The 112,655-nt window shown below is 72.2% G+C and carries 102 protein-coding genes (1 of these 102 running past the window's edge); 62 read left to right on the top strand and 40 right to left on the bottom strand.

What is annotated here, in order from left to right; genetic code table 11:
- Positions 1-702 carry the 3' portion of an NAD(P)-dependent alcohol dehydrogenase gene (locus ACIRSS_RS11530; RefSeq protein ID WP_400893664.1) on the top strand. The gene continues 279 nt to the left of window position 1, outside the view, so 702 of the gene's 981 nt are visible here — the last part of the coding sequence; its start codon lies off the left edge, out of view; it ends in the stop codon at positions 700-702.
- A 4-nt stretch (positions 703-706) separates the two neighbouring features.
- On the opposite strand, the gene ACIRSS_RS11525 is transcribed toward ACIRSS_RS11530, so the two are convergent.
- Both ACIRSS_RS11525 and ACIRSS_RS11520 read right to left on the bottom strand, forming a co-directional pair.
- Complete coding sequence (locus tag ACIRSS_RS11525) at positions 707-1,636, bottom strand: alpha/beta hydrolase family protein (RefSeq protein WP_400893662.1); 930 nt, start codon at positions 1,634-1,636, stop codon at positions 707-709.
- A 503-nt stretch (positions 1,637-2,139) separates the two neighbouring features.
- Positions 2,140-2,739, bottom strand: coding sequence for a QsdR family transcriptional regulator (locus ACIRSS_RS11520; RefSeq protein WP_400893660.1), 600 nt, complete (start codon positions 2,737-2,739; stop codon positions 2,140-2,142).
- Between the two features lie 84 nt (positions 2,740-2,823).
- On the opposite strand from ACIRSS_RS11520, the gene ACIRSS_RS11515 reads away from it, so the two are divergent.
- Positions 2,824-3,447, top strand: coding sequence for a DsbA family oxidoreductase (locus tag ACIRSS_RS11515; protein WP_400897408.1), 624 nt, complete (start codon positions 2,824-2,826; stop codon positions 3,445-3,447).
- On the opposite strand, the gene ACIRSS_RS11510 is transcribed toward ACIRSS_RS11515, so the two are convergent.
- From ACIRSS_RS11510 to ACIRSS_RS11500, 3 genes are all read right to left on the bottom strand, one after another.
- Entirely contained in the window at positions 3,425-3,607 is a 183-nt protein-coding gene (locus tag ACIRSS_RS11510) for a hypothetical protein (RefSeq protein ID WP_400893658.1), read from the bottom strand. The genes ACIRSS_RS11515 and ACIRSS_RS11510 overlap by 23 nt on opposite strands.
- A 122-nt stretch (positions 3,608-3,729) precedes the next feature.
- On the bottom strand, positions 3,730-4,179 hold the full coding sequence (locus ACIRSS_RS11505) for a hypothetical protein (RefSeq protein WP_400893656.1): 450 nt from the start codon (positions 4,177-4,179) through the stop codon (positions 3,730-3,732).
- Between the two features lie 117 nt (positions 4,180-4,296).
- Entirely contained in the window at positions 4,297-5,283 is a 987-nt protein-coding gene (locus ACIRSS_RS11500) for a LacI family DNA-binding transcriptional regulator (RefSeq protein WP_400893654.1), read from the bottom strand.
- 135 nt (positions 5,284-5,418) lie between these two features.
- Here ACIRSS_RS11500 and ACIRSS_RS11495 point away from each other — a divergent pair, with 135 nt between their 5' ends.
- Genes ACIRSS_RS11495 through ACIRSS_RS11470 form a run of 6 tightly spaced genes read left to right on the top strand, consistent with a single transcriptional unit; the run spans position 5,419 to position 13,851 of the window.
- A complete protein-coding gene (locus tag ACIRSS_RS11495) occupies positions 5,419-6,348 on the top strand; it encodes a carbohydrate ABC transporter permease (protein ID WP_400893652.1) in 930 nt (309 codons plus the stop codon).
- Position 6,349: 1 nt separating this feature from the next.
- The gene (locus ACIRSS_RS11490; protein WP_400893650.1) at positions 6,350-7,213 is read left to right on the top strand and encodes a carbohydrate ABC transporter permease; all 864 of its coding nucleotides are present in this window, start codon (positions 6,350-6,352) and stop codon (positions 7,211-7,213) included.
- Positions 7,214-7,241: 28 nt separating this feature from the next.
- A complete protein-coding gene (locus ACIRSS_RS11485) occupies positions 7,242-8,579 on the top strand; it encodes an ABC transporter substrate-binding protein (protein WP_400893648.1) in 1,338 nt (445 codons plus the stop codon).
- The gene (locus ACIRSS_RS11480) at positions 8,576-10,114 is read left to right on the top strand and encodes an alpha-N-arabinofuranosidase (RefSeq protein ID WP_400893646.1); all 1,539 of its coding nucleotides are present in this window, start codon (positions 8,576-8,578) and stop codon (positions 10,112-10,114) included. Before ACIRSS_RS11485 ends, ACIRSS_RS11480 begins: the two co-directional genes overlap by 4 nt.
- On the top strand, positions 10,107-11,855 hold the full coding sequence (locus ACIRSS_RS11475) for a beta-galactosidase family protein (RefSeq protein ID WP_400893645.1): 1,749 nt from the start codon (positions 10,107-10,109) through the stop codon (positions 11,853-11,855). The genes ACIRSS_RS11480 and ACIRSS_RS11475 overlap by 8 nt, the downstream gene beginning before the upstream one ends.
- A 34-nt stretch (positions 11,856-11,889) precedes the next feature.
- Positions 11,890-13,851: an RICIN domain-containing protein gene (locus ACIRSS_RS11470; RefSeq protein ID WP_400893643.1), complete on the top strand. Its 1,962-nt coding sequence runs from the start codon at positions 11,890-11,892 to the stop codon at positions 13,849-13,851.
- A 95-nt stretch (positions 13,852-13,946) separates the two neighbouring features.
- Here ACIRSS_RS11470 and ACIRSS_RS11465 read toward each other — a convergent pair whose 3' ends face one another.
- On the bottom strand, positions 13,947-14,213 hold the full coding sequence (locus ACIRSS_RS11465; protein WP_400893641.1) for a hypothetical protein: 267 nt from the start codon (positions 14,211-14,213) through the stop codon (positions 13,947-13,949).
- 478 nt (positions 14,214-14,691) lie between these two features.
- Between ACIRSS_RS11465 and ACIRSS_RS11460 the strand changes: the two genes are divergently transcribed.
- Positions 14,692-15,411: an ANTAR domain-containing response regulator gene (locus ACIRSS_RS11460; RefSeq protein WP_400897406.1), complete on the top strand. Its 720-nt coding sequence runs from the start codon at positions 14,692-14,694 to the stop codon at positions 15,409-15,411.
- A 46-nt stretch (positions 15,412-15,457) separates the two neighbouring features.
- Here ACIRSS_RS11460 and ACIRSS_RS11455 read toward each other — a convergent pair whose 3' ends face one another.
- The 3 genes from ACIRSS_RS11455 to ACIRSS_RS11445 all read right to left on the bottom strand — a co-directional run bounded on the left by ACIRSS_RS11455 (position 15,458) and on the right by ACIRSS_RS11445 (position 18,101).
- Positions 15,458-16,411, bottom strand: coding sequence for an RNA polymerase subunit sigma-70 (locus ACIRSS_RS11455; protein WP_400893639.1), 954 nt, complete (start codon positions 16,409-16,411; stop codon positions 15,458-15,460).
- A 5-nt stretch (positions 16,412-16,416) separates the two neighbouring features.
- Complete coding sequence (locus ACIRSS_RS11450; RefSeq protein ID WP_400893637.1) at positions 16,417-17,145, bottom strand: SDR family oxidoreductase; 729 nt, start codon at positions 17,143-17,145, stop codon at positions 16,417-16,419.
- A 77-nt stretch (positions 17,146-17,222) separates the two neighbouring features.
- Positions 17,223-18,101 (bottom strand): MurR/RpiR family transcriptional regulator, encoded by an 879-nt coding sequence (locus ACIRSS_RS11445; protein WP_400893635.1) that lies wholly within the window; start codon positions 18,099-18,101, stop codon positions 17,223-17,225.
- A 129-nt stretch (positions 18,102-18,230) separates the two neighbouring features.
- On the opposite strand from ACIRSS_RS11445, the gene ACIRSS_RS11440 reads away from it, so the two are divergent.
- Genes ACIRSS_RS11440 through ACIRSS_RS11430 form a run of 3 tightly spaced genes read left to right on the top strand, consistent with a single transcriptional unit; the run spans position 18,231 to position 21,273 of the window.
- Entirely contained in the window at positions 18,231-19,622 is a 1,392-nt protein-coding gene (locus ACIRSS_RS11440; protein ID WP_400893633.1) for an MFS transporter, read from the top strand.
- Entirely contained in the window at positions 19,619-20,053 is a 435-nt protein-coding gene (locus ACIRSS_RS11435; protein WP_400893631.1) for a GAF domain-containing protein, read from the top strand. Before ACIRSS_RS11440 ends, ACIRSS_RS11435 begins: the two co-directional genes overlap by 4 nt.
- Positions 20,050-21,273: an amidohydrolase family protein gene (locus ACIRSS_RS11430; protein WP_400893629.1), complete on the top strand. Its 1,224-nt coding sequence runs from the start codon at positions 20,050-20,052 to the stop codon at positions 21,271-21,273. The genes ACIRSS_RS11435 and ACIRSS_RS11430 overlap by 4 nt, the downstream gene beginning before the upstream one ends.
- 356 nt (positions 21,274-21,629) lie before the next feature.
- On the opposite strand, the gene ACIRSS_RS11425 is transcribed toward ACIRSS_RS11430, so the two are convergent.
- Positions 21,630-24,614 (bottom strand): AfsR/SARP family transcriptional regulator, encoded by a 2,985-nt coding sequence (locus ACIRSS_RS11425; protein ID WP_400893627.1) that lies wholly within the window; start codon positions 24,612-24,614, stop codon positions 21,630-21,632.
- A gap of 198 nt (positions 24,615-24,812) precedes the next feature.
- Here ACIRSS_RS11425 and ACIRSS_RS11420 point away from each other — a divergent pair, with 198 nt between their 5' ends.
- Entirely contained in the window at positions 24,813-26,033 is a 1,221-nt protein-coding gene (locus ACIRSS_RS11420; protein ID WP_400893625.1) for a hypothetical protein, read from the top strand.
- Positions 26,034-26,308: 275 nt separating this feature from the next.
- Here ACIRSS_RS11420 and ACIRSS_RS11415 read toward each other — a convergent pair whose 3' ends face one another.
- The 4 genes from ACIRSS_RS11415 to ACIRSS_RS11400 all read right to left on the bottom strand — a co-directional run bounded on the left by ACIRSS_RS11415 (position 26,309) and on the right by ACIRSS_RS11400 (position 31,725).
- Positions 26,309-28,252, bottom strand: a complete 1,944-nt coding sequence (locus tag ACIRSS_RS11415; protein WP_400893623.1) for an AAA family ATPase — start codon at positions 28,250-28,252, stop codon at positions 26,309-26,311.
- 147 nt (positions 28,253-28,399) lie between these two features.
- Positions 28,400-28,747, bottom strand: a complete 348-nt coding sequence (locus ACIRSS_RS11410; RefSeq protein ID WP_400893621.1) for a helix-turn-helix domain-containing protein — start codon at positions 28,745-28,747, stop codon at positions 28,400-28,402.
- A 305-nt stretch (positions 28,748-29,052) separates the two neighbouring features.
- Positions 29,053-30,123, bottom strand: coding sequence for an aldo/keto reductase (locus ACIRSS_RS11405; RefSeq protein WP_400893619.1), 1,071 nt, complete (start codon positions 30,121-30,123; stop codon positions 29,053-29,055).
- A gap of 84 nt (positions 30,124-30,207) precedes the next feature.
- Complete coding sequence (locus ACIRSS_RS11400; protein ID WP_400893617.1) at positions 30,208-31,725, bottom strand: tannase/feruloyl esterase family alpha/beta hydrolase; 1,518 nt, start codon at positions 31,723-31,725, stop codon at positions 30,208-30,210.
- Between the two features lie 136 nt (positions 31,726-31,861).
- On the opposite strand from ACIRSS_RS11400, the gene ACIRSS_RS11395 reads away from it, so the two are divergent.
- The gene (locus ACIRSS_RS11395) at positions 31,862-34,813 is read left to right on the top strand and encodes an AAA family ATPase (protein ID WP_400893615.1); all 2,952 of its coding nucleotides are present in this window, start codon (positions 31,862-31,864) and stop codon (positions 34,811-34,813) included.
- 92 nt (positions 34,814-34,905) lie between these two features.
- Entirely contained in the window at positions 34,906-35,940 is a 1,035-nt protein-coding gene (locus ACIRSS_RS11390) for an alpha/beta fold hydrolase (RefSeq protein WP_400893613.1), read from the top strand.
- 6 nt (positions 35,941-35,946) lie between these two features.
- Here the strand turns inward: ACIRSS_RS11390 and ACIRSS_RS11385 are convergent, their stop codons facing one another.
- A complete protein-coding gene (locus ACIRSS_RS11385) occupies positions 35,947-37,539 on the bottom strand; it encodes an ABC-F family ATP-binding cassette domain-containing protein (protein WP_400893611.1) in 1,593 nt (530 codons plus the stop codon).
- A gap of 172 nt (positions 37,540-37,711) precedes the next feature.
- A complete protein-coding gene (locus tag ACIRSS_RS11380) occupies positions 37,712-38,095 on the bottom strand; it encodes a VOC family protein (protein WP_400893609.1) in 384 nt (127 codons plus the stop codon).
- A 103-nt stretch (positions 38,096-38,198) separates the two neighbouring features.
- Between ACIRSS_RS11380 and ACIRSS_RS11375 the strand changes: the two genes are divergently transcribed.
- Genes ACIRSS_RS11375 through ACIRSS_RS11365 form a run of 3 tightly spaced genes read left to right on the top strand, consistent with a single transcriptional unit; the run spans position 38,199 to position 41,799 of the window.
- On the top strand, positions 38,199-38,708 hold the full coding sequence (locus ACIRSS_RS11375) for a (2Fe-2S)-binding protein (RefSeq protein WP_400893607.1): 510 nt from the start codon (positions 38,199-38,201) through the stop codon (positions 38,706-38,708).
- Entirely contained in the window at positions 38,705-39,712 is a 1,008-nt protein-coding gene (locus ACIRSS_RS11370; RefSeq protein ID WP_400893606.1) for an FAD binding domain-containing protein, read from the top strand. The genes ACIRSS_RS11375 and ACIRSS_RS11370 overlap by 4 nt, the downstream gene beginning before the upstream one ends.
- Entirely contained in the window at positions 39,709-41,799 is a 2,091-nt protein-coding gene (locus ACIRSS_RS11365) for a xanthine dehydrogenase family protein molybdopterin-binding subunit (RefSeq protein WP_400893604.1), read from the top strand. The genes ACIRSS_RS11370 and ACIRSS_RS11365 overlap by 4 nt, the downstream gene beginning before the upstream one ends.
- 2 nt (positions 41,800-41,801) lie before the next feature.
- Here the strand turns inward: ACIRSS_RS11365 and ACIRSS_RS11360 are convergent, their stop codons facing one another.
- From ACIRSS_RS11360 to larB, 3 genes are read right to left on the bottom strand one after another with little or no spacing between them, the layout of a single operon-like run.
- The gene (locus ACIRSS_RS11360; protein WP_400893602.1) at positions 41,802-42,272 is read right to left on the bottom strand and encodes a DUF4383 domain-containing protein; all 471 of its coding nucleotides are present in this window, start codon (positions 42,270-42,272) and stop codon (positions 41,802-41,804) included.
- A 60-nt stretch (positions 42,273-42,332) separates the two neighbouring features.
- Positions 42,333-43,514, bottom strand: coding sequence for a nickel pincer cofactor biosynthesis protein LarC (gene larC / locus ACIRSS_RS11355; protein WP_400893600.1), 1,182 nt, complete (start codon positions 43,512-43,514; stop codon positions 42,333-42,335).
- Positions 43,511-44,212: a nickel pincer cofactor biosynthesis protein LarB gene (larB, locus tag ACIRSS_RS11350; RefSeq protein WP_400893598.1), complete on the bottom strand. Its 702-nt coding sequence runs from the start codon at positions 44,210-44,212 to the stop codon at positions 43,511-43,513. The genes larC and larB overlap by 4 nt, the downstream gene beginning before the upstream one ends.
- Before the next feature lie 186 nt (positions 44,213-44,398).
- On the opposite strand from larB, the gene ACIRSS_RS11345 reads away from it, so the two are divergent.
- From ACIRSS_RS11345 to ACIRSS_RS11270, 16 genes are all read left to right on the top strand, one after another.
- A complete protein-coding gene (locus ACIRSS_RS11345; RefSeq protein ID WP_400893596.1) occupies positions 44,399-45,223 on the top strand; it encodes an ExsB family transcriptional regulator in 825 nt (274 codons plus the stop codon).
- Between the two features lie 231 nt (positions 45,224-45,454).
- Positions 45,455-47,272, top strand: a complete 1,818-nt coding sequence (locus ACIRSS_RS11340) for a BTAD domain-containing putative transcriptional regulator (RefSeq protein ID WP_400893594.1) — start codon at positions 45,455-45,457, stop codon at positions 47,270-47,272.
- A gap of 219 nt (positions 47,273-47,491) precedes the next feature.
- On the top strand, positions 47,492-49,156 hold the full coding sequence (locus ACIRSS_RS11335) for a class I adenylate-forming enzyme family protein (protein WP_400893592.1): 1,665 nt from the start codon (positions 47,492-47,494) through the stop codon (positions 49,154-49,156).
- A 23-nt stretch (positions 49,157-49,179) separates the two neighbouring features.
- Entirely contained in the window at positions 49,180-50,217 is a 1,038-nt protein-coding gene (gene aroF / locus ACIRSS_RS11330) for a 3-deoxy-7-phosphoheptulonate synthase (RefSeq protein ID WP_400893590.1), read from the top strand.
- Positions 50,218-50,290: 73 nt separating this feature from the next.
- Positions 50,291-52,216, top strand: coding sequence for an FAD/NAD(P)-binding protein (locus ACIRSS_RS11325; protein ID WP_400893588.1), 1,926 nt, complete (start codon positions 50,291-50,293; stop codon positions 52,214-52,216).
- Positions 52,213-53,523, top strand: coding sequence for an adenylosuccinate lyase family protein (locus tag ACIRSS_RS11320; RefSeq protein ID WP_400893586.1), 1,311 nt, complete (start codon positions 52,213-52,215; stop codon positions 53,521-53,523). Before ACIRSS_RS11325 ends, ACIRSS_RS11320 begins: the two co-directional genes overlap by 4 nt.
- Complete coding sequence (locus ACIRSS_RS11315) at positions 53,520-54,611, top strand: branched-chain amino acid aminotransferase (RefSeq protein ID WP_400893584.1); 1,092 nt, start codon at positions 53,520-53,522, stop codon at positions 54,609-54,611. The genes ACIRSS_RS11320 and ACIRSS_RS11315 overlap by 4 nt, the downstream gene beginning before the upstream one ends.
- Positions 54,608-55,204, top strand: coding sequence for a DsbA family protein (locus ACIRSS_RS11310; RefSeq protein WP_400893582.1), 597 nt, complete (start codon positions 54,608-54,610; stop codon positions 55,202-55,204). Before ACIRSS_RS11315 ends, ACIRSS_RS11310 begins: the two co-directional genes overlap by 4 nt.
- A gap of 10 nt (positions 55,205-55,214) precedes the next feature.
- Positions 55,215-56,483 carry an ATP-grasp domain-containing protein gene (locus tag ACIRSS_RS11305; RefSeq protein ID WP_400893580.1) on the top strand — a complete coding sequence of 423 codons (1,269 nt, stop codon included), beginning with the start codon at positions 55,215-55,217 and terminating at the stop codon, positions 56,481-56,483.
- Positions 56,484-56,532: 49 nt separating this feature from the next.
- A complete protein-coding gene (locus ACIRSS_RS11300) occupies positions 56,533-57,750 on the top strand; it encodes an ATP-grasp domain-containing protein (RefSeq protein WP_400893578.1) in 1,218 nt (405 codons plus the stop codon).
- Complete coding sequence (locus tag ACIRSS_RS11295) at positions 57,747-58,988, top strand: MFS transporter (protein ID WP_400893576.1); 1,242 nt, start codon at positions 57,747-57,749, stop codon at positions 58,986-58,988. The genes ACIRSS_RS11300 and ACIRSS_RS11295 overlap by 4 nt, the downstream gene beginning before the upstream one ends.
- Positions 58,989-59,008: 20 nt before the next feature.
- Positions 59,009-60,343, top strand: a complete 1,335-nt coding sequence (locus ACIRSS_RS11290; protein ID WP_400893574.1) for a hypothetical protein — start codon at positions 59,009-59,011, stop codon at positions 60,341-60,343.
- A 15-nt stretch (positions 60,344-60,358) separates the two neighbouring features.
- Positions 60,359-61,033: a cyclase family protein gene (locus tag ACIRSS_RS11285; RefSeq protein ID WP_400893572.1), complete on the top strand. Its 675-nt coding sequence runs from the start codon at positions 60,359-60,361 to the stop codon at positions 61,031-61,033.
- Positions 61,026-62,183: a DUF362 domain-containing protein gene (locus ACIRSS_RS11280; RefSeq protein ID WP_400893570.1), complete on the top strand. Its 1,158-nt coding sequence runs from the start codon at positions 61,026-61,028 to the stop codon at positions 62,181-62,183. The genes ACIRSS_RS11285 and ACIRSS_RS11280 overlap by 8 nt, the downstream gene beginning before the upstream one ends.
- Positions 62,180-63,520 carry an anthranilate synthase component I family protein gene (locus tag ACIRSS_RS11275; protein WP_400893568.1) on the top strand — a complete coding sequence of 447 codons (1,341 nt, stop codon included), beginning with the start codon at positions 62,180-62,182 and terminating at the stop codon, positions 63,518-63,520. The genes ACIRSS_RS11280 and ACIRSS_RS11275 overlap by 4 nt, the downstream gene beginning before the upstream one ends.
- Positions 63,517-64,098, top strand: a complete 582-nt coding sequence (locus ACIRSS_RS11270; protein ID WP_400893566.1) for an anthranilate synthase component II — start codon at positions 63,517-63,519, stop codon at positions 64,096-64,098. The genes ACIRSS_RS11275 and ACIRSS_RS11270 overlap by 4 nt, the downstream gene beginning before the upstream one ends.
- A gap of 202 nt (positions 64,099-64,300) precedes the next feature.
- On the opposite strand, the gene ACIRSS_RS11265 is transcribed toward ACIRSS_RS11270, so the two are convergent.
- Entirely contained in the window at positions 64,301-64,570 is a 270-nt protein-coding gene (locus ACIRSS_RS11265) for a hypothetical protein (RefSeq protein WP_400893564.1), read from the bottom strand.
- A gap of 182 nt (positions 64,571-64,752) precedes the next feature.
- Positions 64,753-65,712, bottom strand: a complete 960-nt coding sequence (locus ACIRSS_RS11260) for an ArsR/SmtB family transcription factor (RefSeq protein WP_400893562.1) — start codon at positions 65,710-65,712, stop codon at positions 64,753-64,755.
- 393 nt (positions 65,713-66,105) lie between these two features.
- Between ACIRSS_RS11260 and ACIRSS_RS11255 the strand changes: the two genes are divergently transcribed.
- The 5 genes from ACIRSS_RS11255 to ACIRSS_RS11235 are packed head-to-tail and all read left to right on the top strand — an operon-like array spanning position 66,106 to position 70,475.
- Positions 66,106-68,316 carry an ATP-binding protein gene (locus tag ACIRSS_RS11255; protein ID WP_400893560.1) on the top strand — a complete coding sequence of 737 codons (2,211 nt, stop codon included), beginning with the start codon at positions 66,106-66,108 and terminating at the stop codon, positions 68,314-68,316.
- A gap of 5 nt (positions 68,317-68,321) precedes the next feature.
- Positions 68,322-68,756: a roadblock/LC7 domain-containing protein gene (locus ACIRSS_RS11250; protein ID WP_400897404.1), complete on the top strand. Its 435-nt coding sequence runs from the start codon at positions 68,322-68,324 to the stop codon at positions 68,754-68,756.
- Complete coding sequence (locus tag ACIRSS_RS11245) at positions 68,753-69,130, top strand: DUF742 domain-containing protein (protein ID WP_400893558.1); 378 nt, start codon at positions 68,753-68,755, stop codon at positions 69,128-69,130. The genes ACIRSS_RS11250 and ACIRSS_RS11245 overlap by 4 nt, the downstream gene beginning before the upstream one ends.
- Positions 69,111-69,698, top strand: a complete 588-nt coding sequence (locus tag ACIRSS_RS11240) for a GTP-binding protein (RefSeq protein WP_400893556.1) — start codon at positions 69,111-69,113, stop codon at positions 69,696-69,698. The genes ACIRSS_RS11245 and ACIRSS_RS11240 overlap by 20 nt, the downstream gene beginning before the upstream one ends.
- An 18-nt stretch (positions 69,699-69,716) precedes the next feature.
- A complete protein-coding gene (locus ACIRSS_RS11235) occupies positions 69,717-70,475 on the top strand; it encodes an MHYT domain-containing protein (protein WP_400897402.1) in 759 nt (252 codons plus the stop codon).
- Here the strand turns inward: ACIRSS_RS11235 and ACIRSS_RS11230 are convergent.
- The gene (locus ACIRSS_RS11230; RefSeq protein WP_400893554.1) at positions 70,472-71,089 is read right to left on the bottom strand and encodes a PaaI family thioesterase; all 618 of its coding nucleotides are present in this window, start codon (positions 71,087-71,089) and stop codon (positions 70,472-70,474) included. The two genes, ACIRSS_RS11235 and ACIRSS_RS11230, sit on opposite strands and share 4 nt — an antisense overlap.
- A gap of 31 nt (positions 71,090-71,120) precedes the next feature.
- Complete coding sequence (locus tag ACIRSS_RS11225) at positions 71,121-71,870, bottom strand: SDR family NAD(P)-dependent oxidoreductase (RefSeq protein ID WP_400897400.1); 750 nt, start codon at positions 71,868-71,870, stop codon at positions 71,121-71,123.
- An 80-nt stretch (positions 71,871-71,950) separates the two neighbouring features.
- On the opposite strand from ACIRSS_RS11225, the gene ACIRSS_RS11220 reads away from it, so the two are divergent.
- Entirely contained in the window at positions 71,951-72,466 is a 516-nt protein-coding gene (locus tag ACIRSS_RS11220) for a hypothetical protein (RefSeq protein WP_400893553.1), read from the top strand.
- A 23-nt stretch (positions 72,467-72,489) separates the two neighbouring features.
- Entirely contained in the window at positions 72,490-73,032 is a 543-nt protein-coding gene (locus ACIRSS_RS11215) for a ferritin (protein WP_400893551.1), read from the top strand.
- Between the two features lie 3 nt (positions 73,033-73,035).
- Here the strand turns inward: ACIRSS_RS11215 and ACIRSS_RS11210 are convergent, their stop codons facing one another.
- The 6 genes from ACIRSS_RS11210 to ACIRSS_RS11185 form a co-directional block, all read right to left on the bottom strand.
- Positions 73,036-73,374 (bottom strand): hypothetical protein, encoded by a 339-nt coding sequence (locus tag ACIRSS_RS11210; RefSeq protein ID WP_400893549.1) that lies wholly within the window; start codon positions 73,372-73,374, stop codon positions 73,036-73,038.
- 121 nt (positions 73,375-73,495) lie between these two features.
- Complete coding sequence (locus ACIRSS_RS11205) at positions 73,496-74,602, bottom strand: alpha/beta hydrolase family protein (RefSeq protein WP_400893547.1); 1,107 nt, start codon at positions 74,600-74,602, stop codon at positions 73,496-73,498.
- On the bottom strand, positions 74,599-75,711 hold the full coding sequence (locus tag ACIRSS_RS11200) for an alpha/beta hydrolase family protein (protein ID WP_400893546.1): 1,113 nt from the start codon (positions 75,709-75,711) through the stop codon (positions 74,599-74,601). The genes ACIRSS_RS11205 and ACIRSS_RS11200 overlap by 4 nt, the downstream gene beginning before the upstream one ends.
- A gap of 20 nt (positions 75,712-75,731) precedes the next feature.
- On the bottom strand, positions 75,732-76,715 hold the full coding sequence (locus ACIRSS_RS11195) for a transporter (protein WP_400893544.1): 984 nt from the start codon (positions 76,713-76,715) through the stop codon (positions 75,732-75,734).
- Complete coding sequence (locus tag ACIRSS_RS11190; RefSeq protein WP_400893542.1) at positions 76,712-77,593, bottom strand: ABC transporter ATP-binding protein; 882 nt, start codon at positions 77,591-77,593, stop codon at positions 76,712-76,714. The genes ACIRSS_RS11195 and ACIRSS_RS11190 overlap by 4 nt, the downstream gene beginning before the upstream one ends.
- Positions 77,590-77,985 carry a GntR family transcriptional regulator gene (locus ACIRSS_RS11185; RefSeq protein ID WP_400878524.1) on the bottom strand — a complete coding sequence of 132 codons (396 nt, stop codon included), beginning with the start codon at positions 77,983-77,985 and terminating at the stop codon, positions 77,590-77,592. The genes ACIRSS_RS11190 and ACIRSS_RS11185 overlap by 4 nt, the downstream gene beginning before the upstream one ends.
- A 234-nt stretch (positions 77,986-78,219) precedes the next feature.
- On the opposite strand from ACIRSS_RS11185, the gene ACIRSS_RS11180 reads away from it, so the two are divergent.
- On the top strand, positions 78,220-79,725 hold the full coding sequence (locus ACIRSS_RS11180; RefSeq protein WP_400893540.1) for an alpha/beta hydrolase: 1,506 nt from the start codon (positions 78,220-78,222) through the stop codon (positions 79,723-79,725).
- A 46-nt stretch (positions 79,726-79,771) separates the two neighbouring features.
- On the opposite strand, the gene ACIRSS_RS11175 is transcribed toward ACIRSS_RS11180, so the two are convergent.
- The 3 genes from ACIRSS_RS11175 to ACIRSS_RS11165 form a co-directional block, all read right to left on the bottom strand.
- Positions 79,772-80,977, bottom strand: coding sequence for a glycosyltransferase (locus ACIRSS_RS11175; protein WP_400893538.1), 1,206 nt, complete (start codon positions 80,975-80,977; stop codon positions 79,772-79,774).
- Positions 80,978-81,064: 87 nt separating this feature from the next.
- Positions 81,065-82,402 (bottom strand): NAD(P)/FAD-dependent oxidoreductase, encoded by a 1,338-nt coding sequence (locus tag ACIRSS_RS11170; protein ID WP_400893537.1) that lies wholly within the window; start codon positions 82,400-82,402, stop codon positions 81,065-81,067.
- A gap of 120 nt (positions 82,403-82,522) precedes the next feature.
- Positions 82,523-83,014: a MarR family winged helix-turn-helix transcriptional regulator gene (locus ACIRSS_RS11165; protein ID WP_400878510.1), complete on the bottom strand. Its 492-nt coding sequence runs from the start codon at positions 83,012-83,014 to the stop codon at positions 82,523-82,525.
- 168 nt (positions 83,015-83,182) lie between these two features.
- Between ACIRSS_RS11165 and ACIRSS_RS11160 the strand changes: the two genes are divergently transcribed.
- The 5 genes from ACIRSS_RS11160 (at position 83,183) to ACIRSS_RS11140 (ending at position 91,534) form a co-directional block, all read left to right on the top strand.
- The gene (locus ACIRSS_RS11160) at positions 83,183-83,866 is read left to right on the top strand and encodes a hypothetical protein (RefSeq protein WP_400893535.1); all 684 of its coding nucleotides are present in this window, start codon (positions 83,183-83,185) and stop codon (positions 83,864-83,866) included.
- 152 nt (positions 83,867-84,018) lie between these two features.
- Positions 84,019-85,590: a DNA polymerase Y family protein gene (locus ACIRSS_RS11155; RefSeq protein WP_400893533.1), complete on the top strand. Its 1,572-nt coding sequence runs from the start codon at positions 84,019-84,021 to the stop codon at positions 85,588-85,590.
- Between the two features lie 123 nt (positions 85,591-85,713).
- A complete protein-coding gene (locus ACIRSS_RS11150; RefSeq protein ID WP_400893531.1) occupies positions 85,714-86,022 on the top strand; it encodes a hypothetical protein in 309 nt (102 codons plus the stop codon).
- A 151-nt stretch (positions 86,023-86,173) separates the two neighbouring features.
- Positions 86,174-89,482: an error-prone DNA polymerase gene (locus tag ACIRSS_RS11145; protein WP_400893529.1), complete on the top strand. Its 3,309-nt coding sequence runs from the start codon at positions 86,174-86,176 to the stop codon at positions 89,480-89,482.
- A gap of 81 nt (positions 89,483-89,563) precedes the next feature.
- On the top strand, positions 89,564-91,534 hold the full coding sequence (locus ACIRSS_RS11140; protein ID WP_400893527.1) for a cellulose binding domain-containing protein: 1,971 nt from the start codon (positions 89,564-89,566) through the stop codon (positions 91,532-91,534).
- A 35-nt stretch (positions 91,535-91,569) separates the two neighbouring features.
- Here ACIRSS_RS11140 and ACIRSS_RS11135 read toward each other — a convergent pair whose 3' ends face one another.
- Both ACIRSS_RS11135 and ACIRSS_RS11130 read right to left on the bottom strand, forming a co-directional pair.
- On the bottom strand, positions 91,570-92,547 hold the full coding sequence (locus ACIRSS_RS11135; protein ID WP_400893525.1) for a hypothetical protein: 978 nt from the start codon (positions 92,545-92,547) through the stop codon (positions 91,570-91,572).
- 119 nt (positions 92,548-92,666) lie between these two features.
- The gene (locus ACIRSS_RS11130) at positions 92,667-93,083 is read right to left on the bottom strand and encodes a MarR family winged helix-turn-helix transcriptional regulator (RefSeq protein ID WP_400893523.1); all 417 of its coding nucleotides are present in this window, start codon (positions 93,081-93,083) and stop codon (positions 92,667-92,669) included.
- 53 nt (positions 93,084-93,136) lie between these two features.
- Between ACIRSS_RS11130 and ACIRSS_RS11125 the strand changes: the two genes are divergently transcribed.
- Both ACIRSS_RS11125 and ACIRSS_RS11120 read left to right on the top strand, forming a co-directional pair.
- Positions 93,137-93,535, top strand: coding sequence for an SRPBCC family protein (locus ACIRSS_RS11125; RefSeq protein ID WP_400893521.1), 399 nt, complete (start codon positions 93,137-93,139; stop codon positions 93,533-93,535).
- Positions 93,532-94,296, top strand: a complete 765-nt coding sequence (locus tag ACIRSS_RS11120; protein WP_400893519.1) for a class I SAM-dependent methyltransferase — start codon at positions 93,532-93,534, stop codon at positions 94,294-94,296. Before ACIRSS_RS11125 ends, ACIRSS_RS11120 begins: the two co-directional genes overlap by 4 nt.
- On the opposite strand, the gene ACIRSS_RS11115 is transcribed toward ACIRSS_RS11120, so the two are convergent.
- The gene (locus ACIRSS_RS11115) at positions 94,186-96,210 is read right to left on the bottom strand and encodes a glycogen debranching N-terminal domain-containing protein (protein WP_400893517.1); all 2,025 of its coding nucleotides are present in this window, start codon (positions 96,208-96,210) and stop codon (positions 94,186-94,188) included. The two genes, ACIRSS_RS11120 and ACIRSS_RS11115, sit on opposite strands and share 111 nt — an antisense overlap.
- Before the next feature lie 115 nt (positions 96,211-96,325).
- Between ACIRSS_RS11115 and ACIRSS_RS11110 the strand changes: the two genes are divergently transcribed.
- The 4 genes from ACIRSS_RS11110 to ACIRSS_RS11095 are packed head-to-tail and all read left to right on the top strand — an operon-like array spanning position 96,326 to position 100,493.
- Complete coding sequence (locus ACIRSS_RS11110) at positions 96,326-97,357, top strand: LacI family DNA-binding transcriptional regulator (protein WP_400893515.1); 1,032 nt, start codon at positions 96,326-96,328, stop codon at positions 97,355-97,357.
- Between the two features lie 25 nt (positions 97,358-97,382).
- Complete coding sequence (locus ACIRSS_RS11105; RefSeq protein WP_400893513.1) at positions 97,383-98,621, top strand: extracellular solute-binding protein; 1,239 nt, start codon at positions 97,383-97,385, stop codon at positions 98,619-98,621.
- Between the two features lie 4 nt (positions 98,622-98,625).
- Positions 98,626-99,681: a carbohydrate ABC transporter permease gene (locus ACIRSS_RS11100; protein ID WP_400893511.1), complete on the top strand. Its 1,056-nt coding sequence runs from the start codon at positions 98,626-98,628 to the stop codon at positions 99,679-99,681.
- Entirely contained in the window at positions 99,678-100,493 is an 816-nt protein-coding gene (locus tag ACIRSS_RS11095) for a carbohydrate ABC transporter permease (RefSeq protein WP_400893509.1), read from the top strand. Before ACIRSS_RS11100 ends, ACIRSS_RS11095 begins: the two co-directional genes overlap by 4 nt.
- Before the next feature lies 1 nt (position 100,494).
- Here ACIRSS_RS11095 and ACIRSS_RS11090 read toward each other — a convergent pair whose 3' ends face one another.
- Together ACIRSS_RS11090 and ACIRSS_RS11085 are read right to left on the bottom strand one after the other, a co-directional pair.
- A complete protein-coding gene (locus ACIRSS_RS11090; RefSeq protein ID WP_400893507.1) occupies positions 100,495-101,349 on the bottom strand; it encodes an LLM class flavin-dependent oxidoreductase in 855 nt (284 codons plus the stop codon).
- A complete protein-coding gene (locus ACIRSS_RS11085) occupies positions 101,349-102,368 on the bottom strand; it encodes an aldo/keto reductase (protein WP_400893505.1) in 1,020 nt (339 codons plus the stop codon). The genes ACIRSS_RS11090 and ACIRSS_RS11085 overlap by 1 nt, the downstream gene beginning before the upstream one ends.
- 92 nt (positions 102,369-102,460) lie before the next feature.
- Here ACIRSS_RS11085 and ACIRSS_RS11080 point away from each other — a divergent pair, with 92 nt between their 5' ends.
- The 7 genes from ACIRSS_RS11080 to ACIRSS_RS11050 all read left to right on the top strand — a co-directional run bounded on the left by ACIRSS_RS11080 (position 102,461) and on the right by ACIRSS_RS11050 (position 107,881).
- Positions 102,461-103,000, top strand: coding sequence for a TetR/AcrR family transcriptional regulator (locus ACIRSS_RS11080; protein ID WP_400893503.1), 540 nt, complete (start codon positions 102,461-102,463; stop codon positions 102,998-103,000).
- Entirely contained in the window at positions 102,997-104,103 is a 1,107-nt protein-coding gene (locus ACIRSS_RS11075) for a cytochrome P450 (RefSeq protein WP_400893501.1), read from the top strand. The genes ACIRSS_RS11080 and ACIRSS_RS11075 overlap by 4 nt, the downstream gene beginning before the upstream one ends.
- Before the next feature lie 4 nt (positions 104,104-104,107).
- On the top strand, positions 104,108-104,539 hold the full coding sequence (locus ACIRSS_RS11070; protein WP_400893499.1) for a pyridoxamine 5'-phosphate oxidase family protein: 432 nt from the start codon (positions 104,108-104,110) through the stop codon (positions 104,537-104,539).
- 120 nt (positions 104,540-104,659) lie between these two features.
- Positions 104,660-105,859 carry a cytochrome P450 gene (locus ACIRSS_RS11065; protein WP_400893497.1) on the top strand — a complete coding sequence of 400 codons (1,200 nt, stop codon included), beginning with the start codon at positions 104,660-104,662 and terminating at the stop codon, positions 105,857-105,859.
- 5 nt (positions 105,860-105,864) lie between these two features.
- The gene (locus ACIRSS_RS11060; RefSeq protein ID WP_400893495.1) at positions 105,865-106,512 is read left to right on the top strand and encodes a TetR family transcriptional regulator; all 648 of its coding nucleotides are present in this window, start codon (positions 105,865-105,867) and stop codon (positions 106,510-106,512) included.
- On the top strand, positions 106,509-106,709 hold the full coding sequence (locus tag ACIRSS_RS11055; RefSeq protein ID WP_400893494.1) for a ferredoxin: 201 nt from the start codon (positions 106,509-106,511) through the stop codon (positions 106,707-106,709). The genes ACIRSS_RS11060 and ACIRSS_RS11055 overlap by 4 nt, the downstream gene beginning before the upstream one ends.
- Positions 106,706-107,881 (top strand): NAD(P)/FAD-dependent oxidoreductase, encoded by a 1,176-nt coding sequence (locus ACIRSS_RS11050; RefSeq protein ID WP_400893492.1) that lies wholly within the window; start codon positions 106,706-106,708, stop codon positions 107,879-107,881. The genes ACIRSS_RS11055 and ACIRSS_RS11050 overlap by 4 nt, the downstream gene beginning before the upstream one ends.
- Here the strand turns inward: ACIRSS_RS11050 and glmS are convergent.
- Positions 107,830-109,653 (bottom strand): glutamine--fructose-6-phosphate transaminase (isomerizing), encoded by a 1,824-nt coding sequence (glmS, locus tag ACIRSS_RS11045; protein WP_400893490.1) that lies wholly within the window; start codon positions 109,651-109,653, stop codon positions 107,830-107,832. The two genes, ACIRSS_RS11050 and glmS, sit on opposite strands and share 52 nt — an antisense overlap.
- Before the next feature lie 24 nt (positions 109,654-109,677).
- Positions 109,678-109,950: a hypothetical protein gene (locus ACIRSS_RS11040; RefSeq protein ID WP_400893488.1), complete on the bottom strand. Its 273-nt coding sequence runs from the start codon at positions 109,948-109,950 to the stop codon at positions 109,678-109,680.
- 93 nt (positions 109,951-110,043) lie between these two features.
- On the opposite strand from ACIRSS_RS11040, the gene ACIRSS_RS11035 reads away from it, so the two are divergent.
- The gene (locus tag ACIRSS_RS11035; protein WP_400893486.1) at positions 110,044-110,775 is read left to right on the top strand and encodes a class I SAM-dependent DNA methyltransferase; all 732 of its coding nucleotides are present in this window, start codon (positions 110,044-110,046) and stop codon (positions 110,773-110,775) included.
- Here the strand turns inward: ACIRSS_RS11035 and dapA are convergent.
- On the bottom strand, positions 110,723-111,598 hold the full coding sequence (gene dapA / locus ACIRSS_RS11030; protein WP_400893485.1) for a 4-hydroxy-tetrahydrodipicolinate synthase: 876 nt from the start codon (positions 111,596-111,598) through the stop codon (positions 110,723-110,725). The two genes, ACIRSS_RS11035 and dapA, sit on opposite strands and share 53 nt — an antisense overlap.
- 73 nt (positions 111,599-111,671) lie before the next feature.
- Between dapA and ACIRSS_RS11025 the strand changes: the two genes are divergently transcribed.
- Positions 111,672-112,559, top strand: coding sequence for a LysR family transcriptional regulator (locus ACIRSS_RS11025; protein WP_400893483.1), 888 nt, complete (start codon positions 111,672-111,674; stop codon positions 112,557-112,559).
- Positions 112,560-112,655 lie beyond the last annotated feature (96 nt).

Below are 112,655 nucleotides of genomic sequence, written 5' to 3'. Positions count from 1 at the left end.
GCCTTGCTGCCGCGCGGCGCGTACGCGGAGTACGTCTGCGTAAGTGAGGACCTGCTGGCACCCATGCCCGCGAACCTCACCCACGAGCAGGCGGCGGCGATGCCGATGGCGGCCCTCACCGCGTGGGTCGCGCTGGACGGGGTGTCCGCCGGGCAGCGCGTGCTCGTCAACGGCGCTTCGGGCGGCGTCGGCACCTTCGCCGTCCAGCTCGCGAAGGCGTTCGGGGCGGAGGTCGACGCGGTGTGCGGCGCGGCGAACGCGGACCTCGCGCGATCCCTCGGGGCGTCGCACGTGGTCGACTACCGGTCCGCCGACTTCACCCGCACCGGACGGCGGTACGACGTCGTGCTGGACATCGCCGGCGGCCGGTCGCTCTTCGCTTGCCGCCGGGTGCTGGAGCGTCCGGGCCGGTTCGTCGCGGTGGGTGGGCCGGCGGGACGCTGGCTGCAGCCGGCGGGGCACGTCTTCGCCGCGCTGGCCGCCGGGCCGTTCGCGCGGCGGCGGGTGGTGCTGGCGGACGCGGTCGCCTGCCCGGACAAGAAGGCCGTCCTGGGCGAGCTGGCCGCGCTGGTGGAACGGGGTGCGGTCACGCCGGTGATCGACCGGAGCTACCCGTTCGACGACCTGCGCACCGCGATCGCGTACCAGGAAGCCGGGCACGCCGGGGGAAAGGTGTCGGTCACCCTCGGCGTGCCCGGCTGACCGGTCAGCCGTGGTGCGGGCAGTTGCCGCGGTAGTCCGAAATGGACAGGTCCGGGCTCGGGATCGGGCAGAGGAACTGTTCGTAGCGGGTGTCGTTGTCGATGAACCGCTTGAGCCAGGACAAGGTGTACTTCGCGATCGTCGTGTTCGGCGAGTTGGGGGCGAAGTGGCTGGCGCCGCGCAGTTCGAGGTACGCCTTGTCCAAAGAGGACGGCAGGCTGGTGTAGAACGGGATCGAGTGCGTGGCCACCGGGGCGACGGTGTCCGCCTGCGCGCCGACGACGAGTGTCGGCACCTGGAGGGTCGACCAGTTCTTGGTCAGGTCCCAGCCGGTCAGCGGGATCGCGGCCTGCAGCGACGGCCGGGAGCGCGCCGCCTCGAGCGTGCCGCCGCCGCCCATCGAGTGCCCGACGACGCCGAGCCTGCTGCTGTCGATGCGGGACCGGACGCTGCTCTGCTGGGTGAGGTAGTCGAGCGAGGCCAGCAGCTGCCGGCCCCGGCTGTCGGGCTGGTCGCTGGTGGTCAGCGTATCGATGGTGAACACGACGAACCCCTGCGACGCGAGCCGCGGGCCCAGCCAGGCGATGCTCGACTGGAGCGCGGTGAAGCCGGGCGCGATCGAGATGGCCCCGAACGTGCCGGCGGTCGTGGTGGTGGGGTAGTAGATGGTCCCGCCGCCGAAGCCCGAGACGGCCAGCCGCGACACGGTGACGGTGCTGGTAGCGAAGCTGCCGCGGCTCGCTTCGATGCTGGCGGTGGTCGGGTCGGGCCCCCGTTCGTAGGGGTTGTCGGCGGCGGGCGCCGGCGAGGCGACGACGGTGGTGACCGTCAAGGCGGCCGCGAGGACCCCGGCGGCCTTGGCCCGCCAGGAGCGGCGGCGAGAAATTTTCTCACCCGAGCCAGACGACGTCGGCGGGCTGGTGAGTACGGACATGGATCGCTCTCTTTCCCCGGGCAGGCGGAAGCGCGCCCGGACACGGAGGGGCGGATCGGCAGAACCGTTGCACGGCAACGAAGGGCGTGCCGCGTGCGGGATGCGGGGTAACCGCTTTCCCGTGGACTCATGAAACACTTCGGTCAAATGTTCCACAACACCCGAACGGGTGAGCGGTTGGCCGACTGTGCGCTTGCTCAGCGATTCGGGGGTGGGAGGCACTCACGCAGGTGAGCAAAAGTGGGCCGGGGGCTTCCGGCCGCCGCGGCGAGTGCGGCGGGGGTGGTTGCGCCGCACCGCCGTGGCCGCTCCGGACGCGGCGGTCGCTCCGGGTACGGCGGCTGCTCCCGGGCGCGCGGTTGCTCCGGGTGCCGCGGTTGCTCTCGGGCGTGGCGGTTGCTCCGGGCGCGGTGGCTGCTCCGGAACCGGTGGCTGCACCCGAGCGCGGCGGCCGCTCCGGATATAGCGGCCGCCGATCGCCCGCCGCGTGGCAGGCAACCGCGTCAGTGGGCCGCGGTCGGTTCCAAAGCTCCGCGCACCAACGTGTCCAGCAGCGTCGTCGCCACCTTCAAGTCCACCGTTCGCGCCGCCAGCACGTCCGAGTACAAGAACGACTCACCCAGCCGCACCACCGCGAACGCCAAGTCCGGCAACCCCACCAGCGGCGTCAAACCCGCCGCCGCGGCGTCCGCGCGGAACAGCTCCACGTGCGCGTCGACCAACGCCGGCTGGACTGCTCCGCGCGGGTCGGTCAGCACCCGCAACGCCACCGTCGACTCCGCCTCGATCAGCTTGCGCATGCCCTCGTTGCCCGCCACCTCGCGGCGGTACTCCTCCATCACCCACAGGCACCGCAGCCGACCCTCGGGGTCGCGGACCGCGGCACCGTGGGCGGCGTGCCAGTGCTCCAGCGCCCGCTGCCACGTGCGGTCGGACAGCAACCGCAGCCCGGCGCCCATCAGGTCGTCGCGGTTGCCGACGCGGCGGAAGAACGTCGTGCGGGAGATCCCCAGCTCGGCCGCCATCCGGCCGAGGTCGAGGCGGGTTCCGGCGAACAGCAGCCGCGCCGCGTGGCGGACGATGTCGTCGGTCGATACGGTCACCGCGCCACCCTATCCGCAGGTGGCCGCCGGTTACCTTGAAGTGCGTGCCACCGGCCGGGTTAGCTTGGTTTCGTGCGTGTTGACATCTGGTCCGATCTCGTGTGTCCCTGGTGCTACCTCGGCAAGCGCCGCTTCGAACGGGCGGTCGCCGAGCTCGGCGCCGACGTCGAGGTCGTGCACCACTCCTTCCAGCTCGACCCCTCGTTCCCGCGTGGGACGTCCCGGCCGACGCGCGAGGTGCTCGCCGAAAAGTACGGCCGGACGCTCGAAGAAGCCGACGCCATGGAAGCGCAGATGGAGCAGCGCGCGGCCGCCGACGGTCTCGAGTACCACCTCGACGGTGTCCACATGGGAAACACCGTCGACGGCCACCGCCTGGTCCACTTCGCGGCCGAGCACGGCCTGGCCGACACCGTCGTCGACCGGTTCTACCGCGCGCACTTCACCGAACGGCGGTCGCTGTTCGACCGCGAGTCGCTGGTGGAGCTGGCCGCCGAAGCCGGGCTCGACGCCGGCGACGCCCGCGCGGTGCTCGAGTCGGACGCCTACGAAGCCGAAGTCGCGTCGGACGGCGAAGAAGCCCGGGCGCTCGGCGCGACCGGGGTGCCGTTCTTCGTGATCGACCGGCGGTTCGGCGTCGCGGGCGCCCAGTCGCCCGAGGTGTTCGCCCAGGTGCTCCAGCGGGTCAGCGACGCCGCCGCCGGCTGAACCGCGACCGGTCCGTCGCGACGCCGGCCAGGTGCAGCGCGACGCACAGCAGCCCGGCGGTGGTCAGCGTCCCGGTCGTGACGATCGGCCCGAGGCCGAACCCGGCCAGTTCCATGAGCAGGGCCAGCCCGAAGAGCACGGCGGCGAGGATGGCGAGCATGACGGCCTCGTTTCTGCTGCGGTGCGGCCGAATGGTCCACACCACTGCGACGTTCGCGGGACCGGCGGTCCCGGCTTGGTGGCCGGTAATGCCCCGGCTTCCGCGCGGTGAAACGGAGTTCGTCACCGCACCGGGACGAAGCCGTCCGTGCTGACGCCGGCGTGCGTGGACGCGCTGGTCCAGAAGCGACCGCGGACGACGCGGACGTAGGACCCGTCCAGGGGGAAGACGAGCACGAGTTTCGCCCCGTCGGTCCCGCGCAGCAGGACTTCCCCGCGCAGGTTGCCGAGGAACTCGATGATGTCCCGCTCGATCTCGTCCGCGAACGCGCGCTGCTCGTCGCGCGAGATGTCGTACAGGTCGGTGTCGATGTCGTAGGTGACGCGCTTGCCGGTCACCGGATCCCGCGCCTCGAACTCCAGCCCGAGCCAGCGCGGCTCGACGACCACAGTGGCCCGCCACGTCGACCCGGCCAGCCGCCAGCACGCGTCGTCGGCGACGATCGTCCACGTGGTGGTGGTCCGGAGGTCGCGGAGGAAGTCCCGAAGCCGGTCGCCCACCGCGGATGTCATGCCCTCACCAGTTCCGCCTGACCGAGCCCAATCTGACCAAGCCCGCGGGGGCGCCCCCCGTCTTCCACTCTACCGGCAGGCACCGACAGTTCCGGACCGTCGCCGCGGGCCCGCAGGTCAAGCCGGGGGCGGGGCCGTGCTCGAACGGACGATCAGCTCCGTCGGCACCGACACCGGCTCGCCGGCCTCCGCGCCCGTCTCGATCTCCGCCAGCAGCGCCTCGACCGCGTGCCGGCCGACCGCCTCGAACGACTGGCGGATCGTCGTCAACGGGGGCCAGAAGTGGGCCGACTCCTCCATGTCGTCGAAGCCCACCACGCTCACCTCTTCCGGCACCCGGCGGCCCGACTCGTGCAGCGCCCGCAGCAACCCCAGCGCCATCTGGTCGTTGGCCGCGAACACCGCGGTCACCGAAGGGTCGCGGGCCAGCGCCAACCCGGCGTCGTAGCCCGACGACGGAGACCAGTCACCCGTCAGCACCGGCGGCACGAACGCGCCCGCCAGCTCCAAAGTGGCCCGCCACGACTTGCGGCGCCGCTCGGCCGAGTACGACTGCGGGGGACCCGCGATGTGCCACACCGTCGCGTGCCCCAGCTCCAGCAGGTGGCGGGTCGCCGTGGCCGCGCCGTCGGCCTGGTCGGTGTCCACCACCGGGTAGTCGTAGCGGGCGCTCGAATCGATCACCACCACCGGGAGCCCGTGCGGCAGCTCGATCTCGCTCTGGTCCAGCTGGTGCTGCTCGATCAGGATGATCACACCGTCGACGGCCTGCTCGTTCAGCTTGCTGAACGCGCCCGTCACCTCGCCCTGCGTCGGCCGCGTCACCGGCATCAGGATGATCGAGAACCCCTCCGGCACGACCGCCGCCGCGATCGCGTCGAGCGTGCGGCTGTTGCCGAACGTCGGCAGCGCCGAAATGATCACGCCGATGCTGCGGAACTTGCCGTTGCGCAACGCCCGCGCCGCGCTGTTGGGCCGGTAGCCGATGCGGCGCATCGCGGCGAGGACGCGTTCGCGGGTAGCGTCGTCGACGTTCGTCTTGCCGTTCGCCACCCGGGACACCGTCTGCCCCGACACGCCCGCCTCGCGGGCCACGTCCGCCATCGACGGTCCACGACGGGGGGATGCAGCCGGCACGAGTGTCTCCTCGGGAGTGTCCTGGACATGTTTACGTCAACACGTTACCCTTCGCCGCGAGAATGTTGACGTAAACATCCGCACGAAACTCCCGGAGGGACGATGACGTCCACAGCGGCACCGCCCGTCGCGGCCCCGGCTCGCCCGGCGCCCGCGGCCCGCCGCCCGCGGCGGAACTGGCGAGGCTGGCTCTTCGTCGCCCCCTTCATGCTGGTGTTCGCGCTGACCTTCGTCGCGCCGGTCGTCTACGCGTTCGTGCTCAGCCTCTTCCGCGACCAGGCTTTCTTCGGCGGCACGGTGTTCGTCGGCGGTGACAACTACGCACAGGTGCTCGCCGACCCCAAGTTCTGGGAGGCCTTCCGGCGCGTGCTGGTGTTCCTCGCCGTGCAGGTGCCGATCATGCTGGTGCTCGCGCTGATCGCGGCCTTGGCGATCGACAGCGCCCGGCTGCACGCCGCCGGGTTCTTCCGGGTCGTCATCTTCCTGCCGTACGCCGTGCCCGCCGTCGTCGCCGCCCTGATGTGGGGCTTCATCTACGGCGACCACTTCGGACTCGCCGCGGACCTCAACCACCTGCTCGGCACCGACGCGATCAAGCCGTTGTCCCAGAACTGGCTGCTCGCCTCGATCGGCAACGTCGTCACCTGGGAGTTCGTCGGCTACAACATGCTGATCTTCTACTCCGCGCTCAAGGTGATCCCCAAGGAACTGTTCGAAGCGGCCTCGATCGACGGCGCCGGCGCGTTCCGCACGATCCTTTCGGTCAAGCTCCCGGCGATCCGCGGGGCGATCGTGATCGCGACGATCTTCTCGATCATCGGCAGCTTCCAGCTGTTCAACGAGCCGAACATCATGCGCAACCTGGTGCCGAACGTGATCGGCACGTTCTACACGCCGAACATGTACGCCTACAACCTTTCCTTCGCCGGCCAGCAGTACAACTACTCCGCCGCGGTCGCGATCGTGATGGGCGTGATCACCGCGGTCATCGCCTACGTCGTGCAGCTGCGCGGCTCCCGGAAGGGGATGTGACGTGGCGACCTTTTCGGTGACGCGGCCGCGCAAGTCCCGCGTCCTCACCGCGGTCATGGCGCTGTACCTGCTCTACACCCTGGTGCCGCTGGTCTGGCTGCTGATCAACGCGTCCAAGACCCAGGACGCCCTGTTCTCGACCTCGGGCCTGTCCCTCGGCGGCACCTTCGCGCTGTTCGACAACATCGGCCAGACGTTCACCTACAACGGCGGGATCTTCTTCCGCTGGCTCGGCAACACGCTGCTCTACGTCGTGGTCGGCGCCGGCGGCGCGACGATCCTCGCCACCGCGGCGGGCTACGGCCTGGCCAAGTACCGCTTCCCCGGCCGCCGCGCGGTGTTCGCCGTCGTCCTCGGGGCCGTGGCCGTCCCCGCGACGGCGCTCGCCGTGCCGACGTTCCTGATGTTCAGCAAGCTCGGGCTGACGAACACGCCGCTGGCCATCATCATCCCGTCGCTGATCAGCCCGTTCGGCCTCTACCTGATCTGGGTCTACGCCGCCGACGCGATCCCCGACGAGCTGCTGGAAGCGGCGCGGATCGACGGCGCGGGCGAGCTCCGGATCTTCCTCACCGTGACGCTGCGCCAGCTCGTCCCCGGCATCGTCACGGTCGCGCTGTTCACGATGGTGCAGACCTGGAACAACTACTTCCTCCCGCTGATCATGCTCAGCGAGCCCAAGTGGTACCCGCTGACCGTCGGGCTCAACCAGTGGAGCGCGCAGGCCAACGGCGCCGGCGCCCAGCCGATCTTCAACCTCGTGCTCACGGGGTCGTTGCTCACGATCATCCCCCTCGTCCTCGCTTTCCTGCTCATGCAACGGTTCTGGCAGTCCGGGCTGAGCGCGGGCAGCGTCAAGCAATAGCCGTCACACCGTCGTGAAGGGACACTCGATGTCACGCATCCGCAGTCGCGCCAAGGCGTTCGCCGCCGTGGCGCTCGCCGCCGCCCTCGCGGTCGGCTGCTCGTCCGGGAGCACGTCCGGCCCCGCCGCCGCCACCGGCACCCAGGACTCGGTCGACGCCGCGCTCAAGGCGGGCGGGACGATCACCTACTGGAGCTGGACCCCCTCGGCCAAGGACCAGGTCGCCGCGTTCGAGAAGGAATACCCGAACGTGCACGTCAACTACGTCAACGCCGGGACGAACAAGGACGAGTACACCAAGCTGCAGAACGCGATCAAGGCCGGCAACGGCGCGCCGGACGTGGCGCAGATCGAGTACTACGCGCTGCCGCAGTTCGCGCTGACCGATTCACTGGTCAACCTGGACCAGTACGGCTTCGGCTCGTTCGAAAAGGACTACAGCGCCTCGACCTGGGCCCAGGTGAAGAACAGCACCGGGCTCTACGGCCTGCCGCAGGACTCCGGGCCGATGGCCCTGTTCTACAACAAGGAAGTCTTCGACAAGAACGGCATCGCCGTGCCGAAGACGTGGGACGAGTACCTCGCGGCGGCCAAGAAGCTGCACGCGGCCGACCCGACGAAGTTCATCGCCTCCGACACCGGCGACCCCGGGTTCGCGCTGAGCATGATCTGGCAGGCGGGCGGGCGTCCGTTCAGCGTCGACGGCAAGAACGTCAAGATCGACTTCGCGGACCCGGGCGTCAAGAAGTGGACCGCGAACTGGGACCAGCTGATCCAGGGCAAGCTGCTGGCCCCGGTCAAGGAGTGGTCCGACGACTGGTTCCGCGCCCTCGGTGACGGCACCATCTCGTCCCTGGTCACCGGTGCCTGGATGCCGGGCAACTTCATGTCTTCGGTGCCGGGCGGCAACGGGAAGTGGGCGGTCGCGCCGATGCCGACCTACGACGGGCAGCCGGTCACCGCGGAGAACGGCGGCAGCACCCAGTCCGTCGTCAAGCAGAGCGCCAACCCGGCGCTGGCCGCGGCGTTCGTGCGCTGGCTCAACCACGGCGGCGGCGTCCAGCCGTTCATCAAGAGCGGCGGCTTCCCGTCCACCACGGCCGACCTGACCTCGCCGGCGTTCGTCGACGAGGCCGTCCCGTACTTCGGCGGCCAGAAGATCAACCAGGTGCTGACCCAGGCGTCGAAGGACGTCGCGAAGGGCTGGACCTACCTGCCGTACCAGACCTACGCCAACAGCGTCTTCAGCGACACCGTCGGCAAGGCTTACCTGAACGGCACCGGTCTGGACGCCGGACTCGCCGCCTGGCAGCAGGCGCTCGTCGACTACGGCAACCAGCAGGGCTTCACGGTCAGCGCCGGATGACCGTCCACATCGAAGGTGACGCGGGCCAGGTCATCGGCCCGGTCCCGCGTCGCCTCTTCGGCTCGTTCGTCGAGCACATGGGCCGGTCCGTCTACACGGGACTGTTCGAGCCCGGTCACTCCACTTCGGACGATCGCGGGTTCCGCGGCGACGTGCTCGAGCTGGTCCGGGAGCTCGGACCGAGCGTGCTCCGCTACCCCGGCGGCAACTTCGTCTCCGGCTACCGCTGGGAGGACGGCGTGGGCCCGGACCGGCCGGTCCGGCTCGACCCGGCCTGGCACAGCGTGGAGTCCAACCGCTTCGGCCTGCACGAATTCGCCGCGTGGGCCGAAGCCGCGGGGGCCGAGGTGATGTACGCCGTCAACCTCGGCACCCGCGGCATCCAGGAGGCCACCGACGTCCTGGAGTACTGCAACCACGCGGGCGGCACGGAGCTGAGCGAGCGGCGCCGCGGCAACGGCGCCGACCGTCCGTTCGGCTTCAAGCTGTGGTGCCTGGGCAACGAGATGGACGGCCCGTGGCAGATCGGCCACAAGACGGCCGAGGAGTACGGCCGCCTGGCCGCCGAGACCGCGCGGGTCATGCGGATGATCGACCCGGACGTCGAACTGGTCGTCGCCGGCAGCTCGCACGCGGACATGCCGACGTTCGGGTCGTGGGAACGCACGGTGCTGCGCCACACCGCCGAGCTCGTCGACCACATCTCGCTGCACGCCTACTACCAGGAACTGCACGGCGACACCGACAGCTACCTGGCCAGCGGCGCCGCGCTGGACCGCTTCATCGGCACCACCGCGGGGATCATCGACGAGACGCTCGCCGAACTCGGTCTGGCCAAGAAGATCGGGATCAGCGTCGACGAGTGGAACGTCTGGGACCTGCGCCGCTGGAACGAGGTCGACCAGGCGCGGCTCGCCGAGGGCGGCTGGCGGGAGCACCCGCGGATCATCGAGGACGACTACACCGTCACCGACGCGGTCGTCGTCGGCTCGCTGCTGAGCTCCCTGCTGCGCAACGTCGACCGCGTCACCATGGCGAACCAGGCGCAGCTGGTGAACGTGATCGCGCCGATCCGCACCGAGCCCGGCGGCCCGGCGTGGCGGCAGACGACGTTCTTCCCGTTCCAGCGGGTGGCCGCGCTGGCGAGCGGGGCGAGCCTGCGCCTGTCCGTCGAGGGCGACCGGCTGCGGACCGCGCAGCACGGCGAAGTCGACCTCGTCGACGTCGCCGCGACGGCCGGGGAATCGGGGCGCGGGGCGGTGTTCCTCACCAACCGCGCCACCGCGTCGCCCACGGAAGTCCACATCCGCCTGCGCGGCGCGCGGTACGGCGTGTACGCCGCCGAAACGCTGACCACGCCCGACGGCGGGACGCGCCACACGACCAACACCGCCACCGCGCAACCGGTCCGGCCGGTGCCGCTGCCCGGCGCCGCCGCGACGTCCGACCCAGGGGGGACGACCATCACCGTGACACTGCCACCGCTGTCCTGGACCGTGCTCCAGCTGAGCCCGGAGGCGGCTCCGCATGCCTGAGTTCGCCATCGGGGAGACCGACTTCCTGCTCGACGGGCAGCCGTTCCGGATCCTTTCGGGTGCGCTGCACTACTTCCGGGTGCACCCGGACCTGTGGGCCGACCGGATCGACAAGGCCCGGCGGATGGGCCTGAACACCATCGAGACGTACGTCCCGTGGAACGCGCACGCCCCGTCGCCGGACACGTTCGACCTGTCCGGTGGCCTCGACCTCGACCGCTTCCTGCGGCTCGTCGCCGAAGCCGGGATGTACGCGATCGTCCGGCCCGGCCCGTACATCTGCGCGGAGTGGGACAACGGCGGCCTGCCGGCGTGGCTGTTCCGCGACCCGGCGGTCGGGGTCCGCCGGTACGAGCCGCGCTACCTCGCGGCCGTGCGCGAATACCTGACGCGCGTCTACGAAGTCGTGGCGCCGCACCAGGTCGACCGCGGCGGGCCGGTGCTGCTCGTCCAGGTCGAGAACGAGTACGGCGCCTTCGGTGACGACAAGCAGTACCTGCGGGCGCTGGCCGACCACACGCGCGCGTCCGGGATCACCGTGCCACTGACCACAGTGGACCAGCCGGACATGCTCGAAGCCGGCAGCCTGGAAGGGTTGCACCGCACCGCGTCCTTCGGCTCCGGCGCGCGCGAGCGGCTCGCGATCCTGCGCGCGCACCAGCCGACCGGTCCGCTGATGTGCAGCGAGTTCTGGAACGGCTGGTTCGACCACTGGGGCGCGCACCACCACACGACCCCGGCCGCCGACGCGGCGGCGGAGCTCGACGCACTGCTCGCCGCGGGCGCGTCGGTCAACCTGTACATGTTCCACGGCGGCACCAACTTCGGCCTCACCAACGGCGCCAACGACAAGGGCGTCTACCAGCCACTGGTGACGTCCTACGACTACGACGCGCCGCTGGACGAAGCCGGCGACCCGACGCCGAAGTACCACGCGTTCCGGGACGTGATCGCGCGCTACCACAAGGTGCCGGACTCCGTCCCGCCCCCGGCCCGCCCCGCGCCGACCGCTCACGCGGTGCTGCGCGACCCCGTCCGGCTGCTCGACGCCCCGGACCGCTGGGGCACCTGGGAGTTCCACGAGGAGCTGCCCGCGTTCGACGACCTGACGCCGATGCCGCGCCTGGCGCTGCTGCGCACGACCGTGGCCGGCGACCGGCCGGGCGTCCTGGCGTTCGGCGAGGTCCGCGACCGCGCGACGGTGTTCTTCGACGGCGACCCGGTGGGCACGCTGCAGCGCGACCACCACGAGCGGGCGATCGCGCTGCCGCGGGCGCACGGCGAGCTGCTGGTGCTGGTCGAGGACCAGGGCCGCGTCGACTACGGCCCGCGGATCGGCGAGGCGAAGGGGATCATCGGCGGGGCGACGCTGCACGGCGAGCCGCTGACCGGCTGGGACGTGCTGCCCGTGGAGCTGGACGCGCTCCCCGAGCTGCGCCCGGCGGCGCCGTCGCTGGTCGCCGGCGCGGTGGCCGGGCCGGTGCTGCTGCGCGCCGAGGTCGACGTCGACGCGTCCGCGGACCTCTTCCTCGACACCGGCGAGTGGGGGAAGGGTCTCGTGTGGTTCAACGGGTTCCCGCTCGGCCGGTACTGGCGGCGCGGGCCGCAGCGGACGCTCTACGTGCCGCGCCCGGTCGTCCGCGCGGGCGCCAACGACCTCGTCGTGCTCGAACTGGACACCATGCTCGACCCGGCGGCCCGGTTCGTGCCGCGGCCGCTGCTGGGCCACACGGAGGCCTGAGGAAGTCCCCACCGAACGAAGGGCAAGTTCGACGATGAACCTGCGGCGTTTGCTGACCGTCCTTTGTGTACCGATAGTGGCAACGGGGGTGGCCGCGGCACCCGCTTCCGCGGCCACTGCCGTCACCGTGCGGCCCGATCCCACCTATCGCCAGCAGCCCTTCGAAGGCTGGGGCTCGAGCCTGGCGTGGATGGCCGAGGCGACCGGCGGCTACCCCGACTCCGTCCGGAACCGCTTGGCGGACCTGGTCTTCGGGCCCGACGGGCTGAACCTGAACATCGCGCGGTACAACATCGGCGGCGGCAACGCCCCGGACGTCCCCGCGTACCTGCGTCCCGGCGGTGCGGTGCCGGGCTGGTGGAAGGCGCCCGCCGGGACGACCCGCGCCGACAAGGACTGGTGGACGCCGGGGGACCCGGCCGAGTTCGACAAGTCCGCGGACCCGAACCAGCGCTGGTGGGTCGACAAGATCAAGAACCGCGTCACGAAGTGGGAGGCGTTCAGCAACTCGCCGCCGTACTTCCAGACCGTGTCGGGGTACGTCTCGGGCGGCTTCACCGCCACCGACGAGCAGCTGCGCCCGGACAAGATCGGCGACTTCACCGCGTACCTGGCGCAGGTCGTGCGCACGCTGGAACGGGCCCACGGCATCAAGTTCTCGTCCGTGGACCCGCTGAACGAGCCGAACACGAACTACTGGAGGACCACCCTCGGCGCCGATGGGAACCCGACCGGCGGCCGCCAAGAAGGCGCGCACATCGGGCCGGCCGTCCAGGCGCAGCTGATCCCGGCGATCGCCGCGGCGCTGCCCGGGAAGGTGGTCTCCGCGCCCGACGAGACCAACCCGGACATCTTCGCCGCGGACTGGGCGGGCTGGTCGGCCGAGGCGCGGGCGGCGGCGGGCCGGCTGAACGTGCACACCTACGGCACCGGCAACCGGCCGATCCCGCGCGACCTGGCGAAGGGCGCGTCGAAGCCGTTGTGGATGAGCGAGGTCGGCGGCAGCTGGCTGGACCGGCAGGACTTCACCAGCATGGACCCCGGGCTCGGGCTGGCGTCCCAGATCACCGACGACCTGCGCCTGCTGGAGCCGAGCGCGTGGGTCAGCTGGCAGCCGATCGAGGACTACGACAACATGAAGCCGGGCGGGGAGTCGGCGGCCGGGATGAACTGGGGCGAGATCCAGGTTCCGTTCAACTGCACCACTTCGGACTGTCCTATTCGGACGAATACGAAGTTCAACACCATGCGGAACTTCACCCACTACATCCGTCCGGGTGACCGGCTGATCGCGTCGAACGACACCGCCTCGACGGCCGCGCTGCGCGGCGACGACCTGTCGTCGGTGGTCCACGTCAACTCGGGAACGGCGGAGCAGGACGTCACGCTGGACCTGTCCGCCTTCGGGTGCGTCCGGCAGGGTGCCTCGGTGACGCCGGTCGTCACCGACGTCTCGGGTGCGCTGCGCCGCGGCAAGCCGGTGCGGGTGACGTCGGCGAAGGCGACGCTGCGGGTCCCGGCGCGGTCGGTGACGACGTTCCTGGTGAACGGCGTGTCGTCGACGGCCGCGGGGACGGGGCTCGGCTCGGGCAAGCCGTTCACGTTCACCGGCGTGCAGAGCGGCAAGTCGCTGTCGGCGGAGAACGGCACGCTGGTCCAGCGCATGACGGACGCGTCGGCGGCCGCGCAGCGCTGGACGTTGACCGACCGCACCGGCCGCTACGGCAACCGCGACCGGTTCTCGATCGCGTCGGTGGCGACGGGCGAGGTCCTGAGCACCGCGGGCGGCGCGGTGACGCTGGCCCCGCCGGGAACGCCGGACGCGGCGGCGCAGTGGACGCTGTCGACGACGGGCGACGGGACGTGGACGTTCGTCAACGCGGCGAGCGGTCAGCTGCTGGACGTCACGGGCGAGTCCCGCGACGACGGGGCCCGGATCGGGCTGTACCGGCCGACGAACGGCCCGAACCAGCGCTGGCAGGCCGTAGCCCGGTAGGGGCTGTGGACAACCCGGGCAGCCGCGCGCGGAGGGCGCCGATTCCGTCGGTGCCCTCCGCTAGCGTGGAAACCGGGGGCTGCTCAGCCGGGCCGTCAGTCCGCTGAGCCGTAGGGACGCTGCGACGCGCCCTTGCGGCCCTCGGCGTCACGGCCTTCGTCGGCCGCGATCTCCTCGGCCCCGCGGCGGCCGCTGTCGCTCGAGTCCGGAGCCATGTCGGTCGGGGACGTCGTCCCCTCGGATGCGACTCCGGACCCGCGTGAACCGCTCGCCTCCCGGGCCTTGTCCCCGGCCGCGGCCGCCGTCGGGTCATCGCCCGAGACGTCCGGTGCCCAGCCGTGGTGGTTCTCCTGTTCGGCCATGACGGCCTCCTCTACCTGCCCCCTGTGCCGGCCGCTTACCCGGCGGGAGGGGCGACAAACCCGGGCCGGTGCGGTTCGCCCGTCGCGCCGCCCGGCACACGGCCGGCCGGGCAGCCTCGCCTGGCCTGCTTCGCGCGTGCGCAGCGACTCGGCCGGCTCACGCGAGCGCCGGTGCGGTTCGCCCGCCGCGCCGCCGGCACCCGGCCGGCCCCGCGTCGCGCGCGCAGCCGGTCCGCCGGCTCGTGCGAGGTCGTGTCCGCCAACCGGGGGAACTCCGGCCGCCGACCATCGCGTCCAGCATTCTCCCGGGCTACGCGGCGCGGCCCTCGCCGAACCGCACGCGCGCGGCCGGTAGAGTTCTCCCGGACCCGTTGAAACGCCAGCGGTGGTCTCGGTTGACGCTGCTGGCGAGCTCTTTCCCATTGCTCGCCGCTTGACGCATGGGAAGGGGTGGATCTTGCCGACCACTGGCGACGCCATGGCGGAGCGGGTCGACGAGCTGAACGCCGTCCTGGCCGATCTCGTCGGGGTCCTCGAATCGGTCTCGGACACGCCAGGCTTGCTGGACGCGGTGTGCGGCGAAGCGGTCCGGGTGGTGCCCGACGCGGACTTGGCGAGCATCGTCGTGGTCCGCGACGGCGTGACGCAGACCGCGGCCTTCACCGACGAGCGTGCCCGGCGCATCGACGATGTTCAGTACGCGGCGGGCGACGGGCCCGGGCTCTTCGCGGCGCTCACGGGCGAGGTCGTGCGGCTCGCCGTCGGCGACACCGGCGACCGGTGGCCCGAGTTCGTCCTCGCGGCCAAGGAGCTCGGCGTGGGCAGCTACCTGGCCGTCCCGCTGCGCGTGGACGACACGCTCGTCGGGGCGATCACGCTGTTCGGTTTCGGCGCGCACGGCTACCACGAGTTCGACACGAAGGTGCTGCGGCTGTTCACGTTGTGCGTGGAGACGGTCCTGCGGCTGACCCGCCGCTACCGGGAGGCCCGCCGGCTCGCCGACGAGCTCCGCAACGCGATGGAGACGCGGGCGGTGATCGAGCAGGCCAAGGGCATGCTGATGCTCATCCACCGGGCGAGCGAGGACGCGGCGATGCAGCGCCTGATCGTCGAGTCGCAGCACACGAACACGAAGCTGCGCGACGTCGCGGCCCGCTTCACGAAGCGGATGAGCACGCCCGACGGCGGCCGCTCCTAGGTACGGCGTCCCGGCCGGAATCCCCGCCGGCCGGGACCCGCCCGGATCATGGCCGCCCGTGCTCTCCCGTGAGCGTCGGGGCCGGGCCGAACACCGGGACCAGCGTGGCGTCGTTGAACGCGGTGATCCGCGCGATCCGCCCGCCGACCACCGTCAGCACCTGCACCCCGTGCGCGGCGAACCGGCCGTCGCTCGCCTTCTCGTACTCCAGCAACGCCGGCTGGCCGTTCGCCCGCGTCGGCACCAATCGCCAAGCCCCGGGCCGCAGCACCCGGTGGCTCAAGAACCCGACCACCGCGTCCCGGCCGGTGAACCACGTCGGGATCGGCGGCATCTCCAGCTCGACGTCCGCGCGCAGCAACGTCACCAGCGCTCCCGCGTCGGCCCGGACGAACGCCTCCACGTAGCTGTCGAGCAGCCGCCCGCGCCCAGTCGGCTCGGCCAGGTCCTCCTGCACCGGGCCCGCCTCGGCCAGCCGGCCGCGGGCCCGGCGCAGCGCGCTGTCGACCGCCGCCGGGGTCGTGCCGAGCATTTCGGCGACCTCGGCGGTGCCGAACGCCAGCACGTCCCGCAGGGTCAGCACCGCCCGCTGCCGGGCGGGCAGCAGCTGCAGCGCGGCGACGAACGCCAGCCGCACCCCGGCGCGTCCGGCCACGACCGCCGCCGGGTCGAGGAGCGCGTCGGGGATCGGCTGCAGCCACGGCACCGCCGGGTCCGCGGCCGCCACCGCGACCCGGTGGTCGTCGGCCGGCGCGCCCAGCCCCGACGGCAGCGGCCGCCGGGCCCGGGTTTCCAGCGCCGTCAGGCACGCCGTCGTGGCGATCTTGTACAGCCAGCGCCGCACCGACGAGCGGCCCTCGAACCCGCCGAACGCGCGCCACGCCCGCAGGTACGTCTCCTGCACGAGGTCCTCGGCGTCGTGGATCGAGCCGAGCAGGCGGTAGCAGTGCGCGAGCAGCTCGGGCCGGAACTGCTCGGTGCGCGCGGCGAAGTCGGTCATGGCAGTCAGAGCGTACGCAGGCCGCTGCCGCTGACCTGGTACTCCGCGGCGTCGCCGTCGATGACCTCGAGGACGGCCTTGGCGACCTGCTCCGGCGTCAGGACCGACTCCATCTTCGCGACGAACGCGTCGCGGTCGACGCCGGAGCGCGCGGCGTAGCCCTCGACGCCCACCGTGCCGAGACCCGTCGTGGGCGTCAGCTGCGGCAGGAGCGTGGCGAACCGGAGGCCGAGCCCGGCGCGCTCCGACTCCTCGGCGCCGTACGCGCGCAGGTAGCGGATCGCGGCCTTCGCGCTCGCGTACCCACCGCTGAGCGGCGACCCGCCGAGGGCGGCCCCGCTCGACATCGAGACGACGACGCTGCCCTTTTCGAGCGGCTCCCGGAGTGCGGCGCGCGTCCAGGCGAAGACGTGCCGGGTGTCGACGTGCCAGTTGCGGCTGAAGGTCTCCCAGGTCTGTTCGTGCACGGGCGCCATGTGCGGCACGGCGCCGGCGTTGAGGACGAGCAGGTCCGGCCGGTGTTCGCGCAGGACGCTCACGGCGAGGGCGTCGTCGGTCGCGTCGGCGGCGACGGGGACGAACCGCGCGCCGAGCTCGTCGCGCACGGCGTCGAGCTGGCTCGAGGTGCGCGAGATCCCGACGACGGTACGGCCGCCGGCGACGAGCGCGGCGGCGATGGCGCGCCCGAAGCCGCGGCCGGCCCCGGTGACGACAGCGGTGGATGGGGTGGACATGGGCTCTCCCGAGGTGGTCGATGCGGACCGGATCGAGACCACCGGGGGAGCGGAAAACCGTTGCTGAGTGACCCAGCTCACACAGGCTTGGCCGACGGGCGGCGGTGCAGCAGGTCGAACCGCGACCACATCGCCTCCGCGGCCTCGATCGACTCGCTCGTCCGCGCCGGGTCGACCGCCGCCAGCTGGGCGACGATCGCCTGGACCAGCGCCATGCCCGCGGTCAGCGACGGGAAGAACGTCACGCCCTCGGCCGGCACCATCAGCACCTGCTCGACCGCGCCCGCCAGGGCCGGGCTGGCCGCGTCCGTCACGGCGAACACGCGCGCGCCGCGGCTCTTCGCCTCGTTCGCCGCCAGGACCGTGCTCTCGTACAGGCGCCAGAAGCTGATGGCCACCAGGACGTCGTCGGACGTCAGTTTCGCCGTCTGGTTGGCGAGTTCCGCGTCGCCCGCCGTCACCGCGTGGACGTCGTAGCCGGCGAGGCGCGCGTTGTGCGCGAAGGCGATGCCGACCGCCGCGTAGCTGCCGTCGGCGATCACCAGCGTCCGGCGGGCGGCCGCGACCGCGCGGGCGACCTCGCGGATGACCTCTTCGTCGAACCGCCGGTTCAGCAGCGCCAGGCTGTCGAGGTCGCGGCGCAGCGACGCCGAGCCCGGCGAGTCGACGCCGCGGTGCTCCTCGGCGACCTGCGGCGCGCTCAGCGACGACATGTACCGGGCCCGCAGCTCCTGCTGCAACGCCGGCCAGCCGGCGAAGCCGAGCGCCTGCGCCGTGCGCGTCACGGTCGCGACGTTGACGCCGGCGAGCTGCGCCAGCTCGGCCGTCGAGCCGAAGGACGCCCGCCTCGGCTGGGAGACGAGGACCTCCAGCACCGCGGCCGACTTCGGCCGCAGCCCGCGCTCGGGCAGCCGGTCCCGCAGCCACGCCTCGAAACCGTCGTCGGTCTCCGCCACTCGTCCCTCCCTCGGGTCGGGTGAACCGTAACGCAGGGGTGTCGACTTGCAATGAACATTGCAAAACTGCGAAAACGCAGTATACGTTGTCCGCACTCCCCGGCGCCCGGACACGGAAGGCGTTCCCCCATGACCCTGCTGGCACGACTGGATCGGCTGCCGCTCAGCCGGCCCCACTACAAACTGCTGCTCATCGGCGGGCTCGGCTACACCTTCGACGGCATGGACTCGGCGGTCGTCGCCTTCCTGCTGCCCAGCGCCAAGGCGGCGTGGGGACTCGACAACGGCCAGCTCGGGCTGATCGGCTCCGCGACGCCGTTCGGCTTCCTCTTCGGCGCGATCGCCGCCGGCCTGCTCGGCGACCGCATCGGCCGCAAGAAGGTCATGATGTACGCGCTGGCGTTCTACGCGCTGTTCTCCGTCATCGCGTCCTTCTCGCCCAACTACGAGGTCTTCCTCGGCGCCCGGGTGCTCGCGGGGGCGGGTGCCGGCGCCGAAAGCGCGATCATCGCGCCGTTCCTGTCCGAGTTCGTGCCGGCCAAGCGCCGCGGCTGGTTCGTCGGCGCGCTCGCCGGGTTCTTCTCCTTCGGGTTCGTCGCGGCCGCGCTGATCGGGCGGTTCGTCGTGCCGTCGTTCGGCGAGGGCTGGCGGGTCGCGCAGCTGGTCACCGCGCTGCCGATCGTGATGCTGCTGTGGTGGCGGCGGTCGCTGCCCGAGTCGCCGCGGTTCCTGCTCGCGCAGGGACGGGTCACCGAAGCCGAAACCGTCGTCGCCAAGATGGAACGGGACGTCGAGAAGGCCACCCGCGCGGCGCTCCCGCCGGTGCCGCCCGCCGACGCGCAGCCGGCCACCGAGACGCCGAAGGTCAACCTGTTCAGCGCGCTGAAGTTCCTGTGGAGCCCCGCGATGCGGCGCCGGACGGCGGTGATCTGGGTCGTCTGGTTCGTGATCACGTTCTCCTACTACGGCTTCTTCTCGTGGATCCCGACGCTGCTCGTCGAACGCGGCATCACGGTCACCAAGAGCTTCGAGTTCTCGATCATCATCTACCTGGCCCAGGTGCCCGGGTACTTCTCCGCCGCGTGGCTGTCCGAACGGCTCGACCGCAAGCAGACCATCGCGCTGTACCTCGCGGGCTCCGCCGTGAGCGCGTTCTGGCTGAGCCAGACGAGCGCGCCGTGGTCGATCACGCTCGCCGGGGCGGTGCTGTCGTTCTTCCTCAACGGCACCTACGCCGGGGTGTACTCCTACACGCCCGAGGTGTTCCCGACCTGGATCCGCGCCAGCGGTACCGGCCTGTCCAGCGCGTTCGGCCGGGTCGGCAGCATCCTCGCGCCGACGATCATCGGCCTGTCCTCGGCGAGCCTCGGGTTCGCCGGCGTCTTCGGCATGACGACGGCGGTGCTGGCGGCCGGGGTGCTCTGCGTGCTCGTCTTCGGCCTGTCCACCGCGGGCCGGTCCCTGGAAGAACTGACCGAACACGGCGCGCCGAAGGCCGTCGCGAAGGAGATGACGAAGTGAGTCTGTCCACTGTGGAGGAACGGGTGCGCGACGCGATCGGCGTGCGGCTGTTCACCGTGCTCGCGTGGGTGCCCGAACGCAACGCGCTGCGCCGCGTGCACAGCAGCCACCCCGCGGAGTACCCGGTGGGCGGGGAGAAGACGGTCGAGGTCGCCGCGGGCTGGCTCGATCGCTGCATCACGGCCCAGGAGCCGTACTTCGGGCCGGACCGCGCGGCGGTGCGCGAGATCTTCGCCGACCACGACCTGATCGAAAGCCTCGGCTGCGGCTCGATCATCAACGTGCCGGTGATCGCCGACGGCCGGACGCTCGGGGTGCTCAACATCCTCGACGCGGAAGGCGCTTACGACGAGGATGCGGTGGTGGTGGCCGAATCTCTGACGCCGCTGGCCGTGTCGGCCCTGCTCGACCTGGAGAAGGAGAACCGGTGACCGGATCCCTGCTGCTGCGCAACGCCCGGCTGCTCGACCCGCTGTCCGGCGAATACACCGAAGGCGACCTGCGTGCCGCCGACGGCCGGATCGTGGAAGTGGGGCCGGGTCTCACCGCGGCCGACGTGCCCACGCTGGACGTGCGCGGCGCGGTCGTGCTGCCCGGGCTGGTCGACGCGCACGTGCACGTCACGGCGTCGACGGCGGACCTGGGCTCGCTTTCGTCGTCGTCACCGTCCTATGTGGCCGCTCAGGCCGCGCGGACGATGAGCCGGATGCTCGACCGCGGGTTCACCACGGTCCGCGACGCTTCGGGCGCCGACTACGGGTTGGCCGACGCCCAGGCGGACGGGCTGTTCCGCGGGCCGCGGCTGCTGTTCTGCGGGCGCGCGCTGAGCCAGACGGGCGGCCACGGCGACAGCCGCACCCGCGGCACGCACGCGAAGGACGACCACCCCTGCTGCGCGGGCCTGGGCCGGGTGGCCGACGGCGTCGACGCGGTCCGCGCGGCCGCCCGCGACGAGCTGCGCAAGGGCGCCCACCACATCAAGGTGATGGCCTCGGGCGGCGTCGCGTCCCCGACCGACCGCATCGACTCGACGCAGTACTCGGCGGAGGAGCTGGGCGCGATCGTCGAGGAGGCGTCGGCGGCCAACCGGTACGTGGCGGCGCACGCGTACACCGCCCGGGCGGTCAACCGCGCGCTGGAACTGGGCGTCCGGTCGATCGAGCACGGCAACCTGCTGGACGACCGCAGCGTTTCGCTGTTCCTGTCCCAGGACGCTTACCTGGTCCCGACGCTGGTGACGTACTGGGCGCTGAAGGAGGAGGGCCGCGAGCACGGCCTCCCGGAAGCGAGCTGGCGCAAGGTCGACGAGGTCCTGGGCGCGGGCCTTGCGGCCCTGGATCGAGCGGCCCGCGGCGGCGTGAAGCTGGTCTACGGAACGGACCTGCTGGGCGGCATGCACCGCCACCAGAACCACGAGTTCCGCCTGCGCGGCGAAGTCCAGCCACCGTTGGAGGTCATCCGTTCGGCGACCTCGACAGCGGCCGACCTGCTGAACCTGACGGGTGAAATCGGCACCCTCTCCGTGGGCGCGCACGCGGACCTGCTGGTGGTGGACGGAGATCCCCTGGCGGACATCGGAGTTTTGGCCGAGCCGAAGCACTTCCGCCACATCGTCCAGGGCGGCGAGGTGGTCGCCGGCACCACGGCCTGACGAGGGATCGGGTGGTGCCCCGGCGATCGTCACGGGGCACCACCGTCACGTTGCGTCAGCAGCGCCACCAGTTCTTGACCACCAACAGTGCGATGGTGGCGATGGCGGCGACGGTCGTGGGGTCGGGCACGTGCTTGCTCCCTGGAGAGTTGTCTTACTTCGTGGGTTGACCCGCGCACCTCTACAGAGGTTGGATCAACCGGCAGCGTAGGGAGCCGTGAGTCGCCTGGCAAGGTTGCGGAACGATGACGGAAGACCACTCACAGTAGTAAGCAATCGACGATCTTCACCGAGCTGCACACACGTGGGCTCGCAAGGGTGAGGGCACGAGGCAAGCCGCGATACGGGTTCACCCGTTAGGAGTGGTTGCTCCGGGCTTTCCGCGGCGGGCTGGGCATGGCGACGGTGTCTTCGTCGCCGCGACGGGCGCCGGGGATGAGCGCGGCGAGGTCGACGGACAATGCGTCGATGCGGGCTTGGAGCCGGTCCGCCTTGGCGTCCCGGCCGCGGCCGCGGTAGAAGGCGACGGCGTCCGTCCACGCCTCGACCGCGCCTTGGGGATTGCGCAAGCTGCGCAGGAGATCGCCGAGCGTTTCGAGTGCGCGCGCTTGCCCGGTGGCGGTGTGCGCCTCCCGGGCCAGGTCGACGGCTTCCCAGGCCAGCCGGAGTGCTCGACGGGCATCGCCTTCGGCGTGCGCGAGCCGGGCGCGCACGGTGCCGAGCTTCATGCGGTCGGTGAGGTCGTCCCGCTCGCCGAGGCCGGCCAGTGCCTGCTGGCAGTGCATGTGGGCGAGTTCCAGCCGCCCCTCCCGCGTGTGCAGGGCGGCCAGTGCGGTGTGGGTCGCGGTCTGCCCCGCCGTGTCGCCGAGGACGGTGCGCAGGTGCAGGGCCCGGTGGTAGTGCGGCAACGCCTCGCGATGCCGGCCGAGGTCGGCGAACGTGTCGGCGAGGTACTGCTCCGCCTTGGCTTCCCGGACCGGGTCGGGGATCCGGCGCGCGTGCTCGACGCACTGCTCGAACAGGGCGATGGCGTCGGTGTGCTCGCCCGCGTTCCGGTGGAGGCGCGCGAGGTTGATGTCGACGGTCAGCACACCCACGGCATGGCCGTACTCGATGGCGAGCTCCCGGGCGAGGGCCAGGTGGGCGCGGGCCCTCGGCCCATTGCCGAGGATCAGCTGGAGCTCGCCGAGGTCGTTGAGCGAGGCCGCCTCGCCCATGACGTCGTGCGCGGCGCGGGCCGCACGCACCGCGGTCGCGAGCCCCTGCGCCATGTCCGTGTGACACCCGTGGCGCTCCCAGGTGTCGGAAAGGAGATGGGGGAGGGCGACCGCGTAGTCGAAGAGCCCGCGGTGCTCGGCTTCGCGGATGATCGCGGACAGGTTGCCGCGCTCGCGGACGCCCCATCGCATGGCCGCCGCGGCCGAGTCGAAGATGAGGGGGACGATGCCGGGCTCGGCGGGCATGAGGGGTGGCCTGCTGCCGTACGGGTGGGCGGTGAGGTGGGCCCGGGCGGCGGTCTGCAGGTAGTGCGAAAGCAGCCGGCGAAGGGGCCGCGGGTCGTCGACGGCGGTCAGCGTGCGGGCGTAGCGGTGGAAGATGTCGAAGATCCGGTAGCGGTCGGGCTCGCCAGGCTGTTCGACGAGGTGCCAGGCCACGAGGTTCTCGAGGGCGCGCCGGGTGGCGGCTCGGGGGTGCCCGCTCGCGGAGAGCAGCGTGCCGGCCTGGATCTCCGGGCCGGGGTGGTGGCCGAAGAGGCGGAACACTTCCTGGGCGGTGGGATCGAGCGCTTGGTAGGTCGCGGAGAACGTGCTGCGCAGGCCCGCGTCGTCACCGTCGTCGCCGATGCTCAGCAGCGTGTCCGAATCCCGCAGCTCCTCGAGCATGGTGCCGAGGCTGACGCCGGGACGGCTGGCGGCGCGCTGCGCCAGCAGGGTGAGGGCGAGCGGAAGACCGTCGCCGAGCCGCGCGAGCGCACGAGCCGCGTCCGGCTCCTCTTCGGCGCGGCCGCGCATGCGCTTGCTCAGCAACGTCAGCGACGTCTCGTCGTCGAGGTGGCCGAGCTTGATCGTCGGGAGGTCGTGCCGGCGCGCCAGCGCGTGGAGCGAGCTGCGCGAGGTCAGCAGCACGGTGCACGACTCGACGATGTCGACGAGTTCGTCGACCTGTTCGGAGCCGCCCACGTTGTCGAAGACGACCAGCAGCGGCTTCTTCTGTTCGAGCAGGGCGCGCAGGCGCGCGGCGCGGGCGGTCGGGCTGATCAGGTGGTCGATGGGGTAGTCGAGCGCGGTGAGGGCCAGGTCGACCACCTCGCCGGTCTCGCGTGCCGGAGCCGGCCCGAACCCCTGCAGGTCGACGCAGAGGATGCCGCCGGGGAACCGGTCCGCGCGGCGGTGCGCCCAGTGCACGGCGAGGCTCGTCTTTCCGATCCCCGGCGGTCCGCTCACGATCGCGGCGGGCGCGTGGTCCGGCGACAGCAGGTGCCGGTCGAGCGCCGCCAGCGCGTCGGCACGCCCGAGGAGGCCGCGGAGGTTGCGCGGGAGCCCGACTCGAATGGGGGCGGGACCGGGTGGCGGGACCGGCCGGGGACGGGCCACCGCCGGCCGTATCCGGGCGTGGTGCGCCTGCAGGTCCGCCGCCGCTTCCCCGTCGCCCTCCTGTTCGTAGCCCTTGAGCGCGGTCAGGAAGTAGGCGTGGGCTTCGTGGGACTGGCCCAGCGCGTAGAGCGCGGCGATGCGGAGCTTCACGAACGCCGGTTCGGTCGCGTGTTCGGGCGGCACACCGGTCAGGTGCCGCAGCGATTCTTCGGGCCGGCCGACGGCCAGTAGTTCGGCCGCGAGGAAACCGTAGGCCGGGCCCCAGTCCGCCGCCAAACTGGCGCGCCGCCAATTCCGGGCGGGTTCGCTCGTCATTCCGGAAAGCGGTTCGTCCCGCCAGAGCTCGAGCGCTGCACGTGCAATCAAGCATGCATTTTCATGGTCGCCGGCACTGCTCGATTGCCGGGCTTTGCGCATTTCGTCGTTGAACCGGAAGAAGTCGACGGTTTCGGGGTCGACATCGAGCAGGTAGCCCCCGTTGACGTTTCGGATCGCCGGCGGGCAGTCGGTGGCTTCCAGCGCCTGGCGCAGCCGGGTTACCGCTTTGTACAGGGCATCCTTCGGGTTGCCCGGCGGTGCCGAGTCAGGCCACGCCCACGCGATCAAGTGGTCGGGCGAGAAGCGTTTTCCCGGTTGGGTCAGGAACGCGGCGAGCAGGTGACGCGCCTGGCGGGATCCCCAGTCGCCGGTCGGTTCCCCGGCTATCCGCACCGTTGTCGGCCCGAGGATCCCGTAGGCGATCTCCATTTCACAGCCCTTCCCTCTCCCTGTCGCCAGCTTTGCATCGTTTCGGTGAAACGGCGACGACGGCGTGGTAACGATCGTTTGTGTCCACGATCCGGCCAGGGGATGTCCGCCGTTTGTCCGCCGCCGGGAAGGGGATCGGCAGACGCGCTCGTCATGCTCCGTCCGTCAACGACACGACGATGTCGAGGGGGACGAAGAATGGCAGCCCAGTTGTGGGTACGGGGTCCGGTCGGGCTCGACGCCGGCACGCGGGTGACGCGGCCGCGGTGCCGCACGGTCTTGGTCGTGGTGCCGACGGTGACCGCCGGGACCCGCCTGCTGGACGTGGTTTCGCTCCTGGAGACCGATCTCCGGGTGCAGGTCGTGTTCACGGTGCCGCACACGACCGAGCGGTGGCACGGCGTCGAGGAGTTCGTGCGTGGCCTGCACGGCCTGGTCCTGCCGTGGGCCCAGGCGGTCGCGCACCGGTTCGACCTCGTGCTCGCGGCCAGTCACCGCCACCTCGCCGAGGTGCACGGGCCCATCCTCCTGGTCGGGCACGGTGCGGGGCGGATCAAGCCCCGCACGCACAGCCGGAAGGCCGGCGAGGCGAGCGAGCGCACGACCGGCGTCGACCGGGAACTGCTCACCTTCCGCGGGCGCGTCCTGCCCGCGGTACTGGGACTCGGCACGGACGAGGAGGTCGGTCTGCTGCGGGAGCGGTGCGCCGAAGCGGTGCCGAACGCCGTGGTCGCCGGCGACATCTGCCTCGACCGGATGCGGGCGAGCCGGCACCTGCGCGAGGTGTACCGGCACGCCCTCGGCGTCACGCCCGGCCGGCGGCTGGTCGTGGTGAGCACGACGTGGTTCACCGATTCGGCGTTCGGCCGGCTGCCGGAGCTCTACCGGTCCGTGGTGGACGCGTTGCCCGCGCAGCGGTTCGCGGTTGCGGGCGTGCTTCACCCGAACGTGTGGGCCGTCCACGGGCGCCGGCAGGTCAGCGCGTGGCTGTCCGCGGCCGTGGCCTGCGGGCTGCTGCTGGTGCCGCCGGAGTCCGGCTGGCAGGCGACGATGCTCGCCGCCGACTGGGTGATCGGCGACCACGGGTCGACCACGGGTTACGCCGCGGCGACCGGGTGCCCGGTGACTCTCGCGCCGTCCTGCGGGCAGCCGCAGGAGGGCAGCGTCGCCGACGTCGTGCGCGCGCACACCGTGCCCCTCGACTGGGCACGCCCGCTGCCCGAGCAGGCCGAGGCCGCGAGGATGCGGGCCGGCCGGCTCGCCGTCGCCGCGACTGCGGCGATCACCTCCCGCCCGGACCGATCGGCGGAAATCCTCCGGGACGCGATGTACCGGGTGCTGGAGCTGCCGATCCCGGACGGCCCGGCGATGCTGCCGCCGTTGCCGGTCCCTCGGCCGTTGCCGGGGTGGGCCGCGTGACCGGCCCACTCGCCCCGGGCGTCTGGCGGATCCGGGTACCGGCCGCGTCCCGGGCGCCGTTGCTGGTGGTCGACGCGGGGCTGGCTCCCGCAGCCTGGCCGCCGGGTGCCGACGTCGTCTTGGCCGGCGTGCACGGCTCCCCGGGCGCCGCGCTGGTCGCCGCCCACCGTGCGGCCTTCGAGCTGCCCGGCGCGGTGGCGGCGGTGGCGTGGTTCGAGGCGGCGGCGGTCTTCGCGAGGACGAACGCCGGGGGTGCGCGCCCCGCCGCCTCCTGGTCACTCCAGCTCGGTGGCTCGCGGATCCCCGGCCCTCGTGTAGAGCAGCCGCGCTTCCGCACGGTGCTCGTGCGCCTGCTCGAGGTCGCCGTGGCGGGTCTCCAGGTCGGCCAGGACGGCGAGGACCTCCGCGGTGTAGTACGGCGAATCGAGGCCGCGGACGACGTCCAGTGCGTCGACTAACCGGTTCCTCGCGAGGTCGTACCGGCCGTGGCGGTCGTGGAGGCGCGCGAGCGCCGTGACCGCCCTGGCGTGCTGGTTGGCGTCACCTGCTGCGGCCATGGTCGCGGCGGCCGCGGTGAGCTCCGCCGCGGCCTCCTCGTCCCGGTTCAGCTCGATGAGCACCTCGCCCCGGCGGCGGCGGGCGAGCGCGACGCCCCGGGGCCGGCCGATCTCCGCGTGCAGATCGGCGCTTCGCGCGTACAGCCGGAGCGCCTCCTCGAGGTCGCCGCGACGGCGGGCCGCCCGGGCGAGCCGGGAGACGGCCGTCGCCCGGGTGGGCCCGTCGTTCTCCCGCTCGCCGATCTCGAGCGCGACGGCGTGCTCGGCGTCGGCTTCCGCGAACCGGCCCAGCTGGTCCAGCGCGAACCCGAGCTGGCTGCGCAGCCGCGCCTCGACGAGCGGCAGGCCGCACCGCCGGGCGGCGTCGACGCCCAGCGCGCTGAGGGCCAGGAAAGGCTCGTAGTCGCGGTTGTGGAGGAAGAACCCCCAAGAAGCCTCGGCCAGCTGCCACACTTCGGCGTCCCAGCCCCGTGCAGCCGCTTCGCGGGCGACAGCGCGGATGACCTGCTGGTCACGGCGCCACCACCGGATCGCCCGGTCCCGGTCGTCGAAGCTCCCGGCGGCCGGCTCGCCGGACGCGGCGAAACGGGGCCGGAAAGGGTGGATGAGCTCGTCCGCGGCGAGCGCCCGGCCGAGGTACCAGCGGGTGAACGAGGACAACGCGGCCAGCCGTTCCTCGGGCGCCATCTCGCGCTCGCTCCGGGTCCGGGCGTCGGCGCGGACCACGTCGTGCCGGTTGACGACGTCGTCGTGTTCGCTCGCCAGGTTGGCCTCGACCAGTTCGTCGACTCGCCAGTCGAGGGCTTCGACGGAGGTGGAAAGCACGTGGGCCAGCGCGTCGAGCGCCACGTGGGGCCCGGGGAGCAGCCCGCAGAGGCGGTAGACCTGTGCCGCGCCCGGGGTGAGCGAGGCGTACGCGGCGTCGAACACGGCCCGGTGGGGCCGGGCGCCCGCCGCCTCGTGGCCGCGGACTTCGCGGGCGAGGCTCCGCTCGGGCCGAGCCCGGAGGCGGGCACCGACGACCGCGATCGTCAGGGGAAGGCCGCCGCAAGCGCGCAGGATGTCCCGGGTGGCGGTGGCATCGCTGTCGAGCCGGCCGTGACCGGCGCGGGCGTCCAGCAGCGCTCGCGCGGCGCCGTCCCCGAGCGGCTCGACGGGGATGATGTCGGCGCCGTCCAAGCCGAGCCCGCTGAGCTGCGAGCGGCTGGTCACCACCACGAACGCCGTCGGGGCGGCCGGCAGCAGCGCGCGGACCTGCGCGGCGAACCCGACGTTGTCGAGCAGGAGCGCGAACGAGTGGTTGATCGTGTGGGCGCGGAACAGCGCGGCGCGCTGACCGGTCCGGGCGGGGATTTCGGCCGCGGGGATGCCGAGCGCGGTGAGGAAGCCGTGGAGTGCGACGTCGGGCGATTCGGGAGTTTCGTCTTCCGCGGCCGATGCGAAACTCGTGTAGAGCACTCCGTCGGGGAAGGCGTCCCGGCGAGTGGTGAGCCAGTGCACGGCGAGCGCCGTCTTCCCGACGCCTCCGACACCGGTCAGCACCACGATCCGAGGATGCTCCCGCTTGCTCTCGAGCAGGGCGTCGAGCCGCTCCAGTTCCTGAGCGCGGCCGACGACTTCGGGTGGGGGCGGTGGCAGCTGGATCGGTCCCGGACGTGCCATCGGTTCCCCCTCCCCGCAGTCCCGACCTTCCGGTCTACCGCGTCGCGCTCCGCGGTGGGGCACAATGTGAAGGAGTCCACACGACAGAGCGATGGCGTCCACTGTGGACTGCTACGGAGGGTGGATATCCTGCGGGAGTTCGTTTACTCACTGCGTCGGCCGACCCCCACGTGGACGCATCGGAACGCGGTGTTGTTGCAGTAAGCGATACACCTTTCCGTACGAGACCTCGTGGGCGTCGGCGATTTCACGAACCGTGGCGCCGTCGAGGTAAGCGGTCACGATCCGATCGGCGTCCAGGTCCAGCTTGAACCCGCGGCCGGTCTCGGGCAGGTCGGCGCCGTTCCGCCGGAGCAGGGCGCCGGTCCAGTTGGGGGACAGGCCGTACCGCTGGGCGATCTGGGCGATGGAGGCGCCGGACCGCCAGTCTTCCACCATCCTGCGGTTGCGCTCGGCACGGGCGGCGTCCGGATCAGGGTGTTCCGGCGTGTCCATGCACGTGCTCCCGCGACGGTCGCTGGCGTGGTGCTCGGTCTCCTTCGATTGTGCGGAATGCGGCGGGAGAAATCGAGGGGTCCGTCAGGTGACATCGCTCTCGGCCGGGCGTCGGTCGCATGGCCTCAGTGTCGGCGTCACGATTTCGCGACGCATCACCCGGAAACGGGAACCCGTCCGGCTGATGTCGACCACTGTGGACAGACGATGCGCTCGTTCACTCGATGGTGAAGCCAACTTCGGGAATCCCACAACGGGACTCCCGGTGTTGGTGGAGCACGGCGCTCCACCAACCCCGTTGCCTGCTACCAGTTTCGCACCGCCGGGGCGTACCCCGCCGGCTTGTCGCCCACCTTTGTTTCCGGTGTCACGATCCAGTTCTGGTACTGCGCCGTGAACATCCGGTACACCGACGCCGGCGGGAGTGCGCTCGCCTCGTCCAAGATCGCTCGCAGCTCCGGCGGGATCTCGAAGTCCAGCGCCGCCATGCTCGCTTCCAGCTGGCCCGCGCTGCTCGCGCCCACGATCGCCGACGCTATGCCCGGCTGCGTGGCCACCCAGTTGATCGCCACCTGGGCCATCGTCACGCCCAGCTTGCCCGCCACCTCTTCCAGCGGCTTGAGCAGCTGCCAGTCGCGCTCGGTCCAGGGTTGCTCAGAGGGATCCGAGAAGCGGCCCGAACCGCCGTCGCGGTACTTGCCCGTCAGGAAGCCTCCCGCCAGCGGGCTCCACGCCGTGACGCCGAGGCCGAGCTCCTGGCCCATCGGGATGTGCTCGGTCTCGATCTGGCGCTGCACCAACGAATACGGCAGCTGCAGGTTGATCATCGGGCTGAGGGAGTTCGCCTCGGCGATGCTCTGCGCGCGAGCCGCGTACCACGCCGGCACGTCGGACAGGCCCGCGTAGCGGATCTTGCCCGCCCGGACGAGGTCGTCGAGCGTGCGCACGACCTCCTCCACCGGGGTGAGCCGGTCCCACGTGTGCAGCAGGAACAAGTCGACGTAGTCGGTGCCCAGCCGGCGCAGCGACGCCTCGAGCGCGCGGATCAGGTGCTTGCGGCCGTTGCCGCCCGCGTTGGGGTCGCCGGGGTCGACGCTGTTGGTGAACTTGGTGGTCAGGACCACCCGGTCGCGCACGTTCGCTTCGGCGATCAGGCGGCCGAGGATCGTCTCGCTTTCGCCGGCGGTGTAGAAGTCCGCCGTGTCGACGAAGTTGCCGCCCTCGTCGAGGTACTTGCGGAAGATCGGGCGGGCCTCGTCTTCGGTTTTGCCGTAGGCGGCGTGGAAGCCGCCGGTGCCGAAGTTCATGGTGCCGAGCGCGAGCCTGCTGACGCGCAGTCCGGAGCGGCCGAGGAGGTAGTACTGGTCGAGTGCCATGACTTCAGCGTGCCGAGCCGTTTTTGGACCCGCAAGTCCATTCGCCGTGGGTGCCGGAGGGAGGCCGGCACCCACGGCGGGGACTCAGCGGCAGCGGTAGCTCGACGCCACGGCGGGGTCACCGTGGCCGTCGTAGCGCGAGACCGACGGGTACGGGCACAGGTTCCGGGTCCGGCCGTCCGCCGAAGCGGCCGTCAGGGTGGCCGGGGCCTTGCCGTGCTCGACCCAGTCGACCAGCTGCCCGAGCGCGTTCGTCGGCTCCGGGCCGCCACCGCCGAAGCAGTGCTCGACGCCCGGCGCCGAGAACAGCCGGTAGAAGTCGTTCACCCGCTGCGCGCCGCCGAGCGTCCGGTCGACCTGCTTGCGGTAGGACAGCGTGCCGCCCGGCGGGATCAGCTGGTCGTTCGCGCCCACGAACGTGATCAGCTTGCCGCCGGCGCGGCGGAAGGCCGACAGGTCCGGGTCGGACGTGCCGATGACGTCGTCGTACTCCCGCACCGACTGGCGGAACACGTCGGCGAACTGGGCGTACGTCAGCTTCGACGTGTCGAAACCGGCCTGCTTCTCCACGAACGACTGCACCCACTTGACGGCCACCGGGAAGCCGGGCGCGACGAGCGTGCCGTCGGGACCCGGCTGCGTGCCGGCCAGCCAGGTGAAGTCCGCGCCCTTGGGCAGGCCGGACCACAGCTTGCGGCCGCGCTCGTCGGTCGGGCCGGCCCAGATCTTGCGCATGACCTCGGCGTCCGCGGCCGTGACGGTGAACTCGCGGCCGTCGCAGACCACCTTCGTCCCGACGAGGCTGCGCGGGTCGTAGCTGCACTCGTCCGGCCGGTCGACGATGCCGTTGGTGACGCCGTCCCGCGCGTCGCACGCCTGGACCGCCGCGGTCCGGAACGCTGAAAGCACGCAGGTGCTCGGGAAGTCGTGGCTCTGGTTCATCACGATCTGCGGCCAGAGCGTCGCGACCGCGAACTGCGTCCAGTCGACGGCCGGGGCGTTGGCGAGGATGCCGTCGAAGTCGGTGGCGTGGTTCTGGGCCTCGGAGTAGCCCTGGCGGCCGCCGGTCGAGCAGCCGGTCCAGTAGGAGTACGTCACCGGGCGGTGGTAGTACCGCTGCGTGACGGCCTTGCCGATCAGCGCCTCTTCGTGCACCGAACGGGTGGCGAAGTTGGTCAGGAGCGTCTGGTCGACCTTGCCGGGCGCGGTCAGCGCCCACGACGTGTCGAGCCCGTCCAGGGACACGCCGGCGTCGGTCGTGACGCCGGCGTAGCCGTCCTTGACGGCCTGGGCGAGCCCGTCGAAGTTGCCGGCGGCGTAGGCGCTGCCGCCGAGGGCCTGCAGGCGTCCGGTCCAGCCGGTGTCGGGCAGGGCCACGGCGACCTTGACGTGGTCGCGGCCGGAGTGGGTCAGCGTGACGGTGAGCTGGCAGTAGCCGGTCTTGGGTTCCGCCTGGACCGACTCGATCTTCGCGCCGGCCGGCGCCTCGACCGGCACGGTGGCGCAGACCGGCGTCGCGGCCGACGCGCTCGGGGCGAGCGGGACCAGGCCGGTCAGCAGGAGCGGCACGGCGGCCGCCAAGAACTTGGGGATGCGTCTCATCGGTTCCTCGGGTCGCTTGCGTGGACGCTGCGAAGCTATTGGGCGGCCGGTGGTCGCCGCGCCCGTCGGATGACGCTGCCGGTGTACGTCACTCGGCCTTGAGCTGCGGAAACACCGGTTGGGTAAGGTCGGCTCCATGGCGTTGCACGGGCGGGAAGCCGAGCTGAAGGAGCTGGGCGAGCTCGTCGACGGCCCCGAGGACCGCAGTGGTGTCGTCATCCGCGGCGAAGCCGGCATCGGCAAGTCGGCGCTGGTGGCGGAGACGGCGCACGCGGCGTCGGTCGCGGGGCTGCGCGTGCTGCGGACGACCGGGGCGGAGGCCGAGCAGAACCTCGCGTACGCGGGGCTGCACCAGCTGCTGTACCCCGCCCGGGCGGGGGTGGCCGAGCTTCCGGCGCCGCAGCGGGACGCGCTGCGCACGGCGTTGGGGCTGGCGGACGGCGCCTCGCCGAGCGCCTACCTGGTCGGGCTCGCGGCGCTGACGTTGCTGGCCGAGGAGGCGGCGGCGAAGCCGTTGCTGCTGGTGGCGGAGGACGTGCACTGGCTGGACCGGGCGAGCGCGGACGTGCTGGCGTTCGTGGCGCGGCGGATCGAGAACGAGCCGATCGTCCTGGTGGCGACGCTGCGGGAGGGGGCTGCTTCGCCGCTGCTGGACGCGGGTCTGGCACCGATGGTCCTGGACCGGCTGGCGGCGGACGACGCGGCGGACCTGCTGGACGCGGTCGCACCGCGGTTGGCCCCGGCGGTCCGGACGAGGTTGCTGACGGAGGCGGCGGGACATCCGCTGGCGTTGACGGAGCTGCCGTCGGCGGACTTCGACGGGCTCGACCCGGTGCTGCCGTTGACGGAGAGACTGGAGCGCACGTTCACGGCCCGGGTGGCGAGCTTGCCGGAGGCAACGCGGACGGCGCTGCTGGTGGCGGCACTGAACGAGACGACGGCGCTGGCGGAGACGTTGACGGCAACGGGCGCGCTCCTCGATGGGGCCTGCGATAGCGACGCGGGGTGGGCCGGTCCGGCAGGTGGGTCGCGTGGCGGCCGCGCGGGGTCGGCTTCGGGCAGCGGCGCCGCTCAGCAGGTGGCTGGTGGCCGCGAGGAGCCCGCTTCAAGCGGGGGCGCCGGGCAGCCGTCGGCTGGTGGCCGCGGGGAGCAGCCTTTGCGCAGCGGCGCCGGGCAGCCGGCGGCCGATGGCCGCGCGGGGTCGGCTTCGAGCGGCCATGCCCACCAGCCGTCCGCCGAACCGACCTTCGCCGTTGAGCCGGACGTCCTTGCCCCCGCTGTCGAGGCTCGGCTGGTCGAACTCTCCGCCGGGACCGTCACCTTCCGGCACCCCCTCATGCGCTCCGCCATTCCCGCCGCCGCCACGGCAGCCGAGCGGCGGCGGGCTCACCTCGCCCTCGTCGCAGCCCTGCGCGACCAGCCCGATCGCCGGGCCTGGCACCAAGCCGCCGCCACCGCCGGGCCTGAGGAAACCGTTGCCGCCGAACTCGAACGGACCGCCGAACGCGCCCGATACCGGGGCGGGGCCGCTGCCGCCATCGCCGCTCTCGAACAGGCCGCGCGGCTCAGCGAACAGCCCGAAGCGAGAACCGATCGGCTGCTCCAGGCCGCCGAACTGGCCGTCGAGTCCGGACAGCGCGAGACCGCCGAACGGCTCGTGCGCGCCGCCAATCCCGCCGGCAAACGCCAGCGCGCCACCGCGAGCCGGCTGCTCAGCGAGTTCGAAGACGGTGTCCGCGAAGACCCCGCCCGGGTCGCCGAACTCGCGGTCGTCGCCGAAAACGCCGCGAAAGACGGGGAAACCGACGCCGCCCTGCGGATCCTCTGGAGCGCCGCCATGCGGTGCTTCTGGACCGAGCCCGGTCCGGCCGCGCGAAAAGCGCTGCTCGACGTCGCCGACGCGCTGCCCGTCGCGGCCGATGATCCGCGGATCGTGGCCGTCACCGCGTACGTCGCCCCGTTCGAACGCGGCCGGGGCGTCCTGGAAAAGCTGAAAGAGCTGGCCGCGCGGACCGGGGCCGATCCCGAGGTCGACCGCTACCTCGGCAGCGCCGCGCTGCAGGTCGGGGCCTTCGACCTCGCCGCCCGCTTCTCCGCGGCCGCCGCGCCGGGCCTGCGCGCGCAAGGACGGCTGGGGGCGCTGCCGCGCGCGCTGGCCGTGCTCGCGTGGAGCCGCGTCCGGCTCGGCGACCTGGCCGGCGCCGTGCCCGCCGCCGCGGAAGCCGTCCGGTTCGCGCACGAGACCGGGCAGCCGTTCATGGCCGGGCTGGCCACCGCCGTCCAGGGCGAGATCGCCGCCCTGCGCGGCGACCACAAGCAGGCGAAAACCCTCTGCGCCGAGGCCGAACGCACCGGGCTGGCCGCCGGGGCGCGGCCGGTGCTCGCCACCGTCCAGCTCACGCGCGGGCTCACGAACCTGAGCGAAGGCCGCTTCGAGGACGCCTTCGCCGACCTGCGCCGGACCCTCGATCCCGGCGACCCCGCCTACCAGCTGGCCTTGCGCGCGTACTGCGTCGCGGAGCTGGCCGAGGCCGCGATCCGGGCCGGGCGGACCGACGACCTGCGGGACGTCCTCGCCGAGCTGGAGTGCCTCGACTCGCCGTCGCCCGCGCTGCACATCGGGCTGCGGTACGCCCGCGCGGTGCTCGACCCGAGCGACGAGCGGTTCGCCGAAGCCCTCGGCGCCGACCTGAGCGGCTGGCCCGCCGAACGCGGCCGCGTCCACCTGGCCTTCGGCGAGTGGCTGCGGCGGCAGCGACGGGTCGTCGAGTCGCGGACGCACCTGCGGACCGCGCGCGAGACGTTCGACGCCCTCGGTATGACGGCCTGGGCCGAGCGGGCCCGGCGCGAGCTGCGCGGCGCGGGCGAGTCGAGCCCGAACCGCGGCCCGGACGCGCGCGAGAAGCTGACCCCGCACGAGCTGAGCATCGCCCAGCTGGCCGCGGAGGGGCTGACGAACCGCGAGATCGGGCAGCGGCTGTACCTTTCGCACCGGACCGTCGGCACCCACCTGCACCGGATCTTCCCCAAGCTGGGCGTGAGCTCCCGCGCCGACCTCGCCGCGACGCTGAAGACCCTCGAAGGGTGACGTACACCGGCTGAGTCACCTGACGGGCGCGAAGGTCACCGAACCGGCTCTAACGTCGTGAAAGTCCCACGGTCTTTCGCACAGGAGTCAAGATGATCAGCAGGAGAAGGTTCGGGCAGGCGTTCGCGGCCGGGCTGGCGGCGACGTCCTTGGCGGCCTGTTCGTCGAACGCGGCTGCCCCCGCCGCGGCGCCGTCGACGACCCCCGACCCGCGGGCCGGCTCCGGCGAGCACACCTCGCTCGGCGAGGTCAAGCACGCCGACGCCGGGGTGCTGACCATGGCGTACTACGAGTCCGGCCCGGCGACCGGGCAGCCGGTCGTCCTGCTGCACGGCTGGCCGTACGACCCGTACAGCTACGTCGACGTCGCCCCGATCCTGGCCGCGGCCGGCTACCGGGTGATCATCCCGTTCCTGCGCGGCTACGGCCCGACGGCGTTCAAGTCGGCCCAGACCGTCCGCAACGGCCAGCAGGCGGCGGTCGCGCTCGACGTCGTCGCGCTGATGGACACGCTCAAGATCGACAAGGCCGTCCTCGGCGGGTACGACTGGGGCTCGCGGACGGTCGACGTCATCGCCGCGCTGTTCCCGGAGCGGTGCAAGGCGATCGTCGCGGTGAGCGGGTACATCGTCACGAACCTGGCGGCGAACCAGAAGCCCCTGACACCGCAGGCGGAGCTGGGCTGGTGGTACCAGTACTACTTCGCGACCGAGCGCGGCCGCGCGGGCTACGCGGCGAACCGCCACGACTTCAACAAGCTGATCTGGAAGACCGCGTCCCCGGCGTGGCACTTCGACGACGCGACGTACGACCGCAGCGCGGCGGCGTTCGACAACCCGGACCACGTCGACATCGTCATCCACAACTACCGCTGGCGGTTGAGCCTCGCCCCGGGCGAGCCGCAGTACGAGGCGTACGAGCAGAAGCTGCAGACGGGCCCGGCGATCCCGGTCCCGGCGATCACGATCGCCAGCGACTTCGACGGCGCGGCCAAGGACGGCACGGCCTACCGCAGCAAGTACACCGGCAAGTACGAGCACCGGATCCTGGACGGCATCGGCCACAACGTGCCGCAGGAGGCGCCGAAGCCGTTCGCCCAAGCGATCCTCGACGCCGCCCGCATGTGACACTCGTCAGCCGCGCACCTCGCCCCCTTCGAGCCGCAGCCGGCGGTCGATCCCGATGGCGTCGAGGAACCGTTCGTCGTGGCTCACCACCACGAACGCGCCGCGGAACGCCGTCAGCGCGCTCTCCAGCTGGCCCGCGCTGACCAGGTCGAGGTTGTTCGTCGGCTCGTCCAGCAACAGCAGCTGCGGCGCCGGCTCGGCGAACAGCACGCACGCCAGCGTCGCGCGCAGCCGTTCCCCACCCGAGAGGACGCCGACCGGCAGGTGCACCCGCGCGCCGCGGAACAGGAAGCGCGCCAGCAGGTTCATCCGCTGGGCGGGCGGCAACGCGGGCGCGGCGGCCGCCAGGTTCTCGGCCACCGTCCGGTCGTCGGCCAGCAGGTCCAGGCGCTGGGACAGGAACGCGATCCGGCCGTCCGCGCGGGACACCGAACCGGCGTCCGGGGTGAGGTCGCCGTGGATGAGCCGCAGCAGCGTGGACTTCCCGGCGCCGTTGGGCCCGGTCAGAGCGATCCGCTCCGGCCCGCGGATCGCCAGGTCGACGCCGTCCGGGAAGAGCCCGCGTGCCCGCAGGCCCTCGCCGAGGAACAGCGTGCGGCCCGCCGGGACCTCCGTCTGCGGCAGCTCCAGGCTGATCTTCTGCTCGTCGCGCCGCGCGCGTTCGGCTTGGTCGAGCTTGGCTTTCGCCGCGCCGACGCGGGCCGCGTGCGTGCCGTCCGCCTTGCCCGCCGACTCCTGGGCGTTGCGCTTCATGGTGCCGGCGAAGATCTTCGGCAGCCCGGCGTTGCCCAGGTTGCGCGACGCCGTGCTCGCGCGGCGGGCGGCGCGCTCGCGGGCCTGCTGCATCTCCCGCTTCTCGCGCTTGACCTCCTGTTCGGCGTTGCGGATGTTCTTCTCGGCGACCTCCCGCGCGGCTTGCACGGCCTCTTCGTACGCCGTGAAGTTGCCGCCGTGGAACCGGATTTCGCCGCGGTCGAGCTCGGCGATCCGGTCCATCCGGTCGAGCAGCGCGCGGTCGTGGCTGACCACGACCAGGCAGCCGGACCAGTCGTCGAGCACCGCGTACAGCCGGTGGCGGGCGTCGAGGTCGAGGTTGTTGGTCGGCTCGTCGAGCAGCAGCACGTCGGGGCGCTTGAGCAGCTGCGCGGCCAGTCCCAGGGAGACGATCTGGCCACCGGACAGCGTGCTCAGCGACCGGTCCAGCGCGACGTCGAGGCCGAGCCGGTCGAGCTGGGCGCGGGTGCGTTCCTCGATGTCCCAGTCGGTGCCGATGGTGGTGAAGTGCGCTTCGGCGGCGTCGCCGGACTCGACGGCCGCGATGGCCGCCAAGACGGGCGCGACGCCGAGGACTTCGGCGACGGACGGCTCCCCGCTGAGCGGCAGGTCCTGCGGCAGGTAGCCGAGGACGCCGTCGGCGGTGACGCTGCCCGCCGACGGCCGCAGGACGCCCGCGACGAGCTTCAGCAGCGTCGTCTTGCCGGAGCCGTTCGGGGCGACGAGCCCGGTGCGGCCGCCCGGGAAGGTGGCGGAGAGGCGGTCGAAGACGGGGGTGTCGTCCGGCCAGGAGAAGGACAGGCCGGACAGCACGATTTCGGACATGGTGAAGACCTCGAAGTGGTGCGAAGCGAAAGGGGGACGTCGAAAGCGGCCCGCACCGGCACTGCCGGGGGCCTGCACACTCCGGAGCTATCCGGAGATGTCGACGTCACCTGCCACGATGGGTCTCCTCCATAAGGATCTTCCCCACGAAGATAGCAGGGTCGGCCCGCCCTCAGCCGCTGGATGGCGCCTTGCTGAGGTCGACGACGCAGAAGCGGTTGCCGTCCGGGTCGGCGAGGACGACGAAGTCCGGCTCCGCGGGGTAGCGGTCCCAGTCGACCTCGGCGGCGCCCAGTTCCAGCAGCCGGGCGACCTCGGCCGTCTGCTCCGCCGTCGTGTCGACCAGCAGGTCGAGGTGCACGCGCGGGTACGGCTCGACCGGCGACTCGCTGTGCATGAGCCCGAGCGCGTGCCCGGAGCCGTCCGCGTGCTCCAGCGTGCGCCAGCGGTCGCTGGCCCACTCCTCGGCCACGACGAGGTGCAGCGCCGCCGACCAGAACGCGGCGGCGCGGTCGACGTCGGAAACGCCGAGCACCGGGAACCCGAGCCTGAGCACGGTCCGAGCGTAGTGCCGGGGCGGACCCGGCGCCGCCCGATCGGGTGGTTGGCGCCGGTCCCCGCGGGGTAACCGCCCGGTTCGCCGCCGTCGAGGAGGGCCCATGACCACCGAAGTAGCGCTGCGGGTGGACGGGACCGCGCGCCGCGTCGCGGTCGACCCGCGGCGGACCCTGCTCGACCTGCTGCGCGACCAGCTCGGCGTGTACAGCCCGAAGAAGGGCTGCGACCACGGCCAGTGCGGCGCGTGCACGGTGCTGCTCGACGGCCGCCGTGTGCTCGCCTGCCTCGTCCTCGCGGTGACCTGTGAAGGCGCCGAAGTGACGACGGCCGCTGGCTTGGCCTCGGACGGCGAACTGCACCCGGTCCAGCAGGCGTTCCTCGAGCACGACGGCTTCCAGTGCGGCTACTGCACCCCCGGTCAGATCTGCTCCGCGGCCGGGCTGTTGACCGAGTTTTCCGAAGGCGCGCCGAGCCACGTCACCGCGCCGGTGACGGGAACTCCACAGTGGACGGACGACGAGATCGCCGAGCGGATGAGCGGGAACCTCTGCCGCTGCGGGGCCTACGCCGGGATCGTGGCCGCCGTCCGGCAGGCGGGAGAGAACTCGTGAAACCGTTCGCGTACGGCAAGCCGGCCACAGCGGCGGAGGCGGTCGAAGCCGTCGCGGCCGACCCGGCGGCGGCGTTCCTGGCCGGTGGCACCAACCTGGTCGACCTCCTGAAGCTCGGCATCGCGGCACCCGGCCGGATCGTCGACGTCACTGCGTTGACGTCGACGGAGATCCGGGAGGACGCCGACGGCGGCCTGGAGATCGGCGCCGGCGTGCGCAACAGCGACCTCGCGGCCGACCGGCGGGTGCGCGAGCGCTTCCCGGTGCTGGCCCAGGCCCTGCTCTCCGGCGCGTCGGCGCAGCTGCGGAACATGGCCAGCACCGGCGGGAACCCGTTGCAGCGCACCCGGTGCGTGTACTTCCAGGACGTCACGACACCGTGCAACAAGCGCAACCCGGGTGAGGGCTGCTCGGCGCTCGGCGGGGCCACCCGGCACCACGCGATCCTCGGCGCGTCCGAGCACTGCGTCGCCACCCACCCGTCCGACCTGGCGGTGGCGCTGGCCGCGCTGGACGCCCGCGTGCACGTGCTCGGGCCGGACGGTGATCGCGAAGTCGCCTTCACCGACCTCCACCGCCTGCCCGGCGACCGGCCGGACCTCGACACCGTCCTCGAGCACGGCGACCTGATCACCGCGATCACCGTCCCCGCGCTGCCGTGGGGTCGCCGGTCGGCCTACCGCAAGGTCCGCGACCGGGCGTCCTACGCGTTCGCCTTGGTCTCCGTGGCCGCCGCCGTGTCCATTGTGGACGGCGTGGTCGAGGACGTCCGGGTGGCGCTCGGCGGCGTCGCGCCCAAGCCGTGGCGCGCCCACCGCGCCGAAGACGTGCTGCGCGGCGAACATCCTGCCGAGGCGCTGTTCCGCGCAGCGGCCGAAGCCGAGCTGGCCGAGGCTCGTCCCCTCGACGGGATCGACGGCGGGAACGGTTTTAAGGTTCCGCTCGTCACCCGCACCCTGACCGCCGTCCTGCGCGATCTGACCGCCGAGGAGCCGGGCCGATGACCGAACTGCTGGAACCGCAGGCCATCGGCCGCGCCCTCACCCGCCGCGACGGGCCGGCGAAGGTCACCGGCACCGCGCCGTACGCGTACGAAGCGCCCGTCGAGCACGCCGCGTACTGCCACCCCGTGCAGGCGACGATCGCCCGGGGTCGCTGCACGCGGGTCGGGACCGTCGAGGCCGAGTCGCTCGACGGCGTCCTGCGGGTGCTGACGCCGTTCACCGCCGAACGGCTGGCGGACACCGAGGACGCCGAGCTGGCCGTGCTGCAGGACCGGGAGGTCCCGTTCCGCGGCAGCGTGCTCGCCCTGGTGATCGCCGAAAGCCCGGAGATCGCCCGGCATGCGGCGGACCTGGTCGAAGTCGACTACGAACGCGACGAGGCCGACGTCGAACTCCGCGCCGACCGCGATGATCTCTACAAGCCGGAGAAGGTCAACCCGTCCTTCGAGACGGACACCGACGAGGGTGACGTCGACGCCGCGCTGCGCGACTCCGAGGTCACCCTCGACCAGACCTACACAACCGCGATGTACCACAACAACCCGCTCGAACCGCACACCACGACGGCGCTGTGGGAGGACGACGAGCTCACGCTGTGGGACTCCACGCAGGGAGTCCACCCGGTGCGCGGCACCGTCGCGAAGCTCTTCGGCCTGCCCGAAGAGCGGGTGCGGGTGATCTGCCCGTACGTCGGCGGCGGGTTCGGGTCGAAGGGGACCGCGCACGCCCCCGTCGTCCTCGCGGCGCTGGCCGCGCGGGCCGTGCCGGGCCGCCCGGTGAAGCTCGCGCTGACGCGGCAGCAGATGTTCAGCCTGGCCGGCTACCGCACGCCGACGATCCAGCGGATGCGCCTGGGCGCCGGCCGCGACGGGCGGCTGACGGCGCTCCGGCTGGACGTCGTCGAGCAGACGTCGCGGATCAAGGAGTTCGCCGAGCAGACCGCCGTGCCCGCACGGATGATGTACGCCGCACCGAACCGGCGCACGAGCCACCGGCTCGCAGCGCTCGACGTGCCGGTGCCGTCGTGGATGCGCGCGCCGGGGGAGTGCCCCGGCATGTTCGGGCCCGAGGTGGCGATGGACGAACTCGCGTACGAACTGGGCATCGACCCGGTCGAGCTGCGCGTCCGCAACGAACCCGAGCGCGACCCGGAGACCGGGAACCCGTTCTCCAGCCGCAACCTCGTCGAGTGCCTGCGCACCGGAGCCGCCGAGTTCGGCTGGGCGGAACGGGATCCGCGCCCGGGCGTCCGCCGGGACGGCCGGTGGCTGGTCGGCACCGGCGTCGCCGCGTCGGTCTACCCGGCGAAGCGGATGCCGGGCTCGACCGCGGTCGTCCGGTTCGGAAACGGCCGCTACACGGCGGAAATCGGGGCCGCCGACCTCGGCACCGGCGCGTGGACGATCCTGCCGCAGATCGCGGCGGACGCCTTGGGCGTGCCGGTCGAGGACGTCGACGTCCGCATCGGCGACACCGAGCGGCCGAAAGCGACGGTGGCCGGCGGGTCCACCGGGACGACGTCGTGGGGTGCCACCCTGGTCGCGGCCGCCGAGGCGTTCCGCGCCAAGTACGGCGACGATCCCGGCGACGGGGACGAGGTTTCGGCGGACACGCCGGAGAACCCGGACGAGGACCGGTACGCGATGTACGCGTTCGGCGCGCAGTTCGCCGAAGCCCGCGTCGACGCCGACACGGGCGAAGTGCGCGTCTCGCGGCTGCACGGCACGTTCGCGGCCGGCCGGATCGTCAACCCGCGCACCGCGCGCTCGCAGTTCCTCGGCGGCATGACCATGGGCCTGTCGATGGCCCTGCACGAGCACAGCCTGCTCGACCCGCGGTTCGGCCACGTCGTCAACCACGACCTGGCGGAGTACCACATCGCGGCCAACGCGGACGTCCTCGACCTGAAGGCGGACTGGCTCGACGAGGTCGACCCGCACGTGAACCCCATGGGCAGCAAGGGGGTCGGCGAGATCGGCATCGTGGGGACGGCGGCGGCGGTGGCCAACGCCGTCTTCCACGCCACCGGCGTCCGCGTGCGCGACCTGCCGATCACCTTGGACAAGCTGCTGCCGGGACTGCCCTGAGATCAGTGTCCTTGGATCTCCGGTTCGGGGTACTGGCCGCGGCGGCGGTCGATGGCCGTCGTCGTGATGCCGAGCGCGATCATCGCGACGCCGAGGCCCAGGTGCAGCCAGTCGTCGGCGTCGTCGACCGGGATGAAGTTGGCCGGGGTGTCGTGGTTCATCGCCAGCCCGAACACGAAGAGCAGGACGTACACCCCGCCGCCGATCATCAGGAACGCCCGCGACCCGCCGTTGCCGCGCGCGGCCAGCACGCCGAGCACACCGAAGAGCAGGTGGACCAGGTTGTGCAGCACGGAAACGGTGAACACGCCGAACAGCCGCGCCCCCGATTCGTGCCCGGCGAAGTGCAGATCTCCGTAGCCGGCGGTGATCCCCGGCACGAACCCGAGCACCCCCACGACGAGGAACGCGATCCCGACCGCCAGCGCGGCCGTCCGCGCGGTGCTCCGCCGCGACCGGATTTCCGTTGTCATGACACCTCCGCATGAGTGGGTAGCCGCGTGGCTACCCGGCGGGGGCGCGGACAAACCGCCTCACACCCTGACGGCGGCGCGCACCTCCTCCAACACCCGGCGCAGCGGCTGCCCGGTGGCGTCCGCGGCGGCCTTGACCTCGTCGTACTCCGGCTGCGCCGTGACGACGGACCCGTTGAGGAACCCGCGTTTCACGCTCACCGCGTGTCCGCGGTAGTCGACGGTGACGCTGTCGCGCGGCAGGGACCGCCGCTCGACCGGGGACAGCCGCACGCCCAGCGTCGACGTGTGGGCGAACACCGCCGCGCAGACGCCGTCGACGCGGTCGTCGGCCGCCAGTGCCGTCAAGACCATGCCCGGCCGGCCCTTCGGGGCGGTCACCGGCGCGCACCACGCGTCGGCGGCGCCCGCGGCGCGCAGGGTCGCGAGGACTTCGGGCCACAGCCGGGGATCGAGGTCGTCCACCGTCGTCTCGACGACGGTCATCTTCGCGCGCACCCACCCGCGTTCTTCCGAAGCCGCACCGACGACCACGCGGACGATGTTCGCGTGCCCGGGTGGATCGGCCGTGCCCGCGCCGACGCCGACCTTGACCGGGACGCACGCCGGCATCGGGCCGTAGGCGTCCGCCAGCGTGACGAGCAGCGCGGCGCCGGTGGGCGTGCACAGCTCGCGGGCGGCCGAGTGCGCGGCGACCGGCGCGCCCGCGTCGGTGAGCAGTGCGAGCACCGCGGGCGGCGGGACGGTGAGCCGGCCGTGCGCCGCGGTCACCGTGCCCCCGCCGACGGCGATCGGCGAGACCGTCACGGTCGCGGCCAGCAGGCCGAGCGCGTCCAGGCCGAGGGCGCACCCGACGATGTCGGCGATCGCGTCCAGCGCGCCGACTTCGTGGAAGTGCACGTGGTCCCGGCCGATGCCGTGCACGGCGGCTTCCGCGTCCGCCAGCCGGTCGAACACCTTGGTGGCAAAGCGTTTCACGGCGTCGGGCAGTTCGGCGGATCCGATCAGGTCGAGGATCTCCGGGAGGTGGCGGGCGTGCCGCGTCTCGGGTGCTTCGACGACGACGTGCCGCGCGCGCAGGCCGTGGCGCCGCACCACCCGCTCGGTCAGCCGGATGCCCTCGACGCGCAGCCCGGCCAGGCCTTCGGTGATCGCGTCGAAGTCCGCGCCCGCGTCGACCAGCGCGGCCAGCAGCATGTCGCCGGCGCAGCCGTTGCCCGCGTCGATCCACGCGACGGTCACGGGGCCACCGACTGCCGGGCGACGCGGGCCGCGGCGACGCCCGCGCCGAAGCCGTTGTCGATGTTGACCGTCACGACACCGGGGGCGCAGCTGTTCAGCATGGTCAGGAACGCGGTCAGGCCGTCGAGGTGCCAGCCGTAGCCGACGCTCGTGGGCACGGCGATCAGCGGCTTCCCGCACAGTCCACCGAGGACGGTCGGCAGCGCGGCCTCCATGCCGGCGATCGCCACGACGGCGTCGGCGGCGGCGATCCGGTCGCGTTCGGCCAGCAGCCGGTGCAGCCCGGCCACGCCGACGTCGACGACCAGATCCGGCTCCGCGCCGAAGACCGCCACCGTGGTGGCGCACTCCCGCGCGACCGGCAGGTCCGACGTCCCCGCGCACACGACGGCCACCTTGCCGCGCGGTGGCGGCACCGCCCCCAGCGTCACCGTCCGGCCGGCGTCGTCGATGTCCGCGCCGGGCAAGCGATCCCGGCACAGGCTCCGGGCTTCGTCGCCGACGCGCGTGGCGAGCACCGCGCGGTCCGGATGGGCTTCGCGCAGCCGCGCGAGGGCGGCCGCGATCTGCTCCGGGGTCTTCCCCGCGCCGAACACCACTTCCGGATCCCCGGTCCGGGCGGCCCGGTCGAGGTCCAATCGCGCAAAACCCAGATCGGCGGTCGCCGCCGTAACCCCAGTCGATACCACCTTCGACACGTTAGCCTTCTCGCGCGTCGTATGTAAACTGCTCCCGGGGGATAGCGCACGAATACGGCAATGGGTTGACTGGGCGGACCCGTCGCGATCGACTTACCGCACGCAAGACGCCTCGAGCGGAGGACAAGTGCCGTTCTTTTGCCGAAATCGGAACACCGTGACCGCGCCACCAGCGGGGACGCCGTAATGGACACCGGAATCGAAGATCGACTGCTGGCGCGGGTGCGGGGACTCGGCGGCGTCGCCGTCGCGTTCTCCGGCGGGGTCGACTCGGCGCTGGTGCTGGCCGCGGCCGTGCGGGCGCTGCCCGCCGGGCGCGTGCTGGCGGCCATCGCCGACTCGCCCAGCCTCGCGCGGGCGGAACTCGCCGCGGCGCGGGACATCGCGGCCGGGCTCGGCGTCGAGCTCGCCGAGGTCCCGACCACCGAACTGACCGTGCCCGGGTACCGGGACAACGCCGGCGACCGCTGCTACTTCTGCAAGCGGACGGTGCTGGACGCGATCGCCGCGCTCGCGCTGCGGCGCGGGTTCGCGCACGTCGCGACCGGGACGCACGCCGACGACCACCGCGCCCTGCACCGGCCCGGCCTGCGCGCGGCCCGCGAGCTGCGCGTCGTCGAGCCGCTGGCCGACGCCGGGCTGGGGAAGGCCGAGGTCAGGGCGCTGGCGGCCGCGTGGTCGCTGCCCGTGGCGGACAAGCCGTCGACACCTTGCCTGGCGTCACGTATCTCCGTGGGCGTCCCCGTCTCTTTAGGGAGGTTGGGACTGGTGGAACGCGCCGAGATCGCGGTGGGCGCGCGGCTGGCCGAGGCGGGGATCCACCCGCACGACCTGCGCGTCCGCTTGCTCGGCCGGGGATTCCGGGTGGAGGTGGATGGCCCTGCGCACGTGGCTGTCGCAGCGCGGCCGGGGCTCGCCGCGGCCGTGGTCGGCGAACTCGCCGATCTCGGGCTGACCGGCCCGGGCGAGGTCGGGGCCTATCGCACACCCGCACTCGCACCACCGCTGTAGGCATTCGCCCGCGCGGTGATTTGTGCCGTCGCCGAACGGGCTATGAAAAAAACACACGCCCGTCCGAAGCTATCGCGTCGGACGTATTCGTCAGCGAATTGCGACGATTCGAGTACGGTCCGAGTCGATCATTCCGGGGTATCGCCGTGCCGAAAAAAACCGTGTCGGTTGTCCCGTGTTGCCGAGCGCATTTCTCGGCTATGTTTCCCGCGTACGGTGGGGGAGGATCGCATGAACTTCGAGCTGCTCGGCACCTTGCGGGTCCAGCGCGACGGGGAGCGGGTGGACCTCGGCGGCCTGCGCCAGCAGCGGCTGCTGGCGATGCTGCTGCTGAGCGTGAACAAGGTGGTCGGCGCCGACCGGCTGCTGGAGGCCATGTGGGACGGTGAGCCGCCGGTGACCGCGCGAAGACAGCTGCACAACGCGGTCGCCGCGCTGAGACGCAGCTTCGGGGCGGCCAAGCACATCGTCGTCAAGGACGGTCCCGGCTACCGGATCACGGCCGACCCGCAGGACGTCGACGCGCACCGGTTCACCACGCTGGTCGCGTCGGCCTCGGCGGCGGCCGCGGCCGGACGCACCACCGCGGCCGTCGAGCACCTGGAAGCGGCGCTCGCGCTGTGGAACGGCCCGGCGCTGTCCGGGTTGAACAGCCCGGTGTTCGAGATCGTCGCCGCGCGGTTCGAGGAGAACCGGCTGAGCGCGACCGAACGGCTCATCGGGCTGCGCCTGGACGGTGGCGAGGCCTCGGCGCTCGTGCCGCAGCTCGGCGAGCTCGTCTCGCGGCACCCGCTGCGCGAGGAGACCCGCAAGCTGCTGATGCTGGCCCTGCACCGGTGCGGCCGGACGGCCGACGCGCTCAACGCGTACGAACAGGGCCGGCGGATGCTGCGCGACGAGCTGGGCGTCGACCCGGGGGCGAGCATCCGCGAGCTGTACGAACGGATCCTGCGCGACGACCTGCCGAAGCGGCGGCCGCCCGAGCCCGCGGCGGGCCGGTCCTTCCTGCCGTACGACACCGCGCACTTCACCGGCCGCGCCGAGGAGCTGCGGTTCCTGGCCGGCAGCCGGCCCGCCGGGACCGCGTTGAGCATCCTGGCCATCGACGGGATGGCCGGCGCCGGCAAGACGACGCTGGCGGTCCGGCTCGCCCACCAGCTCGCGCACCGGTACCCGGAGGGCCACCTCTACATCGACCTGCACGGGCACACGGCCGACCAGCAGCCGCTCGAACCGGACGCGGCGCTGGAGCGGCTGCTGCTGGACTTCGGGCTCCCGCCGTCCCGGATCCCCCGCGACGCCCGGCAGCGCGCGGCCCGCTGGCGCGCGGAGGTCGCCGAGCGGCGCGTCCTGGTGGTGCTGGACAACGCGTTCGACGCCCGCCAGGTCCGCCCGCTGCTGCCCGGCACGGGCAAGGCGCAGGTGATCATCACGAGCCGCCGCCGGCTGGCGGGTCTGGACGGGGTGACGTCCCGCTCCCTGGACGTGTTCCCGGCGCCGGACGCGGCGGCGCTGTTCACCCGGATCGCGGGCCCGGGCCGGACCGCGGGCCATCCGGACGCCGTCGCGGAGATCGTGGCGCTGTGCGGCAACCTGCCGCTGGCCATCACGATCGCGGCGTGCCGCTTCCACAACCGGCCGGCCTGGTCGCTGGACGACCTGGCGTTCCGCTTGCGCGACCGCGTGCGGCGGCTGGCCGAGCTGAGCTTGGAGGACCGGAGCGTGGCGTCGCGGTTCGAGGTGTCGTACGAGCGGCTGACGGCGGCGCAGCGCCGGCTGTTCCGGGCGCTGGGAGCGTTCGCCGGCGAGGAGTTCGACGCGGCGGACGCGGCTCTGGTGCTGAACCAGCCGGTGCCGGAGGCGGAGAGGTTGCTGGAGGAGCTGTTCGACGCCCACGTGCTGCGCCAGCGGACGGCGGGCCGATACCACTTCCACGCGCTGGTGCGCGAGCACGCGCGCGAGAAGGGCGAGGAGCACGAGGCGCTGCTGTCGACGTTCGGCCGGACGACGTTGGCCACGGTCGGCGAGCTGGAGTGCAGCCTCGGCTGATCCCGGCACGACCCACCGGGAAACCCCGCGCGAGCCCACCGGCTCCGCGGGGTTCTTCCTGTCCTTCCGTGACAGCTCCGGTACGCACCGCGAACCCTTGCCGCGCAATGCATCCGCACCGATGCACCGCCGATGCACCGGCAAGGCCGCGCCGATGGTCCCGCCCGGCATCCTCGGTCCCGGAGTCAAAACCGTGGTCCCGCAGCAGAAAGTGATGCCATGGAGTTCACGCACAAGACCGTCCTGAGCCCCGAGCTGCGCGCCCGGGTGCTCGCCGACCCGAGCATCGGCGGGGGGAACCTGCTGCCCGCGATGCTGGAGCTCAACCCCTTCCCGGACGAGCCCTTCATCCACTCGCTCACGCCGATCCCCTACACCGACGGCGAAACGCGGCACTGGTTCAGCCTCCGCGACCTCGACCACCTCGTGCAGAGCTGGTCGGTCTGGTACCTCGAGCGGGGCGTGCGGCCGCACGACCGGGTCGCCGTCTTCCCGCCGGACTCCATCCAGTACTTCCTGCACCTCTCGGCGCTCGCGCGGATCGGCGCGATCTCCATGCTGATCAACAGCAACGCGAAGCGGGACAGCGCCGTCGCGCTGATCGAGCGCAGCGGGGCCATCGGTCTCTACACCGACCCCGAACGGCTCGGCCGGGTCGCCCCGGACCTCGACCGGCTGAACCTCGAGTGGGTGCACACCGACCAGGACGGCCCGCCCTCGGCCGTGCTGCCGGAAGCCGACCGGTTCCGGCACCACCCGGACGACCCCGTCGGCCTCATGCACTCCTCCGGCACCACCGGCCTGCCGAAGCCCGTCATCCACACCCACAAGACCATTTTGGACGGTCCGAAGTGGCGTGCGGTGAACTACAAGGAGGAGCCCGACGCGCTCATCCTCAACGCGCTTCCGCAGTCGCACCAGGGTTGCGTGTCGTTCAACGCCTACGCCGTGCTGGGCGGGCAGCCGATGGTCGTCCACCGGGACGTCTCCGGCGCCGAGCTCGCCGAGGCCGTCGAAACGCACAAGCCGACCATGGTGATGGCCTTCGGGCACGCCTACCCGGAGCTCGCGGCGATCGAGACGGCGCCGGGCGCGCTCGACTCGGTCAACATCTGGGTGTCCATGGCGGACGCCATCCACGAGCGGCACCTGAAGAACATCCTCGGCCGCCGGTCGCCGGAACGGCCGCCGGCCGCGTTCCTGGACCGGCTCGGCACCACCGAGCTCGGCTGGGGCGTGCTCATGCAGCCGCGCACCCTCGCGACCGAGCGCAACGACCGCTGCGTCGGCAAGTCGGTCGGCTTCGCCGAGGTCGCGATCGTGCGGGAGAACGGCACGCTCGCCGAGCCCTACGAATACGGCTTCCTCGGTGCGAAACCGCCGTCGATGACCGTGGGCTACTGGGGCAACCAGGACACCTACTACCGCAGCAAGCTCGCCGGCTACTGGCTGACCGGGGACGTCGCCTACCGCGACGAAGAGGGCAACTTCTACCAGGTCGACCGCGCGGTCGACGTCGTGCACACCGCCGACGGGCCCGGCTACTCCGTGCTGATGGAGGAACTGATCCTCAACGAGGTCGCCGGCGTCGAGGACTGCACCGTCGTGGCCGGCGGCTACGGCGGGGAGGAGGTGGCCGTGGCCGTCGTGACCGGCCGGGACGTGGACGCCGAGAAGGTGCTGTTCGCGGCCAACGAAGCCCTGCGCGCCAACGGGAAACCCGAGCTGTCGGTCGTCGAGGTCGCCACCGGTGACGACGACTTCCCGCTCGGCGTGACCGGGAAGTCCCTCAAGCGCTTCCTCCGCGACAAGTACAAGGACCTCGCCGTCCACGTCCGGGACCGCCGGGGCAAAAACCTCGCGACGAGCGACGCGCTCGCGTGACCTGCCGAGAAGAGACGATTGCCGTGACCCACCAAGACCAACTGCTCGTGTTCGACGAGACCGTGACCCGCGCCCGGGTCGACGGCTGGCTGCGGTACCTGGAGTCCGCCGGCACGCCGACGCAGGTCTACCGCCTCGGCGCGAGCCACGTCCTCCCGGTGTCCGGAGTGGACAACCCCGAGCTGCTCGCCGCGGCGGCGGACCTGCCGTCGCCGACCCGGCGCGTGCCGCGGGGCGGCGAGGCGTGGCTGGGCCGCCGGGAGCTGCGCCCGGCCGGGACCGAGGTCACCCTCGGGTCCACGACGATCGGGGACGGTTCGGTCGCGGTGATCGCCGGCCCGTGCGCGGTCGAGACGCCGGAGCAGATGCTGGCCACGGCGGAGGTCGTGGCCGAGCACGGTGCCGTCGCGCTGCGGGGCGGGGTCTTCAAGCCGCGGACGTCGCCGCATTCGTTCCAGGGGCTCGGGTTCTCCGGGCTGGAGCTGCTCGTCGAGGCGCGGAAGCGGACGGGCCTGCCGTTCGTCACCGAGGTCGTGGACGCGGAGCACGTCAAGCGGCTGGCCGAGGTCGTCGACGGCTTCCAGATCGGCGCGCGGAACATGCAGAACTTCGCGCTGCTGAGCGCGGTGGGCCAGAGCGGCCTGCCGGTGGTGCTCAAGCGCGGGTTCGGCTGCACCGTCGAGGAGACGCTCGCCGCCGGGGAGTACCTGCTGCTGGAGGGCAACGACCAGGTGGTGCTGTGCGAGCGCGGCATCCGCACGTTCGAGCCGTCGGCGCGGTTCACCCTCGACCTGACGGCGGTGGCGCTGTGGAAGCAGCGCACGCACCTGCCGGTCATCGTGGACCCGAGCCACTCGGGCGGGCGGCCGGAGCTGGTGGAGCCGCTGTCGCTCGCCGCCATCGCGGCCGGGGCGGACGCGCTGCTGATCGACGTGCACGTCCAGCCGGAGCAGGCGCTGTGCGACGCCAAGCAGGCGTTGCGGCCGGAGCAGTTCGCCGGGCTGATGACCCGGCTCGCCGGCGCCGCGGCCGGCCTGGGCCGCACCTTGCAAAAACGCTGACCAAGACCTCGTGAGTGGGAAACAGGGTTAGAACACCGTTTCTCACTCACGACCTGTACGGGAGTGGGAGACAGTGTTCGGGGAGACGTCGGAGATCGCCGTGGTCGGGCTCGGCCCGCGCGGGCTGTCGGTCGCGGAACGGCTGAGCGCCAACGCACACGCGCTCGTCCCGCGGGGCCGGCGGCTCGTCGTGCACCTGGTCGACCCGCGGCTGGCCGACGGCGGCCAGGTGTGGCGCAGCACGCAGGACCGCCTGCTGCTGATGAACACCGTCGCCTCGCAGGTGACGATGTTCGTGGACGACACCGTCGACTGCGCGGGGCCGGTCGTGCGCGGCCCGAGCCTGTACGAGTGGGCGCGGTCGATCGCCCTGCTCGGCAGCCCGGCCGTGCCGGACGCCGTCCGGGCCGAAGCCGAGGAGCTGGGCCCGGACGACTACCCGTCGCGCGCCTTCTACGGCAGCTACCTGCGGTGGACGCGGCGGCGGATCACCCGGACCGCGCCGCCGTCGCTCGAGTTCGCCGCGCACCAGGCGCGGGCGGTCGACGTCCGGGACACCGGCGGCGGCCGGCAGGACGTCGTCCTCGACGACGGCACGACCATCGGCGGCCTGGCCGCCGTCGTGCTCGCGCTGGGCCACCAGCCGCACGAGCTCACCCCGGCCGAAGCGGACCTGAGCCGCTACGCCGGCCGGCACGGCCTGCGGTACCTCGCGCCGGGCAACCCGGCCGACGCGTCGCTCGACGACGTGCCCGCGGGGGAGCCGGTGCTGCTGCGCGGGATGGGCCTGAACTTCTTCGACCACCTGGCCCTGCTCACGCTCGGACGCGGCGGCGAGTTCACCCGCGAGCCGGGTGGCGCGCTGACGTACGTGCCGTCCGGCCGGGAGCCGCGGCTGGTCGCCGGGTCGCGGCGCGGGGTCCCGTACCACGCCCGCGCTCGCAACGAAAAAGGCGCGTCCGGGCGGCACGAACCGCGGTTCCTCACCACGGCGGTGATCGCGCGGCTGCGGGCCGGCGCCGACTTCCGCCGGGACGTCTGGCCGCTGATCGACCAGGAGGTCCGCACGGTCTTCTACGCGGCGCTGGTGCGGGAGCGGGGGTGCGCGTGCGACGTCGAGGAGTTCACCGAAGCGTTCGCGGCGGCCGGGCCCGCGGAGGTGTCCGCGGATCCCTTGGCGATGCGGGAGACCGAGGCCCAGCGGATCGTGCTGGCCAAGTTCGGGCTCGACCGGACCTGGGACTGGGGAAGTGTCGCGACGCCGTACTCGGCGGCCGATCTGGCCTCGACGGCGACCTTCCGCGCGTGGCTTCGGTCCTCTGTGGACACCGAGCTGGCCGAGGCGCGCAAGGGCAACGTGACCGGCCCACTCAAGGCGGCCACCGACGTCCTGCGCGACCTGCGCAACGAGATCCGGCTGGTCGTCGACCACGGCGGCATCTCCGGCGCGTCCTACCGCGACGACCTGCGGCGCTGGTACATGCCGCTCAACGCGTACCTGTCGATCGGGCCGCCCGCCGGACGCGTCGAGCAGTTCGGCGCGCTGCTGGACGCGGGCGTGCTCGAAGTGCTCGGCCCGGACCTGCGGATCGAGGCGGCCGGCGGCCGGTTCGCCGCGCGGTCGGCGGCCTGCCCCGACGTCACGGTCCACGCGAAGACGCTGATCGAGGCGCGCCTGCCGGACACCGACCTGCGGCGCACGACGGACCCGCTGCTGCGCGCGTTGCTGGCGCGCGGCGAGTGCCGCCCGTACCGCATCGGCGAGTTCGAAACGGGCGGCCTCGCGGTGACGCGCCGGCCGTACCACGTCCTGGACGCGGGCGGGCGGCCGCACCCGAGCCGGTTCGCGTTCGGCGTGCCGACCGAAGCGGTGCACTGGGTGACGGCGGCGGGCATCCGGCCCGGCGTCAATTCGGTGATCCTCGGCGACGCGGACGCCATCGCGCGTTCGTGCTTGCGGATCGCCGCCGACCAAGACGATCTGGGGAGGACCGCGTGAGCGAGCTGCTCGCCCCCGCGTGGGCCGGGACCGGCGCCGGTGCGCTCGTCGACGACCACGCGCTGCTGACCGCGATGCTCGGTACCGAGGTCGCCCTCGCCGAGGCGCAAGCCGAGCTGGGCGCGATCCCGGAGACGGCCGCCAAGGCCATCCGGGCCGTCACCGTCGCCGACCTCGACGCGCGGGCCATTGCGGCGGGAGTGCGCGAGACGGCGAACCCGGTGGTCGCCTTCGTCGCCGGGCTCACCGCCGCGGTCGACCCGGCCGCCGCCGAGTACGTCCACCGCGGCAGCACCAGCCAGGACATCCTCGACACCGCGCTGATGCTGCTCTGCGCGGCCACCCTCGAGCGCGTCACCCGGGACCTCCGGGCGACCGCAGCGAGCCTGGCGGACCACGTCCGGACCCACCGGGACACGCCGATGGCCGGGCGCACGCTGACCCAGCACGCCGTGCCGGTCACGTTCGGGCTCAAGGCGGCGACCTGGCTGCACCTCGTCCTCGACGCCGTCGAGCGGGTGCGGCGGGCGCGTGCGGACCTGCCGGTCTCGATCGGTGGCGCGGCCGGGACGCTCGCCGCGTACGAGGAGTACGGGCCCGGCTCGCTGGAGCTGCCCGACCGGGTGGCGGAGAAGCTCGGCTTGGCTCCGCAAGTCCTGCCGTGGCACGGGATCCGCACACCGATCGCCGACGTCGCCTCGGCGCTGCTCGTCACCACGGGGGCGCTCGGCAAGATCGCCGCGGACGTCCTCGTGCTGGCGCGCACCGAGATCGGCGAGGTCACCGAGGAGCGCGCGCCCGGCCGCGGAGCGTCCTCGGCGATGCCGCAGAAGCACAACCCGGTGTTCGCGACGCTCGTGGCGACCGCGGCCCGGCAGCTGCCGCCGCTCGCCGTCGTGCTGTTCGGCTCGATGACCGCCGAGGACGAACGGTCGTCGGGCGGCTGGCACGCCGAGTGGCAGCCGCTGCGCGACGCCCTGCGCGTCACGGCCGGTGCCGCCGCGAACGGCGTCCGGCTGGCCGAGACGCTGCGGGTGCACCCCGAGGCGATGGCGGCGAACCTGCGGCTGACGCGGGGCGCGATCGTCTCCGAGCGCGTCAACGCCGTCCTGGCCCCGAAGCTGGGCAAAGCCGCCGCCAAGCGCCTGCTGACCGAGGCCACCGCCGAAGCCGAGCGCACCGGCGCGGACCTGGCCGGCCTGCTCGACGTTTCCCCCGGCCTGCTGGACCCGGCGGGCTACACCGGGCTTTCCGGCCCGCTGGCCGACCGGGCCCTGGCCCGCTTCGAACGCGAGGAGCGACGATGACGACCCTGGACTTCGCCGGTGAGCCGACCGCGCCGATGCCCGCCGACCAGCGCGAAGAGCTGCTGCAGATGCCGGGCTTCGGGTCGCTCTACTCCGACCACATGGTCACCGCCCGGTGGACCGCCGACCGCGGCTGGCACGACGCCCGTAGCCGGCCCCTCGCCGAGCTCTCCCTGCACCCCGCCACCATGGCGTTCCACTATGGACAGACGATCTTCGAGGGGCTGAAGGCGTTCTGGCGCCCGGACGGCGAGCACGTCCTGTTCCGGCCGCGCGACCACGCCGCCCGGTTCGCGCGGTCGGCTCGCCGGATGGCGATGCCCGAGCTGCCGGAGGCGGACTTCCTCGCGGCCGTGACGGCGTTGCTGCGCGTGGACGGCGACTGGGTGCCGCGCGCCCGCGGGCACAGCTTCTACCTGCGGCCGTTCATGATCGCCAGCGAGACGCACCTGTCGAACCGGCCCGCCGAGGAGTACCTGTTCGCGGTCATCGGCAGCCCCGCCCGGCCCGCCACCGTCGAACCGGCCCCGATCCGGCTGTGGGCGTCCCCCGAGTACGTCCGCGCGGCCGACGGCGGCACCGGCACGATCAAGTGCGGCGGCAACTACGGCGGCTCGTACATCGCGCAGCGGGAAGCCGCCGAACACGGCTGCCACCAGGTCGTCTGGCTCGACGCGCGTGAGCGCCGGTTCGTCGAAGAAGTGGGCGGCTCCAACCTGTTCTTCGTCGAGGGCGACCGGCTCGTGACGCCGCCGCTGAGCGAAACGCTGCTGGCCGGCGTCACGCGCGACTCGATCCTGCGGCTGGCCGGACGGCTCGGCCTGGCGGTCGCCGAAGAGCCGGTCACCCTCGACGACTGGGAACGCGGCTGCCGGTCCGGGCGCATCACCGAGACCTTCGCGTGCGGCACGGCCCGCGCGCTGGCCCCGGTCGGGCACGCGGTCACGCCGGACCGCGAGTGGGCCATCGGCGACGGCACCACCGGCCCGGTCACCCGGCGTCTGCTGAACGCCTTGCTGGACATCCAGTACGGCGAAACCCCCGACGAGTTCGGCTGGCTGCACGCCGTCACCAGGAGAGCTTTGTGAAGATCGACTTCTACTTCGACCCGGCCTGTCCCTTCGCCTGGATCACCTCGCGGTGGATCCTCGAGGTCGAACGGCACCGCGAGGTCACCCTGCGGTTCCGGGTGATGAGCCTCGGCGTGCTCAACGAAGACCGTGAAATCGAGCCCTGGTACCGCGAGTTCTGCGACCGCTCGTGGGGCCCGGTGCGGGTCTGCGTCGCCGCCGCGCAGCAGCACGGCGAGGACGTCCTGCGTGATCTCTACACCGCGCTCGGCACCCGGATCCACAAGGGACGCAACAAGGACTTCCCCGACGTCGTCGCGCAGGCGCTGGCCGAGGTCGGCCTGCCGGCCGGGCTCATCGACGCGATGGAGAGCACCGAGTACGACGAGGCCCTGCGCAAGAGCCACGCCGAGGCGCTGGCCCCGGTCGGCGCGGACCTCGGCACCCCGGCCATCCACGTCGACGGCACCGGCTTCTTCGGCCCGGTGCTCAACGCGGTCCCGCGCGGCGAGGACGCCGTCAGCCTCTTCGACGGCGTGGTCGCGCTCGCGCGCAACCCGCACTTCTTCGAGCTGAAGCGCGCCCGGACGCCGGGCCTGAGTTACGAGTGAGGGAACGGACATGAGACGCATCGGGTTCGTCGAGTCGAACCGGTCCGGATCCGGCTTCGACGCCCTGCGGGCGGCGCGCGGGCTGGGCCTGCACGTCACCTTCTTCAGCTGCGGGCTGGACCGCTACCACGCGACGCCGGGCGGCACCGAGGTGCTCGAGACGTGCGTCGACGAGTTCGTGTCCTGCCCGACCCACGAGCTGGAACCGCTGCTGGAGGCGGTCAAGGCCGTCGACGCCGCCAAGCCGCTCGACGCGCTGCTGTCGGTGGCCGAGTACGAGGTCATCCAAGCCGCCGAAGCGGCCCGCCAGCTCGGCCTGCCCGGCCCCGACCCGGCCGCCATCCGGATCGCCCGCGACAAGGCCGCGCAACGACGGCGGTGGGCCGAGCGCGGGGTGCCCGTGCCGGAGTTCCGCGTCGTCACCACGGCCGAGCAGGCCGTGCGGGCGGCCGGGGAGATCGGGCTGCCGTGCGTGGTGAAGGCGGTCGACGAGACCAGCGGCGCGCACGTCGTCCGCTGCACCACGCTCGACGAGGTCACCGGGACGTTCACCGCGATCCGCTCCGCGACGACCAACCGCCGCGGCCAGGCCCGCTCGCCCGAGGTGCTCGTCGAAGAGTGCCTCGTCGGGTTCGAGGTCAGCGTCGAGGTGCTGGCCGAGGCGGGCGCGGTCCGCGTGCTCGGCGTCACCGACAAGATCCTCGGCGGCCGCAACCGGTTCGTCGAGCTCGGGCACAGCTTCCCGACGGCGCTGCCCGGCGACGTCCGGCGCGAGCTGGAGTCGGCGGCGGTGGCCGCCACCGAGGCGGTCGGCTTCGACCTCGGCATCGCGCACGTCGAGCTCAAGTACACCGGGGACGGCCCGAAGCTGATCGAGATCAACCCGCGGCCGGCGGGCGACCGGATCACCGAGCTGATGGACGCCAGTTTCGGGTGGTGCACGATGGAGCTGCTGATCCGCCAGTACCTCGGCGAGTCCGCCGGCGACGTCGTGACCGAGCCGGCGCGCGGCGCCGCCATCCGGTACCTCACCGCCGACCCCGGGATCGTGACCGCCGTGACCGGCCTGGACATCGCGGCCGCGGTGCCCGGGGTCCGCGAAGCCGGGGTGTCGGTCGGCCCCGGCGGGCGGGTCGACCCGTTGCGGGTGAACGAAGACCGCGTCGGCCACGTCCTCGCGACGGCCACCGACGCCTACCTGGCGGGCCGGATCGCCGAGGCCGCCGCCCAGCAGATCGTGGTCGAGACCCGGGCCGATGCGCCGCCGATGGTCCGCTGATGGCCGCGTCGGCGAGGCTGGACCCCGTCCGGACGGAGGAAGAGAAGACATGCCGAACCTCGTGATGGTGATGCCCTACAAGGCATACCTCGGCAAGGCGCGCGCGGAGGGCTTCCGGATCACGGCGATCTGGGACCCGGCCGAGGCCACGCGGCTGTTCGGCGCGGACGCGCCCGCGTACCTCAAGGAGGTCGAGAGCCTCGCCGAAAGCCTGTGGCTGGTCGACTTCACCGACCGGGCCGCCTACGCCGAAGCGATCCGCGCGGCCGTGCGGGACACCGGCGCCGGCCACGTCTGGCACGTCGGCAGCGAGGAAAGCATGCAGCTCGCCCACGAGGTCGCCGACGAGCTGGGCGCGGCGGTCAACTCGCCGCGCTCGGTGTTCCTGCTCAACGACAAGCTCGCCATGCGGACCCTGTTGCGCGACAAGGGCATCTCGACGGTCCGGTTCGCCACCGCGGACCGCTGGCAGGACATCGAACCGCTGCTGGCCGGCTTCACGCTGCCCGTCGTGGTGAAGCCCGCCGCGCTGTCGGCCAGCCGCGGGACGCGGCTGCTCACCGACCCCGCCGAGCTGCCCGCCTGGGGCGACGAACTGGCCGCGCTGGCCTACTCCGGGCCGTTGCTGGTCGAAGAATACCTGCGCGGCCCCGAGTTCAGCGTCGAAACGATGACCGTGCGCGGCGAGCACCACGTCATCGGTGTGACGCGCAAGCTGCTCGGCCCGCTGCCGCACTTCGTCGAGCGCGGTCACCTCTTCGGCGAGCCGGAGACGGCGGAGACGCGGGCGGTCGCCGCGCTCGCGGTCGAGCTGCTCGACGCCGTCGGCTACCAGTGCGGCCCGGCGCACACCGAGGTCATCCTGACCGCCGGCGGCCCGCGGATCGTGGAGTCGCAGGCCCGGCTGGGCGGGGACAAGATCCCCGACATCATCGGGCACGCGCGCGGGTTCGACGTCAAGCGCGCGATGTTCGCCGCGCTCGCCGGGCGGACATCGCTGCCGGAGCCCGGCGGCTCGGTCGGGCACATCGCGTACTTCTCCTTCCCCACCGGAGTTCTGCGGTCGGTCACGGGTCTCGAAAAGGCGCGAGCACTGGACTATGTGGACACCCTGAGCTTCCCGTTCGTCCCCGGAGACGTCTTGCCGGAGACCGTCAGTTCCAAAACCCGGCACGGTTTCGTGATCCTCACCGGCTCCGAAGACGCGGAACAGGCCCAAGCCCGCGCGGACCACGTCCGTTCCCTGATCGAGGTGGAGGTCCGATGAGGAGCTTCTTCGCCCTGCACCGCAACGTCCGGGTCCGGATCGGCCTCGCGTTCGTGCACAAGCTGATCGACGCGATGATCCTCACCTTCATCGCGATCTACCTCGCGGCGCACGTCGGCGTCGCGGTCGCCGGGGCGCTGATCCTGGTGTTCGCCGCGTTCGCGGTGGTCGGCATGCTGGTGGGCGGCCACCTGTCCGAACGCTGGGGCCGGCGTCCGGTGCTGATCATCGGCGACCTGGTCGGCACGGGGTTCCTCGCGGTGATGGCCGTCGCCTACTACTCGGAGTGGGGCGCGCTCGCGGTCTACTTCTCCTACGCCGTCGTGAAGTTCGGGACGAACCTCGCGCTGCCCGCCAACGACGCGACGATCATCGACGTCACGCCGCCGGCCGACCGCAAGTTCGTCTACACGGTCAACTACTGGGTGATCAACGTCGCGCTCGGCACCGGCGCGCTGCTCGGCGCGTTCCTGTACAGCGCCCACTTCGGCGCGGTCATCCTCGGCGGCGCCATCGGGATGGCCTTCGCCCTCACGATCACCGTGACGATGGTGGCCGAGACCAGGCCGGAGATCCCCCGGCCGCCCACCAAGCTCACCGGGCTCGCGCAGTTCGCCCAGGGCTACAGGGTGGTGCTCGCCGACTCGACGTTCCGCCGGCTGATCATCGCCGCCACGCTGATCCTGACCCTCGAAGGCCAGCTGAGCACCGCGATCGGCATCCGGCTGTCGACGGACTTCCCCACGCAGCCGGTGTTCCCGTTCGGCGCGGTGACCGGCGTGGAGATGCTCGGCGTGCTCAAGGCGGTCAACACGATCCTGGTCGTCGCGTTCGCGCTGGTGGTCAACACGCTGCTGAAGCGGATGCCGGACCGCGCGCGGCTCTACGCGGGCATCACGTTGTACGCGGGCGGGTTCGCGGTGCTCGCCGTCACCGACGACGCGTGGCTGCTGCTCGTGGCCGTCGTCGTGCTGACCGTCGGGGAGCTGATGAACCTGCCGGTGCAGCAGGCGCTGCTCGCCGAGCTGGCCCCGGACGACGGGCGGCCGCGGTACCTGGCCGCGTACTACCTGCACATCCGGTTCGGCCAGATCGTCAACTCGATCCTGATCAGCCTGAGCGCGGTGGTGAGCATGGCCGGGATGGCCGGGATCTACCTGGCCTTCGGCGTCGTGATCATCCTGCAGTACCGGGCGATCCTGGCCCGGCGCGAGACGCGCGTCGCGGTCTCCGCCTGAACCCCACTGGGAAGGTAACCATGTCGGCACGGTCCGAGCGGATCACCAAGGCCTACCTCGCCGGGTGCGAGGAGGCGGACAGCCCGCTGCGTCACGCGCGGGAGAGCCTCGAGCTGTCGGAGACCAAGCGCCGGTCCTGGCCCCGGCTGCTGCCGCGGCCGATCGTGGTCGACGAGGCGGAGTACCGGGCGTTCGGCCGCGACCTCGTCACGGTCTACGAGCTCGTCGGCAGCCTGCCGCGGCGCCTGTTCGACGGCGACTTCGACCGGTTCCGCCGGTCGCTCGGCATCGACGACCGGCACGCCGCGCTGATGACCCGGCTGCTCGGCGAGGAACCGCCACCGCTGTACGGCCGCGCCGACGTCTACTACGACGGCACGGCGTTCAAGCTGCTGGAGTACAACATCGGCAGCGCGCTCGGCGGGCTGGACATGGTGGGCACGCTGCCCAAGGCGTACCTGCGGGTCCCGGCGGTCGCCGAGTTCGCCGCCGAGTACCGGCTCGGGTTCCTCGACATGGGCTCCGACCTCGCCGAGGCGCTGCGCAACGCGGGCAAGACGATCGGCGCGGGCGAGCCGGTGGTGGCGATCCTCGAAGGCCCCGGCGGGATGACGACGTACGGCCACCAGCGGCGCGCGATCGCCGAGCTGCTGGAGGAGAACGACGTCGTCTGCCGAGTCGGGGAGATCGGCGACCTGGAGTTCCGGTCCGGCAAGCCGTACCTCGACGGAACCGCGGTCGACGTCATCCTGCGCTACTACGGCCTCGAGGAAATGCTGGAGCACCCCGACTGCGACGCGCTGCTGGAGCCCGTCTTCCGCGCCCACGAAACCGGCCGGGTCGTCGTCTGGACGCCGACGAACGTGTTCAGCAACAAGGGAACCCTGGCGATGCTGTCCGAGTTCGCCGGCACCTTCGAGCCGGCCGAGCGGGCGGCGGTCGAGCGCGTGCTCCCGTGGTGCCGGATGCTCGGCCGCCCCGGCGCCGGCCCGGACGCCGGCCGCATCGACGAGTGCATCGAGCGGCAGGACCAGCTGGTGTTCAAGCCGACCGGCCTCTACGGCGGCCAGGGCGTCGTCATCGGTCCCGAGGTCGACGCGGCGACCTGGCGGGAGACGCTCGAAGCCGGTTCGCGGACCGGGTCCCTCGTCCAGGAGATCGTGCGGCCCAACCTGGAGGCGGTGATCGACCCGGACACCGGCGAGCGCTCCGAGTGGTACGCGCTGTGGGCGGCGTTCATGACCCCGGCTGGGCTCTCCGGCGGCGGCGTGCGCGCGATCCCGCCCGGCGGCACCACCGTCATCACGATGATCAACAACCCCGACGTCCGCAACACCTGCCTCTTCACCTGCTGAGCAAGGAGAACCCCGGTGCCCCGACTCGTCGACCTCACCCACGGCTTCTACGACGGAATGCCGTCCTACCCCGCCGACTGGTTCCCGAAGTTCGTCAGCGAACGCTCGATGACGCCGGAGACCGACCCGTACGGCACCAAGCGCACCTTCTCGTACCTGCACGTGTTCCCGCACAACGGGACGCACATGGAGTACAAGCTGCACTTCTACCCCGGCACCGAAGGCATCGACGAGGTCCCCCTGCAGACGCTGATCGGCCGCGCCTGCGTCGCCGACCTGTCACACAAGGGCGAGCTGGACGAGGTGACCGGCGAAGACCTGGAGAAGGCGCTGCGGCCGGTGTGGCGGCCCGGCGACCGGCTGCTCATCCGCACCGACTGGCTGCGGCACAACTGGGGCCGCTCCGACTACTGGGACCGCCCGCCCTACCTGACGCCGTCGGCCGCGCAGTGGGCCATCGACAACGACGCGTGCCTCATCGGCTTCGACTGCCTCACCGAACGGCCGGGCGACGCGGAGTCCCCGGTCCACCACGCGCTGCTGGCCGCCGGGATCCCGCTGCTGGAGTACGTCACCAACATGCACGAGCTGACCAAGCAGGTCGTCCAGCTGATCGCGCTGCCGACCAAGGTCGCCGGCGCCGAAGCCGCGCCCGCGCGCGTCATCGCGATGGAGGACACCGATGAATGAACAGGTCGCCTTGACGGCTGTCGGCGGTGACGCCGGCGTGCCGGACGGCCTGGCCCGGATGCTCGACCTGCTCGGCGACCCGCTGTCCGCGCTGCCGCCCGGCGCGCAGGTGCTGATCAAGCCGAACCTCTTCCAGACCGCGCCCGGGTTCCACGTGCGGCCGGCGCTGCTGGCCGCGATCGCCCGCGCCGTCGCCGAACACGGGGCGCGGCCGGTGATCGCCGAGCGCACGCACGCGATCTACGAGATCCTGCGCGACCACGAGGCCGCGAAGTACGCCCGCGTCGTCAGCTTCGACGACCTGCCGCTGCGCATCACCGGCATCCCCGGGGCGACATCGCTGCGGGTGCCGATCGCCGTCCCCGAGCTGATCCTGGACTGCGACTACTTCATCGGCGTCCCGCAGCTGCGCACGCACGCGAGCGTCGTCTACTCGAACGCGATGAAGAACCTGGTCGGGCTGCTGCCCGGGTACACCACCCGGATCGTGCACATGGCGGGCGTCGACGAGTCCACTGTGGACTTGAACCTGATGCGCCCGCAGGACCTGGTCGTCTGCGACGGGACCACCGTGATCGAGGGCAACTACCCGATGGACGGACAGGCGCGCGAGGTCGGCTTCCTGGCGGCGAGCCGCAACGCCGTCGCGCTGGACGTCGCCGTCGGGACACTGGCCGGCTTCGACCCGGACAGCGTCGCGTACCTGCGGGACGCGCACGCGCGGGGGATGGGACCCCTTTCCCTCGACGACATCGAGCTGCTCGGGACGCCGCTCGACGAGCTGGCGTTCGACATGGTGAAGGCGCCGGTCGAGATCGTCGTGCCGCGTGAAGGCATCCACGTCTATGCGGACAACGCGTGCCCGGCGTGCAGCCGGTTCGTCGCCGGGGCGATGCGGGCGCTGGCCGGGGAACTGTGCGAGTGGGCCGGGGAGATGACGGTCATCTCCGGGCCGCAAGTCTCGCTCCCGCCGTTGCGCGGGGAAGTGCTGCTCGTCGGCAACTGCCTGTACGAGAGCCGGGACCTCGGCATCTTCGTCGAAGGCTGCCCGCCGCGGGCGATCCAGCTCGCCGCGTTCCGCTACGCCATGGGCAAGCCCGTCGGCGACCACGAGCGGACGCAGTTCCGGGTGCCGGCGGTCGCGCGATGATCACGTCCGCGCTGTCCCCGGGCGCGCGGCTGCACCGCTGCGCCGTCCCGCTGGCGTCCACAGTGGACCCGGTGGCGGCCGCCGCCGCCCTGCGGCCGGCCGGGCGCGTGATGCTCACCGCCGGGCCGGGCGGCCGGGACGCGGTGCTGGCCGCGGGCGAGCTCGCCGTCCTGTCGCACCCCGGCGGCGACGGGCCCGCCCCGCTCACCGCGGCGGTGGACCTGCTGGCCGGGCTGGACGTGCCGCCGGACACCGCCGATGCCGAGACGGCCTGGTACGGCTTCCTGGCCTACGACGCCGCGCGCGACTTCGAGCGGCTGCCCAGCCGGCACCCGGCGAACGGGCGGCCGGTGTACGAGTTCTTCCTGCCCGAGGTCTTGGTCACCGACGGGCGGGTGATCGGCCGGGGCACGACCCCCGCGGCGGCCCGCAAGGCGGCCGAGCAGGTCGCCCGGACGCTCGACCGGCTCGTCGTCGCTCCACTCGGGACGGTCGCGGTCGGGACCGGGACGTTCGTCTTCGGCTACGACGAGTACGTCCACGCCCTGCGGCGCGCCCAGCAGCACATCCTGGACGGCGACGTCTTCCAGCTCGTGCTGTCGAACCCCTGGACCGCACCGGCCACTGTGGACGGTTTGACCGTCTACAATCGACTAACCGAGATCAACCCGTCCCCGTACCACTTCTGGTACGGCGGACCGGAGTTCGAGGCCGTGGGGGCGTCGCCGGAACCGTGCCTGACGCTGTCGGGTGGCCGCGCGCTGATCCGCCCGCTGGCCGGCACGCGGCCGCGGGGCCGCGACGGCCGCGCCGACCGGCTCGCCGAGGACGACCTGCGTTCGTCGGTCAAGGAGCTGGCCGAGCACCGGATGCTGGTCGACCTGGCCCGCAACGACCTCGGCCGGGTGTGCCGCCCCGGGACGGTGTCGGTGGAGCGGCTGATGGCGGTGGAGCGGTATTCGCACGTCATGCACCTGACGTCCGACGTCTGGGGCGAGCCGGCTCGCGAGCGCGGGACGGCGGAGCTGATCCGGGCGACGTTCCCGGCGGGCACCATGACCGGCACGCCGAAGGTGCGCGCGATGGAGATCATCGACTCCTTGGAGCCCGCGCGGCGCTGGCTGTACTCGGGCGCGGTCGGCTCGTTCGGGGTGTCCCATGTGGACCTGTACCTGACGATCCGCAGCATGGTTTGGTGCGACGGCGAAATCCGGCTGCAGGCGGGCGGCGGCATCGTCCACGACTCCGACCCGGCCGAGGAGTACGCGGAGTGCCTGGCGAAGCTCGGGTCCGGGGCGCGGGCCCTCGGCGTGACGGTGGAAGGGGCGGCGGCGTGATCTGCGTGCTCGACAACTACGACTCGTTCGTCTACAACCTGGTGCAGTACCTGGGCGACCTCGGCGCGTCGTGCCAGGTGTACCGCAACGACGAGGTGTCGGTGGCCGACGTGGCCGCGCTCGACCCGGAGCTGGTGCTGATCTCCCCGGGCCCGGGCGCCCCGGCGGACGCGGGCATCTCGGTCGAGCTGGTCCGCGCGCTGGCGGGGCGCGTGCCGATCCTCGGGGTGTGCCTCGGCCACCAGGCGATCGGCGCGGCGTTCGGCGCCCGGGTGGTGCACGCGGCCGAGCCGATGCACGGCAAGTGCGCACCCCTGGCCCACGACGGCCGCGGCGTCTTCGCCGGGCTGCCGAACCCGCTGACGGTGGCCCGGTACCACTCGCTGGTGCTGGACCCGGCGTCGCTGCCGGCGGACCTGGTCGTGACGGCGTGGTCGTCGACGGGCGAGGTGATGGGCGTCCGCCACCGCGAGCTGCCGATCGAGGGCGTCCAGTTCCACCCGGAGTCGCTGTTCACCGAGGGCGGGATGGCGATGGTCGCGAACGCGATGCGCCCCCGCACCCTGGTGCGCAGTTAGGCGAGCTGATCCGGAAGGGGTGAGGCAGCTTCGCCCGGGGCGTGGGTGGCCTGATCGCCGCGAACCCGCGGGCCCGGCGCGCGGAAATCCCCTCGGGCGCGGCTGGAGGCCTGCGGCGGTCGTGAGTGTTCGGGAGAGTCAGAACCGCCCTGACCACTCACGACAACCCGACCACCTGCCGAAGCCCGGGCGCCTTCGCCCGTCAGGCCAGCTCCGCCGAGACGACCGACGCCAGCCCGCGCAGGCGGTCGAGCAGGGGCTCGGTCTCCTCGGCGGCCAGCAGGACCGCGCAGACCATGCTGCTCTCGCGGACGCCGTCCTTGATGTCGACGGACAGCTCGTGGACCAGGTGGCCGCCCAGGGCGGTGACCAGGGCCGGGATCTCGTCGGCGCCGCCGACGAAGTACGTGGCGATGCGGCGGCGCAGCAGCATCGCCGAACGGGTCGCGGGAATGGCGAACGACGTGGACATGGCGGATCTCCCGAACGAAGAAGGAATGAGATCGGGGCCAGGTCCCGAGAAGAGCGATCGACGACGCTGCGCGCCGGCGACCTGGGTTCAGCCGGCGCGCCGGGTTACGAGTCGCGAGGACGTCATGAGGCGCTGCACGGCGACAGGCTAACACGACCCCCGCGCGCCGGGGCAACACCCGATCAGCCGGCGCGGATGACGCCCAGGCCCAGCGGGGTGATCTCGTGGATCTGCGACTTCCCCGACCGGGCGCTCGTGAGCAGCCCGCTGGCGCGCAGCACCGACGCGTGCTGGCTGGCCGTCGCGAGCGACACGCCCGTCATCGACGCCAGCTCGCTCGTGTTGCACCGGGTGGTCGCCACCGTCACCAGCACCCGCGCCCGCGTCTGTCCGAGCAGCGCCACCAGGGACGGCCCGGGCTCGGCGTCGCTGTCGAAGCGCGGGTGGCCGATCGAGTAGACCAGCACCGGCGGCAGGCCCGGGTCCTTGTACGTCGTCGGCATGCCGTGCGCGAAGAACGTCGGGATCAGGCGCAGGCCGCGGCCGTCGAGGTGCAGCTCCTGCGCGATCGGGAAGCGCACCCGCAGCACCGGCGGCGTCCACGTGACGTCCGGGTGCAGCGTCGAGAGCAGCAGCTGCGGCCCGCCGCGGTCCAGGTTCGCCCGCAGCCGGTCGCGGTCGCGGGCGACGACGTGGCGGACCGTCTCCCAGTCCGGGGCCAGGCACTGGCGGTAGTAGTCGTGCAGGGCGGTGCCGAGCCGGTGCAGTTCGCGGGTCTCGCCGCCGGCCAGCCGGCGCAGCCACGGCGTGACGCGCGTGCCCTGCGAGGCCAGCTCGGCGACGTCCGCGGCCAGCACCTTCCCCGGGGTCTCGAGCAGCGCGGAGACGCCGTCACCGATCGTGGCCTGCCCGGCCGGGGTGAGGAAGTCCGGGCAGTACCCGTACGGCGGGACGGCCGACATCAGCAGCCGGCCGGACTCGGGGACGGCGGTGCGCGACCCCTTGCGCCACCGGCCGAAGAACGGCTCGCCCTCGGGCCGGCGGATCCGGTAGCTGCTCATCAGCAGCTCCCACATCGGATCGGCGTCCTCGGCGATGGTCACCTTCGCCAGGTCCGCGTCCGTGAAGTGGATCTCCAGCATGCCCGCACCCCCTTTCCCGGCCGAGGATAGCCGCGGTGACGCCGAGTGACGTTTCACCCAGGCGTGAAAGGTCCGCACGGCTGTTGACGCTGCTCACGAGCCGCTGGCACCGTCTTGCTCACCTCCCGCCGGATTTCACGGCGAGTGGCGCGGGCCGGCTGGGGGTCGGCCCGGCTCGATCCCGCCTTCCCGCGGACGGAAATTCACGCACTTCGCGAAGGCGAAAAGCGGCGTCGCCGACCATTACCCTGCGTAGCTGATGCGTACGGGGGAAACGGCCGCGGTTCCTTGACAGCACCGCCGCCCGCGGAGTTATGTCTCCGGTCTGAATTCCGTGAAAAAAGATCCCGGAAATCGTTCTCGGCCACCGGTACGAATCGAGCCACGCCACCGATGAAAGAAGACGAACCGCTTCGCCGTCGTTCCACCCCGTCGTGGAATCCCGGCACCTGGCGGCTGCGCACCAAGATCTCCGTCGTGTTGCTGCTGCCCGTCCTGGTCGCGCTGCTGCTGGCGGGCGGCCGCATCCAGACCGAGCTCGCCCAGGCCGGCGCGCTCAGCGCCGTGCGCGACCAAATGCCGGTCGTGCAAGGGATCGCCGAGCTCACCGGCCTCGTCGACGACGAGCTGATCCACGACGGCGCGGCCGCGCAGACCGCCGCCGTCGACGCGAAAACCGCCTCGATCCGGCACGACGCTGAATTCGCGCAGCTCGGCCCGGAGCTTTCCCGCACACTGGAAGATCAATTGGCGAAATTGGCCGGCCTGCGGCAGCAGGAAGGTTCGGCCGGGGGGAAAGCCGCCGCCTACCACGACTTCGTCGTCGGCTTGAGCGAGGTGATCCCCGGTATCGTCGCCCAAGCCGGGAATGTCGATCTCGACCGGCCCGCCGATATCACGAAAGCATTGACGCAGCTGAGGACGTCCCTGGCCGGCCAGGAGGTGCCGGACGGAAGATCCGCGGACTCGCTCGCGGCCGCCGTCGCCGAAGAGGCGGTGCTCACCGGGCAGATCCGCCGCGCGCTGCCGTCCGGTGCGGTGGCGGCGCGGTTCGCCGCCGCGACCATCCCCGGCGCCGGCGGGCCCGCGGCCAAGCGCGCGGCGCTCGGGACCATCCTGGACGACCAGGTGACGACCCTCGCGGACGCGGTCGGCGCCCGGACCAACCTCACCCGGTCCGACGCGCTGCGCGACGCCGCGCTCGTGATCGCGGCGCTGCTCGGGGCCCTCGCCATCGCGCTCGCCGTGGCCCGTTCGGTGGTCGCCCCGATCCGGCGGCTGCACGCCGCCGCGGTCGACACCGCGCGCCGCCGGCTGCCCGCCACCATCGAGCGGATCCGGGAAGGCGAGGACGTCGACTGGCAGGCGACCGAGCGGCTGCCCGTCGAGTCCGAAGAGGAGGTCGGCGAGCTGGCCCGCGCCTTCGACGACATGCACCGGCAGGCCGTGCGGCTGGCCGTCGGCGAGCAGGCCGAGATGCGGATCCAGGTCAGTGAGATGTTCATGACGCTGTCGCGGCGCAGCCAGTCGCTCGTCGAGCTGCAGCTGTCGGTGATCGAGGACCTCGAAGCCGACGAGCAGGACCCGCAGCGGCTGGCCGAGCTCTTCCAGATCGACCACATCGCCACCCGGCTGCGGCGCAACGGCGAGAACCTGCAGGTCCTCGCGGGCGGGCGGCCGGTGCGCCGCGAGGTCGGGCCGGTCGCCACGGTCGAGCTGCTGCGCGCGGCGACGTCGGAGGTCAAGGACTACCAGCGCGTCACGCTCGGCAACGCGCCCCGCGGGTCGGTGCAGTCCGAGGCCGCGGCCGACGTCGTGCACATCCTCGCCGAGCTGCTGGAGAACGCGATCCGGTCGTCCCCGCCGGACGAGCAGGTCGTGCTCACCGCCGACCGCGGCTTCGACGGCGGCGTGCTGATCGAGGTCGTCGACACCGGGCTCGGCATGACCCGCGAGGACCTCGAAGCGGCGAACGCCCGGCTCGCCGCCGGCGCGTCGGTGAGTCCGGAGACCACCCGCCGGATGGGCCTGTTCGTGGTCAGCAGGCTCGCCGCCTCGCACGGGATCACCGTGCGGCTGCGGCCGACGACCACGCGGACCGCGAGCGCCGGCATCACCGCCAGCGTGCACGTCCCCGGGGTGCTGATCCTGGTCGACCTGCCGCCGCGGCCCGGGCTGCCCGCGTCGCTCAACGGGAGCGCCCGGCACGAGCCGGAACCCCGGTGGCCCGCCGAGGAACCCCCGGCCGTCGCGGAGCCCGTGCCGATGCCGACGCCGATCTTCGACCAGATGCTGTCGCACTGGTTCGCCGACCCGCCCGCGCAGCCGGCGCGCACCGGCGAGTGGGCGACCCCCGCCGACGACGTCCGGCAGGCCGCCGAGGCCGCGGTCGGCACGCTGGACGACCTCGAGCTCACCGACTCGGGCCTGCCGACCCGGCAGCCCGGCGCTCAGCTCGCCCCCGGCTCGGTCACCCCGCGCAAGCCGCGGGAGGCCGACCCGTCGTTCCGGGACCCGGCCGCGGTGCGGAGCAACCTTTCCCGGCACTACAGCGGTATGCGCGCGGCCCGCCACCGGGTCGCGACCGACCCGAAGGGCCAGTGATGAGCATGAGCACCCGGCAGGGAGGAGCGGAAGTGGTCGACCAGTCCCGGAACTGGCTGGTGTCGGCGTTCACGCAGGAGGTGCCCGGCGTCGCGCACGCCGCGCTCGTCTCGGCGGACGGCCTGCTCGTGGCGGCGAACGACTCGATGCCGCGCGACCGGGCGGACCAGCTCTCCGCGATCGCGTCCGGTCTCGCGAGCCTCGCGCTCGGCACCGCGGACCTGTTCACCGCCGGGCGGGTCGTGCAGTCGGTCATCGAGATGGAGCAGGGCTTCCTGCTGCTGATGAACGTCGGCGACGGCTCGAACCTGGTGGTCCTCGCCAACCCGGGGTGCGACATCGGCCTGGTCGGCTACGAGATGACGCTGCTGGTCGACCGGGTCGGGAAGATGGTCGAGACGCCCGCGCGACCCACGGCCGCACCCGGGGCGAGCCGGTGACCCAAGGCCGGCGGCGCGAAGGCGGGCGGCACGCGGCATCGCTGGCCCGGCCGTACGCGTGGACCGCCGGGCGCACCCGGCCGACGGTCGACCTGGCGGTGGAAGCCCTCGTCGAGACGACGGCCGAGGGACGCGCGGCGCCCTTCAGCCCGACCAACCCGCTGGCCGCGGTGACGCAGCTGTGCCTGAACCAGCGCTCGGTGGCGGAGGTCGCCCTGCACCTGGGCGTGCCGCTGGGCGTGGCCCGGGTGCTCATCGGCGACCTGCTGGTCGCCGGCCAGGTGTCCATCCGCGACACGCTCACCGCGGACGCCTCCTTCGACGAACGCAACGACCTGCTCGAAAGGGTCCTCAGTGGACTACGCGCACTCTGACAAGCGGATCACCTCGGCCAAGATCGTCGTGGCCGGCGGGTTCGGGGCCGGCAAGACGACGTTCGTCGGCGCGGTCTCCGAGATCGACCCGCTGCGCACCGAAGCCGTGATGACGGCCGCCGCCATCGGGGTCGACCGGACCGAAGCGGTGCCGGGGAAGTTCGCCACGACGGTGGCGATGGACTTCGGCCGGCTCACGCTGGCCGACGACCTGATCCTCTACGTGTTCGGCACGCCGGGGCAGCACCGGTTCTGGTTCATGTGGGACGACCTCGTCTGCGGCGCGGTGGCGGCGATCGTCCTGGTCGACACGCGCAGGCTGGCGGACAGCTTCGCCTCGATCGACTTCTTCGAGTCGCGCGGGCTGCCGTTCCTGATCGCCGTCAACCAGTTCCAGGACACCCGCCAGCACCCGCCGGAGCAGGTGCGCGAAGCGCTCAAGGTCCCGGCGGAGGTCCAGGTCATCACCTGCGACGCGCGCTCGCCGGAGTCGACGAAACAGACCCTCATCGCCGCGGCCGAGTACGCGCTGGCCGCGTTGCACGCCCCGCGGCAGCGGCAAGCCTGACAGGAGCCGGAAATGCACATGGACCACGACGACTTCGCGATGGGCCACTGGCTCGTCGTGCTCGCGTACCTCACTTCGGTGGTGGGCTGCGCCCTCGGGCTCGCGTGCACGCTGCAGGCGCGCACGACGGACAACGCGCGCACCCGGCTGACCTGGCTCGGGCTGGCCGCGCTGTCGATCGGCGGTGTCGGCATCTGGGTCATGCACTTCATCGCGATGCTCGGGTTCTCGACGCCGGGCCTGCCGGTGCGCTACGACATCCTGCGCACGGCGCTGTCGGCGGTCCTGTCGGTGGCGGCGGTGTTCTGCGGCCTGCTGGTGTTCGGCGTCCGCAACCGGTTCGCCTGGCGGCGGCTGCTGCTCGGCGGGCTGCTGACCGGGCTCGCCGTGAACGTCATGCACTACACGGGGATGTGGGCGGTCCAGATCAAGGGCACGATCGGCTACGACCCGACGCTGGTGGTGCTGTCGGTGGTGATCGCCGTGGTGGCGGCGACGGCGGCGCTGTGGTTCACGGTCGGGCTGGACAAGCTCCTGCCGCGCCTGGCGGCGGGCCTGGTGATGGCGGCGGCGGTGACGGGCATGCACTACACGGGCATGGCGGCGGTCCGGCTGCACCTCGACGCCGGGGCACCGGACCCGTCGGGCGCGGAGGTGTTCTCGTTCCTGTTCCCGGTGTTCGTGCTGGCGGCGCTGGCGATGGCGGTGCCGATCTGCGCGGTGCTGATGGCGTCGTCGAGTTCGGAAGCGCCCCGCCACACGTCGGTCGTGCCTTAGTCCGAAGTGGACACCGGGAACCGGTCGGCGCTGAAGTGGACGAGGATCGCCGTGGCCGTCGCGCAGATCTCTTCGCCCGCGCGGAGGGTGCCGGTGGCGTGCAGCTTCCGCCCGTCCCGGCGCTCGAGCCGCCCTTCGACGCCGAGCGGCACCGCGTACGGCGTGCCGCGGAGGTAGTCGACGGTCAGCGACGCCGTCATCCCGGGGAAGCCGGCCGCGGCGGTGGCGCGGCCCAGCACGTGGTCCAGGACCGCCGCCACCCAGCCGCCGTGGACCCGGCCCGGCGGTCCTTCGTGCGCCGCGCCGAGCAGGACCTCCGCGCGGACCTCGTCCGGACCCACGTGCGTCCACGACAGCGGGGGCGCCAACGGGTTCCCGGGCCCTTCCAGCGGGTTGTTGACGCTCAGGTGGCCGCCGCCTTCGAGCGCGGCGAGCAGCAACGGCGGTGCGCCGCCGCCCTCCCGCAGCGCGGCGGTGACGGCTTCGACCCGGCTCGCGGCGGCGGCCAGGTCGGCTTCGTCGCCCGCGCACACGGAAGCTTCGATCAGCTCGCGGATCCGGGACCCCAGCAGCGCGCGCCCGGGCGGCACGCCGTCGACGATCGGGAAGGTCATCGCGCCCCCAGGAACTAGAACGTGTTCCAGGTTACCAGGTCGGCCGGGCGGTGACCCCGCCGTCGACGACGAGGTCGTGCCCGGTGATCCAGGAAGCCAGCGGGGACGCCAGGAAGACGCACGCGTTGCCGACGTCTTCGGGGGTGCCGAGCCGGCCCAGCGGCGCGGCGCGGTGCCACCGTTCGACGCCTTCGGGCCAGTCCCGCTCGAGCCCGTCTCGCGCGATCAGCCCGGGGGACACGGTGTTGACGCGGATCCCGCGCGGGCCGTATTCGAGCGCGGCGCCGCGGGCGTGCATGACGAGCGCGGCCTTGGCCGAGCTGTAGTGGACGTGCCCGGGCGCGGGCTGCCGGGCCTCGATCGAAGCGACGTGCGTGACGCTGCCGCCGTCACCCAGCAACCGCGCGGCGGCCTGGGTGCAGGAGAACGCGCTGGTCAGGGTCGCGTCGAGCATGGCCCGCCACTGCCGCGCGGTCAGGTCCGCGAGCGGTTCGACGGGCTGGGCGCCGGCGTTGTTGACGAGCGCGTCGAGCCGCCCGCCCCAGTCCGCGACGGCGGCCAGGAGCGCGTGGCAGGCGTCGTCGTCGGTGAGTTCGGCGGTGAAGGAGCGGGCGCGGCCGCCCGCGGCTTCGATGGCGGCGACGACGTCGTCGGCCGCACCGGGACGCCGGTGGTGCACGGCCACGGCGCTACCGGCCTCGGCGAAGCGCCGGGCGATCCCGCGGCCGATGGTCCCGGACGCGCCGGTCACGCAGGTCACCGTTCCGGCGAGGTCGGGCAGGTGGCTCGGCACGCGCAGATCGTAGCTTCCGGCCGAATTCTTCAGGCGGATTTGCCGCCTTTCCCCGGTATCGTGCCGGCATGCTCTCGCCGGTGCCCGCCGCCCTCGCCCCAGCCGCACCGGGTTCCGCGCCGTGGTGGGGTGTTCCGGTGATCGCCGGGGGCTTCCTGCTCGCGGGCGCGGTGATCGCGTTCCTCGCGACCTCGCTGAGCGATCGCCGGCGGCTGAACCGGGAGGACCGGCGCCAGTGGGACCGCGACATCCGCGACGCCTACCTGGAGATCACCCGGTACTTCGGGCGGATCACCGCCTTCCGGTACCAGGTGCTCACCGACGAGGGCGACCGCCGGTCGAGGTACCAGGCCGGCGCCGAGGCGCTCGCGGGCCTGCGGGAACAGGTCGCGATGCTGGAGGTGATCGGGACGCCGGCGGTGATCGCCCGGGCGCACGAGCTGGAAGACCGCAGCGCCGCGGTCATTTCCCTGTGGCACGAGCTGATCAACCCCGGGAAGCCCGAGTACCGGGCCCTGAACGCGGCCCGGAACGAGCTGCTCGACGCCGTCAAGGACAGCGTCCGCGGAGCGCGCCGCTCGTAGCCCGCGCGCGTACCTTGTGGGGCATGGCCGATACCCAGCGTTCGAAGTTCTCCGAGCTCCTGCAGGCGCAGATCCGGCACGAGTTCACCGCCGCGCAGCAGTACATCGCCCTCGCCGTCTGGTTCGACGCCCGTGACCTGCCGAGGCTGGCGAAGCGCTTCTACCGGCAGTCGATCGAGGAACGCAACCACGCCCTCGCCATGGTCCAGTACCTGCTCGACCGGGACCAGCCGGTGGCCATCCCGGGCAGCGGCGACGTCCGCAACGACTTCTCCAGCGCGCACGAGGCGATCGAGGTCGCCCTCGACCAGGAGCGGGCGGTGACCGCCGACATCGAGGCCATGGCGAAGGCCGCGCGGCTGGAGGAGGACTACCTCGGCGAGCAGTTCGTGGCCTGGTTCCTCAAGGAGCAGGTCGAAGAGGTCGCCCAGATGTCCACGCTGCTCACGGTCGTCGAGCGCGCCGCGGACAACCTCTTCGAGGTCGAGAACCACCTGTACCGCGAGGCCACGACCGGGGTCGAGGACGCACCGGACATGCCGCCGGTCGCGGGCGGCAAGCTCTGAGCGCTACAGGAACGTGGTGAGCCACGTCGCCGGCCGGAACGTCCGGCTCAGCGCGACGGCGAGCAGGCCGAGCCGGACCAGCCGCCGCTGCCGTTTCCCCAGGACGGCGGCGATCAGGACCAGCCCGAGCAGCGTCGCCGCCGGACCGGCCAGGACGGCGGCGCCCAGCCCGGAGCACACGGCGGTGACCGTGCCGGGGGTGATCGCCACCGCGGCGGTGCGGGCGAGCCCGCGGCCGGGTCGCCGGGCGGCGACGGCGCGCGCCGCCGCGGCGTGGGCCAGGGGATCGCGGTGATCGCCGGGTCGTTCGCGGGTAACCTGCTGCTGGTCGGGCTGGGCCACCTCGTGGGCGGCGGCCTGATCGTCGGCGCGGGCTACGGATTCCTCGGCGCCCCTCGGATTGACAGATGACAAAGGGAAAGGCGGAAGCGGCACACCCCCACGAGTGCCGCTTCCGCCGTTCTCAGTGGCAGAACGAGACTTCCGGGTAAGCCGGTGTGTCGAGCACCGGCCGCGGCTCGCCCCGCACGTGCTGGTCGAAGAACGCGTTCACGTACGTCCGCGTGATCTCCTGCGTCCGCGCGGCGCTCGTCGTCGCGCCCACGTCGACCCCTAGCTGGTCCCCGATCAGGCCGACGTCGGTGAAGGACGCGTGCAGCGTGCCCGCCACCTCGAGCCAGCGCTTCCACCCGGTCAGCTGCGCCCAGTCGCGTTCCCACGGCTCGTTCGGCGGGCAGGGCGTCGCCGCGAGCTGGTGGCTCAGGAACATGAACGGCCGCGACAGCCCGGGCGCGGTGAGCGCGACGTTCGTCGTGCCGTCGATGTCGATCCCGGCGCGGATCCGGGGGTCGGCGACCATCGCGGGGATCGTGCTCGCGCCGCCGATGGAGTGCCCGGCCATGCCGATCCGCGACGCGTCGACCAGCGACGCCCACCGGGAGTGCGTCAGGGAGTCCAGCACGAACGACACGTCGGCGGCCCGGCCCAGTTCCAGCTTCGTCCAGAACGCGCTGTCGTGCGGCACTTCGCAGGACGCGCACCCGGCGAAGTGGCCGTCGGGGAAGCTCGTGCCGGTGTTCTCGTAGGTGTGGCCGACGAGCGCGACGGCGTACCCGTGGCTCGCCAGGTCCTCGGCCAGCGCGGTGAGCGTGGCGCGGGGCTTGGTGTAGCCGGGGGAAAGCACCACCAGGGGCAGGTGGTGCCCGGCCGGCCGGGCACCGGCCACCGAGTGGGTGACCACCCCGGTGAGCAGGTCCGGCGGCACGTCCAAACCGCTGTCCTGCAAAAGTGCCGCGGATTCGGCCGACGTCAGGTACTGCGCCTTCGGCCCGTGCGCGGACGCCGCCGGGTAGAACAGCGAGACCATCAGCTCCCGGTAGGGCACCGACGGCACCCAGGGGTCCGGCCGCGAGGTGTCCTTCAGGTACACCGGCGTGCTGCCCACCGGCCGGTCCCCGGTCGGCGCCGGCAGGGAAAGCGTCATGTCGGCCTCCGGGGAGTGCGGCTGTGCCGAAGCCACGGGCGAAGACAAAGCTAGCGCGGTGACCGCGGTGAGGATCGTCGTCTTCATCCGATGAACGTCACTTCCGGGTAGGTGGGTGACGGCGCGGCCAGCAGCGGCTCGGGCCGGCACCGCAGGTTCCGGTCGAAGAAAGCGCTTACGTAGTTCCGCGTGATCGTCAGCGCGCGGGCCCCGTCGATCGACGCGCCGATGTCGACGCCCAGCTGATCGGCGAGCACGGCGAGATCGGTGAACGAGCCGTGCACCGTGCCGGACACCATGAGCCAGCGCTTCCACCCGGTGAGGTGGGTCCAGTCGGTCTCCCAGTCGTCGTACGGACCCTCCTGGCCCGGGACGTAGTCGTCCATGCTGCCCAGGAACAGGAACGGCCGGGACAGCCCGGACGCCGGGAGCGGGACGTGGATGCTCCCGTCGATGTCGGCCCCGGCCCGGATGCGCGGGTCGGCCAGCATCGCCTGCGTCGTGACCGCGCCGCCCGCGGAGTGCCCGGTCATGCCGATCCGCGCCGGGTCGATCAGGGCGCCCCACTTCTTCGAGTGCAGCAGCTGGTCGAGCACGAACGACGTGTCCTTCGTCCGCACCTGCGCGACCTTCTCCCAGATCCCGGGCTGGTCGTCGACTTCGCAGGCGGCGCAGCCGGTGACGTGGCCGTCGGGGAAGGTCGTGGCGCGGTTCTCGTAGGTGTGGTCGATCGCCGCCACCGCGTAGCCGCGGCTGGCGAGTTCCTCGGCCAGCGCCGTGAGGACGGCCCGCGGCTGCGTCCAGCCCGGTGACAGCACGACCAGCGGCCGGCCGTGCCACCGCCCGGCCGGTTTCGCGTCGACGACGGCGTTCGTCCGGACGGTGCTGAGGACGTCCAAGGGCAGCCCCGGGATGTTGTCCCGTTCGAGGTTGCGCTCGGACTCCAGCGGTGTCATGTACTGCTTCGTGGGCCCGTTCGCCGACGTCGCCGGGTAGAAGACGGAGACCATCAGCTCCCGGTAGGGCACGGTGGGCACCCAGGGATCGGACCGTGATCCGTCCACAAGGGACAGTGTGCTGACGCCGACGGGCTCGTGGCCGGTCGGGCGGGGCAGGTGGGGCGTCGTGGCCGCCGAAGCGACCGGCGATGCCGACAGCGTGAGGGTCAAAGCGGTGGCTACCGCGAGAGTGCGCATGATTCCCCCAGGAACCGGAGTCAGGACAGGTGGCGGACGCGACGGAAGCAGAACCAGGTGAGCAGGGCGGTCATCGCGAGGTAGAGCGCGAGCTCGAGCCACTGCAGCGGCCAGAACCGCGAACCCGGCTGGTAGGTCAGGCGCTGCTGGTAGCCGTGCTGGCCGAGCTGGGCCATGCACGCTTCCATGCTCCCGCGCTCCGGCGGGCCCTGGCCCGGCCGCGGGGCGCACGTCTGGACGAAGTCCGGCAGCGGATCGGCGACGTTGCCCGCCGGGTCGATGGTCTCGTTCGCCAGCACCCACGCGCCGGCCGGGTTCCGCACGCCGATCTCCAGGATGCCGTGGGTGTCGTCGCCGGTGATGTTCGAGATGTTCTCGCCGGTGATCGCGACCGTCTGGGTCTGCGGCGGCAGCAGGTAGGGCCGCACGAAGGTCGGCACCAGGAGGAGTACGGCGGCGAGCGCGACGAGCGTGACGGCCATGGCGGCCACGGTCCGCTTCAGCAGCATCCCGACCGCGACGCCGAGCGCGAGGGCGAAGGCCGCGTAGCCGATCGGGACGATGCCGCGCGCGCCGAACACCACCGGCGCCATGCGCGAAAGCATCCCGCGGTCGGTCTGCCGGGCCGCGAGCGCGTCGATCGGGCTCGCCCACCACGACACCGCCCAGCCGAGCAGGCCGGCCGCGACCACCGCGGCGAGCAGGCCGAAGCCGAGCTTGGTGGTGAGCCACCGCTTGCGCGTGACGGTCTGGTTCCAGACCAGGCTGCGCGTCCCGGTCTCCAGCTCGCGCGTGATCATCGGGACGCCCCAGAACACGCCGATCACCGCGGGCAGCAGGTACAGCACCAGGATCGTGCCGGCGAAGAGGGCGTCCTGGTCGGAGAAGTCGGTGCGCCCGACCAGGTCCGGGCCGGTGATCGCGAGCGCGACGCCGATCAGGACCAGCGCGGCGAAGAGGGACAGCGCCGACGTGCGGAACTGGCGCCAGGTCAGCCAGGTCATCGGAGGACCTCCAGGGCGGGACGGGCGGCGGCGGGGTTGCTCATGTACTCGAGGACGAGGTCCTCGAGGCCGATCCGCGCGACCGTCCACGCGGGATCGAGGATCGGCGCCTCGGTGCGGACGAGCACGGTGGTCTGGCGGTCGGTGTGCTTCTCGGAGACGACGAGCTGGTCCGCCGGCAGCGTGCCGACGTCGCGGCGCGGCCCCGACAGCCGGTGGTGCGTGGTCAGCAGCTCTTCGACCTCGCCGATCAGCCGGACCTGCGAGTCCACCAGCACGACGAGGTGGTCGCAGACGCGTTCCAGGTCGTTGACCAGGTGCGAGGACATGACGACGGACAGCCCGTGCTCGGCGACGGCTTCCATGAGGTCCTGCAGGAACTCCCGGCGCGCCAACGGATCCAGCGCGGCGACCGGTTCGTCGAGCAGCAGTAGCTCGGGCCGCTTGGCGATACCGAGGGTGAGCGCGAGCTGCGCGCGCTGGCCACCGGACAGCTTCCCGGCGTGCTGCTTCGGGTCGAGCCCCAGCCGTTCGATCCGCTTCGCGGCGAGGGCGGTGTCCCAGCGCGGGTTGAGGTGCGCGCCGAGCCGCAGGTGCTCCTCGATGGTCAGCCCGGTGTAGACGGGCGTGCTCTGGGCGACGTACCCGACCTTCGCCAGCTGGTCCGGCCCGCTGCCGGGGACGCCGCCGCAGACTTCGATGCTGCCGGTCGTCGGCTCCAGCATGCCGGACGCGATGTTCAGCAGGGTGGACTTCCCGGCACCGTTGGGGCCGACGAGCCCGGTGACGTGGCCGGCTTCGATCTCGAGCGTGCAGCCGGTCAGCGCCCACTTGCGCTTGTACTTCTTGCCCAGCCCCTGGGCTCGCAGGACGGTCACGCTATGTCCTCTCTGGCGGAGTCGCGAAACGTGGACATCAGCAGGGCCTCGATGCTCTCTTCGTCGAGACCGGCCTTGCGGGCCTTGCCCAGCCACCGGCGAAGGTCCTGCCGCAGCGACCCGAGCACGGCGAAGGAGGTGCCGCCGTTGAGCGTCGCGGTGACGAAGGTGCCGACACCGGGCCGGGCCGAGACGAGGCCGTCGTGCTCCAGTTCGCGGTAGGCCTTCAGCACGGTGTTGGGGTTGATAGCGAGGGAGGCGACCACGTCCTTGACCTTCGGGAGCTGGTCTCCCTCGGCGAGCAGACCCAGGCGGAGGGCGTGCCGCACCTGCTGGACCAGCTGCTGGTACGGCGAGAGCCCCGACCGGGCGTCGAGGTGGAATTCGATCATCGGCAACTCCATTTATCTAGTTGCCTAGTACTATAGCTAAACGGTGCAAGTCTGCGCCAGAGATCTTTCGGAGCGTCCCGGGAACCCTCGCCGGGCTTCGCGCGAACAACCCACGACAGCCGTGATCTTTTTCGGCTCGGCTGCCAACCCGATCACCCCCTCGCCCGTCTGAGGGGGTGATCATCTCCTCCGACGAAAGGGTTCTTCGTGCGTCGATTTCCTGGGGGAGGCATCGTGCGCGGCATCGTCGTCGCGCTCGGTGTCTCGGTGGCCGTCGTGGCCGGGCCGGCGGTCGCTTCCGCCTCCGTCGACAGCGTTCCCACGCCGAAGCTGAGCTGGACCGGCTGCGAAGACGGCTTCCAGTGCGCCACCGCTTCCGTGCCGCTGGACTACGACCGGCCCGCCGGCGCGAAGATCGACCTCGCGCTCATCAAGCTGCCCGCCACCGATCCCGCGCACAAGATCGGCACGCTGTTCGTCAACTTCGGCGGCCCCGGCGCGTCCGGCCTGCAACGCCTGCGGGAGCGCGGGAAGTGGCCGTGGCTGTTCTCCGACCAGCTGCGCGCGCGGTTCGACGTCGTCTCGTGGGACCCGCGCGGCATCGCGAACAGCACCGCCGTCCGGTGCTTCGACACCGTCGCCGAACAGGAGTCGTTCTTCGGCTCCTTCCCGGAGATGCCCGGCGACGCGAGCGGCAACGCCGCCTTCTACGCCAAGTCCAAGGAGCTCGCCGACCGCTGCGCGGCGAAGGCCGGCCCGATCCTCGAACACGTCTCGACGGCGAACACCGCACGGGACCTCGAACTGCTGCGCCGCGCGGTCGGCGACGCGAAGCTGACCTACCACGGCATTTCCTACGGGACCCAGCTCGGCGCCACCTACGCCAACCTGTTTCCGAACCGCATCCGCGCCATGGTGTTCGACGGCACGATGGACTTCGCGGGCAACTCCACCGGCCACGACGGCGCCGGCAAGACCGTCCCGCTGGACACCCGGCAGGACGTCGCCACCGGCATCTCGCAGACGTTCGACCAGTTCCTGCGCCTGTGCACGGAAGCCGGCCCGAAGTGCGCGTTCTCCTCGGGTGACCCGAAGGCGAAGTGGACGGCCATCACGGCGCGGGCCAAGCAGGCGCCGATCACCGTGGACGGCGAAACCTGGACGTACTCCGGGATCATCAACGCGGCCGCGGACCTGTCGGACTCGCGGGGCTGGCCGGACATCGCGTCCCTGCTGCAGCGCCTGTACGACGTACCCCGCACCGCGGCCGCGTTCAAAGCGGACGAGCCGTACACGTCCAACCGCACCGAGGCGTTCAACGCGATCCAGTGCAGCGACAGCGATGTTCCGACCGACCCGGCGATCTACAGCCGGTACGCCGAATCCGAAGACCGGCGCGTGCCGTACTTCGGCCGGATCGCGGTGCTGGACATGATGAGCTGCGCGTTCTGGCAGGCGAAGGACACCGACCGCTACACGGGCCCGTGGAACCGCCCGACGTCGGCGGAGATCCTGGTGCTGAACAACCGCTACGACCCGTCGACGCCGCTGCCGGGCGCCCGTGACGGAGCCGCGGAGCTGGCCCGCGCCCGGGTGTTCGTCACCGAGGGGTACGGCCACTCGTCGATGTACGTGCCGAGCACCTGCACCGAGCAGGTGAAGCGGGACTACCTGATCTCCGGGGCGTTCCCGGCGGCGGGCAAGACCTGCGCGATCGACGCGAGCCCGTTCGCGGGCTGAGGCCGAAGGGGCGGCACTTTCGTCATTGAAAGTGCCGCCCCGGTGCTCAGCCGGCCAGTTCGACGAGCCGCTTCGCGGCCACCAGCGCGCCGTCGGGTCGGATCTCGCCGCCCACGGCCTTCGCCCGGCTTTCCGCGGCGAGCGCCGTGTCCAGCGCGGCGGACAGGGACTCGACCGTCGGCGCCGGGTCCTGGTGCGCCGCGCCGATGCCCAGCTCGGCCACCCGCGCCGCCCAGTGCGGCTGGTCCGCGATCCGCGGCACGACCAGCTGCGGCGCGCCGGCCCGGGCGGCCGTCGTGGTGGTGCCGGCGCCGCCGTGGTGCACGACGGCGGCGACCCGGCGGAACAGCGCCTGCTGGTTGACCTCGCCGACGGCGAAGCAGTCACCGGCGTCGTCGATCGGAGCCAGGCCCGCCCAGCCGGCGGCCAGCACGATCCGGCGGCCCCGTGCCCGCGCCGCCTCGATGGCGATCCGCGCGATGCCCTCCGGCGCGTACGCGGCCATGCTGCCGAAGCCGACGTACACCGGCGGCTCGCCGTCGTCGAGGAACTCCCCGAGCCCGTCCGGCAGCGGCCGGTCGTCGGGCATGATCCACGCGCCCGTCTGGAAGATGTCCAGGTCGGTCTGGCCTTCCGACGGGCACAGCAGCGGGTCCGCGGCCAGCCACGGCTGATCGGTGAAGACGTAGTCGCGGACGTTGTCCACCGGCGGCAGGCCCAGCTCCGCGCGGTGCCTGCGCACGGCCGGGCCGTACAGGGCGTCGACCCGCTCGGCGTCCTGCCGCCACAGCACCCGGTTGTCGGTCTCGTCCGGCGAGGACGGCGTCCCCGGCCGCGCCCCCGGCGGGAAGTGCCGCGACGGCAGCCCGAGCAGGTGGAAGCACGCGAACACGTACGGCAGGCCCAGGTGGTCCGCCACGTCCCGCGCGCCGGCCGGCATCAGGCCCGTCGCCAGCAGCGCGTCACACCCTTCGGCCGCCGCGGTGAGCGTCTCGAACCGCGCGTCGACCAGCCGCGGCGCGAGCTTGAACGCGTCCTCGGCCGTCGGCGGTTTCGGATTGGCGACGATCGAGTGCACCGTCGGGCCCAGGGGCACCAGCGGTACCCCCGCCCGCGCCAGCAGCCGCCCGAAGTCGTCGTCGGGCGGCGCGCACACCACCGCGTCCGCGCCCAGCTCCCGCAGGGCCACCGCCAGCCCGGCCAGCGGCTCGACGTCCCCTCGTGAGCCCCACGTCGTCAACAGAACACGCATCCGGCATTTCCCCGTTTCCCCTGGTGATCGCTTACGGCGGGCCATTCTGGGTGATCACCCCGCCCTTGCCGCAAGCCCCGGGGTCGGCTATACCTTGAAGGGGGCGGGGAGATCTTCCCCGTCCGGACGCGCCCCGCCGCCGACGAACGCGTCGCGCGGGTGCTGCACCGAAGCCAGCGACAGGATGTCGCGTCCGAACAGCGCCGCCGTCATCCACACCGCGAGCACGCGGACCTTGCGTTCCCAGCTCGGCACGGCCAGGACGTGGTAGCCGCGGTGCAGGAGCCACGCCGGCAGGCCGGTGATCACCAGGCGCCGGTACTGGAAGATGCCGCGGCCGAGGCCGAGCGTCGCGATCGACCCGAGGCTGCGGTGGACGTACGGCTTCGGCTCGCGACCGCGCAAAGTGGCGATGATGTTGCGGGCCAACAGTTTTCCCTGCCGGTAGGCGTGCTGCGCGTTGGGCACCGTGCGCGCGCCCGGGACCGGCGAGGCGAGGTCGGGCACCGCGGCGTCGTCGCCGGCCGCCCAGGCGTCGGTCACGCCTTCGACCCGCAGATCGGGCCGCACGACGACCAGGTCGCGCGCGTCGACCGGGAGGTCGGTGTGCTTGCCGATGACGGGGTTCGCGCCGTTGCCCGCGGTCCAGACGATCAGCTCCGAGTCGAACTCCTCGCCGGTCGAGAGGGTCACGTGCCCGCCGGTCGCCGACGTCACCAGCGTGTCGAGGTGGACGCGCGCGCCCCGCCGTTCCAGTTCGCGCACGACCCAGCGCCCGGGCCGGTCGGTGACCTCGGGCAGGATGCGGCCCGATGCTTCGACGAGGTGGAACGCCAGTTCGTCGCGGCGCAGCTCGGGGTAGCGCTTGAGCAGCGCGGTGGCCAGCGACAGCAGTTCGCCGAAGCCCTCGACGCCCGAGAAGCCGCCGCCGACGAAGGTGACGGTGAGCAGCTTCCGCCGTTGCGGCCCATCGGGGAGCGCGGCGGCGCGGTCGAACGAGGTGAGCAGCCGGTCCCGGATCGCGACCGCCTCTTCGACGTGCTTGAGGCCGATCGCCTCTTCGGCGACGCCGGGCACGGGCAGCTTCCGGGTGACGGCCCCGGCGGTGACGACGACGAGGTCGTAGCCGAGCTCGAAGGCGTCCCCGTCGGCCGGCCGCACGGTCACGACGCGGTGCGCGTGGTCGATGGCGGTGACGGTCCCGGCGAGCACGCGGGTCCGGCGCAGGTGCCGCCGCAGCGACACGGCGGCGTGCCGCGCTTCGACGGCCCCAGCGACGACTTCGGGCAGGAACGGTTGGTAGGTGAGGTAAGGCCGTGGATCGACGAGGGTGACTTCGGCCTCGTTCCGGCGGAGTTTCTTTTCCAGCTTCCAGGCGGCGTAGAACCCGGCGTACCCGCCGCCGACGATCAGGATCCGGCGCATCTCGTCCTCTTTTCTCGCTTCACTGACTGGACGAGGTGGCCGAGGACGGCGTGACAGGGATCCGCGTCACAGCGAACGCCCGGCGCCCACGCGTGGATCGTGCGCCGCGAGGTGTGAGCGTCAGCCCCAGATCGCTTCGGGTGCCGCGGCCGCGGGCGGTTCGCCGCCGGCTTCGGCGAACGCCGTCAGCGCGTCGACGAGCCCCTGCCTGCTCTCCACCGGCATCCGGGCGACGATCTTGGCGATCTCCCGGCGCCGCCGGGTCGTCACCTGCCGGACGATCCGCGCGCCCTCCCGGGTGATGTCCAGCACGATCTCGCGGCGGGACACCGGGCTGTGCTGCCGGTCGACGAGCCCGGCGGCGACCAGCCGGTCGACCATCCGGCTGGCCGTGGACGGCGTGACCCCGAGGTGCTCGGCGAGCGTCGCGTGCTTGAGCGGCCCGCGGGTGTGCAGCACCACGAGGAGCCGGAACTGCGGCAGCGTCAGGCCGTCTTCGGCCGCGGCGATCGACCGGACGGACACCGCCACCAGCAGCCGGGACGCGGTGAGCACGGCGTCGGTCAGCGTGTCGACGCCGGCGGCGTCCATGCCCGGGTTCGTGCGGGTCATGCCGCCAGTGTGCCGGAGCGGACCGTGCCCCGGCGGGGTGACCCCCGGCTTGACAGCGGGCCGCTCGTCTCGCACTATGCGAACAAGTGTTCGATAACTTTCTCCTGGGTGCGCCCGCCTGGTGCGGGTGTCTCCGGTGCGAGTACGTGGTGCTGGAGGTGGGCGGTGGTGGCGGTGCCGGACGCGCTGGCCGGGCTCACGGCGATCCCGGGGGTCGGCACGGCCGCGCAGCTGAGCTCTTCCCCGGTTGCCGATGACGTGCTGGCCGTGCTGCCGCCGTTGGCCGGGTTGCTGCCGGGCGGCGGGTTGAAGCGCGGCAGCACGGTCTCGGTGCGCGGCGCGACATCGCTGGTGCTGGCCCTGCTGGCGGCGGCCACCCGCGAAGGTTCCTGGGCGGCGGTGACGGGCCTGCCCGAGCTGGGCCTGGCCGCGGCGGCGGAACTCGGCGTCGACCTGGAGCGGATCGCGCTGGTGCCGCACCCGGGCGCGGAGCTGACGGGCGTGCTGTCGGCGCTGGTGGACGGGTTCGACCTGGTGGTGCTGGGCCCGGTCGGCGTCCAGCCCCAGCTCGCGCGCCGCCTGGCGGGGCGGGTCCGCAACCGCGGCACGGTGCTGCTGGCGGTGGGCCCGTGGCCGGGGGCGGACGTGGAGCTGAGGGTGTCGGGCCGCCGCTGGCACGGCTTGACCCCGGACGGCCACGGTCATTTGCGTACGCGCGAAGTGGTGGCGACGAGCGTCGGGCGTGGTGCGGCGGTGCGGCCGTCGTCGATGCCGTTGCAGCTGCCGGGGCCGGGTGGGGCGGTCGCGGCGGGCGAGCCCCGGAAGCGGCGGCTGGCCGAGGTGGCCGGGTGAACCGGTTTCCCGCGGTGGTCGCACGATGACCGGCGCGGGTGCCGTGGTTCGCGCGGCCGGCGGGGTGGCTTGCTTTGCGCGCTCGCTGACCGGCGGGCTGTTCTTGTTCGTGCCGGTCTCGTGATGGCGCCGAATCCACCGCAGTTCGCGGGATGAGCGGTTCACCACGGCTGCTGGTGCTGTGGTGCCCGGACTGGCCCGTCGTCGCCGCCGGGGCCGCGGCCGGTACGCCGCCCTTCGCGCCCGCCGCCGTCTTCTCCGCCAACCGCGTCGTCGCCTGCTCCGCGTCCGCTCGCCGCGACGGCGTCGGACGCGGGATGCGCCGGCGCGATGCCCAGTCCCGGTGTCCCGGGCTCGTCGTCCACCAGCACGATCCCGACCGCGACGCCCGCCTCTTCGAACCCGTCGCCGCCGCCGTCGAACGGCAGGCCGTCGGGGTCGAGGTCGTGCGGCCGGGCATCGTCGCCGTCCCGGTCGCCGGCGCCGCCGGGTACTTCGGCGGCGAGGAAGCGCTCGCCGAGCTCCTCATCAACGAGGTCGAAGCGGGCGCCGGCGTCGAATGCCAGGTCGGGATCGCCGACGGCCTCTTCGCCGCGACGCTCGCCGCCCGCCGCGCGGCCCTCGTCCCGGCCGGGGACACGCCCGGGTTCCTCGCGCCCCTCCCGATCGCCGAGCTGAACCAGCCGGGCGACGACCGCGGCGAGCTCGTCGGCCTGCTGCGGCGCCTGGGCCTGCGCACCCTCGGCGCGTTCGCCGCGCTGGCCGAACGCGACGTCGCCGGCCGGTTCCCGAAGGACGCCATCACCGCCCACCGCCTCGCCCGCGGCCTCGCCGAACGCCCGCCGCTGCGCCGCGCCCTCCCGCCGGACCTGGCGGTCACCGAGGAGTTCGACCATCCCCTGAGCCGGGTCGACGAAGCCGCGTTCATCGCGAAGACCCTCGGCGAACGCTTCTTCGCCGGCCTCGCGAACCACGGCCTCGCCTGCACGCGCCTGGCGATCGTCGCGGTCACCGAAGCGGGCGAAGAACGCGTACGCGTCTGGCGCTGCGCCGAGCCCCTGACCGCCCGCGCGACGGCGGACCGCGTGCGCTGGCAGTGCGAAGGCTGGCTCACCGCGCGGGATCGGCCCAGCGCCGGCATCGTCCGGTTGCGCCTCGACCCCGAGGAGGTCGTCGGCGGGCAGGCGCTGCAGCTGCAGCTCGGTTCGCTGGGCCGAGACGCCGACGCGGCCGAACGCGCGGGCCGCGCCCTGGTCCGCATCCAGGGACTCCTCGGCCCCGACGCGGTAGTGACGCCGTTGCTGGACGGCGGCCGCGGCCCGGCCGAGCGCGTCCGCCTGATCCCGTGGGGCGAGCCGCGAAAACCGGCGGTCGAGGACCGCCCGTGGCCGGGCCGCCTCCCGGCACCGTCCCCGGCCCGGGTCCCACCGGAGCCACCACCGGCGAGCGTGCTGGACGCGGTGGGCGACCCGGTCGCGTGCACGGACCGCGGCGAGCTGACGTACCCCCCGGCAACGATCGCGATCGACGGCGGCCCGGTGCGCCGCGTCCTGGGCTCGGCGGGGCCGTGGGTGGTGCACCCGTCGCTGCCCGCGAAGAGGGGGGACCGCCCGCTGGCCCGGATGCAGGTGGTGCTGGAGGGGGAGCACGACGACCTCGCACTGCTGCTGAAGGTCACCGTGGGTAGGGATCCACAGTGGACGGTCGAGGGCGTCTACGATTAGCCGGCTCAATTCAACGGAAAATAACCAAAACATATTTCATCGTCTTTTCCGGGCACGTTTTCAATACGGCCGGCGTGAATCACCGCAACGGGAGTTACGGTTCATGACTTCGAGGAGAGGGGTATGGCCATGGACAGGATTTCCGGAGGTATGTGGACGGTGCTGGGTGGCCTCGCCGCGCTCCTGGTCGTGACGGTGGTGGCCATCCTGGCTTTCAAAGCCGCCGCCGACGTCGTGAGCGTCGTGACCGCGGCCGGTGCGGTGATCGGTACGCTCGTCGGCGCTTTCTTCGGGGTGTCCGCCGGGCAGGCCGGCCGCGCCGAAGCCGAGGCCGCGAAAGACCAGGCGCACCAGGCATTGGTGAGTGCCGCCGTCGCGGCGACTCCCGGCAGCCCGGTGGCGGACGCTCTGCTCGCCGGGGCTCAGGGGTAGTGCTGTCCGGCTGACCGTCCTTTGTGATCGAGGCGACTGCCGAGTTGACACGGCGCCCCACCGGGCTCAGGATCGATCCACAGTAGTCGTACGTGTGTTCGAACAGTAGTCGCTGGCTTCCCCACAGCGAACTCCTTGTGGGGAGCCGATTTTGGCGTTCAACAATCCGAACGTTCCGTGGTCCGAAGTGGAACGGATCGCCTCCGGGCGGCCGCCCGTTCCCGGCGACGGCAACGATGCCCCCGCGTGGTCGCGCAAGCGCGAAGGGTACGGCGGCGCGCCCGACGACCTGCGGAACCGCCGCGCCCGGGACGATGGTGGCGACCGGATCCGCGCCCCCTACGCCGAGCTGCACGTGCACTCCAACTTCAGCTTCCTCGACGGCGCCTCCCACCCCGAGACGCTCGTGGAGGAGGCCGCGCGGCTCGAGCTCGACGCCCTCGTCCTCACCGACCACGACGGCCTCTACGGCGCCGTCCGGTTCAACGACGCCGCGCGGGAGCTCGGCGTGCGGGTCGGGTTCGGGGCCGAGCTCTCCCTCGACCTGCCCGCGCCGCAGGCCGGCGAACCCGATCCGGCCGGTTCGCACCTGCTCGTGATCGCGCGGCAGCAAGCCGGCTACCACCGGCTCTGCAAAGTCATCTCACGCGCGCAGCTCGCCGGCGGCGAAAAGGGCCGGCCCCGCTACGACCTCGACGAGCTCGCCGACGAGCTGGCCGGGCACGTCGTCGTGCTCACCGGGTGCCGCAAGGGGCCGGTGCGCCGGGCGCTCGCCGCCCACGGGCCCGCCGCCGCGCGGGCCGAGCTGGGCCGGCTCGCCGACCGGTTCGGGCGGCGGCACGTCGCCGTCGAGCTGATCGACCACCGGCAGCCCCTCGACGACGCCGCCAACGACCACCTCGCCGCGATGGCCGACGAGCTGCGGCTGCCGACCGTCGTCTCGAACAACGTCCACTACGCCCGCCCCGAGGACGCCGTCGTGGCCGACATGGTCGCCGCCGTCCGGGCGCGACGCTCGGCCGAGGACCTCGAAGCCTGGCGCCCGCCGTCCGGGCAGGCGTTCCTGCGGTCCGGGATGGAACAGCGCCGCCGCTTCGAACGCCGCTACCCGGGCGCGGTCGGGCGCGCCGCCGTCCTCGGCGTCGAAGTCGCGTTCGACCTCAAGCTCGTCGCCCCCGACCTCCCGCCGTTCCCGGTGCCGCCCGGGCACGACGAAATGTCGTTCCTGTGCGAACTGACCTGGCGCGGCGCCGCGAAACGCTACGGGACCCGGGACGACAACCCCGAGGCCTACGCCCAGCTCGACCACGAGCTCGCCATCATCGAAAAGCTCGGTTTCCCGGGCTACTTCCTCGTGGTGTGGGACATCGTCCGGTTCTGCAAGGAGTCGAACATCCTCTGCCAGGGCCGCGGCTCCGCGGCGAACTCCGCGGTCTGCTACGCGCTGGAGATCTGCCACGCCGACCCGGTGAAGTGGAACCTGCTGTTCGAGCGCTTCCTCGCGCCGGAACGGGACGGCCCGCCGGACATCGACATCGACATCGAGTCCGACCGCCGCGAGGAGGCCATCCAGTACGTCTACGAAAAGCACGGCCGGTTCCACGCCGCGCAGGTCGCCAACGTCATCACCTACCGCGCGCCCTCGGCGATCCGCGACGCCGCGAAGGCCCTTGGCCACAGTCCCGGGCAGCAGGACGCCTTCAGCAAGCTCGTCGACCGCTGGAGCCGAACCGGCCAGCAGACCGCCGGCGACATCCCCGAGGAGGTCCTCGACCTGGCCGCCCGGATCGAGGACTTCCCGCGCCACCTCGGCATTCACTCCGGCGGCATGGTCATTTCGAAGCAGCCGGTGTCCGAAGTGGTCCCCGTCGAATGGGCGACGATGGAGGACCGCTCGGTGCTGCAGTGGGACAAGGACGACTGCGCGGCCGTCGGCCTGGTCAAGTTCGACCTGCTCGGCCTCGGCATGCTGTCCGCCCTGCACTACACGCTCGACCTCGTCGCCGAACACCACGGAGCAGAAGTGGACATCGGCAAGCTCGACCTCGCCGACCCGAAGGTCTACGACATGCTCTGCGAAGCCGACGCCGTCGGAGTGTTCCAAGTGGAATCCCGCGCGCAATTGGCGACGCTGCCTCGGTTGCGGCCTCGGGAGTTCTACGACCTCGTCGTCGAAGTCGCGCTGATCCGGCCCGGCCCGATCCAGGGCGGCTCGGTGCACCCGTACATCCGGCGCCGCCGCGGTGACGAGCAGTGGCAGCACGCGCACCCGCTGCTCGCGTCCAGTTTGGACCGGACGCTCGGCGTGCCGCTGTTCCAGGAGCAGGTGATGCAGATGGCGGTCGACGTCGCGAGCTTCACCCCGGCCGAGGCCGACCAGCTCCGGCGCGCCATGGGCGCGAAACGCTCCAGCGCGAAGATGAAGGCGCTGATGGCGCGGTTCTTCGCCGGCTGCGAAGCCAACGGCCTCGACCGCGAACTGGCGACGCGGATCTTCGAGCAGATCCACGCTTTCTCCGGCTACGGCTTTCCGGAGGCGCATTCGATGTCGTTCGCGCTGCTCGTGTACGCGTCCGCGTGGTTCAAGCGCTACTACCCGGCCGCTTTCTGCGCCGGGCTGCTGCGCGCGCAGCCGATGGGGTTCTATTCGCCGCAGTCCCTGGTGGCCGACGCGCGCCGCCACGGCGTCCGCGTCCGCGAACCGGACATCAACGCCAGCCTCGCGCACGCCACGCTCGAACCCGACGCCGAGAGCACCGGCGGCGTCGCGCTCCGCCTCGGCCTCGCCGGGGTCCGGCACCTGGGCGACGCCGTCGCCGGCGAAATCGTCGCCGAACGCGCCGCGAACGGCCCGTACACCGGGGTCGGCGACCTCACCCGCCGCGTCCAGCTGAAGAAGAACGTCGTCGAGGCGCTGGCCACCGCCGGCGCGTTCGGCGGCGACCGGCGCCAGGACCTCTGGGCCGCCGGGGCCGCGGCGGCCACCCGGCCCGGGCACCTGCCCGGCCTGGCCCCGGGCCTCGACGCGCCGGCGCTGCCGGGCATGACGCGGCTGGAGGTCACCGCGGCGGACCTGTGGGCCACCGGCGTGTCCCCGGACAGCCACCCGGTCGAGTACCTGCGCGAGCTGCTGGTCGCGCGCGGCGCGATCACGACGGCCGAGCTCGCGCGGGCCGAGGACGGGACGCGCGTCCGGGTCGGCGGCGCGGTCACCCACCGCCAGCGCCCGGCGACCGCGGGCGGGATCACGTTCCTCAACCTGGAGGACGAGACCGGCATGGCCAACGTCCTCGTCTCCCCGGGGCTCTGGCGCCGGCAGCGCCTGGTCGCCCACACGAGCGCCGCGCTGCTCGTCCGCGGCTACGTCCAGGCGGCGGAAGGGGTCGTCACGCTCGTCGCGGACCGGCTCGAGCCGCTCGACCTGTCGATGCGGCCGGGGCCGTCACGGGACTTCCGTTGACTTCCGGTCCGCGCGCTGGTTCGCTGGTCTGGGAGCGCTTCCAGCCATCCGTTCGTGCCCGACGAGAGGATGGACCCTTCGATGACAGCTCGACGTCTGCGCTGGGCAGCGTGGCCGGTGGCGGCCGTGCTCGTGGCGGCGGTGCCGGCGGCCGCCGCGGCGACGCCGGCCGGAACGACCGTGACCGTCAACGTGAAAGCGGGGCTGGCCACCGTGCCGGACACCGCGGTCGGCGTCAACCACGCCGTGTGGGACAGCCAGCTCGGCACCGATACCGTCGCCGACCTGTTCGGCGCGGCCGGGGTCCGCACGATGCGGTACCCGGGTGGCTCCTACGGCGACATCTACCACTGGAAGGACAACACCGCGCCCGGCGGTTACGTGGCGCCGGGCACGGACTTCGACACGTTCATGGGCGGCGTCCGGCGGGCGGGTGCCCAGCCGATCGTCATCGCCAACTACGGCACCGGGACGCCGGCGGAGGCCGCGGACTGGGTGCGCTACGCGAACGTCACGAAGGACTACGGCGTCAAGTACTGGGAGATCGGCAACGAGCTGTACGGCAACGGCCACTACGGCGCGAACTGGGAGGCCGACAACCACGAGGACAAGGGCCCGGCCGCCTACGCCGCGGGCGTCGTGGCCTACGCCGACGCGATGAAGGCCGTCGATCCCACGGTGAAGATCGGTGTGGTGCTGACGACGCCGGCGAACTGGCCGGACGGTATCGTCGCGGCGGGCGACACCGGGACGTGGAACCAGACGGTACTTTCGATCGCCGGTCCGCACGTCGACTTCGCCGTGCTGCACTGGTACCCGAGCGGCTCGACGGCGGAGGAAGCGCTTTCCCGTACCGAGCAGGTGGACGACATGCTCTACCTGGCACGCGAGCAGATCACGCGGTACGCGGGCAAGCCGCTCGGCATCGCGCTCACCGAGACGAACACGCCGGTGGGCATGGACACCCAGCCGGGCGCGTTGTTCGCGGCCGAGACGTACGCGTCCATGCTGGAGAACGGCGTGTTCACCGTGGACTGGTGGGACACGCACAACGGCGGGACCAAACTGTCCACAGTGGCCGGCTATCCGGACTACGGCGACTCCGGCCTGCTGTCGAGTGCGACCTGTTTGGACGGTGGTTGCGAGCCGGCGTTGAACACGCCGTTCGCGCCGTACTACGGGTTGCAGATGCTGAGCGCGTTCGCGCGCCCGGGTGACCAGTTCGTCCGCGCCGCCGCGGACGACCCGCTGGTCGACGCGCACGCGGCCCGCCGGCCGAACGGGGACGTGGCGGTCCTGCTGGTGAACAAGGACCCCGCGGCGGCACGGGTGGCTCACTTCGACTACGCGCCGTCGTCGGTGGCCGAGGTGTACACGTTCACGAACGGCGCGTCGTCGATCACCCGATCGTCCACATGGGACGGAACACTGCCGCCGTATTCCCTGACGACCGTGGTGCTGCACGCGGCTGTCTCGCCGTTGCCCGCCCCCGGTCAGCCGACCGCGACGACGACCGACACGACGGCGACGATCAGCTGGCCGGCGTCGGCGCCGGGCGTGAAGTACGAGGTGTACCGGCAGCTGGGGGCGGTCAGCGAGGAGTGGGGCGAGACGACGGGGACGTCGCTGCCGGTCAGGAACTTGGCCCCGGGAACGCGCTACACGGTGAACGTGCTGGCCCGCGACGCGGCGGGGAAGGTGTCGTGGGCATCGCCACCGCTGACGCTGACGACGGGCGCGCCGGCGTCGAGCAGCTGCACGGTCCGGTTGACGGACGTGAACGACTGGGCAAGCGGTTTCGTGGGCGGCATCCACGTGTCATCGACGGCGGTGACGGGTGACTGGGCGTTGACGTTCACCTGGCCGACGGCGCGCCAGCGGGTGACGAGCGGCTGGAACGGAACGTGGGGCCAGGAGGGAGCGGCGGTGAAGGTGACGTCGTCGGCGGCGTTGTCTTCGGGCGTGGATGTGGGGTTCGTGGCGGACTACGGCGGGCCGAACATCCTGCCGACGGCGTTCAGGCTGAACGGAACCCTCTGCTCGGTGGCGTGACGGTGACGCGGGTGGCAGGTTCGGTCTGCCACCCGCTAGCCGGCGGCGGCCAGGCAACCAGGATCTGTCGGCATCCTGATGGCGCCTGCGGCCCACTCGGCGAGACGGGCGGCGAGACGGTCGGAGAGTTCGCTGAGGTAGCCGTCCGAGTTGTCCGACGGGTAGCCGGCCGCTCTTTCGAGCTGTTCGAACTTGACCATGACACCGGCATGGGCGAATTCTCTGCTCTTGCAGCGTTGCAGTGCGGGAAGCAGAGCATGGATGAGCTTGCCGACGCACGCCTTGACCTTGCTCTCGGGATCCCTCCAGACGCCGTGGAGGCGAACCGCGATCGCCCTCAACGCTGCTTCGTCCGCCGGTTTGCGGGGGCACGTGGTCATGTCGACCAATGCCTCGACGAGCAGGAGCTTGGTGCGTTTGGCGAATTCCGGTCGCCAGACCCCGTCGATGACGGCAGGCCAGTGCAGGGACTGCGTGGAGGTCAGCCTGGTCGCGTTGCGGCACAGTAGTTCGGCGGCCATCAATTGGGCGGTGCGACACTCCGAGGAGAGCGCGCCGTTGATCACCAGGATCGCGATCTCGTTGGCCACCTGGCACCGGTCGTTGTCGTGGCGGGTGCCGTCGTCGGTCACTTGAACGGACCACAAGTCGACGAGCAGCGAAACAGCCAGTTCTGCTTGGTTGAGGTTGGTCAAAGTCACGAGGCCGGACGCCAACGCAGCAGGGCTGTTCGCAACGCCGTTGGCTGATGCGATCAGCTGGCCCGCCCGCATCGCCGCGTCGAGTTCGAAGTGGCGTTTCTCGTCCTCCGCGTCATGGGCGAGGCGCGTCTCGGTTTGTTCGTGCTGCCGGGAGAGCTTGTCCTGGGCTTGACGTTGCACGGAGGCGCTGATGATTGCCGCCGCGTAGGTCACCAGCACTCCGAGAAAGGCGAGTACGGCGGCGATGAGCTGGTCGGACATGTTCTGGCCCAGTAGGAGTACCAGACCGCCCACGAGCAGGCCGAACGCCACACCTGGGCTGCTCCTTGTGAGCAGCCATCGGGTGTCCCCTTTGGTCGAGATGAGCTTGTCAGACTTCGCGTCCACGTTGGGGGAGTCGCCGGTGCTGGGCGAAACGTGACACGTGCCAGTCAGTCGGAGTTCGCCAGGTGGGCCAGGGCCGACCGCAGCACCCGCCGCTCCTGGGCGCTCAACCCCGCCAGCTTGCGCTCCTCCAGCACCCGGATCGCCTCCCGGACCGCCGCGTGCCGTCTCGCGCCCGCTTCCGTCAAGCGGACCACTCGCGCGCGGCGGTCGGCCGGGTCCGGGGCTCGGCTCACCAGTCCTGCCGCTTCCAACCCGTCCAGCAGCGCGATCAACCGCGTCTTGTCGTAGTGGATCTGCTGGGCCAGTACCAGCTGGCTCGGCGCCGCCCCGGGGGAGAGGGCCGACAGGACCACGTACTGCCACATCGTGAGCCCGTGCGACTCCAGCACCGGGCGCTCGGCCTCGGCCAGCGCGCGGCCCGCTCCGGCGCACAACGCCCCGAGATCGTCGTCCTCGTTCACCCGCCGGATTTTACGCGTCGACAAATGATACGCAGGTGCGTATCGTTTGCGTCATGACCACATTCAAGCCGGGGCGCGCCGAGACGCGCACCATCTCCGTTTCCGCGCCGCCGGCGCGGGTCTTCGCCTACCTGTCCGACGTGCGCCGCCTGCCCGAGTGGGCGCCGGGCTTCGCCAGCACTGTCGAGCACGACCACGGTGACGTCTGGCGCGTCGGCGAGGACGCGCGGCCGGTCGCCGTCAAGGTCGCGGCCGACCACGGCGTCGTCGACTTCGTCAGCGCCGACGCCCCGAACCTCGGCCTCTTCGCCCGCGTCGTGCCCAACCTGGCCGGAGCCGAGCTGATCTTCAGCCTGTTCTTCCCCGAGGACACCGAGCCGGCGGCGGTCGACGCGCAGATGGCGGTCATCGACGAGGAACTGCAGGCCGTGCGCGCGCACGTCGAGCGGTGAACCGGGACATCCGGTCGGTCGACGACCTCCTGCGGATGCTGGACGGCCTCTTCGAAAACATCGAGTGGGACGGCTTCTACGCCGACCGCGACCGGCCGGTTCCGTTCTTCGTCGACGAGCCCGACGAAAACCTCGACGCCTGGCTCCGCGACGGGCCGCTGACCGGCGGCCGCGCGCTGGAGCTGGGCTGCGGGCCCGGCCGCAACGCGCGAAGGCTCGCCGAGGCGGGCTACGAAGTGGACGCGGTCGACGGCTCACCGGAAGCGATCGCCTGGGCCTGCGAACGTGTCGACGACGTCCGCTTCCACCGAGCCGACATCTTCGCGATGGACTTGCCGCACGAGGAGTACGACCTGGTCTACGACTCGGGCTGCCTGCACCACCTCGCGCCGCACCGGCGGATCAGCTACCTGGCCCTGCTCGACCGGTACCTGAAGCCCGGCGGTCATTTCGGTCTCGTCTGCTTCGCCGCCGGCACCGGAAGTCCCGACTCCGGCACGGAAATCCCGGACGCGCAGCTCTACCGCGACGGCAGCCTCCACGGCGGCCTGGCCTACACACCCGACGAACTGCGAAAACTGTTCGACGTCTTCACCGAACTAGAACTACGTCCGATGAAGGAGAACACGGGCCGCTTCGGCGCGACCTTCCTACTCGCCGGACTGTTCCGAAAGGACGGAAAACCCCGGCGGCACCCGCAGTTCGGTGACCTCGCCGTCGGCGGAAATGGTGACGTCGAGGGTTCCGCCCGCCAACGGTAAACCCGACACCCGCAGCGCCCCGACCGGGCTCGGCCGGGGCGGGGACAGGGAAACCGTGCGCGCCGGGACGTCTACCTCCAAGCCGAGGAACGCCACCAGCAGGCTCACTGCGGCCGCCGCCGACCAGGCCTGCGGCCGGCACGATGCCGGGTACGGCAGCGGTGCCGTCGTCTCCGAGACGCCGTACCCGGCGAACAACTCCGGCAGCCGGTAGTCGAACGCCGGGGCGGCCGAAAGCAGTTGCGCACCCAGGGCGGCAGCGCGGGACTGTTGACCGGATCGCTGCAGGCCGCGGACGACGATCGCCGTGTCGTGCGGCCAGACCGAGCCGCAGTGGTAGCTCAACGGCGAATAACCGCCCGCGGACGCGCTCATCGTGCGCAAGCCGAAACCCGACGCCAGTGGGGAGTCCAGCAGCAGCGAACCGATCGACGCGCTCTCGGAAGGGGACAGCAGGCCGGTGCCGAGGAGGTGGCCGATGTTGCTCGTCAGCGCGTCCACCGGCCGCTTGTCGCCGTCCAAGGCCAATGCCGGGTAACGGCCGTCCGAAGTGGACACCCAGAACTCGTCCCGGAACCGCGAACGAAGAGCGGCAGCCCACTCGGAAAGGCCGTCGCAAGGTGAACCCAAAGCGGTCAGCAAGGGGACCGAGCGCACGACGGCTTCGTGTTGGTACGCCTGGACTTCACTCAACGCGATCGGCGGCTTCGCCTGCGTACCGTCGTGGAAGCGGACCGCGTCGCCGGAATCCTTCCACCCCTGGTTGGCCAGGCCGTGCCCGCTCTCGTCGCGGTACTCGGCGAACCCGTCGCCGTCGGTGTCCGCGGCGCCGGTGATCCAGGACAGCGCGAACCGCAACGTCGGCAGCAGGTCGCGGACCTCGTCCTCGGGCAGGCCCCAGCGCCACGCGTCGTGCAGCAGGCACACCCACAACGCCGTCGCGTCGACCGTCCCGTAGTACTCGGCGGGCAGCGAAGCACCGACAGTCTCGAACGCGTCCCGGCGGCGCTCGTGCAGGATCTTGCCCGGCGCTTCGCCGGTCGCCGGGTCGTGGCGCGTGCCCTGGGCGCGGGCGAGCGTGCGAAGCGTTCCGCCCGCGAGGCCGACCGACAGCGGCAACGCCAGCCGCGCGGCCCACAGGCTGTCGCGGCCGAACAGCGTGAGGAACCACGGCGCGCCCGCGCCGGCGAACGCGTCGGCGGGGTAGTCGTGTTCGGCCAGGAGCAGCCCGTCGAGGTCGTCGAGCGCGCGGCCGAGCAACGCCGTGAACCGGCGGTCGTCGGCGTGCACCTCCGGCCGAGGTAGCCGGGTGCCGGCCGGTACGAACAACGCCCGCTCGTCGGAAACCCGCAGGGACCACCGCAGCGTCGCCGGTCCTTCGACGGTCCAGCGCAGCCGGAGCCGCGGCCCGTCGACGACGACGTCGGCGCCTTCGGCCGTCACCTCGGAGACCGCCGAAGAAGCGGTCCACCCGGTGCCGGCCGGGACGACGGGGGAGCGCCGCCCGCCCGACTTGATCTCGTCGATTGGCGCGAAGTCGGCCGCCAGCACCACTTCGACGACACACCGGCGGCGCGCACCGGCCGTCGAGATCAGCGAAAGCTCCTCGGTCATCCCCGACGCCGTGACCGTGCGGTCGCGGCGCAGCCACACCGTCGGGTCGGGGCCGGGGTCGCCCAGCCGGCGCAGCAGCCCGGTGAACCGCGCGCGGTCGGCGCCCGGCTCGTCGCTCCCGATGGCCTCGGGCTCGTCGCCGTCGACCGTCACGACGGCCTCGCTGAGCAGCCGCAGGTCGCCGTGCAGCAGGCCTTGCGTCCCGCCGGCGCGGATCTGCCCGTCCCGGCCGGACAGGACGACGGTCGGCGCGTGCAGCGCGATCGCGAGGTCGTGGAGCAGGGGCTGGAGGTCGGCCATGCCTACGATTGGATCGATCAAACGAAAGAATGTCAACTGACTTCGAAGTCTTGACAGCTCAGCGCCGCGGGTTCAGAGTGACCCGCAGTTGAACGTTCAAACCCGGAGGCAGGACATGGGACGGCCCACGCTGAACTCGGTGGCCGAGGCGGCCGCGGTGTCGCGCCAGACCGTGTCCAACGTGATCAACTCGCCCGAGGTGGTGAGCCCGGAGACGCGCGAACGCGTCCTGGCCGCCATCGAACGGCTCGGCTACCGCCCGAACACCGCGGCGCGGCAGATGCGCACCACGCGGTCGCAGATCATCGGGCTGTGCATCCCGCCTTCGGGCAATGGCGTGAGCGGGGTCGTCCTGGACCAGTTCCTGCACTCGCTGACCGCGACGGCCGAGCGCTACGACCACCGGATCATGCTGTTCACGGCGGCCGACGACGAGGCCGAGACCCGCGCGTACGCCGACCTGATCGCCTCGGTCGGGATCGACGGGTTCGTGCTGACCAGCACCCACCACGACGACCTGCGCACCCGCTGGCTGCTCGAGCGCGAGCTGCCGTTCGTCACGTTCGGCCGCCCGTGGGGAGCGGAGGACACCCACCCGTGGGTCGACGTCGACGGCGCCGCCGGGACGCGGCTGGCCACCGACCACCTGGTCCGCCAGGGACACCGGCGGATCGCGTTCGTCGGCTGGCCGGAGGGGTCGGGCAGCGGTGACGACCGCCGCGCCGGCTGGGCGGCGGGGCTGGCCGCGGCCGGGCTGGGGGAAGAGCCGCAGGTCGCGGTGTTCGACGGTGTGGAAGGGGGCCGCTCGGCCGCCGCCCGCCTGCTCGACGCCGGTGGGGCGACCGGGAGCGGCGGCGTCGCGGACACCGGCGCGCCCACGGCGTTCGTCTGCGCCAGCGACTCGCTCGCCCTCGGGGTCACCGCCGAACTCCGCGACCGCGGGATCCGGCCCGGTGCCGATGCCGCCGTCATCGGCTTCGACGACACCCCCACCGCCGCCGTCCTGGGCCTGAGCAGCGTCGCCCAGCCCATCGCCGATGTCGCCGCCGAATGCGTGCGGCAGCTGCGGACCGCCCTGCGCGGCGAAGCGGCCTCCGAACCCGCGACCACCCTCTTCACCCCGCACCTCGTGCTCCGCACCACCTGAGTCCCCGCGCGATCAAGGAGGATCGATGCTTCCCCGCCGAACTGTGGCCGCCTTCGCGGCGGCCGGCCTGCTGCTCCCGCTTTCCGCCTGCGGCAGCGGTTTCGACGACTCGTCGAAGCCCGCGACCCAGCAGTCCGGGCCCGCCACGCTCAAGGTGATGATCGCCGCGAGCGGGGGCGCCGAGCTCAAAGCCATGCAGGACGCCGCCGCCGCGTGGCACCCCGGAGGATCGAAAGCCGAGGTCGTCAGCGCCAACGACCTCGCGCAGCAGCTCAGCCAGGGGTTCGCCGCGGGCAGCCCGCCGGACGTCTTCGCCGTCGACGCCACCAAGTTCCAGGGCTACGCCGACGAAATGCTCCCGTACGGCGACGGTCTGTCCTACAAGGACGACATCTACCCGACGCTGCGCACGACGTTCACCAAGGACGGCAAGCTCTACTGCGCCCCCAAGGACTTCTCGACCCTCGCGCTGGCGATCAACACCGACGACTGGGCCGCGGCCGGGCTGACCGACAACGACCTCCCCAAGACGTGGGACCAGCTGAAGACCGTCGCGCGGAAGCTGACCACCGGCGGCCGCACCGGGCTCGTCTTCAACGACACCCGTGACCGCGTCGGCGCCTTCCTCGTCCAGGCCGGCGGCTGGGCCGTCGACGCCGACCAGAAGAAGGCCACCGCCGACACCCCGCAGAACCTCCAGGCCCTCACCTACGTCCGCGACCTGCTCGCGTCCGGCGTCGCGAAGTACCCGAAGCAGATCGGCGCGGGCGACTCCGGCGAGGCGTTCGGCCAGCACAAGGCGTCGATGAGCATCGACGGCAACTGGATGGCCGGCGGCATGAAGAAGGACTACCCGGACGTCAAGTACCGCGTCGTCGCGTTGCCCGCCGGACCGGCCGGGCCGGCCGGGCCGGGCACGCTGTCGTTCACGCAGTGCTGGGGCATCGCCGCCAAGACCAAGTTCCAGGAGCAGGCCAAGCAGCTCGTCGACTCGTTCATGCAGCCGCAGCAGCAGCTCGCCTTCGCCGAGGCGTTCGGCGTGATCCCGTCGCGGCAGTCCGTGCGGACGCAGTACGAGCAGAAGTTCCCCGCGCAGGCCGCGTTCGTCGCCGGCGCCGACCACGCGCACGGGCCCGTCACACTGACCAAGATGGACCCCGTGCTCACCGACTTCGACGCCCAGCTGCAGCAGCTGCCGGGCGCCGACCCGAAGCGGATCCTGCAGCAGCTGCAGCAGAACACCGCGGCCGCGCTCGGGCAGTGACGCCGTGAGCACCGTCCTCACCGCTCCGGCCGCCGCGCCCGCGCGAGGCGGCCGGAGCCGCCGCCCCCTCCGGCGCGACGGCCGGGCCGGCTGGCTCTTCCTCGCCCCGACCCTGCTCATCCTCGGCCTGTTCATGGTGCTGCCGATCCTGATGGCGCTGTGGGTCAGCGTCAGCGACTGGACCGGCAACGGCAGCCCGTTCTCCTCGCGCGTGCACTTCGTCGGCGGCGACAACTACGCCGCGCTGCTCGCCGAACCCGGGCTGACGCGCCAGAACTTCGCCACCAGCGTCCGCAACAACGGCTACTTCGTGCTGTTCGTCGTGCCGCTGCAGACGGCGTTCGCGTTGTTCCTCGCGCTGGTCCTGCACCGGAAGAAGCTGAAGGGCCGCCAGTTCTTCCGCACGGCCTTCTACTTCCCGACCGTGACCAGCTCGGTCGCGATCTCGGTCGTGTTCCTCTTCCTCTTCTCCAGCACCGGCACGGTGAACGCCGCGCTGAAGCTGTTCGGAGTGGACGGTCCCAGCTGGTTCGCCGACCCGCGCGGGATCTTCCACCTCGCCCTCGGCGACCCGGCGAACCCGCCGGCCGCCTTGGCGGGCCACGGTTTCCTGGGACTGTCCTGGTGGGACTGGCTGGCCGGCCCCAGCGTCGCGATGTGCTCGATCATCGTGCTCGTCGTCTGGACCTCGACCGGCGGCTTCATGCTGATGTTCTACGCGGCGCTGCAGAACCTGCCGCCGTCCGTCGACGAGGCCGCCCTCATCGACGGCGCGACGGCGTGGCAACGCTTCTGGCGCGTCACGCTGCCGCAGCTGCGCCCGACGCTGTTCCTCGTCCTGACGCTCGGCCTGATCGGCACCTGGCAGGTCTTCGACCAGGTGTACGTGCTCAGCCGCGGCAACCCGGCCAACACCACGCTGACCCCGGCCTACCTGTCGTACTCGACGTCGTTCGTCGGCCACCAGTGGGGCCAGGGCGCGGCGATCGCGTTCCTCCTGTTCGTGGTGATCGTGGCCTTCACGCTGGTGCAGCGCTGGGCCCTGCGGGAGCGCCGATGAGGAGACGCTGGCTCGGGTACGCGGTCCTCATCCTCGTCGCGGCCCTCTACATCTACCCCTTCCTGATCCAGCTCGCGACGGCGTTCAAGACCGATGCCGACGCCACCGCGCACCCGCTCCTGCCGTGGCCGCAGCAGTGGTCCGTGAGCGTCTTCCGGACGCTCGCCGAGCAGGACTTCCCGCGCTGGGCCATGAACTCCGTGTTCGTCTCGGTGACGATCACGGTCGGCCGGGTCGTGTTCGACTCCCTCGCCGGGTACGCCCTGTCCCGGCTGCGGTTCCGCGGCCGGCGGGCGGTCTTCGGGGCCGTCCTGGCGGTCATCGCGGTGCCGAGCGTGGTGCTGCTCATCCCGAAGTTCCTGGTGCTCAACCAGCTCGGCATGTACGACACCTACGCGGCGATGATCATCCCGCTGCTGGTCGACGGCACCGGGGTGTTCATCATGAAGCAGTTCTTCGACACCGTGCCGGTGAGCGTCGAAGAGGCCGCCCGGATCGACGGCGCCGGGCCGTTCCGGACGTTCTGGTCGGTGGTGCTGCCGATGTCGAAACCGGCGTTGATCACCGTGACCATCCTGTCGTTCCAAGGATCGTGGAACGAGCTGCCGCACTACATCGTGTCCCGGCAGGACCCGGCGCTGAACACGCTGACCTCCGGCGTCGCGAGCCTGGTGTCCGGTGAACTGGGCCAGGGCAACCAGTTCCCGCTGAAGCTCGCCGCGGCGCTGCTGATGACCGTGCCGGTCGCGGTCGTCTACTTCGTGTTCTCGCGCCGGTTCACCCAGGGCACCTACGAGGGAGTCGACAAGTAGCTCAGCGGATCAGCTCGTCGGCGACCCACCGGACCACGCCGTCCGGGTACGGGTTGCCCAGCCCGAGCACGACGTGCCCGAACCCGGCGGCGACGGCCTCTTCGATCTTCTCGCGCGTGGCGGCCGGCTTGTCGTAGTCGACGGCGAGGAAGATCGAGCGCAGGATCGAAGCCGGGTCGCGGCCGATCTCCGTGCAGTAGCGGTCGAGCAGCTTGCTGCGGCCGACGAGGTCGTCGATGTCGCCGCCGCCCGGGATGTTCCACTGGTCGGCGTGCTCGGCGACCACCCGCAGCGTCGCGCTCGCCCGGCCGCCGATCATGATCGGCGGGTGCGGCCGCTGCACCGGCTTCGGGTTGCCGAACGCCCCCTTCAGCTTGACGTACTCGCCGTCGAAGTCGAACGGTGCGTCCTCGGTCCACAAGCGACGGATGACCGTGCACGCCTCGGCGAGCGCGGCGACGGCGTCGTCCTGCGTGTGGTACGGCAGGCCGTGGCCGTCGTATTCGCGGCGGGCCAGGGGGTGGCTCGGGCGGGAACCGGCGCCGATGCCGAAGTCGAGCCGCCCGCCGGAGACGACGTCCACTGTGGACGCGATCTTCGCCAGCACTGCCGGCGGCCGGAAGCGGTTGCTGGTGACCATCAGACCGAGCCGGATCCGCTCGGTCTGCGCGGCCAGGGCTGAAAGCAGCGTCCAGCCCTCGAAGATCGGGCCGTCCGGGTCGCCGCCGATCGGCATGAGGTGGTCGAACAGCCAGGCGTGCTCGATCTCCGGGATCCGGTCGGCCTCGCGCCAGACGCGCCGGATCTCGTCGTAGCCGACGTTCATGGGTGCGGTCAGGATGCCGAAGCTGGTCATCAACGCCTCCGGAGGGACGGGTCGAGCAGGGCGGGCGGGGTGTCGAACTTCTCGTGCGCGGCCAGGTCGACGCCGGGCGCGACGACCGCGTCGATCTCGTCGAGCACGTCGGCGGGCAGGACGGTGTCGGCCGCCGCGAGCTGCGACTCCAGGTGGTCGAGCGTGCGCGGGCCGATGAGCGCGCTGGTCACGCCCGGGTGCGCGGTGACGAACCCGAGCGCGAGCTGGATGAGCGTGAGCCCGGCCTGCTCGGCGAGCTTGACGAGCTTCTCGACGGCGTCGAGGCGGGCCTGGTTGGCGGGGTCGGCGAGGTCGAAGCGCTGCGGCAGGATCTTCGACCGGCTGGTCGTGATCTCCTGCCCGGCGCGGACCGCGCCCGAGAGCCAGCCCGTCGCGAGCGGGCTCCAGGCCAGCACGCCGAGGCCGTACTCCTGCGTCACCGGCAGGACGTGCGCCTCGATGCCGCGTTGCAGGATCGAGTAGCTGGGCTGCTCGGTGACGTACCGGCCCAGGCGGTTTTCCCGCGCGGCCCACTGGGCCTGCACGATCCGGTACGCGGGGAACGTCGACGAGCCGAAGTAGCGGATCTTGCCCGCGCGCTGCAGGTCGGTCAGCGCGGAAAGCGCTTCCTCGTCGCTCGTGGCGGGGTCCCAGCGGTGCATCTGGTAGAGGTCGACGTGGTCGACGTCGAGCCGGCGCAGGCTGTCTTCCAGGGCCTTGAAGATCCAGCGGCGCGAGGTGCCGCGGTGGTTGCGCTCCTCGCCCATCGGCATGGCGGCCTTGGTCGCGAGCACGAGGTCGTCGCGGCGGTTCTTGATCGCCTTGCCGACCATCACCTCCGATTCGCCCTGGCCGTACATGTCGGCGGTGTCGACGAGGTTGACCCCGCCTTCGAGGGCGGCGTCGACGATGGCGGTGGCCTCGTCCTGGGTGGTGCGGCCGATGGCGCCGAAGTTCATCGCGCCGAGCGCGAGGCTGCTGACTTGGACGCCGGTGCGGCCCAAGGTGCGGTACTGCATGGGAAGGTCCTCCGTGTGACATCATGGGCAAGCGGAACGTTGCTCCGCTAACCATACGGAGCATTGTTCCGGTTAGCAACCCGGGAGGTGTGATGAGCAAGCCCAAGCGCGCGGACGCCCGGCGCAACGAGAAGACGTTGCTCGACGCGGCGGCCGCGGTCTTCGTCGCGTCGGGGGTGGACGCGCCGGTGCGGGACATCGCGGCGAAGGCCGGCGTCGGGATGGGCACGATCTACCGCCACTTCCCGACGCGGGCGGACCTGATCGTCGCGGTTTACCGGCACCAGGTGGAGGCGTGCGCCGACGCGGGTCCCGTGCTGCTGGAGACGGCGTCCTCCCCGCACGCGGCGCTGGCCGAGTGGATCGACCTGTTCGTCGACTTCCTGGTGACCAAGCACGGGCTCGCGGGGGTCCTGCAGGGCGACGGCTTCGCCTCGCTGCACGCGTACTTCCTCGACCGCCTGGTCCCGGTGTGCGGCCGGCTGCTCGAAGCCGCCGGGCTGACCGCGAAGGTGCGGCCGCTGGAGCTGATGCGCGGGGTGGGCAACCTGTGCGTCGGTGCGGAGGACAACAACCCGGACTACGACGCGCGCCGCCTGGTCGGGCTGCTCATCGCGGGGCTGCGAGCGTGACGATCGAGCAGCTCACGACCGACCCGTACCCGTTGCTGGCCCACCTGCGGGCGACCGAGCCGGTGGCCTGGCTGCCGGAGCTGACCGGCTGGCTCGTCACGCGGCACGACCTGGCGCTGCGGGTCATGCGCGACGCGGCCACCTTCACCGTGGACGACCCGCGCTTCTCGACGGCCCGGGTCGTCGGCCCGTCGATGCTCTCGCTCGACGCGGCCGCGCACACCCGCCACCGGACGCCGTTCGCCCGGCACTTCCGGCCCCGGGAGATCGAGGACCGGTTCGCCGGGTTCGTCCGCGCCGAGTGCGCCCGGCTGGTCGACGGGTTCGCCGCCGCCGGGCGGGCGGAGCTGCGGCGGGCGCTGGCCGGTCCGTTGTCGGTCGCGGTGGTGGCCGACGCGCTGGGCCTGGACGGCACCGACACCGCGCGGGTGCTGGCCTGGTACGACGCGATAGTGTCCACAGTGGACGACATCTCGGCCGGCCGCGAGCCGGATTCCCGTGGCTCCGAGGCGTTCGGCGAGCTGCGCGCGCACATCGAGGGCACGGTGGGGCGGCCCTCGCTGCTGACCGAGGCGGCGACCGCGTTGGAGGTGCCGGAGGTGGTGTCCAACGCGGCGGTGCTGATGTTCGGCGGCATCGAGACGACCGAGGGCATGATCGCCAACCTCCTGCTGCACCTGCTGGGGAACCCGGCGCACCTGGACCGCGCGCTCGTCCCGGCGGCCATCGAGGAGTCGCTGCGGCTGGAACCGGCGGCGGCGGTGGTCGACCGGTACGCGACGCGCGACGTCGAGCTGGCGGGAGCGTCGATCGCGCGGGGCGACCTCGTCACGGTCTCGCTCACCGCGGCCAACCGCGACCCCGCGGTGTTCCCGGACCCGGACGTCTTCGACCCGCACCGCCCGAACCTGCGCAAGCAGCTCGCTTTCGCCCACGGCCCGCACTTCTGCCTCGGCGCGGACCTGGCCCGGCTGGAGACGCGGATCGCCGTGGAGACCGTGCTCGACCGGCTGCCCGGCATCGCGCTGGCGGAGCCGGCCGCGCCGTCGGGGCTGGTGTTCCGCAAACCCGTCGCCGTCCCCGCGCGGTGGCTGCCATCATGACCGCATGACGGCGTGGCGTGAGTTCGAGGCGGCGGAACCGGAGTTCGCTCAGCGCGTGCGGACGTTGTTCGACGCGCGCAGGCACAAGACGATGGCGACCCTGCGGGCCGACGGTTCGCCCCGGATCTCGGGCATCGAAATGAAGTTCGACGACGGCGAGCTGACGTTCGGATCGATGCCGGACGCGCGCAAGGGCGCCGACCTGCGGCGGGACCCGCGGGTGGCGCTGCACAGCGCGACGATCGACCCGGTCGACGGCGAAGAGGCGAAGTGGCCGGGGGAGGCGAAGATCTCCGGCCGGGCCGTCGACGACGGCGAGCGGTTCCGCGTGGACGTCGCCGAGGTGGTGCACACCCACCTGAACGAGGCGGCGACGCTGCTGGTCGTCGAGTGGTGGACGCCCGAGGGCGGCCTGCGCAAGGTCGAGCGCGAGTAGCCCGGCCCGAAATGTCCGGGCGGGTGCCGGCATCACCGATATTTAAGTCAAGCGCTTGACGTAATCGGGTTTCGTGGCCATGCTGCGTCGTAGGGGTCATTCACCAACGAGGAGACCGCCATGACGCAAAGCCACACCGAGCTGCCGCGCTTCCCGTTCGTCGCCGAGACCGCGCTGGCGCCGCCCGCGGAGTGGGCCGAGTTCCGGGCGAAGTGCCCCGTCGCGTCCGTGCGGCTGGCCAGCGGGGACGAGGCCGCGCTGATCACGCGCTACGCCGACGTCAAGAACGTGCTGTCCGATCCGCGGTGGACCCGGCCCACGCCCGCCGACAACGCCGCCCGCGTCGCCGACACCGAGTCCGGCGGGGTCTTCAACAGCGAGATGGCGACCGTCCTCCCGCAGCACGGCGAAGCGCACCTCACCTGGCGCCGCACGATCGGGAAGTGGTTCACCGCCAAGCGGATGAACGCGCTGCGGCCCGGCATGGCCGCGATGGCCGAGCAGCTCATCGACGACCTCGTCGCGAAGGGCGCGCCCGGGGACCTCAAGGCCGGGCTCGCCTTCCCGCTGCCCGTCTGGGTCATCTGCGACATGCTCGGCGTGCCCGACTCCGACCGCGACCGGTTCGCGCACTGGTCGGACGTCATGCTCAGCATGACCCGCTACACCCAGGCCGAGTTCGACGCCGCGCAGCAGGAGTTCGGCCGGTACATGGGCGGGCTCATCGCCGGGAAGCGCGCCGAACCCGGCGACGACATCCTCAGCGCGCTGCTGCCCGAAGGCTGGTCCGACGCGATGCTGACCGCCACCGGCATCGGCCTGCTGATCGCCGGCCACGAGACCACCGCCAACATGATCGCCAAGATGGTCGCGATGCTGCTCGCCGACCGGACCCGCTGGGAGCGGCTGCTGGCCGACCCGGCGCTCGTGCGCACCGCCGTCGAGGAGTCCCTGCGCTTCGACGCGAACGCGGGGATCGGCATGTCCCGCTACCTGGCCGACGACTTCGAGGTCGCCGGCACCGTCCTGCCCGGGGGCACGACCGCGATGTGCAGCATGGCCGCCGCGAACCGCGACGAGACCGCGTTCGAGAACGCGTCCGAAATGGACCTCGGCCGCAGCCCGAACCCGCACCTCGCGTTCGGCGCCGGCGCGCACGCCTGCCTCGGGCAGCCCCTGGCGCGCACCGAACTGCAGGTGACGCTGGAAGTCCTGCTGCGCAAGCTGCCGTCGCTCGAGCTCGCCGTCCCGGCGGACGAGCTGCGCCGCGTCGAAGGGCTCGCCGTCGGCGGACTGCGGGAACTGCCCGTCCGGTGGTGACTTCGGTGGACCGGGCGTCCGCGACGCGCGAGGCGATCCTGACCGCGGCGGAACGGCTCTACGCCGAGCACGGCGTGCTCGCCGTGTCCAACCGGCAGATCAGCGAGGCCGCCGGGCAGGGCAACAACACCGCCGTCGGGTACCACTTCGGCACCCGCGCCGACCTGGTCCGGGCCATCGCCCGCCGGCACTCGGCGGCGGTCGAGGACCTGCGGGCGCGCATGCTCGCCGAGCTCGGCGCCGGCGCGGACCTGCGCGACTGGGTCCGGTGCCTGGTCCACCCGTCGACCGAGCACCTCGCGCGGGTGGGCACGCCGAGCTGGTTCGCCCGGTTCACCGCGCAGGTGATGACCGAGCCGTCGCTGCGGTCGGCCGTCGCCGTCGAGACGCTCTCGTCGCCGTCGCTGGCGCGGACCGTCGAGGGGCTGAGCCGGTGCCTGCCCGAGCTGCCCGCCGACGTCCGCGCCGAACGCAACGCCATGACCCGGCAGCTGCTGATCCACACGATGGCCGAGCGCGAACGCGCGCTCGCCGAAGGCGATGACACCCCGCGAGCCAACTGGCGTGAGGCCGCCATCGGCCTCACCGACGCCCTCGTCGGCCTCTGGCTCGCCCCCGTGACACCCCGGAACCCAGGAGAGGAACAGGCATGAAGGTCACTGTGGACGAAGGAAAGTGCTGCGGCGCCGGCACCTGCGTGATGCTCGCGCCGGACGTGTTCGACCAGCGCGACGACGACGGCATCGTCATCCTGCTCGACGAGAACCCCGGCGAAGAGCTGCACGCGACCGTCCGGGAGGCGGCGAGCGTCTGCCCGGGTGTCGCCATCTCGGTCCGCGAGGACGCGTGAACGTCCTGGTCGTCGGCGCCTCGGCGGCCGGTCTCGCGACTGTGGAAGCATTGCGCCGCAGGGGCTACGACGGTGGCGTGACCGTGCTGGGTGCCGAGGCGCACCTCCCGTACGACCGGCCGCCACTGTCCAAACAGGTCCTCGCCGGGAGCTGGACGCCTTCGCAGACGAGCCTGCGCACGCCGGACGCACTGTCCGCATTGGACGCCGAGTTCGTGCTCGGCGACCCGGCCGTGCGGCTGGACGCCCGCGCGCGGACCGTCCACACGGCACAGGGGCGGGCACTGACCGCCGACGCGGTCGTGCTCGCCACCGGGCTCCGCCCGCGCACCCTGCCGGGCCAGGACGGCCTCGCGGGCGTCCACGTGCTGCGCACCCTCGACGACGCGCTCGGCCTGCGCGCGGACCTGGCGCCGGGCAAGCGGGTCGTGGTCGTCGGCGACGGCGTCCTCGGCGCGGAGATCGCGGCGACCGTGTGCGGCCTCGGCGTGCCGGTCACGCTGGCCGGTCCGCAGCCCGCGCCGCTCGCGTACCAGTTCGGGCCCCTGGCGGCGGGCCTGCTCGCTTCGCTGCACGCCGACCGAGGTGTCCACTTGCGACTAGGTGCTTCGGTCACCGGACTGTCCGCTTCGGATGGACGCGTCGACGGAGTCCGCCTGGAGACGGGCGATCTGCTGCCCGCCGACGTCGTGGTGGTGGCGTTCGGCGCGGCCCCGGCGACGGACTGGCTGGCGGGCAGCGGAGTGCTGTGCGACAACGGCGTCGTGTGCGACTCCCGCTGCCGGGCGGCGGACGGGATCTACGCGGCCGGCGACGTGGCCCGCTGGCACCACGAGGGCCTCGACGTGCTGCTGCGCCTGGAAAACCGGACCAACGCCACCGAGCAGGCGGCCGCGGTGGCGGGCAACATCCTCGGCGAGGACCGTCCGTACACGCCGGTGCCGTACTTCTGGACCAACCAGTTCGACGCCCGGATCCACGTGTACGGGACGCTGTCCGCGGACGCTGAAGTGTCCATTGTGGAAGGAGACGTGGCGGCGGGCCGGTTCGTGGCCGAATACCGCCGGGCCGGCCGCGTCACCGGGGTGCTGGGCTGGAACATGCCCAAGCAGGCCCGGCTTCACTCGACCGTGACGGACTTCGCGAGGTTGCGCGGCTTGTCGATGTCGTAGCCCAGCGTCAGTGCCGCGTGGTAGGCGAGCAGCTGCAGCGGGATGGTCAGCAGGATCGGGTCCAGCTCCGGCTCGGTGCGCGGCACGACGATCCGCGGGACGTCCAGCTCGCCGAAGTCGACGTCTTCGTGCGTCACGGCCAGGACGGACCCGCCGCGGGCGCGGATCTGCTGCAGTGCCGCCAGGTTGCGGCCGGCCAGCTCGTCGGCGGGCACGATCGCGACCGTCGGGAGCGAGTCGTCGATCAGGGCCAGCGGGCCGTGTTTCAGCTCGGACGTCTGGTACGCCTCGGCGTGGCGGTAGGAGATCTCCTTGAACTTCTGCGCGCCCTCGCGGGCCACCGGGTAGCCGCGGACGCGGCCGATGAAGAACAGGCTCTTCGCGGTCGCCGCGGCCTTCGCGTGCTCGGCGATCAGCGGCTCGGCGTCGAGGATCTCCTTGATCTGGCCGGGCAGCGCGCGGATCGCGTCGATGATCCGCTGACCGTCCGCATTGGACAGGTCGCGCACGCGGCCGAGGGACAGCGCGATCAGCGCGAAGCCGACGGCCATGTTCGTCAGCGCCTTGGTCGAGGCGACCGCGATCTCCGGGCCGGCGTGCAGGTAGACGCCGCCGTCGCAGGCGCGCGCGATGGTCGAACCGACGACGTTGACCAGGCCGACCACCCGTCCGCCCTTGCGCTTGATCTCCTCGACGGCGAACGCGGTGTCGATCGTCTCGCCGGACTGGCTGACCGCGATGTAGAGCGTGTCCGCTTCGACGATCGGGTTGCGGTAGCGGAACTCCGACGCGGCTTCGGCGTCGGCCGGGATCCGGGCGAGCTCCTCGATCATCGTCGCGCCGATCTGGCCGACGTAGTAGGCCGAGCCGCAGCCGAGGATCTTCACGCGGCTGAACCCGCGCAGCTCCCGCGGCGTCAGGTTGAGCCCGTCGAGCCGGGCGACGCCGAACCGGTCGTCGAGCCGGCCGCGGATCATCCGCTCGACGGACTCGGGCTGCTCCTGGATCTCCTTGGCCATGTAGTGCGGGAACCCGCCGAGGTCGAGGTCTTCGGCCGCGATGTCGATCTCGGTGGCCGGCTTGGTGGTGTCGCTCTCGTCGACGGTGAAGGTGCGGTAGCCGGTGGCGAAGACCGTGGCGAACTCGCCGTCGTCGAGGTGCGCGACCTGGGAGGTGTGCCGGACGAGCGCGGCGAGGTCGCTGGCGACGAACATCTCGCGCTCGCCGACGCCGATGATCAGCGGCGAGCCGTTGCGCGCGATGACGAGCCGGTCCGGGTGTGCGCTGTCGGTGACGGCGATCGCGTACGTGCCGGTGATCCGCGAGACGGCCTCGACCACGGCGTCTTCGAGCGTTTCGGCGGCCGAGCGCGCGATGAGGTGGGCGAGGACCTCGGTGTCGGTCTCGGAGGTGAGGGTGACACCGGCGTCGGTGAGCTGGGCGCGCAGCGCGTCGGCGTTGTCGATGATGCCGTTGTGGACGACGCTGATCCGGCCGTCCTCCGAGGTGTGCGGGTGCGCGTTGGCCTCCGACGCCGGCCCGTGCGTCGCCCAGCGCGTGTGGCCGATGCCGACCTTGCCGGTCAGGCGCTTGGGCAGCGCGGCCGTGAGGTTGCGGACGCGGCCGACGACGCGGTGGACCTGCGGGGCGCCCTTGGCGCCGAGGACGGCGATGCCCGCGGAGTCGTACCCGCGGTACTCGAGCCGGGTCAGGCCCTCGAGGAGGATGGGGGCGGCGTTCTGGCCGCCGATGTAGCCGACGATCCCGCACATGGCGAACCTTCTTTCGGTGGCTTCTCAGCCGTAGACGATGCGGCGCAGCTGGCGCTCGGACAGGTCGGGCGCGGCCACCAGGCGCCCCCGGAGCTCGGCGGCGATGAGTGGGAAGATCTCGGGGTTCTTCCGGCCCTCGGCCTGCAGCTCGGCGTGCCGGCGGCGGACGTAGGCCTCGGTCGGCGTCCGGTAGTAGGCGAGGACGTCGTCGACGACGCGGGCGGCGACCCCCGGCGCGAGACCGGTGGACGCGGCCACGCGCTCGACGATGTCGGTCTCTGCCACGTCGGCCATCATGCCCTGCGCGTGTCGCGGACTTCAAATTCTTGCCCGAAATCGGGCAAGCTTTAATAGTTGGACAGTATTAGGGGTGGCGGCGAGGGTGGAGGTGTGCGTCAAGAAGACATCTGGGACGTCGAGACCGCCGACCGCTACGACACCCCGGGCCGCGGCGTGTTCGCGCCGGAGGTCGTGGAGCCGGTCGTCGACCGGCTCGCTTCGCTGGCCGGCGGCGGGCGCGCGCTGGAGTTCGCGATCGGCACCGGCCGGGTGGCCGTCCCGCTCGCCGCGCGGGGCGTGGCCGTCACGGGCATCGAGCTGTCCCGGCCGATGCTCGCCAAGCTCCGCGAGAAGGCGGCGATCCCGGTGGTCGTCGGCGACATGGCCACGGCGACGGCGCCGGGCGAGTTTTCGCTGGTCTACCTGGTCTACAACACGATCGGCAACCTGCTGACCCAGGACGAGCAGATCGCGTGCTTCCGCAACGCGGCCCGCCACCTGGGCCCGGGCGGCCGGTTCGTGATCGAGCTGGGCGTCCCGGAGCTGCGGCGGCTCCCGCCGGGCCAGGACGCGCTGGTGTTCACCGGGGAGCCGGGGTACTTCGGCGTGGACACGTACGACACGGTGCGCCAGCACCTGGTGTCGCACCACTTCTCGTTCGGCGAGGGGCGGCAGGCCCGGGTGAGCCGGTGCCCGCAGCGCTACATCTGGCCGGCGGAGCTGGACCTGATGGGCAGACTGGCCGGGTTCGAGCTGGAGTCCCGGCACGCGGACTGGGCGGGGACGGAGTTCACGACGCGGTCGCCATCGCACGTGTCGGTGTACCGGCTGCCGTCGAGCTGACCTCGACCAGCGGGAGCCGGACCGTCGGGTGCGGGATGACGCCGAGGTCGACGAGGGCCGCCTTGGCCGCCGCCGTCCCGGGGCCCGCGCGCATGATCGTCTCCACCAGCGGGATCAGCGAGTGGTTGATCGTCCGCGCCGACTCGAGGTCGCCGCGGCGGACGGCGGCGATCAGGGCCGCCGTGCGGTCCGCCGCCACGTTGCCCACGACGCTGACCACGCCCGCCGCGCCGGAGGCCAGGTACGGGAGGTTCAGCTCGTCGATGCCGCAGTAGTACGCCAGCCCGGTGCTCGCCATCACCGTCATCGCCTCGAACAGGTCGCCCTTCGCGTCCTTGACCGCCCGGATCCGCGGGTGCGCGGCGAGTTCGGCCAGTGTCGCCGGGGTCATCGCGATGCCGGCCCGCGCCGGGACGTCGTAGAGCATCACCGGTAGCTCGGTCGCGTCGGCCACCGCGAGGCAGTGGGCGACGACGCCGGCCTGCGTCGGCCGGGAGTAGTAGGGGCAGACGAGCAGGAGCCCGTCCGCGCCGGCCGCCTCGGCGTCGCGGGCCCGGCGGACGCTCGCGGCCGTGTCGTACGTGCCGACGCCGGCGATCACCCGCGCCCGGCCGGCGACCCGGGCCACGACGTCCCGGACGAGCTCGGCGGCTTCCGGCTCGGTCAGGGTGGGGGACTCGCCGGTCGTCCCGCCCACCACGAGCCCGTCGCAGCCGGTGGCGAGCAGGTGGTCGACGAGGCTCGCGAGGCCGGGTTCGCTGAGCGCCCCGCCGGGCTGCATGGGGGTCACCATCGCGACGAGGTTGGCGCCGAAGTCGGTCATGACGTCGACCATGCCCGGTGCGACTGATGCGGTCCAGCGATGCTTTTTTGCCGATACCCCGTACTCTGGCTTAATGATCGAAGTGGGCGCGCTGCGGGCGTTGCGGTCGGTGGCAGCGCTCGGGACGCTGGCTCGCGCGGCAGACGAGCTGGGGTTCACGGCGTCCGCGGTGTCGCAGCAGATCAAGCGCCTCGAACGGCAGGTCGGCGTGCCGGTGCTGGCGCCCGCGGGCCGCGGCGTGGTGCTGACCCCGGCCGGTCAGGCGATCGTCGACTCGGCGCCCGAGGTGTTCCAGGCGCTCGAGCGCTGTGCCGAGGCGGCCCAGTCGGTCTCGGAGGGTGCGCCGCGCGGGACGCTGCGGATGGTCGCGTTCTCGACCGCGATCCGCGGCTTGCTCGCCCCGGTGCTGGCGGACTTGCCGGCGCGGTGTCCGGACCTGCGCGTGCACATCACCGAGCAGGACCCCGACGAGGCGCTGCACAGCGTCGACGCGGGAACGGCCGACCTCGCCCTCGTCCACGACGCCGACGGGCTGCCAGCCACGCTGCCCCCGTCGTTGACGCAGCGGCCGGTGCACACCGACGTCGGCGACGTGGTGCTGAGCCGCACGCACCCGCTGGCGTCGGCCACCGAACCGCTCGGCCGCCTCGACCTCGCGGGCCACGCCTGGGTGACCAGCCCGCCGGGAACCGTGTGCCACCAATGGTTCCGCCGCCTCTTCGCGGACGCGCCGGAGGAGCCGGACGTGCGGCACCTGGTCGACGACTTCGCGACGCAGCTGGCACTGGTCGCCTCCGGCGAGGTGATCGCGTTGATCCCCCGGCTGGCCCGCCCGCCCCTGGGGGCCGGCCTGGTGGCCCGCCCGTTGCGGCGGCAGCCGAAGCGGGAGGTCCACGCGGCGTGGCGGCGAAGTGCCGACGCCAGCCCGGCGATCCGGGCGCTGCTCACCGAACTGGCCTGACCGGTCGTGGGGTGGTGGCAGTGTTTGTACAAAGTTTCGCAAACAACGCACCCCCCCGCAAGGGGGGGGGGTGGAACCAGTAACGGGCCCCGGCGC

It is taken from the genome of Amycolatopsis sp. NPDC101161 (genome assembly GCF_044768185.1).
Taxonomy (GTDB): Bacteria; Actinomycetota; Actinomycetes; order Mycobacteriales; family Pseudonocardiaceae; genus Amycolatopsis.
The sequence above is the reverse complement of the archived record's forward strand: the minus strand, read 5'-3'. Positions and strand labels throughout refer to the sequence as shown.

Coding starts and splice junctions, on each gene's coding strand:
- ACIRSS_RS11250 (WP_400897404.1), top strand. CDS start 68,322: ATGAGCACCCGGCAGGGAGGAGCGGAAGTGGTCGACCAGTCCCGGAAC.
- ACIRSS_RS11085 (WP_400893505.1), bottom strand. CDS start 102,368: ATGCAGTACCGCACCTTGGGCCGCACCGGCGTCCAAGTCAGCAGCCTC.
- ACIRSS_RS11375 (WP_400893607.1), top strand. CDS start 38,199: ATGACCACCGAAGTAGCGCTGCGGGTGGACGGGACCGCGCGCCGCGTC.
- ACIRSS_RS11105 (WP_400893513.1), top strand. CDS start 97,383: ATGCTTCCCCGCCGAACTGTGGCCGCCTTCGCGGCGGCCGGCCTGCTG.
- ACIRSS_RS11170 (WP_400893537.1), bottom strand. CDS start 82,402: ATGCGCCGGATCCTGATCGTCGGCGGCGGGTACGCCGGGTTCTACGCC.
- ACIRSS_RS11065 (WP_400893497.1), top strand. CDS start 104,660: ATGACGCAAAGCCACACCGAGCTGCCGCGCTTCCCGTTCGTCGCCGAG.
- ACIRSS_RS11395 (WP_400893615.1), top strand. CDS start 31,862: ATGGCGTTGCACGGGCGGGAAGCCGAGCTGAAGGAGCTGGGCGAGCTC.
- ACIRSS_RS11265 (WP_400893564.1), bottom strand. CDS start 64,570: ATGTCCACGTCGTTCGCCATTCCCGCGACCCGTTCGGCGATGCTGCTG.
- ACIRSS_RS11220 (WP_400893553.1), top strand. CDS start 71,951: ATGCTCTCGCCGGTGCCCGCCGCCCTCGCCCCAGCCGCACCGGGTTCC.
- ACIRSS_RS11400 (WP_400893617.1), bottom strand. CDS start 31,725: ATGAGACGCATCCCCAAGTTCTTGGCGGCCGCCGTGCCGCTCCTGCTG.
- ACIRSS_RS11300 (WP_400893578.1), top strand. CDS start 56,533: ATGCCGAACCTCGTGATGGTGATGCCCTACAAGGCATACCTCGGCAAG.
- ACIRSS_RS11335 (WP_400893592.1), top strand. CDS start 47,492: ATGGAGTTCACGCACAAGACCGTCCTGAGCCCCGAGCTGCGCGCCCGG.
- ACIRSS_RS11155 (WP_400893533.1), top strand. CDS start 84,019: ATGAGCGGTTCACCACGGCTGCTGGTGCTGTGGTGCCCGGACTGGCCC.
- ACIRSS_RS11110 (WP_400893515.1), top strand. CDS start 96,326: ATGGGACGGCCCACGCTGAACTCGGTGGCCGAGGCGGCCGCGGTGTCG.
- ACIRSS_RS11140 (WP_400893527.1), top strand. CDS start 89,564: ATGACAGCTCGACGTCTGCGCTGGGCAGCGTGGCCGGTGGCGGCCGTG.
- ACIRSS_RS11055 (WP_400893494.1), top strand. CDS start 106,509: ATGAAGGTCACTGTGGACGAAGGAAAGTGCTGCGGCGCCGGCACCTGC.
- ACIRSS_RS11465 (WP_400893641.1), bottom strand. CDS start 14,213: ATGGCCGAACAGGAGAACCACCACGGCTGGGCACCGGACGTCTCGGGC.
- ACIRSS_RS11505 (WP_400893656.1), bottom strand. CDS start 4,179: ATGACATCCGCGGTGGGCGACCGGCTTCGGGACTTCCTCCGCGACCTC.
- glmS (WP_400893490.1), bottom strand. CDS start 109,653: ATGTGCGGGATCGTCGGCTACATCGGCGGCCAGAACGCCGCCCCCATC.
- ACIRSS_RS11345 (WP_400893596.1), top strand. CDS start 44,399: ATGGACACCGGAATCGAAGATCGACTGCTGGCGCGGGTGCGGGGACTC.
- ACIRSS_RS11185 (WP_400878524.1), bottom strand. CDS start 77,985: ATGATCGAATTCCACCTCGACGCCCGGTCGGGGCTCTCGCCGTACCAG.
- ACIRSS_RS11420 (WP_400893625.1), top strand. CDS start 24,813: ATGGCAGCCCAGTTGTGGGTACGGGGTCCGGTCGGGCTCGACGCCGGC.
- ACIRSS_RS11315 (WP_400893584.1), top strand. CDS start 53,520: ATGACGACCCTGGACTTCGCCGGTGAGCCGACCGCGCCGATGCCCGCC.
- ACIRSS_RS11510 (WP_400893658.1), bottom strand. CDS start 3,607: ATGCTCGCCATCCTCGCCGCCGTGCTCTTCGGGCTGGCCCTGCTCATG.
- ACIRSS_RS11115 (WP_400893517.1), bottom strand. CDS start 96,210: ATGGCCGACCTCCAGCCCCTGCTCCACGACCTCGCGATCGCGCTGCAC.
- ACIRSS_RS11165 (WP_400878510.1), bottom strand. CDS start 83,014: ATGACCCGCACGAACCCGGGCATGGACGCCGCCGGCGTCGACACGCTG.
- ACIRSS_RS11305 (WP_400893580.1), top strand. CDS start 55,215: ATGAGACGCATCGGGTTCGTCGAGTCGAACCGGTCCGGATCCGGCTTC.
- ACIRSS_RS11460 (WP_400897406.1), top strand. CDS start 14,692: ATGGCGGAGCGGGTCGACGAGCTGAACGCCGTCCTGGCCGATCTCGTC.
- ACIRSS_RS11475 (WP_400893645.1), top strand. CDS start 10,107: ATGCCTGAGTTCGCCATCGGGGAGACCGACTTCCTGCTCGACGGGCAG.
- ACIRSS_RS11150 (WP_400893531.1), top strand. CDS start 85,714: ATGGCCATGGACAGGATTTCCGGAGGTATGTGGACGGTGCTGGGTGGC.
- ACIRSS_RS11455 (WP_400893639.1), bottom strand. CDS start 16,411: ATGACCGACTTCGCCGCGCGCACCGAGCAGTTCCGGCCCGAGCTGCTC.
- ACIRSS_RS11485 (WP_400893648.1), top strand. CDS start 7,242: ATGTCACGCATCCGCAGTCGCGCCAAGGCGTTCGCCGCCGTGGCGCTC.
- ACIRSS_RS11525 (WP_400893662.1), bottom strand. CDS start 1,636: ATGTCCGTACTCACCAGCCCGCCGACGTCGTCTGGCTCGGGTGAGAAA.
- ACIRSS_RS11495 (WP_400893652.1), top strand. CDS start 5,419: ATGACGTCCACAGCGGCACCGCCCGTCGCGGCCCCGGCTCGCCCGGCG.
- ACIRSS_RS11365 (WP_400893604.1), top strand. CDS start 39,709: ATGACCGAACTGCTGGAACCGCAGGCCATCGGCCGCGCCCTCACCCGC.
- dapA (WP_400893485.1), bottom strand. CDS start 111,598: ATGACCGACTTCGGCGCCAACCTCGTCGCGATGGTGACCCCCATGCAG.
- ACIRSS_RS11025 (WP_400893483.1), top strand. CDS start 111,672: ATGATCGAAGTGGGCGCGCTGCGGGCGTTGCGGTCGGTGGCAGCGCTC.
- ACIRSS_RS11450 (WP_400893637.1), bottom strand. CDS start 17,145: ATGTCCACCCCATCCACCGCTGTCGTCACCGGGGCCGGCCGCGGCTTC.
- ACIRSS_RS11070 (WP_400893499.1), top strand. CDS start 104,108: ATGACGGCGTGGCGTGAGTTCGAGGCGGCGGAACCGGAGTTCGCTCAG.
- ACIRSS_RS11360 (WP_400893602.1), bottom strand. CDS start 42,272: ATGACAACGGAAATCCGGTCGCGGCGGAGCACCGCGCGGACGGCCGCG.
- ACIRSS_RS11235 (WP_400897402.1), top strand. CDS start 69,717: ATGGACCACGACGACTTCGCGATGGGCCACTGGCTCGTCGTGCTCGCG.
- ACIRSS_RS11175 (WP_400893538.1), bottom strand. CDS start 80,977: ATGCGTGTTCTGTTGACGACGTGGGGCTCACGAGGGGACGTCGAGCCG.
- ACIRSS_RS11390 (WP_400893613.1), top strand. CDS start 34,906: ATGATCAGCAGGAGAAGGTTCGGGCAGGCGTTCGCGGCCGGGCTGGCG.
- ACIRSS_RS11425 (WP_400893627.1), bottom strand. CDS start 24,614: ATGGAGATCGCCTACGGGATCCTCGGGCCGACAACGGTGCGGATAGCC.
- ACIRSS_RS11410 (WP_400893621.1), bottom strand. CDS start 28,747: ATGGACACGCCGGAACACCCTGATCCGGACGCCGCCCGTGCCGAGCGC.
- ACIRSS_RS11260 (WP_400893562.1), bottom strand. CDS start 65,712: ATGCTGGAGATCCACTTCACGGACGCGGACCTGGCGAAGGTGACCATC.
- ACIRSS_RS11480 (WP_400893646.1), top strand. CDS start 8,576: ATGACCGTCCACATCGAAGGTGACGCGGGCCAGGTCATCGGCCCGGTC.
- ACIRSS_RS11195 (WP_400893544.1), bottom strand. CDS start 76,715: ATGACCTGGCTGACCTGGCGCCAGTTCCGCACGTCGGCGCTGTCCCTC.
- ACIRSS_RS11090 (WP_400893507.1), bottom strand. CDS start 101,349: ATGACCAGCTTCGGCATCCTGACCGCACCCATGAACGTCGGCTACGAC.
- ACIRSS_RS11275 (WP_400893568.1), top strand. CDS start 62,180: ATGATCACGTCCGCGCTGTCCCCGGGCGCGCGGCTGCACCGCTGCGCC.
- ACIRSS_RS11200 (WP_400893546.1), bottom strand. CDS start 75,711: ATGCGCACTCTCGCGGTAGCCACCGCTTTGACCCTCACGCTGTCGGCA.
- ACIRSS_RS11340 (WP_400893594.1), top strand. CDS start 45,455: ATGAACTTCGAGCTGCTCGGCACCTTGCGGGTCCAGCGCGACGGGGAG.
- ACIRSS_RS11255 (WP_400893560.1), top strand. CDS start 66,106: ATGAAAGAAGACGAACCGCTTCGCCGTCGTTCCACCCCGTCGTGGAAT.
- ACIRSS_RS11470 (WP_400893643.1), top strand. CDS start 11,890: ATGAACCTGCGGCGTTTGCTGACCGTCCTTTGTGTACCGATAGTGGCA.
- ACIRSS_RS11125 (WP_400893521.1), top strand. CDS start 93,137: ATGACCACATTCAAGCCGGGGCGCGCCGAGACGCGCACCATCTCCGTT.
- ACIRSS_RS11290 (WP_400893574.1), top strand. CDS start 59,009: ATGTCGGCACGGTCCGAGCGGATCACCAAGGCCTACCTCGCCGGGTGC.
- ACIRSS_RS11095 (WP_400893509.1), top strand. CDS start 99,678: ATGAGGAGACGCTGGCTCGGGTACGCGGTCCTCATCCTCGTCGCGGCC.
- ACIRSS_RS11080 (WP_400893503.1), top strand. CDS start 102,461: ATGAGCAAGCCCAAGCGCGCGGACGCCCGGCGCAACGAGAAGACGTTG.
- ACIRSS_RS11040 (WP_400893488.1), bottom strand. CDS start 109,950: ATGATGGCCGACGTGGCAGAGACCGACATCGTCGAGCGCGTGGCCGCG.
- ACIRSS_RS11295 (WP_400893576.1), top strand. CDS start 57,747: ATGAGGAGCTTCTTCGCCCTGCACCGCAACGTCCGGGTCCGGATCGGC.
- ACIRSS_RS11415 (WP_400893623.1), bottom strand. CDS start 28,252: ATGGCACGTCCGGGACCGATCCAGCTGCCACCGCCCCCACCCGAAGTC.
- ACIRSS_RS11230 (WP_400893554.1), bottom strand. CDS start 71,089: ATGACCTTCCCGATCGTCGACGGCGTGCCGCCCGGGCGCGCGCTGCTG.
- ACIRSS_RS11405 (WP_400893619.1), bottom strand. CDS start 30,123: ATGGCACTCGACCAGTACTACCTCCTCGGCCGCTCCGGACTGCGCGTC.
- ACIRSS_RS11205 (WP_400893547.1), bottom strand. CDS start 74,602: ATGAAGACGACGATCCTCACCGCGGTCACCGCGCTAGCTTTGTCTTCG.
- ACIRSS_RS11500 (WP_400893654.1), bottom strand. CDS start 5,283: ATGGCGGACGTGGCCCGCGAGGCGGGCGTGTCGGGGCAGACGGTGTCC.
- ACIRSS_RS11385 (WP_400893611.1), bottom strand. CDS start 37,539: ATGTCCGAAATCGTGCTGTCCGGCCTGTCCTTCTCCTGGCCGGACGAC.
- ACIRSS_RS11280 (WP_400893570.1), top strand. CDS start 61,026: ATGAATGAACAGGTCGCCTTGACGGCTGTCGGCGGTGACGCCGGCGTG.
- ACIRSS_RS11215 (WP_400893551.1), top strand. CDS start 72,490: ATGGCCGATACCCAGCGTTCGAAGTTCTCCGAGCTCCTGCAGGCGCAG.
- ACIRSS_RS11440 (WP_400893633.1), top strand. CDS start 18,231: ATGACCCTGCTGGCACGACTGGATCGGCTGCCGCTCAGCCGGCCCCAC.